Annotated in this window: 103 protein-coding genes (1 of these 103 running past the window's edge); 22 read left to right on the forward strand and 81 right to left on the reverse strand. The window is 50.8% G+C overall.

The window, feature by feature from the left end; genetic code table 11:
• Positions 1-486: 486 nt before the first annotated feature.
• The 8 genes from BQ7364_RS12625 to BQ7364_RS12660 form a co-directional block, all read right to left on the reverse strand.
• Positions 487-1,659 carry a phosphoribosylaminoimidazolecarboxamide formyltransferase gene (locus BQ7364_RS12625; protein WP_072685067.1) on the reverse strand — a complete coding sequence of 391 codons (1,173 nt, stop codon included), beginning with the start codon at positions 1,657-1,659 and terminating at the stop codon, positions 487-489.
• A 215-nt stretch (positions 1,660-1,874) separates the two neighbouring features.
• Positions 1,875-2,450 (reverse strand): TetR/AcrR family transcriptional regulator C-terminal domain-containing protein, encoded by a 576-nt coding sequence (locus BQ7364_RS12630; protein ID WP_072685068.1) that lies wholly within the window; start codon positions 2,448-2,450, stop codon positions 1,875-1,877.
• 11 nt (positions 2,451-2,461) lie between these two features.
• Positions 2,462-3,034 carry a manganese efflux pump MntP gene (locus BQ7364_RS12635; RefSeq protein WP_072685069.1) on the reverse strand — a complete coding sequence of 191 codons (573 nt, stop codon included), beginning with the start codon at positions 3,032-3,034 and terminating at the stop codon, positions 2,462-2,464.
• 299 nt (positions 3,035-3,333) lie between these two features.
• Positions 3,334-3,750 carry an Hsp20/alpha crystallin family protein gene (locus BQ7364_RS12640; RefSeq protein WP_072685070.1) on the reverse strand — a complete coding sequence of 139 codons (417 nt, stop codon included), beginning with the start codon at positions 3,748-3,750 and terminating at the stop codon, positions 3,334-3,336.
• 69 nt (positions 3,751-3,819) lie between these two features.
• Entirely contained in the window at positions 3,820-4,239 is a 420-nt protein-coding gene (locus BQ7364_RS12645) for an Hsp20/alpha crystallin family protein (RefSeq protein WP_072685071.1), read from the reverse strand.
• Positions 4,240-4,371: 132 nt separating this feature from the next.
• Positions 4,372-4,794 carry a YdeI/OmpD-associated family protein gene (locus BQ7364_RS12650; protein WP_072685072.1) on the reverse strand — a complete coding sequence of 141 codons (423 nt, stop codon included), beginning with the start codon at positions 4,792-4,794 and terminating at the stop codon, positions 4,372-4,374.
• Positions 4,795-5,064: 270 nt separating this feature from the next.
• Positions 5,065-5,697, reverse strand: coding sequence for a DUF2238 domain-containing protein (locus BQ7364_RS12655; protein ID WP_072685073.1), 633 nt, complete (start codon positions 5,695-5,697; stop codon positions 5,065-5,067).
• A gap of 127 nt (positions 5,698-5,824) precedes the next feature.
• Positions 5,825-7,198: an MATE family efflux transporter gene (locus tag BQ7364_RS12660; RefSeq protein WP_072685074.1), complete on the reverse strand. Its 1,374-nt coding sequence runs from the start codon at positions 7,196-7,198 to the stop codon at positions 5,825-5,827.
• Positions 7,199-7,406: 208 nt separating this feature from the next.
• Between BQ7364_RS12660 and BQ7364_RS12665 the strand changes: the two genes are divergently transcribed.
• Both BQ7364_RS12665 and BQ7364_RS12670 read left to right on the forward strand, forming a co-directional pair.
• On the forward strand, positions 7,407-8,015 hold the full coding sequence (locus BQ7364_RS12665) for a YigZ family protein (RefSeq protein ID WP_072685075.1): 609 nt from the start codon (positions 7,407-7,409) through the stop codon (positions 8,013-8,015).
• Between the two features lie 221 nt (positions 8,016-8,236).
• Positions 8,237-9,616 carry an MATE family efflux transporter gene (locus tag BQ7364_RS12670; RefSeq protein ID WP_072685076.1) on the forward strand — a complete coding sequence of 460 codons (1,380 nt, stop codon included), beginning with the start codon at positions 8,237-8,239 and terminating at the stop codon, positions 9,614-9,616.
• A 251-nt stretch (positions 9,617-9,867) separates the two neighbouring features.
• Here BQ7364_RS12670 and BQ7364_RS12675 read toward each other — a convergent pair whose 3' ends face one another.
• The 3 genes from BQ7364_RS12675 to BQ7364_RS12685 form a co-directional block, all read right to left on the reverse strand.
• Positions 9,868-11,109: an alpha-L-fucosidase gene (locus BQ7364_RS12675; RefSeq protein WP_072685077.1), complete on the reverse strand. Its 1,242-nt coding sequence runs from the start codon at positions 11,107-11,109 to the stop codon at positions 9,868-9,870.
• A 199-nt stretch (positions 11,110-11,308) separates the two neighbouring features.
• A complete protein-coding gene (locus BQ7364_RS12680; protein ID WP_072685078.1) occupies positions 11,309-11,872 on the reverse strand; it encodes a chromate transporter in 564 nt (187 codons plus the stop codon).
• Entirely contained in the window at positions 11,869-12,474 is a 606-nt protein-coding gene (locus BQ7364_RS12685) for a chromate transporter (RefSeq protein ID WP_229056729.1), read from the reverse strand. Before BQ7364_RS12685 ends, BQ7364_RS12680 begins: the two co-directional genes overlap by 4 nt.
• A 115-nt stretch (positions 12,475-12,589) precedes the next feature.
• On the opposite strand from BQ7364_RS12685, the gene BQ7364_RS12690 reads away from it, so the two are divergent.
• On the forward strand, positions 12,590-13,480 hold the full coding sequence (locus BQ7364_RS12690; protein WP_072685079.1) for a LysR family transcriptional regulator: 891 nt from the start codon (positions 12,590-12,592) through the stop codon (positions 13,478-13,480).
• Positions 13,481-13,755: 275 nt separating this feature from the next.
• Here the strand turns inward: BQ7364_RS12690 and BQ7364_RS12695 are convergent, their stop codons facing one another.
• From BQ7364_RS12695 to srtB, 6 genes are all read right to left on the reverse strand, one after another.
• The gene (locus BQ7364_RS12695; protein WP_072685080.1) at positions 13,756-14,886 is read right to left on the reverse strand and encodes a toxic anion resistance protein; all 1,131 of its coding nucleotides are present in this window, start codon (positions 14,884-14,886) and stop codon (positions 13,756-13,758) included.
• Positions 14,887-15,194: 308 nt separating this feature from the next.
• On the reverse strand, positions 15,195-17,318 hold the full coding sequence (locus BQ7364_RS12700; protein ID WP_083538593.1) for an AAA family ATPase: 2,124 nt from the start codon (positions 17,316-17,318) through the stop codon (positions 15,195-15,197).
• A gap of 10 nt (positions 17,319-17,328) precedes the next feature.
• Positions 17,329-17,916 carry a hypothetical protein gene (locus BQ7364_RS12705; protein WP_072685081.1) on the reverse strand — a complete coding sequence of 196 codons (588 nt, stop codon included), beginning with the start codon at positions 17,914-17,916 and terminating at the stop codon, positions 17,329-17,331.
• Positions 17,917-17,924: 8 nt separating this feature from the next.
• Positions 17,925-18,761: a 5-bromo-4-chloroindolyl phosphate hydrolysis family protein gene (locus tag BQ7364_RS12710; RefSeq protein ID WP_139248640.1), complete on the reverse strand. Its 837-nt coding sequence runs from the start codon at positions 18,759-18,761 to the stop codon at positions 17,925-17,927.
• 361 nt (positions 18,762-19,122) lie between these two features.
• Positions 19,123-20,388 carry a hypothetical protein gene (locus BQ7364_RS12715; RefSeq protein ID WP_072685083.1) on the reverse strand — a complete coding sequence of 422 codons (1,266 nt, stop codon included), beginning with the start codon at positions 20,386-20,388 and terminating at the stop codon, positions 19,123-19,125.
• 224 nt (positions 20,389-20,612) lie between these two features.
• The gene (srtB, locus tag BQ7364_RS12720) at positions 20,613-21,386 is read right to left on the reverse strand and encodes a class B sortase (RefSeq protein WP_072685084.1); all 774 of its coding nucleotides are present in this window, start codon (positions 21,384-21,386) and stop codon (positions 20,613-20,615) included.
• 129 nt (positions 21,387-21,515) lie between these two features.
• On the opposite strand from srtB, the gene BQ7364_RS12725 reads away from it, so the two are divergent.
• Positions 21,516-22,061, forward strand: a complete 546-nt coding sequence (locus BQ7364_RS12725) for a signal peptidase I (RefSeq protein WP_159432814.1) — start codon at positions 21,516-21,518, stop codon at positions 22,059-22,061.
• A gap of 174 nt (positions 22,062-22,235) precedes the next feature.
• Here the strand turns inward: BQ7364_RS12725 and BQ7364_RS12730 are convergent, their stop codons facing one another.
• From BQ7364_RS12730 to BQ7364_RS12760, 7 genes are all read right to left on the reverse strand, one after another.
• Positions 22,236-23,195, reverse strand: coding sequence for a MucBP domain-containing protein (locus BQ7364_RS12730; RefSeq protein WP_072685085.1), 960 nt, complete (start codon positions 23,193-23,195; stop codon positions 22,236-22,238).
• 1 nt (position 23,196) lies between these two features.
• Positions 23,197-23,967, reverse strand: a complete 771-nt coding sequence (locus BQ7364_RS12735; protein WP_072685086.1) for a hypothetical protein — start codon at positions 23,965-23,967, stop codon at positions 23,197-23,199.
• A 13-nt stretch (positions 23,968-23,980) separates the two neighbouring features.
• Positions 23,981-24,697 carry a hypothetical protein gene (locus BQ7364_RS12740; protein ID WP_072685087.1) on the reverse strand — a complete coding sequence of 239 codons (717 nt, stop codon included), beginning with the start codon at positions 24,695-24,697 and terminating at the stop codon, positions 23,981-23,983.
• Between the two features lie 3 nt (positions 24,698-24,700).
• Positions 24,701-25,213 carry a hypothetical protein gene (locus BQ7364_RS12745; protein ID WP_072685088.1) on the reverse strand — a complete coding sequence of 171 codons (513 nt, stop codon included), beginning with the start codon at positions 25,211-25,213 and terminating at the stop codon, positions 24,701-24,703.
• A gap of 12 nt (positions 25,214-25,225) precedes the next feature.
• Positions 25,226-29,956 (reverse strand): DUF7601 domain-containing protein, encoded by a 4,731-nt coding sequence (locus BQ7364_RS12750; RefSeq protein ID WP_072685089.1) that lies wholly within the window; start codon positions 29,954-29,956, stop codon positions 25,226-25,228.
• Between the two features lie 79 nt (positions 29,957-30,035).
• Positions 30,036-30,395, reverse strand: a complete 360-nt coding sequence (locus tag BQ7364_RS12755) for a hypothetical protein (protein ID WP_072685090.1) — start codon at positions 30,393-30,395, stop codon at positions 30,036-30,038.
• Between the two features lie 387 nt (positions 30,396-30,782).
• Positions 30,783-31,589, reverse strand: coding sequence for a hypothetical protein (locus BQ7364_RS12760; protein ID WP_072685091.1), 807 nt, complete (start codon positions 31,587-31,589; stop codon positions 30,783-30,785).
• A gap of 170 nt (positions 31,590-31,759) precedes the next feature.
• Here BQ7364_RS12760 and BQ7364_RS12765 point away from each other — a divergent pair, with 170 nt between their 5' ends.
• The 4 genes from BQ7364_RS12765 to BQ7364_RS12780 all read left to right on the forward strand — a co-directional run bounded on the left by BQ7364_RS12765 (position 31,760) and on the right by BQ7364_RS12780 (position 39,728).
• On the forward strand, positions 31,760-32,098 hold the full coding sequence (locus tag BQ7364_RS12765; protein ID WP_072685092.1) for a PadR family transcriptional regulator: 339 nt from the start codon (positions 31,760-31,762) through the stop codon (positions 32,096-32,098).
• Positions 32,076-33,734 carry a DUF1700 domain-containing protein gene (locus BQ7364_RS12770; RefSeq protein ID WP_072685093.1) on the forward strand — a complete coding sequence of 553 codons (1,659 nt, stop codon included), beginning with the start codon at positions 32,076-32,078 and terminating at the stop codon, positions 33,732-33,734. Before BQ7364_RS12765 ends, BQ7364_RS12770 begins: the two co-directional genes overlap by 23 nt.
• A 113-nt stretch (positions 33,735-33,847) precedes the next feature.
• Positions 33,848-36,517 (forward strand): PD-(D/E)XK nuclease family protein, encoded by a 2,670-nt coding sequence (locus tag BQ7364_RS12775; protein ID WP_072685094.1) that lies wholly within the window; start codon positions 33,848-33,850, stop codon positions 36,515-36,517.
• A complete protein-coding gene (locus tag BQ7364_RS12780) occupies positions 36,498-39,728 on the forward strand; it encodes a UvrD-helicase domain-containing protein (protein WP_072685095.1) in 3,231 nt (1,076 codons plus the stop codon). Before BQ7364_RS12775 ends, BQ7364_RS12780 begins: the two co-directional genes overlap by 20 nt.
• Positions 39,729-40,297: 569 nt before the next feature.
• Here the strand turns inward: BQ7364_RS12780 and BQ7364_RS12785 are convergent.
• The 27 genes from BQ7364_RS12785 to BQ7364_RS12915 all read right to left on the reverse strand — a co-directional run bounded on the left by BQ7364_RS12785 (position 40,298) and on the right by BQ7364_RS12915 (position 68,779).
• Positions 40,298-41,341: a transaldolase family protein gene (locus BQ7364_RS12785; RefSeq protein ID WP_072685096.1), complete on the reverse strand. Its 1,044-nt coding sequence runs from the start codon at positions 41,339-41,341 to the stop codon at positions 40,298-40,300.
• A gap of 5 nt (positions 41,342-41,346) precedes the next feature.
• Complete coding sequence (locus BQ7364_RS12790; protein ID WP_072685097.1) at positions 41,347-42,009, reverse strand: aspartate/glutamate racemase family protein; 663 nt, start codon at positions 42,007-42,009, stop codon at positions 41,347-41,349.
• Entirely contained in the window at positions 42,006-42,881 is an 876-nt protein-coding gene (locus BQ7364_RS12795; protein WP_072685098.1) for a ketose-bisphosphate aldolase, read from the reverse strand. Before BQ7364_RS12795 ends, BQ7364_RS12790 begins: the two co-directional genes overlap by 4 nt.
• Positions 42,882-42,903: 22 nt before the next feature.
• Positions 42,904-43,995: a PTS fructose transporter subunit IIC gene (locus tag BQ7364_RS12800; RefSeq protein ID WP_072685099.1), complete on the reverse strand. Its 1,092-nt coding sequence runs from the start codon at positions 43,993-43,995 to the stop codon at positions 42,904-42,906.
• Positions 43,996-44,142: 147 nt separating this feature from the next.
• The gene (locus BQ7364_RS12805) at positions 44,143-44,460 is read right to left on the reverse strand and encodes a PTS fructose transporter subunit IIB (RefSeq protein ID WP_072685100.1); all 318 of its coding nucleotides are present in this window, start codon (positions 44,458-44,460) and stop codon (positions 44,143-44,145) included.
• A complete protein-coding gene (locus tag BQ7364_RS12810; protein ID WP_072685101.1) occupies positions 44,457-44,918 on the reverse strand; it encodes a PTS sugar transporter subunit IIA in 462 nt (153 codons plus the stop codon). The genes BQ7364_RS12805 and BQ7364_RS12810 overlap by 4 nt, the downstream gene beginning before the upstream one ends.
• Before the next feature lie 14 nt (positions 44,919-44,932).
• Complete coding sequence (locus tag BQ7364_RS12815) at positions 44,933-46,453, reverse strand: BglG family transcription antiterminator (protein WP_072685102.1); 1,521 nt, start codon at positions 46,451-46,453, stop codon at positions 44,933-44,935.
• A gap of 292 nt (positions 46,454-46,745) precedes the next feature.
• Positions 46,746-47,369 carry a DUF4230 domain-containing protein gene (locus BQ7364_RS12820; protein WP_072685103.1) on the reverse strand — a complete coding sequence of 208 codons (624 nt, stop codon included), beginning with the start codon at positions 47,367-47,369 and terminating at the stop codon, positions 46,746-46,748.
• Between the two features lie 198 nt (positions 47,370-47,567).
• Positions 47,568-48,524 (reverse strand): ribose-phosphate diphosphokinase, encoded by a 957-nt coding sequence (locus BQ7364_RS12825; protein WP_006058059.1) that lies wholly within the window; start codon positions 48,522-48,524, stop codon positions 47,568-47,570.
• A gap of 11 nt (positions 48,525-48,535) precedes the next feature.
• On the reverse strand, positions 48,536-49,903 hold the full coding sequence (glmU, locus tag BQ7364_RS12830; RefSeq protein ID WP_072685104.1) for a bifunctional UDP-N-acetylglucosamine diphosphorylase/glucosamine-1-phosphate N-acetyltransferase GlmU: 1,368 nt from the start codon (positions 49,901-49,903) through the stop codon (positions 48,536-48,538).
• Between the two features lie 585 nt (positions 49,904-50,488).
• On the reverse strand, positions 50,489-51,361 hold the full coding sequence (locus tag BQ7364_RS12835; protein WP_072685105.1) for a 4-(cytidine 5'-diphospho)-2-C-methyl-D-erythritol kinase: 873 nt from the start codon (positions 51,359-51,361) through the stop codon (positions 50,489-50,491).
• Complete coding sequence (gene rsmA, locus BQ7364_RS12840; RefSeq protein WP_072685106.1) at positions 51,333-52,208, reverse strand: 16S rRNA (adenine(1518)-N(6)/adenine(1519)-N(6))-dimethyltransferase RsmA; 876 nt, start codon at positions 52,206-52,208, stop codon at positions 51,333-51,335. Before rsmA ends, BQ7364_RS12835 begins: the two co-directional genes overlap by 29 nt.
• Complete coding sequence (rnmV, locus tag BQ7364_RS12845; protein WP_072685107.1) at positions 52,201-52,749, reverse strand: ribonuclease M5; 549 nt, start codon at positions 52,747-52,749, stop codon at positions 52,201-52,203. The genes rsmA and rnmV overlap by 8 nt, the downstream gene beginning before the upstream one ends.
• 209 nt (positions 52,750-52,958) lie before the next feature.
• A complete protein-coding gene (locus tag BQ7364_RS12850) occupies positions 52,959-53,717 on the reverse strand; it encodes a response regulator transcription factor (protein ID WP_072685108.1) in 759 nt (252 codons plus the stop codon).
• Positions 53,710-55,392, reverse strand: coding sequence for a sensor histidine kinase (locus BQ7364_RS12855; protein ID WP_072685109.1), 1,683 nt, complete (start codon positions 55,390-55,392; stop codon positions 53,710-53,712). Before BQ7364_RS12855 ends, BQ7364_RS12850 begins: the two co-directional genes overlap by 8 nt.
• A gap of 39 nt (positions 55,393-55,431) precedes the next feature.
• Positions 55,432-57,087 carry an ABC transporter permease gene (locus BQ7364_RS12860; RefSeq protein WP_072685110.1) on the reverse strand — a complete coding sequence of 552 codons (1,656 nt, stop codon included), beginning with the start codon at positions 57,085-57,087 and terminating at the stop codon, positions 55,432-55,434.
• Positions 57,088-57,090: 3 nt separating this feature from the next.
• The gene (locus BQ7364_RS12865; RefSeq protein ID WP_072685111.1) at positions 57,091-58,176 is read right to left on the reverse strand and encodes an ABC transporter ATP-binding protein; all 1,086 of its coding nucleotides are present in this window, start codon (positions 58,174-58,176) and stop codon (positions 57,091-57,093) included.
• Positions 58,177-58,257: 81 nt separating this feature from the next.
• Positions 58,258-59,304: an extracellular solute-binding protein gene (locus BQ7364_RS12870; RefSeq protein ID WP_072685112.1), complete on the reverse strand. Its 1,047-nt coding sequence runs from the start codon at positions 59,302-59,304 to the stop codon at positions 58,258-58,260.
• Between the two features lie 281 nt (positions 59,305-59,585).
• Complete coding sequence (locus tag BQ7364_RS12875; RefSeq protein ID WP_072685113.1) at positions 59,586-60,827, reverse strand: hypothetical protein; 1,242 nt, start codon at positions 60,825-60,827, stop codon at positions 59,586-59,588.
• Positions 60,814-61,671, reverse strand: a complete 858-nt coding sequence (locus BQ7364_RS12880) for an ATP-binding cassette domain-containing protein (protein WP_072685114.1) — start codon at positions 61,669-61,671, stop codon at positions 60,814-60,816. Before BQ7364_RS12880 ends, BQ7364_RS12875 begins: the two co-directional genes overlap by 14 nt.
• Complete coding sequence (locus BQ7364_RS12885) at positions 61,668-62,066, reverse strand: GntR family transcriptional regulator (RefSeq protein WP_072685115.1); 399 nt, start codon at positions 62,064-62,066, stop codon at positions 61,668-61,670. Before BQ7364_RS12885 ends, BQ7364_RS12880 begins: the two co-directional genes overlap by 4 nt.
• A 309-nt stretch (positions 62,067-62,375) precedes the next feature.
• A complete protein-coding gene (locus BQ7364_RS12890) occupies positions 62,376-63,194 on the reverse strand; it encodes an RlpA-like double-psi beta-barrel domain-containing protein (protein ID WP_072685116.1) in 819 nt (272 codons plus the stop codon).
• Positions 63,195-63,239: 45 nt separating this feature from the next.
• Positions 63,240-64,028 carry a TatD family hydrolase gene (locus BQ7364_RS12895; protein WP_072685117.1) on the reverse strand — a complete coding sequence of 263 codons (789 nt, stop codon included), beginning with the start codon at positions 64,026-64,028 and terminating at the stop codon, positions 63,240-63,242.
• On the reverse strand, positions 64,013-64,435 hold the full coding sequence (locus tag BQ7364_RS12900) for an RDD family protein (RefSeq protein ID WP_072685118.1): 423 nt from the start codon (positions 64,433-64,435) through the stop codon (positions 64,013-64,015). Before BQ7364_RS12900 ends, BQ7364_RS12895 begins: the two co-directional genes overlap by 16 nt.
• Positions 64,436-64,445: 10 nt before the next feature.
• Positions 64,446-65,789: a tRNA uridine-5-carboxymethylaminomethyl(34) synthesis GTPase MnmE gene (gene mnmE, locus BQ7364_RS12905; protein WP_072685119.1), complete on the reverse strand. Its 1,344-nt coding sequence runs from the start codon at positions 65,787-65,789 to the stop codon at positions 64,446-64,448.
• A gap of 588 nt (positions 65,790-66,377) precedes the next feature.
• Positions 66,378-67,778 (reverse strand): glycoside hydrolase family 1 protein, encoded by a 1,401-nt coding sequence (locus tag BQ7364_RS12910; protein ID WP_234973185.1) that lies wholly within the window; start codon positions 67,776-67,778, stop codon positions 66,378-66,380.
• Between the two features lie 206 nt (positions 67,779-67,984).
• Positions 67,985-68,779 (reverse strand): IclR family transcriptional regulator, encoded by a 795-nt coding sequence (locus tag BQ7364_RS12915; RefSeq protein ID WP_072685121.1) that lies wholly within the window; start codon positions 68,777-68,779, stop codon positions 67,985-67,987.
• A gap of 144 nt (positions 68,780-68,923) precedes the next feature.
• Between BQ7364_RS12915 and BQ7364_RS12920 the strand changes: the two genes are divergently transcribed.
• Complete coding sequence (locus tag BQ7364_RS12920; protein ID WP_072685122.1) at positions 68,924-70,153, forward strand: M20 family metallo-hydrolase; 1,230 nt, start codon at positions 68,924-68,926, stop codon at positions 70,151-70,153.
• Between the two features lie 358 nt (positions 70,154-70,511).
• Here BQ7364_RS12920 and BQ7364_RS12925 read toward each other — a convergent pair whose 3' ends face one another.
• The 5 genes from BQ7364_RS12925 to BQ7364_RS12945 all read right to left on the reverse strand — a co-directional run bounded on the left by BQ7364_RS12925 (position 70,512) and on the right by BQ7364_RS12945 (position 75,065).
• Entirely contained in the window at positions 70,512-72,161 is a 1,650-nt protein-coding gene (locus tag BQ7364_RS12925; protein ID WP_083538598.1) for an FAD-dependent oxidoreductase, read from the reverse strand.
• A 70-nt stretch (positions 72,162-72,231) separates the two neighbouring features.
• Positions 72,232-73,041, reverse strand: a complete 810-nt coding sequence (locus BQ7364_RS12930) for a MerR family transcriptional regulator (RefSeq protein ID WP_072685123.1) — start codon at positions 73,039-73,041, stop codon at positions 72,232-72,234.
• 82 nt (positions 73,042-73,123) lie between these two features.
• Positions 73,124-73,762 carry a hypothetical protein gene (locus BQ7364_RS12935; RefSeq protein WP_072685124.1) on the reverse strand — a complete coding sequence of 213 codons (639 nt, stop codon included), beginning with the start codon at positions 73,760-73,762 and terminating at the stop codon, positions 73,124-73,126.
• Positions 73,755-74,414 carry a hypothetical protein gene (locus tag BQ7364_RS12940; protein ID WP_072685125.1) on the reverse strand — a complete coding sequence of 220 codons (660 nt, stop codon included), beginning with the start codon at positions 74,412-74,414 and terminating at the stop codon, positions 73,755-73,757. The genes BQ7364_RS12935 and BQ7364_RS12940 overlap by 8 nt, the downstream gene beginning before the upstream one ends.
• Before the next feature lie 15 nt (positions 74,415-74,429).
• Complete coding sequence (locus BQ7364_RS12945) at positions 74,430-75,065, reverse strand: hypothetical protein (protein WP_072685126.1); 636 nt, start codon at positions 75,063-75,065, stop codon at positions 74,430-74,432.
• Between the two features lie 185 nt (positions 75,066-75,250).
• On the opposite strand from BQ7364_RS12945, the gene BQ7364_RS12950 reads away from it, so the two are divergent.
• The 3 genes from BQ7364_RS12950 (at position 75,251) to BQ7364_RS12960 (ending at position 77,642) form a co-directional block, all read left to right on the forward strand.
• Complete coding sequence (locus BQ7364_RS12950; RefSeq protein ID WP_072685127.1) at positions 75,251-76,675, forward strand: DEAD/DEAH box helicase; 1,425 nt, start codon at positions 75,251-75,253, stop codon at positions 76,673-76,675.
• Positions 76,676-76,816: 141 nt separating this feature from the next.
• On the forward strand, positions 76,817-77,290 hold the full coding sequence (locus BQ7364_RS12955) for a hypothetical protein (protein WP_072685128.1): 474 nt from the start codon (positions 76,817-76,819) through the stop codon (positions 77,288-77,290).
• Between the two features lie 73 nt (positions 77,291-77,363).
• Positions 77,364-77,642, forward strand: a complete 279-nt coding sequence (locus tag BQ7364_RS12960; protein ID WP_072685129.1) for a hypothetical protein — start codon at positions 77,364-77,366, stop codon at positions 77,640-77,642.
• Positions 77,643-77,724: 82 nt separating this feature from the next.
• On the opposite strand, the gene BQ7364_RS12965 is transcribed toward BQ7364_RS12960, so the two are convergent.
• On the reverse strand, positions 77,725-79,179 hold the full coding sequence (locus BQ7364_RS12965; protein ID WP_072685130.1) for a sodium-dependent transporter: 1,455 nt from the start codon (positions 79,177-79,179) through the stop codon (positions 77,725-77,727).
• Between the two features lie 231 nt (positions 79,180-79,410).
• On the opposite strand from BQ7364_RS12965, the gene BQ7364_RS12970 reads away from it, so the two are divergent.
• Entirely contained in the window at positions 79,411-80,232 is an 822-nt protein-coding gene (locus tag BQ7364_RS12970) for a histidinol-phosphatase (protein WP_072685131.1), read from the forward strand.
• A 187-nt stretch (positions 80,233-80,419) separates the two neighbouring features.
• Positions 80,420-81,298 (forward strand): VIT1/CCC1 transporter family protein, encoded by an 879-nt coding sequence (locus tag BQ7364_RS12975; RefSeq protein WP_072685132.1) that lies wholly within the window; start codon positions 80,420-80,422, stop codon positions 81,296-81,298.
• Between the two features lie 405 nt (positions 81,299-81,703).
• On the opposite strand, the gene BQ7364_RS12980 is transcribed toward BQ7364_RS12975, so the two are convergent.
• The 9 genes from BQ7364_RS12980 to tdh form a co-directional block, all read right to left on the reverse strand.
• Complete coding sequence (locus BQ7364_RS12980; RefSeq protein WP_072685133.1) at positions 81,704-82,783, reverse strand: hypothetical protein; 1,080 nt, start codon at positions 82,781-82,783, stop codon at positions 81,704-81,706.
• Positions 82,784-82,888: 105 nt separating this feature from the next.
• Positions 82,889-84,082: a hypothetical protein gene (locus tag BQ7364_RS12985; protein ID WP_072685134.1), complete on the reverse strand. Its 1,194-nt coding sequence runs from the start codon at positions 84,080-84,082 to the stop codon at positions 82,889-82,891.
• A gap of 191 nt (positions 84,083-84,273) precedes the next feature.
• Entirely contained in the window at positions 84,274-86,130 is a 1,857-nt protein-coding gene (locus BQ7364_RS12990) for an ABC transporter ATP-binding protein (protein ID WP_072685135.1), read from the reverse strand.
• Positions 86,096-87,946, reverse strand: coding sequence for an ABC transporter ATP-binding protein (locus BQ7364_RS12995; RefSeq protein ID WP_083538602.1), 1,851 nt, complete (start codon positions 87,944-87,946; stop codon positions 86,096-86,098). The genes BQ7364_RS12990 and BQ7364_RS12995 overlap by 35 nt, the downstream gene beginning before the upstream one ends.
• Before the next feature lie 73 nt (positions 87,947-88,019).
• On the reverse strand, positions 88,020-89,006 hold the full coding sequence (locus BQ7364_RS13000) for a sensor histidine kinase (RefSeq protein WP_229100702.1): 987 nt from the start codon (positions 89,004-89,006) through the stop codon (positions 88,020-88,022).
• Positions 89,003-89,674: a LytR/AlgR family response regulator transcription factor gene (locus BQ7364_RS13005; RefSeq protein ID WP_072685137.1), complete on the reverse strand. Its 672-nt coding sequence runs from the start codon at positions 89,672-89,674 to the stop codon at positions 89,003-89,005. Before BQ7364_RS13005 ends, BQ7364_RS13000 begins: the two co-directional genes overlap by 4 nt.
• Before the next feature lie 572 nt (positions 89,675-90,246).
• Positions 90,247-91,974, reverse strand: a complete 1,728-nt coding sequence (locus BQ7364_RS13010) for an FAD-binding protein (protein WP_072685138.1) — start codon at positions 91,972-91,974, stop codon at positions 90,247-90,249.
• A 224-nt stretch (positions 91,975-92,198) separates the two neighbouring features.
• Complete coding sequence (locus tag BQ7364_RS13015; protein WP_072685139.1) at positions 92,199-93,392, reverse strand: glycine C-acetyltransferase; 1,194 nt, start codon at positions 93,390-93,392, stop codon at positions 92,199-92,201.
• Positions 93,389-94,438 (reverse strand): L-threonine 3-dehydrogenase, encoded by a 1,050-nt coding sequence (tdh, locus tag BQ7364_RS13020; protein ID WP_369802557.1) that lies wholly within the window; start codon positions 94,436-94,438, stop codon positions 93,389-93,391. Before tdh ends, BQ7364_RS13015 begins: the two co-directional genes overlap by 4 nt.
• Positions 94,439-94,711: 273 nt before the next feature.
• Between tdh and BQ7364_RS13025 the strand changes: the two genes are divergently transcribed.
• Complete coding sequence (locus BQ7364_RS13025) at positions 94,712-96,268, forward strand: polysaccharide deacetylase family protein (protein WP_072685141.1); 1,557 nt, start codon at positions 94,712-94,714, stop codon at positions 96,266-96,268.
• A gap of 159 nt (positions 96,269-96,427) precedes the next feature.
• On the opposite strand, the gene BQ7364_RS13030 is transcribed toward BQ7364_RS13025, so the two are convergent.
• The 4 genes from BQ7364_RS13030 to rsmG all read right to left on the reverse strand — a co-directional run bounded on the left by BQ7364_RS13030 (position 96,428) and on the right by rsmG (position 99,749).
• Complete coding sequence (locus tag BQ7364_RS13030) at positions 96,428-97,303, reverse strand: ParB/RepB/Spo0J family partition protein (protein WP_072685142.1); 876 nt, start codon at positions 97,301-97,303, stop codon at positions 96,428-96,430.
• Positions 97,290-98,084, reverse strand: a complete 795-nt coding sequence (locus BQ7364_RS13035; protein ID WP_072685143.1) for a ParA family protein — start codon at positions 98,082-98,084, stop codon at positions 97,290-97,292. The genes BQ7364_RS13030 and BQ7364_RS13035 overlap by 14 nt, the downstream gene beginning before the upstream one ends.
• A gap of 174 nt (positions 98,085-98,258) precedes the next feature.
• Positions 98,259-99,035 (reverse strand): nucleoid occlusion protein, encoded by a 777-nt coding sequence (gene noc / locus BQ7364_RS13040; protein WP_072685144.1) that lies wholly within the window; start codon positions 99,033-99,035, stop codon positions 98,259-98,261.
• A 12-nt stretch (positions 99,036-99,047) separates the two neighbouring features.
• Positions 99,048-99,749, reverse strand: a complete 702-nt coding sequence (gene rsmG, locus BQ7364_RS13045) for a 16S rRNA (guanine(527)-N(7))-methyltransferase RsmG (RefSeq protein ID WP_072685145.1) — start codon at positions 99,747-99,749, stop codon at positions 99,048-99,050.
• Positions 99,750-100,220: 471 nt separating this feature from the next.
• Between rsmG and BQ7364_RS13050 the strand changes: the two genes are divergently transcribed.
• Complete coding sequence (locus BQ7364_RS13050; protein WP_072685146.1) at positions 100,221-101,111, forward strand: HAD-IIB family hydrolase; 891 nt, start codon at positions 100,221-100,223, stop codon at positions 101,109-101,111.
• Positions 101,112-101,220: 109 nt separating this feature from the next.
• Positions 101,221-101,832: a hypothetical protein gene (locus BQ7364_RS13055; protein ID WP_072685147.1), complete on the forward strand. Its 612-nt coding sequence runs from the start codon at positions 101,221-101,223 to the stop codon at positions 101,830-101,832.
• 12 nt (positions 101,833-101,844) lie between these two features.
• Here the strand turns inward: BQ7364_RS13055 and BQ7364_RS17815 are convergent, their stop codons facing one another.
• The 3 genes from BQ7364_RS17815 to BQ7364_RS13065 all read right to left on the reverse strand — a co-directional run bounded on the left by BQ7364_RS17815 (position 101,845) and on the right by BQ7364_RS13065 (position 104,250).
• Complete coding sequence (locus BQ7364_RS17815) at positions 101,845-102,135, reverse strand: hypothetical protein (RefSeq protein WP_139248642.1); 291 nt, start codon at positions 102,133-102,135, stop codon at positions 101,845-101,847.
• 300 nt (positions 102,136-102,435) lie between these two features.
• On the reverse strand, positions 102,436-103,710 hold the full coding sequence (locus BQ7364_RS13060) for a hypothetical protein (protein WP_072685148.1): 1,275 nt from the start codon (positions 103,708-103,710) through the stop codon (positions 102,436-102,438).
• 129 nt (positions 103,711-103,839) lie between these two features.
• Positions 103,840-104,250: a hypothetical protein gene (locus BQ7364_RS13065; RefSeq protein ID WP_072685149.1), complete on the reverse strand. Its 411-nt coding sequence runs from the start codon at positions 104,248-104,250 to the stop codon at positions 103,840-103,842.
• A 378-nt stretch (positions 104,251-104,628) separates the two neighbouring features.
• On the opposite strand from BQ7364_RS13065, the gene BQ7364_RS13070 reads away from it, so the two are divergent.
• The gene (locus tag BQ7364_RS13070; protein ID WP_072685150.1) at positions 104,629-105,444 is read left to right on the forward strand and encodes an alpha/beta fold hydrolase; all 816 of its coding nucleotides are present in this window, start codon (positions 104,629-104,631) and stop codon (positions 105,442-105,444) included.
• A gap of 160 nt (positions 105,445-105,604) precedes the next feature.
• On the opposite strand, the gene BQ7364_RS13075 is transcribed toward BQ7364_RS13070, so the two are convergent.
• Both BQ7364_RS13075 and BQ7364_RS13080 read right to left on the reverse strand, forming a co-directional pair.
• On the reverse strand, positions 105,605-107,632 hold the full coding sequence (locus BQ7364_RS13075; protein ID WP_072685151.1) for an alginate lyase family protein: 2,028 nt from the start codon (positions 107,630-107,632) through the stop codon (positions 105,605-105,607).
• A gap of 10 nt (positions 107,633-107,642) precedes the next feature.
• On the reverse strand, positions 107,643-108,815 hold the full coding sequence (locus BQ7364_RS13080; RefSeq protein WP_072685152.1) for a glycoside hydrolase family 88 protein: 1,173 nt from the start codon (positions 108,813-108,815) through the stop codon (positions 107,643-107,645).
• A 110-nt stretch (positions 108,816-108,925) separates the two neighbouring features.
• Between BQ7364_RS13080 and BQ7364_RS13085 the strand changes: the two genes are divergently transcribed.
• Positions 108,926-109,684 carry an AraC family transcriptional regulator gene (locus BQ7364_RS13085; RefSeq protein ID WP_072685153.1) on the forward strand — a complete coding sequence of 253 codons (759 nt, stop codon included), beginning with the start codon at positions 108,926-108,928 and terminating at the stop codon, positions 109,682-109,684.
• Positions 109,685-109,706: 22 nt separating this feature from the next.
• Here the strand turns inward: BQ7364_RS13085 and BQ7364_RS13090 are convergent, their stop codons facing one another.
• The 3 genes from BQ7364_RS13090 to BQ7364_RS13100 form a co-directional block, all read right to left on the reverse strand.
• The gene (locus BQ7364_RS13090; protein WP_072685418.1) at positions 109,707-110,021 is read right to left on the reverse strand and encodes a TIGR04076 family protein; all 315 of its coding nucleotides are present in this window, start codon (positions 110,019-110,021) and stop codon (positions 109,707-109,709) included.
• Between the two features lie 316 nt (positions 110,022-110,337).
• Complete coding sequence (locus BQ7364_RS13095) at positions 110,338-110,604, reverse strand: hypothetical protein (protein WP_072685154.1); 267 nt, start codon at positions 110,602-110,604, stop codon at positions 110,338-110,340.
• A 2-nt stretch (positions 110,605-110,606) separates the two neighbouring features.
• Positions 110,607-110,846 (reverse strand): helix-turn-helix transcriptional regulator, encoded by a 240-nt coding sequence (locus BQ7364_RS13100; RefSeq protein ID WP_072685155.1) that lies wholly within the window; start codon positions 110,844-110,846, stop codon positions 110,607-110,609.
• 109 nt (positions 110,847-110,955) lie between these two features.
• Between BQ7364_RS13100 and BQ7364_RS13105 the strand changes: the two genes are divergently transcribed.
• The 3 genes from BQ7364_RS13105 to BQ7364_RS13115 all read left to right on the forward strand — a co-directional run bounded on the left by BQ7364_RS13105 (position 110,956) and on the right by BQ7364_RS13115 (position 113,284).
• Positions 110,956-111,192 (forward strand): helix-turn-helix domain-containing protein, encoded by a 237-nt coding sequence (locus BQ7364_RS13105; RefSeq protein WP_072685156.1) that lies wholly within the window; start codon positions 110,956-110,958, stop codon positions 111,190-111,192.
• 434 nt (positions 111,193-111,626) lie between these two features.
• Entirely contained in the window at positions 111,627-112,832 is a 1,206-nt protein-coding gene (locus BQ7364_RS13110) for a helix-turn-helix domain-containing protein (RefSeq protein WP_072685157.1), read from the forward strand.
• Positions 112,833-112,864: 32 nt separating this feature from the next.
• Positions 112,865-113,284 carry a hypothetical protein gene (locus tag BQ7364_RS13115; RefSeq protein WP_072685158.1) on the forward strand — a complete coding sequence of 140 codons (420 nt, stop codon included), beginning with the start codon at positions 112,865-112,867 and terminating at the stop codon, positions 113,282-113,284.
• Between the two features lie 338 nt (positions 113,285-113,622).
• Here the strand turns inward: BQ7364_RS13115 and BQ7364_RS13120 are convergent, their stop codons facing one another.
• The 3 genes from BQ7364_RS13120 to BQ7364_RS13130 all read right to left on the reverse strand — a co-directional run.
• Complete coding sequence (locus BQ7364_RS13120; RefSeq protein WP_072685159.1) at positions 113,623-113,979, reverse strand: FMN-binding protein; 357 nt, start codon at positions 113,977-113,979, stop codon at positions 113,623-113,625.
• Positions 113,980-114,111: 132 nt separating this feature from the next.
• Entirely contained in the window at positions 114,112-115,158 is a 1,047-nt protein-coding gene (locus BQ7364_RS13125; protein WP_072685160.1) for a ribonucleotide-diphosphate reductase subunit beta, read from the reverse strand.
• 153 nt (positions 115,159-115,311) lie between these two features.
• Positions 115,312-115,343 carry the 3' portion of a ribonucleoside-diphosphate reductase subunit alpha gene (locus tag BQ7364_RS13130; protein ID WP_072685161.1) on the reverse strand. 2,494 nt of this gene lie beyond the right edge of the window, so the window shows 32 of its 2,526 coding nt (coding positions 2,495-2,526); the start codon falls outside the window, past its right edge; its stop codon occupies positions 115,312-115,314.

Raw genomic sequence — 115,343 nt, forward strand, 5'->3', positions numbered from 1 at the left:
ATGAATTGACGTTGTATTTGTGCTTTTCTTCCTGTTTAGTTTTCAAAGATCGACGCCCTCTCGCGAGGTGCTCATTAATATTACCAAATCACCCCTTTTCTGTCAACATCTTTTTTTATTTTTTTTGTATTTTCTCCCCTCACTTTGTTTCCCCCTTATTTTAAAGCCTTTTTGCTTATTTGTTCATTTTTCGATCGAGGGGTAATTCTCGTTTTGCTTCATTTCTTGACTCGCCATTTTTAATTCTTTCTTCCAATTTGAATCACGCTGTTTTCTTTATTCAATCAATCGTCTTCTTCAATTTAAGCCCGGTCAGTTTCATTCAAGATCATTTCTTCTTTTCCGTATAAAGAAAAGAATATCCTTTTCAGCCAATGCCGGACACCACGCAGTGTCCCCGGTTGATCAGGATATCCTTCTCTTCGCTTTTTTATTTTCAGAATGACAAACTTGAATGCTTGTTCTTATTTTTAATGATGGAACTTTTTAATGATGGAACAGCCGCACGCCGTTAAAGATCAGAACGATACCGTAGCGGTTGCAGGTATCAATGACATGATCGTCGCGGACCGAGCCGCCTGCTTCAACAATATAGGACACGCCGCTCTTGCGGGCCCGTTCAATATTATCACCAAACGGGAAGAAAGCGTCGGAAGCCAGGGAGACGCCGCTGACCTGTGCCAGCCAGGCTTTCTTTTCTTCTGCCGTCAGGACCTCAGGCTTTTCCGTGAAGACTTCCTGCCAGCTTCCCTCGCGCAGCAGGTCTTCCCATTCGTCGGAAATATAGACGTCGATCGCGTTATCGCGGTCAGGCCGCCGGATCTTCTCTTTAAACGGCAAGCTCAATACCTTCGGATGCTGACGGAGATGCCAGATATCCGCTTTGTTGCCCGCCATGCGCGTGCAGTGAATACGGGACTGCTGGCCGGCGCCGATCCCGATCGCCTGGCCGTCTTTGGCATAAACAACGGAATTGGACTGGGTATATTTGGCCGTGATCATCGCGATCAGCAGATCGCGTTTGGCTCCCTCCGGCAATTCCTTATTTTCAGATACGATATTCTGAAGCAGATTTTTGTCGATCTTCACATCGTTGCGCTGCTGATGGAAACGCACGCCGTACACTTCTTTGCTTTCCATTGGTTTGGGCGTATAGTTGGGATCCATCTGCAGGACCAGATAGGTTCCCTTGCGTTTTGCGCGTAAAATTTCAAGCGCTTTTTCGCTGTAAGACGGAGCGATTACACCGTCGGAAACTTCCTTAGATAAGAAACGGGCCGTGGCTTCATCACATTCCTCAGACAGCGCCGCAAAATCACCATAGGAAGACATCCGGTCAGCACCGCGGGCACGGATATACGCGCAGGCAATCGGCGTCAGCTCGATTCCTTCGCAGAAATAGATCTTTTTCATTGTTTCATCCAAGGGCAGCCCGATCGCCGCGCCGGCTGGAGATACATGTTTAAAGGAAGCCGCGGCGGCCATGCCGGTCGCTTCCTTCAATTCCCTGACAAGCTGCCAGGCGTTGAGAGCGTCCAGCAAATTGATATAGCCGGCCCGTCCATTTAAAACGGTAAAGGGCAGGTCGCCTTCTTCAATATCAACGCTGGCTGGTTTCTGGTTGGGGTTGCATCCGTATTTCAGCTGATACTCTTTCATCTGTTCTCCTCCTTTTACGAAAAAAAGCCGCACTGCTGGTCCACAATGGCCCAGACGGTCGGCTCTGCTTAGCATTAACTTCCCTGTGGTCAATTCCACTTCCGTCAGTCGGTTAACTGTCTAAAAATTATCACGCTTCCGTCTTTGTGTCAAGCCTTCTTCCGTGAAGTTTTCCCCATTTTGAAAGGGAACTTTACAAATGGCCTGCCCAAAACTCACAGCCCGCTGCCGCCGCTTTGCGGCATATCGAGGAAATCGAAAATCGAGCTGGTGACCACCGCGCCGTATTGCTTCAGAAACGTCTCGCTGTCCATGCTGCGGTTGTGGCACAGCCAGTGATTGACCGTATAGCACAGACTGTTGCCGAAGTATCCGGCCAGCTCTTCCTCGCTCATCGTACCTAACTGCTCCGGCCGGCCATAACGGCGGAACATCTCGGTAAACAGCTGCTGGACGTTTTCTTCAAACAAGTCTTCAAAGCTGTTCTGACCTGTGATCCGAAATGCGATCTGATAGAATTCGCGGTTTTCCACAAAGTTATCGAGCATCGCTTTGACAGCTTGAAGGAATTGCTTCTTTTCAATATACGGGAGTGCGGTTTCCACCGTATCCAGATAGATGATGTAGCTTAAAGCGGCGTACTTATCTTCGAAGTAATTGTAAAACGTCGCCCGGATGACGCCGGTTTTGTCGCAGATTTGTTTAATCGTGATCTTCTCAAAACTTTTCTGCAGCATGAGTTCTTTCAGGCTTTCAGCCAGAAAGCGTTTCATCATCCCCCGTTTTTCCATGCTCGTCCCCCCTACCGCAGATGCGTCAGCACCTGGAAAAGAATCTTGAGACTGATCAAAAAGAGAATGACGCTGCCCGCCGTGAAGATCGTCCGACGATAGGCCAGCCCCAGCCGATAGCCGATCTGTTGTCCCAGCTCAACGCAGACCAGCGTAACCAGCGTTGAAATCAGACATACCTGAATCGAGTCTGTCTGAAGCAGTGTCATACTCGTGCCCAGCAAGAACACGTCGACGCTGGTAAGCAACCCCAGGATGAGTACTTTTTTGTAGTTAAAGCTTTCGTCGTGACGTTCCTCGAAAGCTTTTTGACGAAATGCCTGAATCAGCAGGAAGCAGCCCAGCGCAAACAGGATCAGCGCGGCGATCACCTGATTGACATGCAGCACCAGCTGGCTCTTGATCAGAGAACCGGCCAGCGACCCCAGCACGATCATCAACAGACTGGATCCGGCGAAGATCAAACTGTTCATCAGCGAACGGCGATGTTCCTGAGGATTCATCATCGCGCCCCGCGCCATCATGACCACAAAGCAATCCAGCGACAAAGCCAGGCAGGTGACCAGAATTTCGAGTGTATTCACCTGATTCTCCCTCCTTTATTGTTTACAGACCCAGTATAGCCGAAGGGGAACAGGGATGCGATAGACAATCGTCAGATTCTGTCAATTCTTCCGGATTCCCAGCCTGCTTTTTAAAACGGCAGGCATGGCGGCGGATTAACTCAGCCTTCAGCAAGACGGATATTTTCCATTCGCTGCAATCTTATGAAAATGGATTGCTTACTTCCAACAGCCGAAACACCGGGCTTTGTCCCTGAATAGACAAAAGCGCAAAAAGAAAAAATCAGCGGCACTTGCGATCCGCTGATTCTAAGCCCGGGTTATTCAATCATAATGGTTTTCTTGTTTTCCACAGCCGGCGCATCCTTCTTCGGCAGAACGATCTTCAGCTCGCCGTTTTCATAGTGAGCTTTGATATCCTCCGGTGTCACCGCCTCGCCGACATAGAAGCTTCTGGAGCAGGAGCCCTGAACCCGCTCCTGGCGGATTACGTTGCCCTGATCATCCTTTTCTTCCTTATTGGTATTGCGGATAGCGGAAACCGTCAGATAGCCGTCTTCCAAATCCATCTTAATGTCTTCCTTGCTGCAGCCTGGCAATTCAATGTCAAGCAGATAACTGCCGTCCTTCTCATGGATGTCACAGCGCATCGCCGTAATTGCGTTGCGGTGGAGCAGCGGTTCGTCAAACACGTCATCAAAGAAGTCGTCAAACATCATTCTCGGTAGTAATCTCATACATCACACCTCTTTCTGTTTTCAACTTATGCGATCCTGCCTGATCAGAACTCTGATTGCTCAGAGAAGTTATTCAATCGAAATGGTCTTTTTGGTCTGCATCGCCTGCGGATCCTTCTTCGGGACGAAGACCTTCAGTTCGCCATTCTCATAGCGGGCTTTAATATCCTCGACATTCATTTCCTCACCGATAAAGTAGGTCCGGGTGCAGCTGCCGCTGAAACGTTCCTGGCGAACGAGCTTGCCCTGTTCGCTTCGTTCTTCATTGGAAGCTGTGCGGGCGGCCGCAATCGTCAGATAACCGTCTTCCAGTTCCATTTTGATTTCTTCCTTTTTAAATCCAGGGAGTTCAATATCCAGAAGATAGCCATCTTCTCGCTCACGAATATCGGTTTTCATGACAGCCGGGACGTTATTCTTTCTGAAAAATGGATCCTTAAGAACCTCGTCGGCCAAGTTGTCCATCCAGGTGTTCGGTACAAATCTCATCTTGAATCGCCTCTTTCTATCTGTCTTATTCCTGGCTTCATTGGGTCTTTCCCAACTTGCAATTTTAGTATATCACAGTTTTTAGCACTGTCAATAGATAAGTGCTAATTTTCTTATTTTACTTTCACAAGTTCACAAAGTACGTCTTTCATAGAGCATCGCGATGATTTTGTCAATCCGGCGAATTCGTTGTTCCTCTGCACCTTGTTCAGCATAATTCATGATTCGTTCCCGCTGCCAGGGATCAAGCAGCTGAAAAAAATAACAAGCGCTTCGATTGGCCAGAAGGGCTTCCTGCAGGGCTTGAGGACAGCGCGTCAGGCATTCGCCGGCTTCCGGAGCCAGCCAGATTTCAACGGTGCCGCCGGCGGTGAGCGGCTGCAGGGAAAAAGCTTCCGCAGGGAGTTCCAGTGTCCAGAGACAGCCTTTTCTTTCCGCCTTTTGTTTGAATAACAGGGTTCCCAGCATGACGATCAGCGCCCCTTCCGGCATGGTCTCCGTCTTGATTTCAAGGTGCGGCTGCGGAACAGCGCGGACGATTCCTTCAATCTGCATCATGATTTCCTCCTGGCCTCTAGTATGCCTCGGCGGATTTAATTTATTTTTATTTTCCCGCCTTTCTGCGGCAGAACCGTCTGATCAGCGCTGTTCGATTTTGCCGGTTTTTGCGTAAGAGGACAGAGGATCCGGACGGCGGTTTCTCCGCTTTGTCTGAATTTTAATCCTGCTTTTGTCTTTTCCCGCGAAGAAACGCTTGAAAAAACGAAATAAAAACTGCCAGTCTTCTGCGTAGAAGTCCCTGACAGTTTTTAATCGGCCGCTTTTTTAACGGTCTTTGAGATTGGTTTGATAAAACGTCTTCAGCGAAGCGGTCAGCGGATCGTTTTTTCCTTTGCGCTCATGCCGCGTCAGCAGGGTCAGAAAGACAAGGCCGCCTAAGAAGCAGACGATCATATCTGTCATCGTATCATAAACGCCCTGGGTGTAGTGATTGATCGCGTCGATCTTCAGAAAGATCAGGCAGGCGAATTCAAAGCATTCCCACAGAAAGGCGATCATCATGTTGATCCCCTGAATCGACAGACATTTTAAAAGGTAATGGCGCCGCGAGTCTTCCGTCCATTGTTGTTTCAGCCAGCAATAAACCAGTGTGATCCCGGCGCAGATCAGAATGCCGGAGCTGAAATGCAGAACTTTGTCAAAGCAGGGAATGGCATAGCCGTTAAGCGTATTGCCGATAATCATCGCGACGGCGATGAACAGCTGCGTCCAGAACAACAAACCCCAGGCGTCTTTTAATTTCAACCCTTTGACCGCCAGCGGACCGATCAGCTGCACGCCCAGCGCCATCGCCAGATAGCCCAGCTTGGCGTAGAGGTGATGCTGCAGCTGAAAGATTGTGCTGATAATCATCAGCGCCGCCGAAGCGCCGTATAAAAAGATACATGCTTTTTTCATGATCAGACTCGCGACCTCCCTGTCTGCGTTATGCCGGCTGTTTTTTTAGCTTACCGGAATTGGAAATCCAAAGTTTTCAATGACTTTCACAACGCGGATCATGTCTATGCGCCGCGTCGGTATTTTATTAATATGCCCCGGTTTCCTGCCGTTCCGCTTCAAAACTTTTCTTTATCGTTTTTAAAGCGATCGGCACGAAGATCAGCGCGACGAGCAGCTCCGCCGCCGGATAACAGAACCAGACGGCGCCCAGGCCGCCCAGCTGGCCGAGTATCCAGGCCAGCGGAATGATGAATACCAGCTGGCGCAATAACGACATGACCAAGCTCATCATGCCTTTGCCTAACGCCTGGAACATCGTCGTCATGATGATGCTGCAGGCCGCCGGCAAGAAGCACAGCGCCAGCACCCGCAGCGCATAGCCGCCCAGCTGAAGCATCTGATCAGAGCCGTTGAACAGCTTCAGCAGCATCTCCGGCATCGTCCAGAACAGCACCGTGCCGACAAGCATGATCGCGACCGCCACGCCGAAAGAGAGCGCCAGCGTGCGGGTGAAGCGTTTTTCATCCGCCGCGCCGTAGTTGTAGCCCAGAATCGGCATGGCACCCTGGTTTAAGCCGAAAATCGGCATGAAGACAAACGACTGAAGCTTAAAATAGATGCCCAGAACCGCCACTGCCGTTGCAGAAAAGCTCATCAGAATGGCGTTCATCGCAGTCGTCGTCAGGGAACCGATCGCGTTCATGACAAACGTCGGAATCCCGACGCGGTAGATATCCTTGGCCGCCTGCATCTGCGGATGATGCCGCCACGGCGCGATATCGACCTCATGCGTGCCGACTTTCAAGACGATCAAGACGAAGATCATCGCCAGGATCTGACCGATAACCGTCGCCACCGCTGCGCCGGCCACGCCCATTTTCGGTACGCCGAAATAGCCGAAGATAAAAATCGGATCAAGAATAATATTGGTAATCGCGCCGATCAGCTGCGAAATCATCGGCACGATCATGTTGCCGGTTGCCTGCAGCACGCGCGAACAGGTCATTTCAATCATGACGCCGACTGAGAATACCATGACGATCATCAAATACTGCGACCCCATCGCAAACACCGCGGCATCCTGCGTAAACAGGCCGACAAACGGCTTGGCCAGAAACAGACCGACGAGCATGCACAGCGCCATGTTGATCAACGACAGCACGATTCCGGTATTCGCTGCAATATTCGCTTCCTCCCGGCGTTTCTCGCCTAACCGGCGGGCGATCAGCGCATTGGTGCCGACCCCGACCCCCAGCGCCAGCGCGATGATCAGCATCTGCAGCGGAAAGGCGATCGAAACCGCGACCAGCGCGTCTTCGCTGACCTGTGCGACGAAAATACTGTCGACAACGTTGTATAACGACTGAACCAACATCGAAAAGATCGCCGGCACCGACATGCTGAAAAGCAGCTTGCCGACCGGCATGGTCCCCATTTTATCGGAATTGAATTTACTCATAAAACCCCTGCTTTCTTAAATCAATAGTCTTATTCTAGTTGAATTGGGCTTATTCTACAAGTCTTATTTCAAAAGGATTTCGCCGGGAATGGGTGTTCCGGTTTTTCTTTTGTTTTATAGAACAAGCTTCGATCCCTAAAACGATGAAAACGGGAAGGATTGTTTGCGGCTTGAAATCATGATAAGATGAAAACCAAGAGGTGATCGCATGCGGCTGAAAGAAGATTTTCATCACACGATCGTGATCGAACGGTCGGAATTTATCTGTTATGTACGCAAATGTCTGGATGAAGTGCAGGCCAAGGCGTTTATTCAGGAAATCCGGAAGCTGCATCCGGAAGCGAATCATCATTGTTACGCGTATATCGCCGGGCAGCACAACGAACTGCAGCGTTCCAACGACGCGGGAGAGCCCGGCGGGACTGCGGGCGTCCCGATGCTGGAATCCTTGAAGCTCAGCGGCCTGCAGGATTGCTGCGCCGTCACGGTGCGGTATTTCGGCGGAATCAAACTGGGCGCGGGCGGCTTGGTTCGGGCGTATTCCCGATCGGTCAGCGAAACGCTGAAGCTGGCGCCGAAGGTGGAAACGATCCAGATGGACCGCTACACGCTGACGTTTTCCTACGACCTGATCGGCAAGCTGGATTATTTATTAAAGGATCAGGCGGACATCGTGGCAAAAGAGTATGGCGAACAGGTGGTCTACGAGTTTTTAACGACAAATTCTTCCTTAATCGAAAAAATTCAGGAGCTGACCAGCGGACGTTACCCCTGCCGCTGGCTGGCGCGGGAGCTGGTGGAAAAGGATTGCGGCTGACGCTTCATTGGTTTCCCCAGACAATCCGGCTAACGAAGTAATGCTGTGTATCCCGATTCATTGACAGCCGGCACTGCCGGCTAACGAAGTAACCGGGTTTCCTCAGAATCGTTCAGCTTGTTCAAAAGCAGACTTTTTTCTTGTGCTTCCCGCAGCGCAGGGGCGGTGTTATAATAAATTAGATTTTCAGACACTGTGTCTGAACGATAGAGGAATAACGAATGAATTTAAAGCTTCAGCCGTTTCTGCCCTCCGGCTTCGATCCCCAGGAAGGCAGACATTTATTGAAAGAAACGATCGACCTGGCCTGGCCGGCGACGGTGGAATCGATCTTCGTCGGATTGGCGTCGCTGGTCGATACGATCATGGTCAGCACTCTGGGCACAACCGCGATTGCGGCGATCGGCCTGACCAACCAGCCGAAATTTATTGCGATTGCGTTCATCGCTTCCCTGAACGTCGGCATCACGGCGATCATTTCCCGCCGGATCGGCGCCAACCGGCTGGACGACGCCAATACCTGTCTGCGGCAGTCGTTGTTGATGTCCGTGCTGATCTCGGCGCTGGTCTGCGGTTTATCGTTTCTGTTTGCCCGGCCTTACATCCAATTCGCGGGCGCGCAGGCGGACACGATTGATCTGGCGGTGCAGTATTTCCGGATTGTCATCGTCGGCCAGTTCTTCGGCAATATCGGGATGACGATCAACGCCGCCCAGCGCTGCGCCGGCAACAGTAAGATCTCGATGCGCACCAATCTGGCGGCCAATGGGATCAATGTGGTTTTCAATTATCTTTTGATCGGCGGACATTTTGGCTTTCCGCGCTTAGAGGTGGCGGGCGCGGCGATCGCGACGGCACTGGGCTGCTTCATCGCGTTTTTAATGAGCGTCCAGTCGTTGGTCAGTCCCAAAAGCAAGCTCCGGCTGACGTTGAAAAAAAGCTGGCTGCCAAGCCGGGAGGTGTTGGCGCCGGTCGGCGAGATTTCGTTCAGCGCGTTTGTGGAACAGCTGTGCATGCGGCTGGGTTTCTTCCTGTATGCCTTAATCGTCGCGGGCCTGGGTACCAAGATGTTTGCGACACATCAGATCTGCATGAATATCTGCAACATCTGTTTCAGCTGCTACGACGGCTTTGCGGCCGCCGCGGCGGCCTTAGTCGGCCAGAATTTAGGCCGCAGGCGCAGCGATCGGGCGGAGTGCGTCACTGTGATCTGCAACCGGCTGGCGATGACGATGGCGGTTCTCATGGTGGCCGGGCTGATCCTGTTTCGCGCGCCGTTGATTCAAATGTTTACCGCGGATCCGGAAATCATCCGGCTGGGATCGTGGATTATGATACTGTTCGCGCTCAGCGTCCCTTCTTTAAGCGCGATGACGGTGTATGGCGGCGCGCTGCGCGGAGCCGGGGACACACGCTTAATCGCGGTGTATGCCTTAGTTTCGACCACGATCATCCGCCCGGCCCTGTCCTGGCTCTTATGTTATCCGGTCGGATTGGGTGTGATCGGACCGTGGATCGGCTTGCTTGTTGACTTTGTGCTGCGGTTTGTGCTCTGCCGCCGGCGCTATCAAACCGGCCTGTGGAAGCAGCGGGTTTATTAATATCGCTAAAACAGACTTGGAATTTCACGAAACTTAAAAGCCTTGGATTCTGCGCTCGAATTTTCATTCAAACCAAAACAAAAAGCTGGTCATGCTCAGCCTGAATTCAGGCTGGATATGGCCAGCTTTTATATCATTGCTTCCACTATAAATTAATTCGGTCTCCTATCCCAGTTTAATTCTCAGATCTTGGAAAGCGTTATCTTATGTTTTGTTGAGTTAAGCTTGCTTAAAAGTTACGAAGCCCCGGCTTATTCAAACTCCACTTTGGCGACACGCACAATCCAGTGGCTGCCATATGGGAAGCCGACAGCGCGGTAGCTGCAGACGTCATCCTTCTGGCTGAACAATAATTCCTCGCCGTTGTCGATCCAGCGGATCGATTTGACCTTGCGGTGCAGTTTGGACAGCGAATGATCCTCATCGGTGCTTTCATACGCCGCGACGACGTCCTTCGGCCCCAATAGCGGAAGATCGTGGACATACACATACGCCGCCCCGTCTTTTTCCAGCACGAAGTCTTTTTCATGGCTGCAGCGGATATCGCACACCTTGCCATCGTACAGCGAATCCTTCGCCATCGCCGTCCACTGGCCGATGACTTCCAATAACGCTTCCGTCATCTTCGTAACGCCGCCCTGGCCGGTCAGCCCGATGTTCAGCAGATAGTTGGCCCCGACCTTGCGGGCATGACACAGCCGTTCGATCATCTGACGCGGACTCTTGTAATCCAGATCATGCGCCGCGATGCCCCAATGCCGGTTCATCGTCTGGCACATTTCCGCCGTGATGTATTTGGCCTTGCCTTCGCGATCCATCGGCGTCGCCTGACCCTGTTCAAACGTAACGGAATCCAGCTCAGGATGACCGGCTTCGCCCTGACGGGACAGACCGGTGTTGTTGATGATCATCGCATCCGGCTGCAGCCGCCGGATCATGCCGTAGAACTCATCCAGCTTCCAGTCCGCATCGCGCTTGGACCAGTTGCCGTCGAACCACAGCCCGCCGATTTTCCCATAGTGTGTGCACAGAATCTCCACCGACTTGGACAGATATTCCAGATAAGCGTCGAAATCGGCGTCAAAATCCGGATGAACCCAGTCTAAGGTCGTGTGATACAGGATCGGCAGGATATCTTCCTCGCGGCAGGCCTCGACAAATTCTTTGACCAGATCCCGTCCGCACGGTGTATGCATGACGTCGTAATCGGTCAAACCGCGGGTATCGTACAATGAAAAACCGTCGTGGTGCCGCGTCGTCAGCGTGATGTATTTCATGCCCGCCTGTTTGGCCAGCGCCACAATCTTCTTTGCATCGAAGTCCTCCGCCGTAAAGTTGTTGAACAGCTCGGTGTACTTTTCCTGGGAAATATGATGCAGGTTCATCGTCCATTCCCCTTGCGCTAACTGGGAATACAGTCCCCAGTGGATAAACATGCCGAAGCCGCGCTTTTCAAAGTCGGCAATGTATTTTGCCGGTACAGGAATACTCATAATAACAGCCCTCTTTCTTTCTCTCTGCTTATATTGTATCAAAATTTCAGAGGCAAAACGACTGGAATTTCGCGATCTGTCCAAAGCGGGCGCCGTTGCGTGGCAGCTCTCAGCGCTTCTCAAAGTCCGCAGCCGGTTTTCTGACATAACAGGTAAAAGAAAAGAACGGCGTGTGTCCGTTCCTTTCAAAAGAAATGGATTAAATAAAGCTCAGCAGCGCGCTAATCACGCCCACGCCGACCATGACTTTGATCGGGCTTGGTTCCCATTTGCGCAGAATGAAGAACGCCGCCGCAAAGAAGATCAGATTCTGCGGGTCAAGAAATTCCAGACCGAAGCCCGCCGCGCCTTCTTTGAAGAACGCCAGCTTGCAGATCGACAGCCCCGCCGAAGCGATCAGAGCGATGACGACCGGGCGCAGACCGGACAGAATGCCTTTCATCAACGACAGGTTTTTATATTTGGTATAAACGTAAGCCAGGGATAAGACGATGATGCAGGAAGGGGCCACGCAGCCGATCGTCGCGATGATCGCGCCCGGCAGACCCGCGATATGCGTGCCGACAAACGTCGCAGAGTTGATCGCGATCGGTCCCGGCGTCATTTCCGCAATCGTGATGATATCCGCAAACTGTGTCATCGTCAGCCACTGATGAATTTCAACGACCTGACTCTGGATCAGCGGCATCGCCGCGTAGCCGCCGCCGATGCTGAACAGGCCGATCTGGAAAAAGCTCAGAAACAGCTGGATAAAGATATTCATTTCTGTTCCTCCCCTTCTTTCGCTTTCTTCTCCCGCGTCATGTAATCCACTGTGCCGATCGCACCGCAGACGACGATGATGATCAGGATGTTAACCTTAAAGTAAACGCTGGCGATGAACGCCGCGACCAACAGGAAATACTTGACGACGTTCTTTTCTTTCACTAATCCCTTTAACATGTTCCAGACGACGTCCAGAATGACCGCCGCCACCGCCGCCTGCATGCCACGCATCACGGCGCTGACAATCGGCGAACTGCGGAACGCCGCATAGAAATAAGAAATAATCGTTAAGATAATTAACGGCGGCAGCACCGTCGCCACGATGTTGACCAGCGCGCCCGGCACCCCTAACAGCCGGTAGCCGATGATGATCGAACCGTTGACCGCGATTGCGCCCGGGGAACTCTGGGCAATCGCCACCATGTCCAGCATTTCTTCCTCGTCGATCCAATGCAGCTCATCGACAAACTTCTTTTTCATCAACGGGACAATGACGAACCCGCCGCCGAACGTAAACATGCTTAACGTAAATGTCGAAGCGAACATTTTTGCATACATTTGTAATTTTGAAGGCTTTTTCTTCTCTTCCATTTGTGTCATCTCTTCTTCCTCCCGCTCTATTATAAGACTTGTGTTCTCATAAAGACAATAATATAATTTTATAAATAACATATCATTTTTGATATGAATTCGATTTCAGGAAGGAGCGTTGATTATGACCCTGCGTCATCTGCGGATTTTTGTTGAAGTCTGCCGCACGGGAAGCATCACCAAGGCCGCGGAAAGCTTGCATTTGAGCCAGCCGGCAGTCTCGCTGGCGATCCGACAGCTGGAGGAATACTATGGAATTCTCTTATTCGACCGGATCTCCAAAAAGTTGTATCTGACGGAATCGGGCAATAAGATGCTGAGCTATGCGAGCCACATCATCGAATCGTTCGACGATATGGAGACGCAGCTGAAAAACTGGGACAGCGCGGGAACGCTGCGGATTGGTTCCAGTATCTCAACCGGGACACAGATGCTGCCGCAGTTAGTCCGGCGCTTCAACCTGCGGTTTCCCCAGATCCGCACGCAGGTTCTGATCGACAATTCACGGATCATTGAAGACAAAGTGCTGACGAACCAGCTTGACCTGGCGTTAGTGGAAAGCTTGTCGTATTCGCCGGATATCGTCTGCGTACCGTTTTACACCGACCGGCTGATCGTCATTACGGCCCCAATGCATCCGCTGACTCAAAGTCCCAAATGCACAGTCAAAGCGCTTGCCGATTACCCGGTATTATTAAGAGAACCGGGCAGCGGTACCCGCGAGGTCGTCGACGCCCTGCTGGTCACGGCCGAGGTTCAGATCACGCCGCTGTGGGAAAGCACGAGCACCCGCTCGATCATCAACGCCGTCAAGGAGAACATCGGGATCTCGATTTTGCCGTATGAGCTGGTCAAAAACGAAATTCAAAGCGGTGCGATCGCCGGGCTGCCGCTGGCCTCCCCGCTGCCCAACCGCACCTGCAGCATCATTCACCACCGCAACAAATACCTGACGCCCTCCGCTCAAGCATTTATTGAGGTCTGTCAGGAATACTCCAACCTTTCCCCGCAATAATTCCAGCCGATCCTGACGCAGGATTGCACGATGCCGCGGGGTCTCGCTATTTTTAATCCAGGGTTGATCACTGCGCAGACATTCGCAAACAGATCTGCCCGCAGCAAAAAGTGTAAATATAAAAAAGAATTCCGCTCCGTCCGGGTTTCACTCCGGCAAAGATAGGAATTCTTTTTGTTTTAATCCTTGATCTCTGCGCACAAAAACGCCTGCGAAACAAACGGGAACTCCATCCGGACTTCCGTTTTGTTTTGACGTATCTGAAAACCGCCGGCTCAGCGGTTGATTTCCAGCAGCTTCTGATTGAGCTCTTTTTCGATCTTGCGCAGCTCGGCTTCGGCTTCGATCCGCTTCTGGCGGCCTTCCTTCTGAATCTGAGCGACTTCGTCCAGCGTCGAGATCAGCGCTTCGTTGGTATGCTGCAGCGTTTCGATATCGACGATGCCGCGCTCGGATTCCTTCGCGGTTTCGATCGTTGCCATTTTCAGCGTGTCGGCGTTCTTCTTCAGCAGCTGGTTGGTCATCTCGTTGACCTCGCGCTGAGCTTCCATCGCCTGCTTGGAGTGGTTCAGGCCCAGCGCCAGCACCATCTGACTTTTCCACAGCGGAATCGTGTTGACCAGCGTCGACTGGATTTTTTCCGTCATCAGCGTATCATTATTCTGAACCAGACGGATCTGCGGCGCCATCTGCAGAGCGACCGTGCGCGTCAGTTCCAGATCGTGAATCTTCTTTTCAAACCGATCGCAGGCGTTGGCCAGATCGTTCGCCTTCTGCGCGTCTTCCGGCAAACCGCTCTTCTGCGCGGCGGCGATCAGCTGCGGCAGATCCTTGCTTCGAACTTCCTGCAGCTTTTTCTTGCCCGCTAAAATATACATCGTCAGTTCCTTGAAATGAACCATGTTTTTCTCATACAGCTGATCCAGAAGAGCGATATCGCGCATCAGCGTGATCTGATGATCCTCCAGCGCCTTGGAAATCTTATTGACGTTTACCTCGGCCTTGTCATACCGGGCTTTCATCTTTTCCATCTTGTTCGTCGTTTTCTTGAACATGCCGAACAAGCCTTTTTCTTCTTCTTCATCGGCAGAGAAACCTTTCAGCTCGCCGACCAGATCCGCCATCATCTCGCCAACTTCGCCTAAATCCTTCGTTCTGACGTTCTGCAGAGCGGAATCGGAGAAATCCGCGATTTTTTTCTGGGCTTCCGCGCCATACTGCAGCACGGTTGTGGACGAGGTAACGTCGATCTGTTTGGAAAAGTCGTCGACCATTTTCTGTTCTTCCGGACTTAATTTCACTTCCTGCTGCTGATCGGCAGTCTCCATCTGTACAGCCGGCTCCGCAACGGTTTCTTCTTCTGTGATCTGGGGATTCAGCGTCAGCGTAATTTTCTCTTCAGCCATGGATAATTCCTCTTTTCTATCAATTTATTTATCTACCTCTTTAATCTTAGACGGTCGCTTTCCGCTTGTCAAGAAACTCAGAGATGTCGGCCGCAATCAATTTTGTTCATTTGCGAAACTTTCCAGTTTCTCAAGGAAACAGCGACAGACGATCAAACCCTTTCCCCTCCCTTCCGCGCTTGCCACGATTTCTGATTTTAAACCTTGGCCCGCTGCGTTCAACGAAAAAGCTGCCGCAGAGGACAGCTTGTTTTAGTCTTGGAGACTTCGCTGATTTATCTTTCTCACCGCTATTCATAGATCCGCATTCATGCGGACAGTTCGAGATCGAAGTCTTCCCGAAGCAACAGATCCATTCGTACCTGCGGGTCGCTGAGAATGCGGCGGGATTGGTTCAGGATCGCTTTTTCCACCGTGTTGCGGGCCAGACGGCCGTTGCCGCTGCGGGCGGCGGAATTCATCTGGACGGCGTTGAAATAAATCGTCAGATCATTCAGACAGCTCTCGTCGATCACATAATCTTTGCCCTGCGCCAGCGAAACAGCGATCTGCGTCAGTTCGCTGCCGGTGTAGTCGGCAAAATTCAGAATATTCGGGAACCGGGATTTCAAGCCGGAATTGGCGTTGAGGAATTCTTCCATCTCACGGCTGTAACCCGCGAGAATGACGATCAGATCGTCGCGGTGATCTTCCATGCCCTTAACCAGCGTATCGACGGCTTCCAGACCGAAGCTGTCGTCCTTGCCGCGGACTAACGAATAGGCTTCGTCGATAAACAGCACGCCGCCCAGCGCGGATTCGATGATCTGCTGGGTCAAAGGCGCGGTATGGCCGACATAGCGGCCGACCAGATCGCTGCGGCTGACCTCGATCAGCTGCCCCTGCGTTAACAAGCCGAGCGCCTTAAACAGCCGGGCGACCAGCCGGGCCATCGTCGTCTTGCCTGTCCCCGGATTGCCGGTAAAGATCATGTGGCGGGACAGCGGGGCGGCTTTTAACCCTTGTTTCTGCCGCAGCTGCGTCACTTTGTAATGTTCTTCCATCGACCGCAGCGTGTCCTTGACTTCCTGCAGACCGACGATCGCGTCCATTTCCTTGCGGATCGCGTCAAGATCGTCCTTTTCCAGCCGGATCAGATCCGAAATCGCCAACCGCTGGCCGTTCACTTCAAAAACCCATTCCCGTCCCGCTTCCGCACGAACCTCCAGAACCGGCTCCGGCTGCTTCAGGCACAGCTCGTTTAAGGCTGCGTTCAGCTGACGCACATCTTTTTCCAGAGCCAGTGCCCCGGCAGAGGTTTCCAGAACCGCCAGCCGTTTCTGCGCCGCATCGTCGTCCAACAGGAGCGTCACGTTCAGCTGTTTCTTCGCGGTCTGCACGCTTTCGTTTAATAACCGCTGATAAATCGTCAGCAGCACCTCCTGACTTAACGGCTGGGTTGCCGGCTGATCAAGAATCTGTTCCACCATCGAATTCGGGAAGTTCTGCATCAGTGCCTTGCGTGAAGTCGTCAGAAAGACGATATATTTGTTCGTCAGCTTCAAGGTGGACACCGTCTGCGTCACTAACGAGCTGCCGGCTTCCACCAGTTGTTTTCCTTTATTCAAAACGTAGCGCTTGTTTAACGTCACTTCTTCATTTTGACACAGCTTCATCAGCTGGTTGAGAAAGGGCGGATACAGCGCTTCCGCCTGTTCGATCACGATCACTTCCGCCGGTGCGCAGGATGCCGCGTAAATATCCTGAATGAAGACTTTTTCCTGATCGCTGCCGGCATAATGCGAGCCGTTGATCATCACGACCTCCGCACTGGCCAGCCAGTGTTTTTCCGCCAGAATGTTGATCATCGTGGCCAGGGCCAGATGCCGGCCGCTGCCGGCCGGGCCGCTGATCACAAATACATTGCGCAGCTGGTCCTCCGGCTGCCCGCTGGCCAACGGGCGGAAAAAAGCCCGCGCCAAATCCGCCAGAAACGGTTCCTGACCTAAAACGACGGTCTCCGTCTGTTTTGCGGCTTCCTGCATTCCATTCAGCACGGCCCGCAGATCCTGAGCCTGCCGCTTCTGATGATTCTCGACGTCGACCGAAATCCCGAAATCCTTCTGCACCTCGGCCTGCAGCTTCGCAAAATCCTGATCGGTAAACCCCAGATCGCGGGATTGATCGCGCAGGGCCTCTGCTTGTTTCTGTAAATCCTCGCTCTGCTGATGCAGGATCGCGTTGAGCTGATCGACGGCGTTTTCCGTCGTGCTCAGCGTATCCTCCACTTGTTTCTGATGTGACTGTGCCTGATCCAGACCCGTCTGCACTTCATTCTGACTTTTTTTAACCTGTTCAAGATAGTCTTCGGCCGAAACGGTATTCAGCCGGTGACCGCGGAACATCGAATTCATCAACTGTTCCAGATCTTTTTTTTCATTATCCTTTGCCATGGATTATCCTCTAATAGACTTTCAGCGCGGCCGCAAGCCGGTCGCTGATCTCTTCCATCATCAAATCGCGTGACTGCTTCAACGCGCGCGCGACGAGCTTCAGGCCGTCGTAATAGCCCTCGTCATATTTATTGCTTCGCTGACGGGAATTCTGTTGGTAATATTTGCGGATTTCCTCGTCGACGATCTTTTCATACATCATCATATCATTCTGGTTGATCGCCATGCGGCGCAGATAGCGCTGAAGTGCATCCTGATGCCCATCGCGGTAATAGCCGCGCTGACGCGGAGGATACACGACGTTTTCCAGCATCTCCCGCACATACTCATAGCGCGTGCGGTAACGGCCGTGACGGCGATGCACGGCGGCGCTGACCGGACGTTTGCGGGTCCGGCTGCTGCCGCTGAGACCCTCCTGAATCTCGCCGCTGATCAGATCGCTCATCGTATCGTAGCCCTGTTTGCGGGCTTCCTCATTGATCGTGTCGCGCACCATCTGTCCGAAATCGGCGAGGTTGGTATTCATGAAATCTTTATCATTGAAGTGTTTATCAAACAAATCATCTAAATAATCGGTGTTTTTACGTTTCTGACTCATGGATTCACCTACTTTCTGACGCCGGAGAGCGTGCCTTCCTGAACCAGACCATCTTTTTTCAACAGGGCTTCCAGCGTGGTCATGTCAGCGGATAAACTCATCAAATCGTCTTCCGCCATCGTCGCGCTGATCGTTTTCATCGCTTCGTTGATCAGAATGATCGTCTTGTTCAGGCGATCCTCCGCTTCATGGAAATCTTCATGATTGGACGCAGACTGGCCGATGTTCTTGTAATTTTCCAGAATGTCCAGCAGAATCGGCAGATAGTATTGATAGAGCTTGTCGAGCTTATCTTTATTCTCCGGGAATTTTTCCTCAGCGATCGCCAGATGTTTCAACAGCGCGCAGGTCTGGTACAGGCCGTTAGTGATGGACTCGTTGGCAATCTCGGTATTCAGAGCGTTGATTTTTTCAATATAGGCTTCCGCCCGATCCAGCTCCGGCTGAGCCGGCTCTGCCTGCGGCAAATCGGCTTCTTCCGCCGGGACTTCTGGTTTCTGATCAGCCGTGGTCTGCGGTTTTTCTTCCGTCTGCGGCTGTTTGGCGAACTCCACCAGTAAGCGCAGAATCTCGTTATACAACCGCGGATAGCGTTCGCCGAACTCGTCGAGCGTGCCGATGCAGTCGTCGTCCTTCAGCAGGACCAGATTGCGCAGTCCGGTGTATTCCGCCTTTTCCGGCCGCAGGCTGATTTCTTCCAGCAGCGGCAGCTTTTCATGCGTGCGGAAATAGCGGCTCAGCGCTTCGTTGACCAGATCGCTCTGCCGGCCGGACAGACGCGTGCGGCTTTGTCCGGAAGAAGAACGCCGGCGGATTGTCTGCCGCTCCTCATTATTCTTTGTCACTGATTTATAAATGATGAAAAAGATGATCAGCGGAAAAAGCAGGCCGCTGAAGATCCCGCCAAATCCAAAGATAATCATAAAAAACAACACCGGAAATATCCAGGAATTTCTCATTTTGTTCCCCCTTGCTCAAGTTCTGGAGCGCTAGTCTGATTTTATAAACTCGCGTTTATTATACCATGATTTAAAACGTGTGCGCGGGAAATCGTTCACGCTTATGACGCTTCAAACCGCACTCAAGACAAAGATTTGAAAAGCGGCCTGAAACAGGCCGCCCGCAAATCTCAATCACCGATGAAATAAAGCTGAAATCCATCTATATCCTCCGGATTCCTGTTTTACCCCATTCCGGGAGTTCTTTCTATAACGTTGCCAGCCAGTCGCCGATCTCACGGATCAGCTGTTCTCCGGCGCCCTTTTCAAACGGACTGCTCATCGCTTCGTAGAACTGCTGGTCATAGGCGTTTTCATCCGCCATATACAGCGAATAGCCGTTGGTGTAGCCGATGAATTCCGCGTTCCAGCGCGCCTTCACCGGATTGCTCAGCTTGCTGAAAAGCTCGACCGGCACGGTGATCAGCTTGACGGAAGGCAGCTGAATGCAGGAAATTGACAGCGGGATCTCGCGCAGACCGGAAGCGTTGCGGCAGGACAGTAAATTATTCTCCGCACCTTCTTTCAGCGATTCCAATAAACGCAGTGCTTTGGCATCAGCGCCTTCGCTGCGCGCCTGTTTGACCTGTGCGCTCAGCGTCCTTACTTTTTCTTCCGCGACTTCAACCGAATCGAGGACCTTGGCCTTCACCATGAAGGTTTTCTGATGAACCTCAAGCGTCAGATTCGCGCCCGGGGACAGCGGCTCCGGCTGGTTCAGCAGCGTTTTCAGCTGATCGGCCGCCAGCTGCGCCATTCGCTCCATTTCCGCAAAGCTGGATTCCCGGCGGGTAAACCGTGTGCTCATATCGCCGCAGCTGCCGTTGACGAAGGCGACCATCTCCGCATCCGCGAAGCAGCTTTCCAACGCGCCCGGAAAGTCTGCGCTCAACATCAGATTTTCGCCGTTGAGCACCGTCGGATGACAGGCCATGCGCGTCCATAGACAGCGTTTCTTATCCTGCGTGATCAGTTCCAGAACAAACGCGTCCTGATCGCTTGGCAGCGTTGGATCATGCCGGTCGGTCCCCAACCCGCTGACGGTGCCGCGCAGAATCCGCCACGAAAACGGTTGTTTCTGCGTCCGCAGCCGCTCGACACCCGCCGCAATCCGCCGGGCGGTTTCCGTTACATAACAGGCGTTATACTCGCCGAAAACAGGTTCCAGTCCCTTTAGAATTCCCTGATCGCAGCGCACCGTGCCGCAGGGGCCGGAATGCGTATGCGTCGAAGAAAGGATCAGATGCGGCGCATGAATCCCCGTTAATTCCGCAATCTGTTGGTAAAGCATGGCGTCCGCCGCACACCAGTCGATCTGGATCCACAGCGTCTCCTGTTCCCCGCTGAACAAAAGCAAACGGGCATACAGCGGATCATGGGCAGTCTGTGCCCAGCGGATCTTGCCGAAGCCGGAAAGCCGGACCGGCAGCGCCGGGGTGACGTCGATTTTTTCAAAGCTGACCTGCATTGTCATATCAAAGTTTCCTCCCTTTTCCTTAGTCTATCATGGAGGCGCAAACCTGTCGAATAAATTATTCACAAATCATATATAATTATAGAATTTATTATTTTCTCCTGATAAATCTTTCCTCAATGTCCACAAGACGTGTTAAACGCGAGCACAGGTTTCAAGGATTTCCACGAAGCTCCGGTTTCACGATGCGGTAAAAAAAAGCAGAGCTGGATCGCCCTGCTTTCTCATGAATTATGCGGCTGGACAGACTCCAGCCGGGCATGAACGACAAACCGGCGCTCCCCGTTATCCGAACAGGTCGACAACGTCAGAACCGAATCCGCCCGGGTTGCTTCCACATCGGTTTTGTATAACGCCCGTTCATGAAAGCCCTGGATGAACTCCGCGTAGGTTTCATCGTGACCAAAGCCGATCGTATAGACGTTAAACGCGTCCGGCTGCGCATATTCAACGGAAAATATCCGATATCTCCGTGTTTCCGCAGGCAGGCTGATCGTAATCTCTCCGCCGAATTGGGAATAGAAATCCGCATTGGCATACTGCTTCAAGCTGCCGAACATACTTCCGTCGTTCATACTGTGACCATAGAGAATCGTATGCAGGTCGTTAAAGTCCGGCTGATTCTCCCATTCCATGAAAATCGCTCCATACCGGCTGACGCGGTCATCCCAGGTATGGCGCAGATAATATGTATCATCAGAGCCTTGAACGATCGGATAATCAATAACTTCCAATCCGGCAATGCGGATCCAGCCGACCACATGCTTTGACACGCAGCGCAGTCCGGCAAAATCCACAGAAAAGTCCGCAGCATCTTCAGAACCCGCCGGCTGCGCGCTCACATAGCGGCTGACAGCCTCTTCCCGGGCTTTCTGATGATTCCGGCTTTCCTCAATATAACGGCTAAATTGAAAAGCGCAGTAAACCAACACGCCGATGCAGACAGCCATACCGGCAAAGATCAAACGCTCCTGTCCGGTTTTTTTTCGTTGCTTCATCCTGCTCCCCCCTTTCTGTCTGAAGCGCTGACAACGCTCACTGACGTTTTCCTCGCTTCCCTCTGTCTTTTAATTTGACACTGCCCGTCAAATCGCTTTACAATGAAGATAAACGTTAGGAGTCTGAATATGAAAATACAACCGCAAATCAAAACGGATTTATCCTCGCCAGGACAGCGCCGGCTGAGCGTTGTCTATCATGGCGCCGGTCTGATTCTGATTTCAGTTTCACTGTTTCTGATTTTATTTTTGACCCTGCCCCCGCTTTCCGGGCTTCATCTTTACGCCATAACCAGCGGCAGTATGGAACCGGGTATTCCCACCGGCAGTCTGGTCTGCGCAAAATCGGCGGATCCCGCTGCCGTTTCCAGCGGCGAGGTCATCGTTTTCCGCGCAGGCGCGGCTTCATCCTCCGTCGTCACCCACCGGGTCGTGGAAAATCAATCGGAACATTCACAGTTGATCACAAAGGGCGACGCCAATCAGGCGGAAGACCGCGAACCGGTCGCGTATGCCCGCTTCATTGGCAAAGTCGTCGCGGTCTTTCCCGGGCTGGGCCCTCTGGCTTTGTTTTTATCCAGTCCTTCCGGCAAATTCATCATGCTTGCGCTGTTGGCGGCCGCCGCCCTTCTGATGTTTCTGGGCGATCAGCTGAAAAAGCCTACCCGGTCTTAGCAAGTTCATATTTCCATTCCTCTTAATCAGTCAGACAACAGAAGGACACCCTGCGATGTCCTTCTGTTTTTACTTCTGTTGTCCGTATCGTTTTTTCAGAATGGACCCGCCGGAATCCTTTCCATTTTAAATCATTCTGACGAGGAAATAAATCCGGACCGACTCTTTTCTCCTTTATTCCTCGCTGTCAGCTTCTTTTTCCTTCTTCATAACCACGATAATCAATCCGATTACAGCGATCAGGGCAACGATACCGCCGATCATGAAGAGATTCATTCCGCCTGCCGCCTGGCCGCCGCTTTGCGGCGTTACCGCTTCTTCCACCGTTTCCTGCTGCGGAACTTCCTGGCCGCCGTTTGTCGGGGTGTTGTTATCTTCTACAACTTCTACCGGCTGCTCCTGTTGGCCGTTATTGACCGGCGGCTGCGGATTGTTGACCTGAACCCCGATTGTATTCGTCACTTCTTCCGTGCGCGTTACGGTCTCCACGTTCGTGTTGGTCGTCGTGCGGACGGCGGAGGCTTCGTAGACAAACGTAAATTCATTCTCCGCGCTCTCCGCAGCCAGACGCGTGTTCTGAATCAGCTGCTGGCAAGCCGGCGTCGGCACATAGCCGTCGATGTTCAGCATGGCTGCCGAAATCGGATCGCCGATCGTGGCATAGAATGTCTGGGAAGCAGCCAGCGTCTGTCCTTCGGCGTCTTCGTAATGAATCGTGTAAGCCACCAGATTCCCCGGTACGCTGTACGCCACAACGTAGCTGGCGTCGCCTTTTACCGTAATGACTTCATTGTTTTCCACGACGGCGTCGCGCCCGCTCAGGCGGTAGCCGCGGACATGATATCGACCATCCGCGTGCGTCACCGCGCCTGCAGTTTGAACATTCAGCTGCACGGCGTCGCCATAATGCAGTCCGGAAATCGTCACTTCATGATCCGTTGCGGTTGCCTGAACCGGATTACCGTTGACCGTCACCGCATCAGCCATGATTTCAGTAAAGGCTCCGGAACCGGAGGACAGCGTAAGCGAATAGCCATAGCCCTGATTTTCTTCCGCCCTCAGCGCCGCAGCCTGACTGGCGATCAACGAGCATAACGTCAAGAATGTGACAAGCGCCCGCATCATTTTCTTCATCTTACCGTTCCTCCTTTGCTTTTCTGCGTTTATTGATTCCGATCAGCACGATCAGCACGATCACCGCGCCTACGGCCAGTGCGCCGAGCAGCGGCAGCGAGCTTCCATCGGAAGTCAGCGGGGAAACAATCGTTTTCACCACGGTATTCACGATCGTGTTCGTTTTGGTTTCATTGACCGTTACGGTCGTCTCGGCAATCTCTGCCGCGAAGTACAGCGACAAAGCCGCTGATTTGCGCTGATAGGCGTTTAACAGCGTTTCCCCATCCAGTCCCAAGGTTAACGTTACCCTGGCCTGTTCGCCATCCGCCAGCGTATCCAGATACAGATAATCGCTGCCCAGCGTCGGATTGATCTGATTTAAGCCCGCGCCGCCTTCCGTGCTTTCCCCGCCGACTGAGCGGCTGTCGTACAGCACCTGGGTCACAGCTGAAGCCCCCGGTTCCGTATAGGTTAACTGATAGGTATACGCGCCATCGGCCGCATCCGCTTCTTCAAAAATATCCAGAATATTGTTCTGAATGTACCAGTCTGCTTTTTCCCCGCAGACATTCTTCAGTGTAATCTCAATGCTGACGGTATCGCCCGGCTGCAGATCACTGAAGGAGTCAGCGAAATCCGCGGCGGTATAATTGGCTTTCATCTTTTGCCCGTCAAACGCGACCTGCCATTGATCCGATCCAGTCTGACTTTCTGCGGATACCGGCGTTGCCAGCGTGATCAGAAACCCGGCGGCGATCAGAAAGCTCATGGCTTTTTTCATCATCTTCATGTTAACTTTCCTCCTATTCCGCCAAACTTAAAGTTCCATCATCCGCAATGTTGACCTTCACGCCCCAGGCGCTTAAGATCGCGTCCTGTGCGTTATTGACCTGCACGGCGTCCACTTCGGCGATCAGCTGCAGCTGCACGCTGTCCGCATCGTAATCATAAGAAGACACGACCGATCCATTTTCCAATTCGGTGTGGGTCAGGATTGAAGCGACTTTCGGATCGACGGAGATTTCTGTATTGAACATCACCGTTTCCGAAGCTTTTACAATGTGTTTTCCATAGAGAACAACCTGTTCTTTGTTTCCGGAGGCAGGAGCAACAATCCAGTCGGTATCCTTCAGCGACAGCCGAATCAGCGCCGGATCCAGTTCCGTTTCCGGAATCTCGGTCACCGTCGTTGATCCATCTTCGTTTTTGACCACTTTGACCCAGCGCCGGGTCACGATGACGCGGATATATTCCTCGACCTCGCCGGTATTCACAGCGCTGAGTTCTTCGGTGTAATTCTTGCCGGGAATGACGTTTTCCTTAAACGTATTCGTCAACAGTTCGCCTTCGTTGGGGATCAGCACGCCGTTTTCCACAAGCCCGACCGTTAGTTCGCTGGTCGCGATTTCAGCCGTATATTCTTCATTGCGGGCTGCCGGAACTGCCCGGGCCGCACCGACGCCCAGGGCGATGACCAGCACGGCCGCGCAGGCGATCAGACCATATTTTATTTTACGCACCGCTTATTCCCCCTTTTCCATTCCATGGGACCAGCTCAGGTTCCAATCCGGATGATCGCCGTCATAGAGCGCCTGAACGCTTTCATGAACGACGACGATCTGGAAATCCTGCGTCAGGCTTCCGGCCTTCGTTTCGTCGACATCCACCTGAACGACCGTGGTGCTCGCTTGCGGCTTCAGCACTTCTGTATAAATCCAGCAGTTTTCCGCTTCCTCCCAAACCCAGCCGGCGCCGGCAGTGATCTTGACATCCAGATTGTCCAGCGCAGGATAGAAAATCCGCAGCCGGACAAACGCTTCCGACGTTCCGGTATTTTTAATTTGAATCTGTTTATCCAATCCGTTTAAGATCTCGATGATCTCCGTATGGGAAGGCTCCAGCGCAACCGGAGCGGTGCCGGCAGCCGTCGTATAATCCGTGAAATAAGCCAGCGACGGATTGACGGCGAAGCCCAGAACGAGTGCCATGATCAAGGCGATTGCTCCGTAGGGCTTTTTCCAGAAATTCTTTTTCATTGGTACTCCTCCTTATTCAGCCTTCTCGTAAACCGGCGTGACTTCGATCTTTCCGTTGTCAACGGCATACTTGTTGATCACGCCGCTGCCGCTGTTCTGATTTTCGTTGAAATCGTTGACGGCCGTCACCTTCAAGCCCAGCCGGCGTCCGTTTTCATCACTCATCAGCGTAACGCCTTCCGGCATCTGATCCGCCGACGCGCTCCAGAGCGAGACCGGCAGCTGGAAGGTATCCGCCCCTGCGGCATCATACACGCTGCCGCTGTAAATTTCTTTCACTGTGTAGTTCAGTCCGTAAGGGAGATCGTTGATTTCCACGGTTTCAGAACCCGCGCTGTTGAAAGTGAGCGCGACGATGTTGTTATAGGCTCCTGCCGGATTGTTTTCATCCTCCGGTGTGCCGGTGATTTCAAAAACGAAGGTTGCGCCTTTGTACGTTTCGCTGTAACGCTGCAGCTGTTTCTCAATCGCCAGGTTGACCTTGGCAATGTTTGTGTAGGCAATCTCGATCGCCTTGTTCATCACGACGCCGGAGGCCGTGCGGTCTTCCGTGAAGACCTCGTCAATGTAGACAAGATAATCACCTTTGGCTTCTTCGATGGAATATTCCGTTCCCTGCGTAAGACCTGTTAACGTAAACTGCTCGCCGCCTTTTAAGACGATCGTCAGGTTTTCCGAATCGTAGACCGGCTTCAGCTTGCCTTTCTGGCCGTCGGCCGACGTGATATAATAGGACAACTTGTTTTTTGTCGGACCCAGCTTGACTGTAAATTCAAACACCGCGTCGGAAGGCTGCGGCTCGATCACCGTTTTTCCAACAGAGAGGGTATAGTTTTTGACCTGCGCATCCTTGCGGTTATCCAGTTTGACCTGATAGAAATTTTCAACTTCGAATTCGCCGTTGAACGGTGCGTCGGCCTTGACCTTTTCGCTGATGATCGCCGAGTATCCGTCGATTCCCGCTTCCACGATCGTCCAGTCATGGCCAGGTTCCAGATTCGTCCAGATATAATTCCAGTTATTGTCCTCGGACAGGATGACCGAGGCGTCTTTGCGGGTCGTTTCATCGATCGATACGCCATCGCGCATGAGGTAGACCAGCACCTGATCCGGATGTTCTTTTAACGGTTTGCCATTGGCGTCAGTCCAGGTCTTGATCACCTGCAATGCCTCGGTATCGGAGCCGATCTGTAAATGACCGTTGTTGGCGATCGCGAAGCCCGGGCCGCCGCCCCGGTTTCCGGTCACGACGACGCCGTGCGCTTCGGCCGCTTCTTTAGCCCATTGTCGGGTCTGCTCGGAAGCCTGGCTGATCATCGAAAAGGAATTTGACGTATACTGGTAAGCGCTGCGGTCAAGCACTTCATCCGGATTGCTGCTGCGGACAAATGTGATCTCGCCGCCGCCCGGCGCTACGTCGGAAACGTAAACTCGATTGCCGTCCCGGCCGCTGTTGTGATAAATATCCGTAGTTCTGTAATTGTTCTTATCTTTGTTGTCGATGATCAGTGCGCCGTTGATCTCAAAGATCGCCGTTTCCCCAGTCGGGCAGGTATACAGCGCGCCATAGTGCGCATAACCGCTGGTCGAGCGGTTGCCGCTCGCATACAGGTTCTTCATTTCTACCGAAGCGTTCTGCTGGATCGAGATCGCACCGCCGCTGACATACATGGAATTGGCCGTGGATTCATTGTCGGTAAAGGTCGCAAGATAGATCTTGCCCTGCGACGAATATTCGTAACAAATACCGCCGCCTTCGCTGACGCTGGTATTCTGGGTAACAAGCGTCCGGCCGTCATACAGACCGAAGTTCACCGTTCCTTTATCGCTTACGTTGACGCCGCCGCCATAAACCGCGGAATGGTTGCCGATAATCGTGCCGCCGTCAAAGTTAACGACCGCCTTATATCCCTGGACATAAACGCCGCCGCCCAGCTTTGTCGCATGATTGCCGCGGATTGTACCGCCGGTCATGTTCAGCAGGCCCTGATTCACGATAATTCCGCCGCCGTAGTCCGCAACGCCGTTTTCAATCAGCGTCGTTCCAGTGATGTTCAATTTGGCGTTGCTGCCGACCGAAATCAGCGAATTCCGGCTTTCAATGCTGGCGCCGTCCAGATGCGCGCCGTCCAGCGTCACTTCGCCTTTGATCTCAAGCAAAGAGGAGTCGTGGTGCTCGCTGCAGCGGACCAGCGTCAGTCCGCGCTGATTCAGAATTTCCTCATCGGCCGCCGTGACCGTGACAGTAGTGCAGACATAAATTTTATTCAGTCCCTGATCCTGCGCTGCCTGCGCCGCTTCCGCCAACGTCCGGGTTACCTGGTCGTTTTCGCCGGTATGGAAGGTTTCGTCGGCTGCTAAATAAATTCGCTTCGGTACTTCCACCAGACTGTAATAGCCCTGATACAAGTCCTTTAAATTTTTCTGCGTATAGAGGTTCAGCGTATAGATCGCGTCTTCCGTTTCCGTTTTCAAGGCCGATTCCGCGATGTTGATGGTCGCTTTGGCGGACGCGGTGTTCGCCGCCAGAATTTCAGAGGAAGCGCCGACAGCGCCGGCCTGACTGTTGACCATTGTATCGTGCGGCGTAAAGTTCTTGTAGATCCGCGTGCCGTCGTTCAAGTTCAGAACGGCTCCGGAGACCGGCGCCAGAAACAGGCCGCCGCCAACGCCTTGAAACGTCTTGTTCGCGGTATTGCCGGTAATGATCACATCCGCCAGTGTCGTCGTTTTGATCTTATTGAGATAAATCCCGCCGCCGTTATTTTCCGCCGTGTTGTTTTCAATCCGGCCGCTGATCTCGACGTGAATCTCGTTGGCGCCGCTGGCATTCAACGAGAGCGCGCCGCCATTGTATTTGGCACTGTTGTTGATCGCCGTGATGTTCTCGAATTGAAGATTCCGGTTATTCGGGATGGCGTTGATCAATACGGCGCCGCCGCCGTTGGTTGCGAACTTCGACGTCGCGGTCGACTGGTTCCCGTCAAAGAGCGTGTTCTGGAACAGGCAGTCTGCCGTCGGTTTATTCAGATAAATCGCACCGCCGCTGGACGCGGAATTTTGTTTGAATTCGGAATCCTTCACTACCAGACTGCTCTCGGTTACGTAGACCGTACCATTGCCTGAGGTCATATTGTCGTTGATTTTAACGTTTGTTAACGTCACCGGAATTTTCTCGGCAGAGATCGCTGCGCCATAGCTGCTCAAGGCTTGCGAACCGGTGATTGTCGTGCCGGCAATCTTCAGCGAAGCGTCAGCGTTTGTCTGTCCCTGGATACTCAGCGCACCGCCGTTGCCTCTGTTGGCCAGCGGTTTATTGTTTGCAAACTGCCCGCCGTTGATCGTGACGTTGAAGGTCGGGTTGGAGTTGGCGTTATTGATTGTGGCGTAGAGCGCGCCGCCGTTAGACAGATACCGGTTATCGGCAAACTCGCAATTTTCAACTGTCAGATCAATCGTTCTGCCAGCGGCCTGACCGTCGATGATCAGGGCTGCTGCGCCGCCATACTGCGCCAGATTTCCCCTGAACGTTGAATTGGTCAATGAGAACGCCAGCGTTTGATCGGCGTCGTCGGAGATCATGGCGACCGCGCCGCCGTAAACGACGTCACTCACCATTCCTTTGGCTGCGCCGTCAAACGTACAGGCGTCCACGGTCAGATTTCCGTTAACCACCAGCACCATGCCGCCTGCGGATTTTCGGTTGCTGTTGATCAAGATTGTTTCTTCGTTGTCAATGTTGTATCCGCCCAGAAATGTAACGTTCGTTACCGATACATCGGCTTCGTTGGCGGTAATCAGACGGTAAACATCCGCCGCCTCCATCGTTCCGTTTTCAATTTTCAGGGAACCGCTGCCGACGGTGATCGCCGATGCGCCGTTTGTCGTCCAGGTCTTTTCGTTCAAATGAATCGTCAGCTGCGCAAATTTCGCCTTCGGTACGGTCACGCTTTCGGCAACGTCAGTTTGAAGCTCGATCACCGGATTGGCATCGTTTGCCTGCGCGGCGGCGTTGATGGCCGCCTGCAGCGTCGCGTAAACGTTATCGTTATACCCGGCTGCCGCCTTCGTCGTCATCGTGATGACATAGGTGGAAAAGCTTTCTGTTTCAAAGGTAATTTCAGTAGTTTTGGCATTTTGCGCAGAGGCGACGACTTCAGCCGCCGCGTCGTCCGGCACGTGCACAACCTGCACTTCCGACTCCTGAGCAACTTCTGAAAGGGTTTCCGTCAGCGGCGCTTTCAAGCTGATATTGACGGAAACACCGCTGTCCGGCTCCACTTCTTCCCCACTGTTCACCGCGTAAAATGTAAGATCATAAGCGGCCAGAGCGACGAGGAGCTGCGTTTCATCCAGCGCGTCTTCAACCTGATCGGCCACGGCTTCCAGTGCCTCCGGCTGCGTAATCTTTTCAGCCTGCAGCCGGACTTCTTCACTAAATGCGCCTTCCGGTGCGGATACCGTGATGATTGCGTCTTCCGTTTCAGCGGTATAGACGGCGGCAGGCATGCGGGTTTCCTCTTTTTCCAGTGCTACGACGACAGTGACATCGTCTTGCGCTGAGGCAATGGAATATTGCACGGCTACTTTTTCAGCGCCGTCTGTTTCTGTTTCATCCGCCGTATTCATCGGCTCTGTCAGTTCATCGTTCACCATGACGCTGACGATCTGATATCCCTGAGCCGGTTCAACCGTGAAGACAGCTTCGTCTTCCGCATTCATGCCGGATGGGCCTTCGATCATTGCCGCTGCTTCCGGCTCGATCACATAGGTGATCTTGTAATCGAATGTTTGTGAATTTTCAAGATCGGGATTCAGGATTTCATCGCCCGCCGGCGTCGAAGTCGGTGACTTCCGGGGTGGCTTCCGGCGTCGAAGTCGGCGTTGTTGCCGGGGTGGCCTCCGGAGTCGAGGTCGGCATGACTTCCGGGGTTGCCGTAGGCGCGACTTCCGGGGTCGGCGTCGGCGAATTCACCGGATCAGCCGTCGCCGGAGTGTTCCCGGCTTCCGATTCCTGATCATTATTCTGACCCTCCCGCATTTCCGTATTCCCTTCGCCCGGCTGTTTCGGCTCAGCGCCTTCCGCCATGACGGACTGATAGTTTATTGCGGTCAGAGCCAACATCATGGCTACGCCGGTTTTCAACAGCTTATTCATCAGATTTTGTAGACTTCTTTGCATTTTCCTGCTCCTCTCAGAATATTTGAAACTTTTATACCGTGGAATCCGAATTCCTTTGCACTCAGGATACCGGTCCTGGCGGATTCTTCTCTGTCAGTCCGTTACGGAAGTTCATCCTGGACCTCTGCGCGGACTGCCGCAGCGTCATTTTTTGATCAGATTTCCCGGGAAGGGGAAAGATCATTCGGTTTAAGAACCAGAATACCCGTTCTTTTTGCACTCGATGCACCTCCTGATGGTTATATCCTATCAAAGCGAGGTTATTTTTTGGTTAGATTTTCTACTTATTCCGGATTTTTTAAGCGATTGCTCAATGAAAAATGCCGAAACACAAAAAAAAAGACAGTCATGAGTGATTTTCCCATGACTGCCGCTTGATTTACTGGGTTAGATGCTTCTCCACAGTTCGCTGTAAGAGATGAACGGGATTTCGTCAGCGTTGATCTTCGCCTGATTGCGCTGTTTCTTGATGTTGCCTTCATGAACGTTCTGAAGCATGTCTTTATTGACCATGTACTGAACGTAAACCACTTTTTTCAACAAGAACCAACGAACAACCAGCGAATAGATCGCCGCTTCTTTGTCTTCCGCTTCGTGCAGCTCGGTTTCCGCATTTTCCCTGACGGCTTCCGCTTCGTCCAGCGCATCCTTCTTCAGCTGTTCATAGTTGGAGAAACGGCTGCGGTCCGCTTCCCGCTGCAGTGCGCCGGCCTTGACGCTGAACAGCTTGCGGAACGTCGCCAGAACGCCGTCGACACTCTCGGCGGTCACTGCGACCAGCTCGTTCTTGCAGTCGGCCAGGAAGCTGTATGGCTCCGTCAGCGTATAATAGAGACCCTTGGCATACAGATAGCTGCGGTCGCTGTGCTTGACTAAGATCAGCGCGCGTTCGGCATCGTCCTGCTTGCCATAAACGATGATCGGGCAGATCACCGGATGCCCCTGCAGCTTAAATGCATCTTTATACCGGATGATCTGATTGGAAATCACCTGCCGGTTGATATCGGCGCGCAGATTCACGCAGATCTTCAAATCATGATTTTCTTCAAACAGTGCGTGCAGGATATCCTTCATCGGCTGATCTTCGGAAGAATCAATGACTTCCAGGTAATCTTCCAGGTAGCCGTTGAACTCGCACAGCTCTCCTTCTTTTCTGACATCTTTAATTTCTTCTAAGATTTGATAAATTGCCATTTCGTTTGGTCCCCCTGTTTCGTTTCTTCTATATCTGTTTTATCACAATCAGGCAATAAAAAAAAGTAAAATTTGTCCCCAAGCCGTAAAAACTGGCAAAATTATCTTGTTTAGCTACTTGACAATGCAAAGTAGTGGGTTTAGCATGGTAATCAGAAGGAAGGATCGCCATGAACGCACAATTTAAAAAAGGCGTGCTCGATCTGGTCGTCATGGTTGTCGTCAGTCAGCACGACATCTATGGCTACGAATTGGTCAAGCGGGTCTGCGAAGTCGTCGAAGTCAACGAAGGCACGATTTATCCGCTGCTCAAGCGGATGACCAACGAAAAGTATTTCGAAACCTACCTGGTGGAATCTACCGAAGGACCGCCGCGCAAGTATTACCGCATCACCGCGCTGGGATTGACAACGATGAATCAGCTCAAAACGGAATGGCTGGCATTTTCCAAGCAATTAAATCTATTCCTGGAAGGGGGAAATCACGATGACCAAGAAGGAATTTCTTGATAAATTAGAACACAAGCTGCATCTGCTGAAACGCGATGAAATCCAGGATATTCTGGACGAGTATTCCGGGTATATCGACAACAAGCTGCAGGAAGGCAAAACCGAGGATGAAGCGGTCGCCGACTTCGGCAACCTCGACGATCTGGCGCGGGAAATTCTCAGCGCGTACAAAATCAACGAAAAGTACACCCGCGATTCAAGCCGGGATATCATCGACAATGTGGTGGACGTGATGACCCAGGGGATCGACTCCGTGGTCAGCTACTTCGCCGGACACTTCAACACCCTCAGCGTCGAGGCCATGATCCGGCTGATCGCGCTGGTATTGATCGCACTGGTGATCGTCGGTTTGATGAAAATCCCGTTTTCCCTGCTGGAAGCCCTGATCGTCAGTCTTCTGCGCGCCATCCTGCCGGGCTTTTTAGCGGCAGCTTTGAACTTCTTCGTTCGTCTGGCGATCAACCTGATTTATCTCTGCCTGGTCGTCCTGCTGATGGCGAGCTTTATTTCTCAGGGTTTGGAAAACAAGCCGGTCACCCTTCGGGATTTGTTTGAAAAACCGCTCCGGTTCAATTTCGGCAGGCGCCATGACGACGCCTGCTCTCCCCAAAGCGGCGTCCCGCAAACTGTAAATTCAAATCTTGCGAAGACGGAAAACGAAGCAGCGCAGCAGCGCAAAGAGGAAGAAGCCTTTGCCCAGGCGGAAACGGCGGCGAAGACGGAAGAGCAGATCGCAGCGGAAATCGACGAGGCGTTCAGTCAGGAATTCGACGAACCGCGGATTCTGGAAGATCCGATCGATCCGCTGATTCAGCCGCGCGGCCGTTACCCTTATTATAATAATGAGGAAAAAACGGCTGAAAAGCAGGGCTGGGGGATTGGAAAAATTGCCGCCCGGCTGATGATCGGGATCGTCCAGCTGATCACGCTGATGATTCTGATTCCGCTGGGACTGGGCGAGTTTGCGTTCTGCTTTGCCTTCGGCTTGTTGGTTTTCCTGTTATTTCAAGGCGCGAAGCTGTGGGGCCTCATGTTGATCTGTCTGGGTTTGATCGGGATTTTCCAGACGGCGGTCGCCGCCTTGTGGCGGATCGTGCATCCGGCGACGAAAAAACGGCCGCTGTTGATCGCGCTGATCATCAGCGTGGTGATCACAGGCATTGGCGTCCCCTTGACGATGGTCGAATTCTCCAGTTTTAAAGAGGTTCCGATCCGCCAGGATTTCCCGGAATTGTTTCAGCCGCAAATCATCCATCTGATGGAAACGGATGATCTGGACAGAGTTTATTTATCGTTTGCTTTTGACGAGATCGTTTTCCGCGAGAATCCAAAGCTGGGCTACGGCAGTTTGCAGCTGATCCTGCCGCCGGGCGAGTATGAACCACGCTATAACGACCAGCTTAATCCGCCGAATTACGAATATGTTAAAACCGTCAATATCGTTGCGATTCACGGCAGTTCGGACAAATTCCGCACGGCGCTGAAGATTCTTCTGCGGGGCATGCGGGAAGGAAAAACATATACAATGGACGACGATGGCATGCGATCGGCCCCATTGATCGTTGAAGCTTCGCATCCGACGCTTGAAAAACTGGCGATGGACGAGAATCAGACACTTTTGTTGATTAATCGCTGACAGACGAACCTGAAATTCGTCTGTTTTTGCGTTTTCAGGCAAGTTCTGGCTTTTGCCGCGGACGGGCTTCTATGATAAAATGAAGCATATTGAAAACAGCGGAGGCGATCATCATGAAAATTCCAAATTTACTGGCGCCGGGGTATTTGCACAGCCTGTTGATCAAAGCGAAGATTCAGGAACAGAACGGGCGGTTTCTGACGCATTATGCCCTCGGGACGGTATCCGGACTGATCCGTGCGCAGGCGATGGCAAATGAAAACGCGACGCGGGACAGTCTGATGGCGTCGATGCGGATTCAGGGGGCAGAGAGCGTTTGCCGGGTCTATCGCAAAATGGTGCGTTATCCTGATTTTCATCGCCAGCTGATTGCGTTTCGGCGACTGATGCAGGATTACGGGCTGACGTTGGCTGAGCTGCCGGAAAAGAGCGAAGGGCAGCGGGAATTGAAGGCGTTATTGGCCTTGATCGCCGATCTTCCTTTTACACATTTGCAGGAAGAACGTTTTCTCGCCGAAATCCAGACGCTCGATTTCAGCGGGGCCGAGTGCACGCCCGGCTGGATCGAGGATCTGCATCAGCAGCGTTTACTTGATGCTTTGAAGGCGCAGGGGCTGCGGTTCAAGCCGCTGAAGCAGGCGCAGCCGCGGACAACGCGGTTTTACAAGGCGCTGAATTCCCGGCAGGAAGCAGAGGGGCTGGCCCAGCTTTTGCTGCGCGAGCAATGGAAGCCGGAGGAAGTCATGATCATTCTGTGCAACAGTCAGCGCGACGGCGGGCTGGTCCGCTCCGTACTGACCCGTTACCAGCTGCCGGCGGCCCAGGTTGCTTATCAGAAACCATCGAAAATCCTGCGCTGCTTTGACGCTTTGGTGTCGCTGACCCGCGCGCCGTCAATCGCGGCGGTTCTGACAACGCTGCAGCTGAAAACCTATCCGACGTTGATTTCCGAGGCGTATGTTCAGTATCTGACACAGTTTGTTTTTGACCTGAACGATCTGTGCAAGCCGGTTTTCACGCATGTACAGCAGGCGCTGGAAAGCAACACACTGCTCAATATCATTGAAAAAGAAAATCTGCTGCGGCTGGAATCGCAGGCTCAGAGCGTGCATGAACAGCTGCTTCCCTGGCTGCTTCCGCTGCTGGAGGATGTCCCGCTGAGCGAAAAGCTCACCCGCTGCTATGAACTGCTTCGTCAGCATTCTTGCTTAAATGACGAATTGGAACGGCGGGCGTTATTAAATCTGAAGACCACGCTGGAGGATTGCTGGGATCTGCTGGAACAGCCGGGAGCTCTCGACATGTTCATGGCGCTGCTTGCGCAGAAAAAGCTGGAAATCAGCGAAGAAGTCGACGGCCGAATCGCGATCACCGATCTGAAGCATCCGCTTCCCTGCCGGCCGCTGACAATTCTTTTCGGCGCGGATCAGAATAGTTTCCCGGGAAATATCGCAGCCACCGGGATCTTTGACGAGGATTATCTGAAGACCACTTCGATGCCATCCCAGGCTGAGCGCTACGATCATTACACTCGCCAGCTGGAATGGATCTACACCAGCGCATCCCACTGCCTGATCTATTCTTACGCTGCCGGCAACTACGAAGGCAAGAGCTGGGACGTCGCGTTTGAAATTGAACAGCGCGCGGCCACCCGCGCCGTGCTGTGGCCGCTGGTTCAAAACGAGGTCTATTCCGATCAGCGGCATCAGCTATCGCCGGATACCGCCCGCCGTCTGTTTGCCCCGGATCATGTGCTGCGCGGCAGTATTTCTTCCTTTGAAACTTATTTCCAATGTCCTTATGCCTACTTCCTCAAAAGCGGTCTGCGCTTATCCAGAGGCAGTTTGACAACGGTAGATGCCGCCATAACCGGTACGATCCAGCACGCGCTGCTGGAACAGGGTATCCGGTCTCAGGGCAAGGCTTACGCCAGCCTCAGCGAAACAGAAATAAACGCGATCCTGAATCCTTATTTCCAGCAGCTCGACGCTCTGTTTCCTGATCAACATGCCGAAATCGACCAGATTCAGCGGCGGATGCAGCTGAATTTAAAGCAGCTGCTTCAGGCGCTGGCCGCCATGGAGGAAAACACTTCGTTTGCACCCGCCTTTCAGGAACTCCGCTTTGAAGAAGATCTGCTTGAAACCGGCGGCGTCACCGTGCGCTTAAATGGAATTATCGACCGCATTGACACCTGCCTCAACGACTTGCGGATTCTGGATTACAAAAGCTCCGCCAAAACACTCAGCGAAGCCAGGGTCAAAGCCGGACTCCAGCTGCAGCTGTTAACCTACCTGATCATTGCCGTCCGCAAGCTCGGGCTGCAACCGGCCGGCGCGTATTACTGTTCCTTAAAAAATGAAACGATCAGCGTCAGCGAAGCTTCGCTGAACGGCCGGCGTATGGAAATTGAAGACGTTGACCGCGATGAATGGATGAGCGAATTGCAAAGCAGCCATCAGCTCAAGGGCTGGACGATGAAGGAGTGCGAAGGTTTGGATTACGACGGCACGCACGTACAGGGACTAACCTGTAAAGACGGTCAGGTCAAAGTCCGAAGCCTGAAAGACTTCGACAATGTCCAGGCACTGATTCTGGAACTTTACCAGCTGTTGGTCCAACAGCTCAGCGCAGGCCGGATAGAGCTGGATCCGGTTGAAGGCGCATGTTTATTCTGTGATTTCAAACCTGTCTGCCGGCTGCGCAAAGCGCCGAAAAAACCGGCGGCGCTGGTTGGCAAAGAAGAAGGAAAGGAGGTGCGGGATGGCGATTCAATGGAGTGAGGAACAGCTCAAGGCGATTCATACGACCGATCATAACATTCTGGTTTCTGCTTCAGCCGGAGCGGGCAAGACAACCGTCCTGGTCGCGCGGTTAATGAAACGGATGCTCGAAGACCACATCAGCATCGACCGCATCGTCGCGATGACCTTCACCGAAGCAGCAGCCAGCGAAATGAAAAAACGACTGCTGCAAAGTCTGAACGACAAGCTGCAGGAACCCGATCTGGACGAAGAGGAAGCGCAATATTGCCGCCAGCAGCTGATCCTGCTGCAAAGCGCGCATATCAGCACGATTCACTCGTTCTGTCTGTCGATCATTCAAGCCGACTACGCCCTGATCGGACTAAACCCGGCCCGCATCCAGCGGATTTTTGACGATGCGGCAGTAGCGCAGATGAAGGAGCAGGCGTTTACCCACGCCTGCCGGAAGCAGATGGCGCAGGATCCCGGGCAGTTTACGACACTGCTGCAAACATTTTCCAGCCGCAGTGAGGATGTATCCGAGCTGAAGAAAGCGGTGCTGACGATCTCGGCCAAAGCGTCCGGGTCGCAGGATCCGCAAGCCTGGATCCGAACGGCAGCGGAAGCTTACGCGCCGATCGCCCGTCTCGATCAGCTGCCTTCCCCGGCAAAAGAAGCTTTCTTTGAAAGCTGCGCCGTAGAAGCGGGACGGCTGGAAGACTGCGCCGTCCAGATGCAGCGGATATTATTCGACGCGTATCCCGACAAAGAAAAGCAGGCCAACGAGGTTCTTCTATTCCTTGGCAAGCTGGCGCCGGCGATTCAAGCTGCGAAAAATTACGATTACCGGGAATACCGCCGCGCGTTGTTCGGCGCGATCCAGACCAAGATCAGTACGCTGAAAGACGCGCTGGATTTCAACGCGCTGCGCAAACAGCTCAACGCGCTGGCAAAGGATCTTGTCAGCCGGACCTATACCGAGGAAACCCTGCTTTCCGACCTGACATTGACCTATGCGATCATAAAGCCGTTAACGGCGCTGACGCTCGACTACCTTGCGCTGTATGCACAGCTGAAGGAAGCGCAGGAAGGGATCGACTTCGATGATATGGAACATTTCGCCTATCAGATTTTAACCGCGGAAAACAATCTGGCCGCGAAGCGGTATCAGGAGCGCTTTGATGAAATCATGGTCGACGAATTCCAGGATTCCAATGATCTGCAGAATGCGATCATCAATCTGATTTCCCGCGGCGCAAACGTCTTCCGCGTCGGCGACGTCAAGCAGTCGATTTACCGGTTCCGCGGCGGAAAGCCGCAGATCATGCGCAATTTGATGAACGACGCCCGGCCGGAAAATTGTTTTATTCACCTTTCCAGCAATTACCGTTCCAAGCAGATGATCGTCGATTTCAACAATGATCTGTTTCTGCGGCTGATGAACATTCCCGGCTGTTCCGATCAATACACCGATCACGACTGCGTAAAAACCGGCGCTCCGGCTCAGAAGCAGGACAACTATCCGGTTGAATTCCATGCGCTGATGACCAAAGCGCTGAAGGATCAGGATGAGGGGGCGGAAAATCTCGCCGCCAATCAGATCAAAGCGCAGTACATCGCCCAACAGATCTTAACGATGCACGAAACCTCAGACTTCCGGCAATGGAAAGATTACGTCGTGCTCGTGCGTTCCCATGCGGTTAAATCCCATTTGAAGCAAGCTTTCGATCAGGCAGGCATTCCTTATTACATCGACGCGAAAGCAGGGTTCTATCAATCGGAAGCAATGCAGATTCTGCTTTCCTGGTTTCGAATTCTGATCAATCCGGCCGATAATTTATCGTTAACCGCCGTGTTATCCTCTGACTTTTATCAGGCGGATGACGAGGAATTGGCACGTCTGGCAATGAAGCGGGAGCGCCGGCCGATCTTCGATATCCTGAAAGAAGAACATCATCCGCTGGTCGCTGACCGGCAGCGGTTAAACGACATCGCACAAAAGCTGGGATTGTGCGCTTTGCTTGACGCGCTGTTTCAGATTCATCACTTTTATGAAGAGCATTGTACCGCTCAGCAGCGGACCAACTGTGACCTGCTTCGCCAGAAAGCGGAACAATACAGCGCCGAGCATTCCGATTCGCTGACCGGCTTTCTCGCGATGATCGACCAGGTGAGCGAGGAAAAAACCTCCGAAGCCATTCCCGTTGGCAATGAGGACGACGTTGTCAAAGTGATGACCATTCACCAATCCAAAGGTCTTCAGTTTCCTGTCGTCTTTTACTGGGCGAGCAGCCGGATCGACATTATGGATAAAAAAGAAACGTGCATTGCGGATGCGGATCTGGGGATCGGCCTGCCGGCGCTGGAGCTGCCATGGCGGTTTAAGCGGCCGACCGCGATCCGGCAGGCGATCGAATATAAAATCACGCTGGAAGAATTGGAAGAAAATATCCGGATTCTCTACGTCGCCCTGACCCGGGCGCAGAATCAGATGATTCTGGTCGATACGATCAAAGGCGAGCTGCCGCATAAACCGGTAACGATGAACACGCTGCTGGAACGCAAAGGGACGACGGACCTGATTTTATCCGCGATGTGCGAAAGTAACTCCAGCTTCTGGAAAGTCCGGACGATTGAAGATCGCTGGGAGGTCCAGCAGCTTCAGCACCGCCGCAAAGCGGTCATCTCCCTGCCGCGCTATACGGAAGAAAAGCCCTTACCGGTCACCCTGACGCCGTCGGAAACAGAACAGACCGCATATATTCCTGCGCTGTTTCCAAAAAGTAAAGCTGTCCGGCCAGCTCAGCGGGGCATCCAGCTGCATGAAGCGGTGGAACGCCTGCCGGAAGGAGATTGGACGGAAAGTCAGATCCGCGGCCTGCTTCCGGAAATAAGACGTTCTGACATCCTTCTTTTGCTTCAGCTGAACAAACAGCCGTTATTTCAGCACTGTCAAACAATGTCCGTTGAAAAGGAATTCTCCTTCGCCGTCCTTTCCGGCAACGAATTAATTCAGGGGCAGATGGACTATGTCGCACAGGATGAAAATGAAGTTATACTGATTGATTTCAAGAGTGATCGTCATGCCCAGGCCGACCAGTTAAAAACGTTGTATGCCCGGCAGATTTCAATTTATCTGCGCTGTCTGCGCGAAATGATTCCGGACAAAAGAATCCGCGCCTATCTGTACTCATTTGATCTTGATCAGTTCATCGAAATGACGCCTGAAGCTGAATTGGCGGCTGCGTAAAAACCGAACCCAAAGAAAAAGCGATCTGATCATCCAGCTTCGCTTTTTTTCATCTTCTTAAAATTAAACCCATGGGAACAAATCACAATTTTCCCAATTCACTCCATGACGCTCAATGCTTAAGGATCGTTTCCTCCCGGGTCGTTTAAGCTGAAAGAATACCAGCCTTCACCCTGCGGATCATCAAAAATACTCTTTTATCAGAGTCACATTGATCATAAAAATAAATTATACCATGAAATGGTAACTGTTTTTTAATTTTGAATGATCACTGAGAAATTCATTGTTTATCGTTGATTTTTAATCCAAGCATTCACAAAAAAGCCAAATAGTATATCACTTTTTCTAATTCGTGCACGTTTTTGAATGATAACTCTGAATTTCATCGTTTATCGCCGATTTTCAAGATTATCATTCAAAATTAAGCGCAAAAATAAAAGCTAATATTATAACATATTTTTAATTCTTCGCACGATTTTGAACGATTGCGCTGAAATTCGTCGTTGATCGTTGATTTCCGGGGGAATCATTCAAAAAACCCTGACTGTTTTCAGCCAGGGATAATCAAATTAGCCGATTAAACTGTCAATCAAGGACTGCGCCTGTTTCCACGCCGATTCAAATGACGAACGGAACAGGACGACCGGTCCGAAAGCTTCGTATTCCGAAGGTTCGATCGCATGCAGGCAATAACTCTTACGGAAATCCGGGAGCTTCTCAAGCAGCTCATCCAGCACGGCGGGCGGCGTTGGCTGGGCAAACCGCTCGATCACCGGCGGATTCTGATCTATCAACTGATCGGCAGTCCCCTTCCAGTTGATCGTAACGCAAGCCTGAGCGCCTACCATCTCTGTGAAATGATGCAGTCCCCGCGCACCGCCGCCGATGAAGCCGACATCCGGATATTGGGTCCGGGTCATCGCATAGGTCTTTTTCGTAGCCGCAATACCGGCCTGAAACAACACATCTGAGGCGATGGCGACCTCCGTTTCCTGTACTGTTTTATACAGATATTCGTCCAGAATTCCCGTGATGTGCGAGTAATAGATTGGTGCCTTCCTGACGCAATGGCTTGTCGCTTCCGCATATACCCGACCGACATCCATGGCCTGACGAACCGACATCACCTCCGTCGCATTGATCGGTACGCCCTGAGCCGCCAGAATACTGATGGCTTTTAACCCTTCTTCCGTAACAGGAATCTTAATCATAATATTCTCGCCCGCTTCCCGATTGAACAACCCGGTCTTTACAATCGAATCGCAATCCTCATGGAACGGATCCCCCTGAATACTGACATATCCCCATCGCCCCTGCGACTGTTGATAAAGCGGTAAAAAGAGTTTGGCGATGCGGCCGACCAGCTCCCGCTGCACGGCGATCAAAATCTGATCCCGGGCGACGCCTTGATCCCGCAGCCGCATTATTAACTGTTGGATTTCCGGCAGCTCGCTTTCCCGCTGCATCATCTTCCAGACATACGCCGGATTCTGCGTACAGCCGCACGCCCCTTCCGCCAAGGCCCGCTTCGCCTCTTCCTGCGTCACATTATTGATCCAGAACCGCGTCGGCGTCAGTTCATTCACTCTGTGAAAATAAGTTTTTTCTTCCATGGACTTCACTCTTTCTCCTGCAGCATCGACCAGGCGCGCTCGATGCCTGAGCGCGGGCTGGTCAGCACTGGTATGGTCATTTCATTTAAATAAGGAAGCAAGGTGATCATGCTGCCCTGCGCCAGCACAACGACGTCGTTTTCTGCCGCTGCCCGCTGAATCATCGCCAGAACAATCCGGTTATGCTTATCCACATCCTTTTCTTTCATCAGAATGTCCAGCGCTTCCGCCGCCAGATATTCCTGCACGGCCACTTCCTTGCCCAGCCGTTGGGCAGTCGTCCGGATCAGATCGCAGCTGGGTTTTACCGTCGACGCCACCGTCGCGATTACGCCGATCCGCGCACCCAGACTCACTGCCTTTTCCGCCATCGGTTCGTCGACTCTCAGCGTGGGAATCGCCGTACACCGGCTGGCAATCGCAAAGGCTTCCCCGACCGAGGAACACTGATTGAAGATCAAATCAACACCTAACGATTCCGCCGACTGAACATAACGGCACATCCGGCTGATCACGGCCGGGGTGATCCCGTTGTTCCGCTTGACCTCCGCTAACAAACTGTCGTCGATGATGTTGATGATTTCCACCTCCGGCATGATCGCTTGACACAAGGCGGTCAGATCCTGCAGCGACACGGCGCTGGTATGGATGATCGCCATCTTTTTCATAGAAATTTCTCCCAATAAGCAGACGCTTTGCCGACGCTGCCGAACAGCTCCATCTTGTGCCGGATGACCGCGCGCGCCGCTTCAAAACCCTTCGGCATCAAGGTTGAGAACTTGAATTCGCCGGTTTCATTCATGATTTCGTTCAGTTTCCGTGAATAGGCTGCCTTGTAATCGCTGGCAATGTTGACCTTGCGGATACCGATCTGACATGCCTGACGGATTTCCTCATCCGGATTATCTGAACCACCGTGCAGCACCAACGGCACCGGGCTGACCTGTTTCAATTCTTTCAACAAGTCCAGCTGCAGCTTCGGCACGAAGCCTTCCGGATATAAGCCATGCGAAGTCCCGATCGCGACCGCCAGACTGTCGACGCCGGTTTTCGCTGTGAAATCAATAACTTCTTCCGGCCGGGTGTAGGTGATATGATCGACTCCCCCTTCATCGGAATAGTTCATAATCCCGATCGTTCCGACTTCCCCTTCGACGGAAACGCCGACCAGATGGGCGAGATCGACAACCGCTTTCGTCTGGCGGACATTCTCCTCATACGGCAGCTCGGAACCGTCGAACATAACGGAAGTGAATCCGGCCTGAATCGCCCGCAGAATATCCTGCAGCGTGCGGCCGTGATCCAGATGCAGCACAAACGGAATCGGACTTTCCAACAGCCGCGTGCGGACATAGCTGTAAAATTCAGGGCCGCAGAAGTCAAGCTCATTGACGGCGATCGCGATGATCGTCGGCGCTTTCTGCGCTTCTGCTTCTTCCACGACGCAGCGGAAATTCGCAACCTCCGTGACGTTGAAGGCGCCGGCCGCGAAGTGATGTTCTTCCGCGACGGCTAGAAATTCCTGCATGTTCATTAACATGATAAATCCCTCCTGTTTCTGATCAGAACGTGATGTTGACTTCGGCGACTTCGCCGTCGTCGGCCTGCGTATAATCAATGCCGTAGGCTTCCTGACTCGGTGTTAAACGACGCTTGAGAACAAACAATGCAACGCCCATGATGACGCTGCCAATCACTAAAGCCGCGACGAATCCCAACGGGTTAGTGAAAGTTGGAATGACGAACCAGCCGCCATGGGCAACCGGACTCTCGACGCCCCATACCATGCACAGACCACCCGCAATCGAACCGCCCAGAACACTGGACAGCACCACCCGCCACAGATCGTTCATCGCCAACGGGATAACGCATTCGGTAATCATACATACCCCCATCGGGAAGCAGGCTTTCAGATTTTCCTTCTCATCATTCGTATAAATCGGCTTGCGGAAAATCTTCGCTAATCCCCAGGCGATCAGCACGCCCATCGGCGGAATCATGCACGCGACCATGTGGCACGCCTTCGGCCCATTAATTCCATCCGCCAACATCGCTGTCGTATATAAGGAAACCGTCTTGTTGACCGGACCGCCGAAGTCGAACGCCGAACCGGCCGACATGACGAAGCCGTAGACAAACTTGGAACCGGTTGACAGATTCGCCAGAAACTGCGTCATCGCCTCCATGAAATACGCGATCGGCGTCCCCAGCACCGTAAACATCAGCACGCCGCAGATCAGCGAAGCGAAGAACGGAATGATCAGAATCGGCATCAGTCCCTTCATCGAATCCGGCAGATGAATATATTTTTTCATGGCGTTGACGACATATCCGACTAAAAACGCGCCGACCAATCCGCCTAAGAAGCCTGCCTTGATTTCCGCGCTCACCAAACCGACGACCAGCCCCGGCGCAATGCCCGGCTTATCCGCGATGGAATAGGATATCGCGGCGCAGATGACCGGAATGATCATCGTGGACATCCCCAGATTGCCGACCTTGTAGATGATGTAAGCGAAACTGCCGACGGCGTCCTTGACATTCGGACCGCCGAGAATAACGCCCAGTGCCTGGCAAAGCCCGGCGCCGACGACGACCGGAACCATAAACGAAATCCCGGTCATGATGTGTTTCTTGATGATTTTCCAATTCATTAAACTCTCCCTCTTTTCTTTTAACTGTATTGTTTTCTGACAAGGCCGGACCACCGTGAAGTCCGTTACGCCAATCGCTTCATGATCCTGTGGGGACAAGTGTTCCTGTCCCGGACTTTCCACGGCGATGATCCGCCGCCATGGATCTCAGCGATGGTTTTTCAACGTCGCTTCGATCTTCTTTAAGAAGCCTTCCGTGTTGCGCATGACGTCTTCCGTCCGGCAGCGCACGACCGGTTTGCCTTTAAAGCGTTCTTCCCCGGTAATCTTGACGTCGACCGCTAGCAGCACGACGTCGGCCTCCGCAATTTCCTGCGCCGTCAGCTCGTCTTCCGCGCCGATCGACCCCTGCGTTTCAATCCGGCAGGGATAGCCGCAAACTTTCGCCGCTTCGATAATTTTCTTCTTCGTGATGTAAGTGTGCGCAATCCCTGTTGGACAGGCAGTAATTCCGACGATCTTCATTCCGATTCCTCCTTTCTTAAAACAGTGACGATTTCCTCAACCGTATGGGCGTGATGAAGTGTGTCAATCACGTCCTTATCCAATAACAGCTGGGCGACATGGGACAGAAGCATGATATGCTGCGACATATCCACATCGCGAATCGCAAACATAATAATGCAGCGAACCGGTTTGTCGTCAAACGTTTCCCAGCTGACGTCGGCACGGGTGCGTCCGATCGCAATGACGCTGCGGTTCACGACAGCGGAACGGCCATGAGGAATCGCGATCCCCTCGCCAATTCCCGTCACGCCTTCCGCTTCGCGGTGAACCAGCTCGTCGATGAACGGCTGTTCCTCCCGGATCGCGCCGTTTTCATAAAGCATGCGCGTCATCTGCGTGAACACTTCCTCCTTGGTTCTGGCTTCCAGTTCCAGATTGACGTTTTCTTCCATTAATACTTCTCTGATATCCAACATAAGAGTCCCTTTCTTTATCCGTTCAGCAAGCGCCGGACTTCCTCGATATCCTTGGGATCCAGCAGCGCGGATACCGTCACGCTCGGACAGGAAATTTCAAAATCAATACCGACGGTCGTTAAGATGAAATCCAGATCGGCTGCCTTTCGGTGCTTCAGCTGCCGCAGCGAGATCACATCGACGATCTCCAATTCCGGAAAGACGGTCGCTACCCGTTTCTTCAACAAATGTGAGGTGCCGATACCGGTCGAACATACTAACAGTACCCGCTGGCGCGGTGTCTTCGGCTCCAGCGCCAGCTGGAAATACAGGCAGAGATAACACAGCTCATCCTCAGAAATAAAATGTTTTGGATAATACTTTTGCTTAAGCTCCAGCACCGCGGTTTTCACCTGCGCGTACATCTGCGGAAATTCCGCGATCGTCTTCTCTTTTAACAGACAGACGATCCGGACGTTGTACTGAATTCGCGTGATCATCGAATTGATATGCAGAAGCAGGCTGTAAAACAGATTCGCGTCCTGTGAAAACTGAACCTGCGTTTCCGCTTCCATCCGCTGAATCAGTTCCTCGCAGAACGCAAGAACTTCCGGCTGGGAGCATTGCAGCGTCTGACCGATCACTTCCCGCTGCGGCAGCTCACCGACCCCGCAGCCCATAAAATGGGTGTAAATATATAACAGCTCGTTAGGGGGAAACGTAATCTGTACTGCTTGCGAGAAATTCTGGATGCATGCGGCAATCTTTTCATAAATCAGCGGATTGATCAGCTTCGGATTCATCACGCCGCCGGGATTGATGTAGCGCCGGCGGCGCATCCGTTCCATCGCGATCAGGATGTGCGTAACAATATTGATATAGTAAATATCGCCGAGAATCACACCGATCGCTTCCTCGATCTCACCCACGCACTGTTCTACCTGACGCAGCGATTGAGCGCCGTAGATTCCGCTCAGCACCATCCGGTTTTCCTCGTTCAGGCGTGTTGGCAGTCCGCTTGGCGGCAGCAGTTGGAAATGGCGGCTTTGGTTCAGCACCTCCGTAACTTCATTGCGGATCGTCAACTCGCCTCCGGTGATGTACGTTCCCTCGCGCGTGCGGTTCAGCGTCAGTCCGGCTTCGCGGATCCGCTGCTCAATGGCGGCCAGATCGTTCACAATCGAACTGCTTCCGACATAATACGCTTCCGAAAGGCTGCGGATTGTCGTGGGCTGAGGCGCGTTGAGAAGCAAACCCAGATAAATCCGGCGTCGCCGGTCTTCCACGGAATCTCCCGAGCTCAGCCGATCCCCGCCGTAAATCCAGCGGTTCAGTCGGCCGCGATCCGCATTGCCGCAGTCCAGCACAATTCCCTGACTGCTGCGTAAGAGCGTATATCCCAGCGACAACCCCAGAATTTCAATGCGCTTGAAATCCCGTTGGATCGTTTTGATCGAACACCCAAAGCGCCGGGCCAGTTCCGGATTCCGCAGCGGTTCCGTCTGCCCCGCCAACAATCTCAAAATCTGAATTTGGCGTTCATTGAGATCTTCCATAGGCATTTCCTTTCTTCGGTTTCATCATAATCAAAGTCCAAACAAGAAACCATACCAAAACATGTCGCGGTTTCCCGGACAATTTTGGTGCTTCTTCGACGTTAAACTTCATCATGACACGGAAACTGCCGTGAAAAAAGTGGTAATTTTTTTCCATAACCAGAAACGTCCTTCGTGTTTATGCACTCTTTCAAAAGCGAAATTCAAACAAAAAAAAGGTTCCCCACTTCACAGGGAAACCTTGCTTCTTTTTATCTTTACCCTTTTGGATGCCGCTATTTGAAGCTGTACCTCACGCCGCTTTCGCTTCCTGAACCTGAATCGTATATTCCGGATTGGCCGTTGTCAACAGCTGGCTGATCACCTCGCCTGCTTTTTTTCGCGCTTCCTCAAGCAGACCGCCGTCAATCACCTTGTCTTCCATGACGATTTTCTGCTGCTTCGAGAATGCGGCGTAATCCGAAATACTGATCGGATTGAAGAGATTGTTAGATTCATCGTAGACCTCAATGCTCGCCTCGTCGACCTCATGGCTTAAAATCTGAGCCGGCGGCAGTGTGATCGTGATCGTCTTGTCCACAACGTCGATCTGAACGTCGTCCAGCCGCACCCCGGCTGTAATTTTACCGTCATACGCCAAAATAAAGCTGGCTTTGGTCAGCGGAATCGTCCAGCCGTTGAGATCAGCGTTTTTTTCAAATTTACCCATATTCGTGTAATGATATTCCACCGTTGTCAGCTGACTGACGGAACGCAGCTGCTGAAACAAGGTGTCGCTGGTCACCGTCGTCTTGCCGGAATGACTGCGCTGCGCCAGCAGGACGCCGCCTAAGAAGCAAACTGCCCCCAGAATCAAAGCGACGATAGTGATGCTGATCATCTTGCGGATGATCGACTGATTTTGTTTTTTACTCATGAACCTGCCTCCAGCCCGGAATCGACAACCTGCGTCGAACTCTGTCGGTTTCTGTCGCTTTCATTATACCACGTCCGCTTTCCTCACGCTGACGCTTTTGCGTTTGACCAAAGAAAAAACGGGCGTTTCCTGAACCCACGGCCCCGTTTTGCACAAGAGCGCGTCGTTTTCGGAAATTCCCGTTTTTGAGAAATCAGTTTAGTCGTTGAACAGATCGTAAACGGCGCTGACCGGATTCTTCAGCTGGATCGCTTCGATCGTCTTCGCCAGCATGTAGCCGACGGACAGCAGCGTGATCTTATCCGTGCCGTTCTTCTTTTCTTCGCTTAACGGAATCGTGTTGGTGATGACCATTTCCTTAATGTAGGAATTCTGAATCCGTTCGATCGCCGGTCCGCTTAACAAACCGTGCGTGCAGGCGAAGTAAATTTCCTTCGCGCCTTTTTCCTTCAGGATGTTGACGCCGGCAATCAGCGTGCCGCAAGTATCCGCCATATCGTCGACGATGATCGCGGTCTTGCCTTCGACCTCGCCGATCACGTTCATCGCTTCCGCGACATTCGGTTTCGGACGACGCTTGTCAATAATTGCCATCGGCGCGTTCAGGCAGTCGGCCAGACGGCGCGCCCGGGTGGTTCCGCCATGGTCCGGCGAAACGACGACGACATTCTCCAGATTCTTGGAACGGAAATACTGGCCGATCATCGAAACGGCGCTCAGATCGTCGATTGGAATATTGAAGAAGCCCTGAATCTGGGTCGCATGCAGGTCAATCGTCACGACGCGGTTCGCCCCAGCAGTCTGAAGCAGATCCGCAACCAGCTTCGCGGTGATCGGCTGGCGCGCACGCGCTTTACGGTCCTGGCGCGCATACCCGTAATACGGCATGATGACGGTGATTTCCCCTGAGCTGGCGCGCTTGCAGGCGTCGATCGCGATCAGCACTTCCATCAGACGGTCGGAAACCGGCGAACATGTCGACTGGACGATATAAACGGAACGGCCGCGAACTGTTTCCTCCGGCTCCACCATAATTTCTCCATCGGCAAAATGCTTAACAGAAATCTTTCCCATTGGTAAGCCCAGGTATTCTACGATTTCCTGAGCCAGTTCAACACTGCTGGACAGTGCGAAGACAATTGCATTCTCGATCATGTTTTCTCCTTTTATTTTTTCTCTTTGTTTTTGTAGATAAGACCATAACCCGGCTTGTTTTCCTGGCGTACGCGACCGATGGCCATATCCCCATCAGGCACATCCTGAGTCGCAGTCGATCCCGCAGCGACGACGGCATTTTCGCCGACCGTCACCGGCGCGATCAAATTGACGTTGCTGCCGATAAAGGCTCCGTCCTTGACAACTGTGTGGAACTTGTTTTTCCCGTCGTAGTTGACGGTGATGACGCCGCAGCCAATGTTGACTTTCGATCCGATCTCGCTGTCGCCCAGATACGTCAGATGCGCACAGCGGCTGTCGAAGCCGAACTTGGTGTTTTTGAATTCGACGAAATTGCCAATCCGGTTCTTACTGTCAACCTCGCAGTTCATCCGCAGATGAGCGTAAGGACCAATTTTAACTTCGTCATGAACGATGCTGTCGGTAATGCGCGAGCTGTCGACCGTGCAGTTCTTTCCGATCACGGCGTTAACCAGAAACGACTGCGGAAGGATTGTCGTCCCGTCGTTGATCACAGTGTTGCCTTCCAGATAGACGTTCGGATACAATGTGACGTCTTTGCCCAAGACGACGTCCGGTCCGATATACGTGCTGTCCGGATTGATCAGCGTGACGCCTTCCTCCATCCAATGCTCGTTGATCCGCTTCTGCATCCAGCGGGTTGCCTGCGCCAGCTCTTTTTTGTCATTGACGCCGCTGGCTTCAAAGCTGTCTTCCACAATCTTGGCCTTGACGCCTAACCCATGGCGGTTGAAAATTTCAACTAAATCCGTAATGTAATACTCCTGCTGCGCGTTGTCATTGTGGATTTCTTTGAGATGCTCAAACAGAGCCTGATTGTCGAAGCAATAGATGCCGGTGTTGATTTCCGTGATTTTCCGCTGTTCCTCCGTGCAGTCTTTGAATTCCACGATCTTCTCAATCATGCCTTCAGCGTTACGGATAATCCGGCCGTACTGTTTCGGATCGTCCAGCACTGCCGTTAACACGACCATGCCGCACTGATCCAGGGCGTCCAGCATCCCCTGATAGGTTGCGCTTTGAATGCAGGGACAATCCCCATTGACGACTAAGGTTTTTCCTTCTGCCTGGCTTAGAATCGGCGCCGCCTGCATGACCGCGTGGCCGGTTCCCAACTGAGGGGATTGAAGCACAAACTCACACTGCCCGCTCATTGCAGCTTCCACCTGTTCGTGGCCAAAACCGACAACAGTTACAATCTTGTCGACCTGAATTTTTTTCAGATTGTCAAGGATATGCCCCAGCATCGGTTTCTGGCAGACCGGATGCATCACCTTCGGCAGCTCGGAGTGCATACGCGTCCCCTTGCCCGCCGCCATAATAATTGCAGATTTCATTATCCATCGTCCTCCATAGTCTATTTTACTCAAACTCGCCCTTTAAAAAAAGCCTAAAGTGATGTTTTTTCCCTGGATTTCCTGTTTTTTACAGTTATTCCCGGCCTGTTTCCTTAATTCCTGTCCCGGGTTTCTGAATGAAGGGGCTTACATTCCGTTTTCATGTTCTCTTCCGGCTGACTGGATACCTGAAAATCGTTCAGGTCAATCCTTCAAAAATAAAAGAACACAGTGTTCGTCACTGCATTCTTCAGGGGTATAATCAGAATCTCCATCCTTTATCTCAAACGGATTTAATTTTAACATTACACGTACGTTTCCCGGATTCCGCCTGTGACAGGAATTCATATCCATCCTTCCGGATTGGCTTCCTGTCAAGACGAAATCAAATGTTTTTAATTTGTCATTTTCCTGTTCTTTTTCGATCTATTTGATGATTGCCGCTTCATTTCTGCCGTTCTTTCTCTTTGATGGAAGATTCATATTCACTGCAAGGACCTCAGCTTCATTCCTGTTTATTTCCTTTTTCCAACCTCTGCGATCAATCCCAGTTTTGCAGTAAGCAATCATTCTTTTCTTCTGAATTTACCTGTCATAACGCTTATAGGGAAACTCTTCCTGCGGCCGCAGTTCCGTCTTGCGGATAAACGCCGCTTTCTTCCGCATCGCCGCCGCTCCTTTTTCCAACAGCTCCGGATCGCGTGTTAACGCGAACACCGTCGATCCGCTGCCCGACATCAGCGCCCCGTCGAAGCCCAGCGCCAACAGCTCCTGCTTGATCGTCGCGATCTGCGGCACCAGCTTAAACGCGCTCTGTTCCAGCGTGTTGCCCAGAGATTGAAGCACACCGTCATAGTCGTTGCCGATCAACGCTTCGCGCATCCTGCGGCAGTCAGGATGTTCGGCACAGCTGAAATCGAGCGTTTCAAAGGCCACCTTCGTGGACACACCCTTATATGGCTTCACTAACAAGAGATAAAACGGCGTATGCACGCGGAAATGTTCCAGATTCTCGCCGATGCCCGTCACAAACGCCGGGCGGCTGCGCAGGCAGAACGGCACGTCCGCTCCAACCTTCTTGGCGATTTCGACCATCTTCTCATTATCCATTCCCAGCTGAAGCATCTTGTTCAGCGCCCGGATCGCCGCCGCACCATCCGTGCTGCCCCCGGCCATGCCGGCCTGCGTCGGAATGTGCTTCTGCAGCGTGATCTCAAAGTTCTCCTTGAAACCATATTCCTCACGAAGCAGCTCGATCGCTTTCACAATCGTATTCCGCCGGTCTAACGGAAGATAGGGCACATTGCTTTGTAAACGCAGCTCGTCGCTGAATTCAAAGTTCAGCGTATCGTAGAGATTCACTGGGGCCATGATCATTTCCAGTTCATGATACCCATCCTCTCGCCGGCGCACGACGTCCAGGCAGAGGTTAATTTTCGCGTAAGCTCTTTGTTTCATACGTCACCTCATACAGATCGAGAAATTGATCCAGCGTCATCGTTTCCGCCCGCAGCGAAGGTTGTAAGCCAGCTTCCTTCAACAGTCGGGCAGCTTCATCCTTATCCTGCAGATATTCGCGGAAGTTGTTGTAAAGCGTCTTGCGGCGCTGTTTGAAGCACCCTTTGACCAGCGCGAAGAACTGTGCTTCATCCCGTGCTGCACGCTGGGGCAGTTTGCGGGTAAACTGCACGACGGCCGAGTCCACCGCCGGGCGGGGATTGAAAATCGTCTTGGGAATCTTCATCACTGTCTGAACCTGATACTGATACTGCACGATCACGCTCAGTGCATTGTAATCCTTCGTCGAAACCGCGGCGGTGAAGCGGTCGGCGACTTCCTTCTGCATCATCACGGTGATCACCGGGATATCCGCCTTACTTTCAAAGATTTTAAATAAGATGGGAGTCGTAATATAATACGGTAAATTGGCGCAGACCAGAACCTGATCCGACTGCGTTTTCAGCTTCGCCACCGTCGCATTCAGGTCTGCTTCCAGAAAGTCCTGATGTTTGACCTCAACGTTCGGGTAATCGGAAAGCGTATCGGCCAGCACCTCGATCAGGCGGTCGTCGATCTCAAACGCCAGCACCTGTCCGGCCACTCTCGCTAACTGTTCCGTCAGAGCGCCGATCCCCGGACCAATCTCGATCACGGCGCTGCGCGCATCCGCCTGGGATAACCGCGCGATCTTTTCCACGATTCCCGGTTCGATAATAAAGTTCTGACCAAAATTCTTTTTTGCGTACAGGTCATATTTCGCTAAGATTTCATTCGTTCTGGCCATTGTAGCAATGGGCTTATTCACCGGCGTCCCTCCGTTCTTCCAACATCGCTTTTGTGATTTTCAGCATATTCAGACGCTTCCACAACGTCTTGGCATTGGCTTCACCGACATGCCATCGGTTTCCAACTTCCCTGCGCCGCAGAGCGCTGTCCGGCAGGCCGGTTAATCCCAGCTCTACAAACTCCGACCAGCTCAGCGTATTTTCCCCATCCGCTTCATAAGTCAGGCAATGCTCCAAAGCGGCCAGAATTTCCTGTTTCCCGGCATGTTCCACACCGACCTTCCGTTTTCCGCGCACGATTTCCCACGCCTTACCCGAGGGCAGAAAAGCATTCTTGCAGCCGGGAACCGCATTGTTGATGCGCTGGCGAATCTGATCGCCCGGGGTATCCGGATCGGTAAAGATGATCACGCCGCGGGTCGTTGCCCACTGGCGGATCTGTTCCAGCGTCGCTTCACTCAGACCGGTGCCGCTGGTTTCCAGCGTGTCCACATCCAGCCAGCGTTTTAAATTAGCCGTATCTTTTTTTCCTTCAACGACGATAATTTCCTTGATCTTCATATCTGTTCCTCATTCCGATCTTTATTTTATCATAGTCTGGGATAACCACCAAATCAAGAATCAAAAGTCATTCCGTTTTTCCCAGATGATAAAGAAATACCCGCTATTTATTTGATATTTCTCAGTTTTAAGTTCAAATTCTTGCGTCATCAAAAAAACCGCCTGAACTATCGGCGGTTTTAAAGTATGATTATTTATTAATCAAATGTCTACGGATGATTCTTCTTATATTGCGTTGGCGAAACACCAATTAATCGTGTAAAGACTTGGAAGAAATATTTATAATCATTAAACCCAACTTGTTCGGCAACCTCATAAATTTTATCTTTTCCTTCAAGAATCCGCAAGCAAGCTTGAGCGATGCGATAATGAATGAGGTAGCGATGCAATGTCAAACCGGTTTCCTGACGGAATAACCGATTAAGATAATCAGCAGAGACACCCATGCGTTCTGCTACTTCCTCATCCCGCAGACGCGATGCAAAATGATCCTGAATCCATTGAGCAGCTCGACAAACATAATCTGAACACCCCTCTGGAATCGTCATCAGTTCAAGTACAGACTGAGGCAGCGAAGCTCCTGTTTCCGTCTGTTTTTTATGGATCCGATCTATCAGTTTGATCAGAACGCTCTCCAGTTCTTTCCTGTTGAATGGCTTTAAAAGATATTCTGCAACCTGTAACGAAATCGCCTCCTGCGCATAACTGAATTCTCCATATCCTGTTAAAATCACAGCTTCATATTGTTCTTGTTCTTTTGATAAACGCAACATTTCCAATCCATCCATCACCGGCATCTTTAAATCTGTAAAAACAATGTCAGGATGATACTGATAAATCTTTTCCAATCCCTCTTTTCCATTCCGTGCCTCGGCGCATATCTGACAACCTAAACGGGAAAAATCCAAAGATTGACGAAAACCCTGACGCAAAATAATTTCATCCTCTACGATTAAAATTTTAATCATCCTTTTTTCCTCCCACTGCACGCATGGTCATTGTTATCGTTGTTCCTTCATGCAGCCGACTGTCGACCTGTACTCCGCAGCCGTTTCCAAAATGCAGTCGAATTCGTTTGTGACTGTTCATAATTCCGATATGTCGGTAATCCTCATGCAGCGAATCAAGATTTTCACGAATTCGCATAAGCTGGGCAGCGTCCATGCCTTCGCCATTATCTTTAACGATGACTTGTAATTTTTCCGCTTTTTGTACGATCTGAATATCCAGATGAAATGGTCTATCCTGAACAAATCCATGGGACAAGCTGTTTTCAATCATGGGCTGGATCACCATCTTTGGAATCCTCAGATTCGAGTGGATTGGAGCTTGAATTGTATAAAGGAACGAATCGCCAAGACGGATTTTCTGCAGCTGCAGATAGTCCTCAATATAGGCAAGGTCCTGATCCAGATCAACCATAGAATCCTCGGAGGCATCAAGCGAGTAGCGTAGTAATTTCGATAATCTGACAATCATATCTTCCGCTTTATCCTGATCAAACATAATCATATATTTAATCGTATCAAGCGTATTGAAAATAAAGTGAGGATTAAATTGAGATTGCAGCTGTCTGATTTGTGCAATCCGCGTCTGCTTCTGCAATTCATCATTTTGATCAATCAACTGCTTAACCTCATCAAGAATGCGATTATACTGTTGAGCGATCGGACGCATTTCATTTTCCTCTACCGGCAGATATTCCAGTTTGCCACTTTGCGCGTAATTTTGCAAAGAAAGGAAGAGGTTATCAACACTCCTCAGACTCGTCCGCGCCGTCATCCGACTGATCTTATTGATGAATATCGCACATAACGCAAATACCAGTAAGTATACAATTAATTCCATCCGCATTAAAGCATAAACGGATTCCAGCGGTTTAAGGATGCAGAGCGATAACCCAAACAGAGGAAGCTCAATCTGTTGTTTAAGCATTGTCTGTCCCTGTATTTGCACCAACTTCCAGAAGAGTGGTTTTTCATCCAATCGCTGATAGGGGATGAATTTCTGATCTTCGCTGAGCAGGACACGCTTGCTTCGATTAATTAAGACAAAATCGGAACTGACACGACTTAAAATTGAACTCAGCTGCCTCTGTGTGAAGTGATAAAACAGATATCCCAAAGTTTGTTCATCATCCCTGATACTGCAAGCCAGTGTAAAAACAATCGGATCCGTCGTCATCATTCCGGAATTCGTTGTACTTCCAATAATCCCTGAATGTTCATCAATTTCATAGTGCAGGACGGGATTTCCCCGATTATCCGGGATCGGTGATTTGTGAGTCGCAAGCACTTGCCCATCCCGACTTTCCAGATCAAAATAGGCCTCAAGCGGAAGACGGTTACGCAGAGAATATAAAATCTGATATACTTCGATAGCATCTTTTCCTTCTTTTAAAAAAGATCGGATATGGGGTTCCTTGCGGATGTCTTCCATTCCCTGACGGTAAGCCTGAAAATTCTCTGTAAGTTGTTCTGAAGCCTGTCTGGCTTCGTCAGCTGTCTGATTTGTCATCAGAAAAATCAACAGAAAAGGAGTGAAAACCAACAGGCAGAATCCCGATATTGCCACCGGGATCAAAATGGATCTAACCAGCTTCTGTTGAATCACTTTATGATAAGGAAAGCAGATTTCTTCCATACAGCTCCTCCTTACTATGTTTTCATTATATCAAATCATTTACAGTTCAATCTCACGCTTACCGGTAATTTTAAACACCAGCAGTAAAACAACAATAGTGGAAGAAATCAAAATTGTAGAAAGCGCGCTGGCAACACCGTAATTACCACGAATAACTTCCGTATAAATCGCAATGGTCATCGTTTTTGTTCCGCCTACATATAACATAATTGATGCACTCAGCTCACTGATGATGGATACCCAGCTCATCAGCGCACCAGACATAACACCGGAGAACATCATGGGCAGCGTAACCTTGATAAAAGTTTCAAATCGGTTGGCACCTAAACTTTGCGAAGCTTCTTCAACATTCAAATTAATCTGATGAAGAATCGCACTGCTGGAACGGATTGTATAAGGCAGTCGCCGAATGACGTAGGCTGCGATAATAATCATTGCGGATCCGCTGAGTAAAAAAGGTTTTTTGTTAAAGGCCAGAAGCAAGGCAATGCCCATAACAGAACCCGGTATAATATACGGGAACATTGTAATTGTATCCAATACTTTTGTCAGTTTGCTTTTGCGGCGTACGGAAGTATAGGCAATCAGCACACCCATAATCACAATCAGAATGATCGCGGCTGTAGAGAATACATAAGTATTGCGGATCGCATTTCCCATCGACGAGAATGCTTTACGGTAACTGTTGAACGAATATCCTTCCACGAATAACATGCCGTTGGTATTCTGGAAAGAATTGACCAATACAACAAAGATCGGAAGGACTGCCAGAAAAGCACATAAGTAGGCAAACAAATGTGACAGGACATTCTTTATTCCACGAGCAGGGCGAGGCTCAATCGGACGCAGCGCCGACATCTCTATTGTCTTTCGGTTGGAAATATACTGTTGGAGCAGGAAAATGATTGTCGTAAAAATAACGATAATCACGCTGATTGCGGCCGCAAATGCTTTATCCCTTCCCATTTCGCCAACAAACGAATTATAGATTAAAACCGGCAGTGTACGATAACCTTCTCCAATCAGCATCGGTGTTCCGAAATCCGCCAGCACCCGCATAAACACAAGTAAGCCTGATGCCAGCATCGTCGGCAAAATCAGCGGAATAACAATCTGAAATATTTTCCGGATCCCAACACATCCCAGACTTTCAGCGGCTTCATTTAAGGAATTATCCATATTTTTTAAAGCCCCCGTTACATACAAATAAACCAGCGGAATCATTTTGATCGTAAATACCAGCAGGATTCCTGAAAAACCATAAATACCCGGCAGCGTCACATGAAAGAATTGATTGAATACCTTTGTTACAACTCCGGCCCGCCCCAGCAAGACGATCCAGGCATAGGCGCCAATGAAAGGAGGGGACAGGACAGAGATGATCATTGCGATATCCAGCGCGCCTTTAAATCGAATCTTGACCGTGCGTGTAATGTAAGCCAGTGCCGAACCAAAGATCACTGTTAACAGGGTTACGGTCGTTGTAACCTTGGCACTGTTGATTATTGTATTTGTATAGTAACTTTTTGAAAAAAACTTTTGGAATGCTGCCAATGAAAAAACACCCGTATCAAAGTCATAAATGCTGCCAATAAAAATACGGGAAATTGGATAAATGAAGAAAAACGCAAAATAGGCGAAGCAAAGTAATGTGATCAGCGTCCAGCCGTCAATTTTCCATTTCCGGGTGCGCATATTCTACACCGCTTCTTTCATTAAGGAAAGTTCAGTTTCCTGATCAAAGATATTGACATGGTGAGGATCAAACGCAAGCCGGACATCTTCGCCAATTTCGTGGATCTTCTCACGCGCATCTTTCGATACCTCTATCACCTGTTGGTTGGGTAATTGGATATCGTATTTCATTGTCGTCCCTAAAAATGTCCGATCCATTATCGTCCCTTTAACTCCGCTATTACTGAAATCCATTTCATTAGGACGCACACAAACTCGAACGGATTGCGCTTCTTTGCAGGCATCAATCAGACGATTAGTCGCAAGAATTTCGCCATCTTCCAACATTACCTGTTTTTCATTCTGCCGTATCACGATTTTTCCATTCAATAAATTACTTTGTCCGATAAACGTCGCGACGAATAAATTCTTCGGATGGGCATAAATTTCTACAGGTGTGCCAATTTGCTGGATAACGCCGTGCTTCATGACCGCAATGCGATCTGACATGGACAAAGCTTCTTCTTGATCATGTGTAACATAAATCGTCGTAATTTTATATTGATGTTGAATTTCCTTGATTGCTGAGCGCATCTCAATCCGCAGCTTGGCGTCCAGATTGGACAGTGGTTCGTCCATTAACAGGACATCCGGTTGGATGACAATCGCTCTTGCCAGCGCAATTCGTTGCTGCTGACCGCCAGACATATTCGAAGGCATCCGGTCTTTCAAATCCGAAATTTGCACGACGTTTAACATTTCGTCCACCCTTCGGGACAGCTCTGGTTCTTTCACTTTTCTTTGTTTTAAGCCATATCCTACATTCTTCCCCGCGCTCATGTGCGGAAAGATTGCATAGTTCTGGAAAACCATCCCAATATTGCGCGTATGCGGTGGGAGATCGTTAATTCGCTTATCATTAAAGTAAAAATCTCCGCCTTCAATAGTATTAAACCCGGCGATCATCCGGAGCAAGGTTGTTTTGCCGCAGCCGCTGGATCCCAGCAGTGTAAAAAATTCGCCTTCTTTGACATGCAGGCAGAGGTCAGGAATGATTGTTTTATCGCCGAAACGTTTTACAGCATGTTCGATATTTATAGCTACACTCATCGTTGTTCTCCTTATTTAAAATAAGGAATTGAACTCCCATTCAATTCCTTATTTCCCATCGGTAATGATTCAAGGTCTTGATTATTCAAAAATAGAAGTATATAAATCAGTATATCGTTCAACAATTTTTTCTTTTGCTTCAGAAGACCACTGACTGGTAATTTTAATTGTTTTTACTTTCGTGATATCCTGCTTGTAATCTGCAAGTTTCACACCTGGACGAACCGCATTGGCCCCTGTAACTTCTGTCCCCATTAATGACTGACCATATTCACTGGACATAAAATCAACAAACAGCTTGGCATTTTCCATGTTCTTTGCGCCTTTGATTACTGCGACGCAGCTCATTTTAGGAACAACGCCTTCTTCCATATAAACAACACCGATATTGTCAATTCCCTGCGATAAATAGGTCTGTGCCGGTGTATCCCAGGTTAATCCTACAGCGTATTCGCCAGAGACTACACCTTTATGAATGGTTCCGGAACTATCAATAATTTTTCCATCCAGCTGAGTTAAAAATTGTTCAACATAATCCCAGCCTTCCTGTGATTCTACCAATTCATCATTAGTCGAGCCTTTTCCCATCGCAAGAAGCATGTTTTCCAGATGATTGTAAGCAGAAGATGAGTTTGCGGAATTCCCCATGGCAATCTTACCTTTGAGCTCCGGATTCAACAGATCGGCATAGCCTTTGATTTCAAAGCTGACCAGATTCTTATTATAAAGAATAACTGGAACATTGTAGTCAACAATCGTAGCATAACCGGTTGCATTCTTGAAATCGCCCATATCCTTGTCATTTTCAGAAATATATTCTTCAAAATAACTGGTATCGCTGACGACGTAATATTCGCCAAGCCATGTCACATCGGCATAGGGATTATCTTTTTCCGCCTGAATACGGGAATAGATTTCGCCTGAACTCGCTGTCACCGTTTCTACTTCAATTCCATATTTCTCTTCGAAAGCTGGAATCATGACATCCAGATTATCCTGAGCAGTTGGTGTGTATAAAACCAGTTTATTACTTTTGGTTTCACCGGTGTTTGGATTATCAGTCTTGGGAGTAGAACTACATCCGCCTAATACAAGTAGAGCACATAGAATCGCAATCAGTTTTTTCATATTTCCTCCTTTACGTTCCTTTGACTTCATTTTATGTGAAATGTAAGCGCTTTACCATGTGGAAAAACAGTCATTTTATCCTAAAATTCCGACTTTCACCTTGAATTCTCTCTCAATCTCCGTCAAACCTGATCTGAAAATCTCCGATCAGAAAAACCGTAAAACTGTTTCCTTATTCGTGATGTTCCAAAAAGAGGAAAATAGATGCTGAACAAACAAAAGAAGTTTCCCGGGATTTTTGATCCGCAGAAAACTTCTTCACTTTAAAAACTTCGGCAAAACTAAAGCGCTCCCCGTCTGGCCTGAATTCCAAGCCATCTTCCAATCAGAATCAGACTGATAAGCAACAAGCCTGTCCAGAACCAGCCCGAATGCAAAAATAACAAGGCTCCCGCCGACGCTCCTGCCGCACCGAGGTTGACCGCAAAGAATCCGAAGAAATAACAGATCGATCCCTTATCCAGGTCATATCCAGACCCAAACGTCAAACTATACGCGACAAACGCCAGTGTGGCGCAAAGCGAAATCCAAACAGCCTTCCAGGTCAGCGGCAGAGCCAGGCTGCCGAAGGGAATGAACAGCTGCGTTCCCAGGATGATCAGATCCATAATCCACAGACTTCCAAGCACGAAGCCCTGCGCGATCAGCTGACCTGCCAGCCGTTTTTTCCGCGAGGCCGGGATCAGGTTCAACGCATAACCTCCGCTTTGAAACTTTTTCGTCAGCTGCCAGCTGGCCGCAAAGTCGCCGACAAAGAACACCAGATAGACATAGCTTCCGTTCAGAAAGATCAGGAAGAGCAAGGCCGCCAAGAGTTGAAGACCCTGATCCCGGGTGTGCCGGCGTTGCTTTTTGCCATGCAGCCTGATTTCCGCCAAATCCAGAATCCCGCGCAGTGGTTCGGAAATTCCCGGAAATTCCAGCTTGTCGAAGGAATCCTGCTTCTCTTTTCCCAACAATTCGATGCGGGTTAATCCGATTGTCAGAGCCAGCACGACCGCCGCAGCCAGGATTAACGATAAAGACAACGCTTTATTACTGATTTCCAGCGCACCGATGACAACGATTAAAATAAGCGCATTGTAAATCATCGCGGTTTTCCAGGTACTGAGCGCTTGTTTTTCTTTCTCCCAACGCAGGACAATCCAGCCATACATCGCCCAGAAAACAACGGCGATCCACGCCAAGACACCGGTCAATCCCGGACGGCGCATATTCATCACCAGACCGCAGCCGCCGACTAAGCCGATCCAGGTCATCGTTACTGTAACAAGCAGAATGATCTTGCGATCCCGGTTGGAAAGCGGCAGCGTCTCCAGCATCCTTCCGCTGGCTTCCTCCTCGCCATCACGCCAGTCCAGCATTTTATTGGTAAAAATGATCGCGCCGAACAACAACGGAAACAGGGCAAGCGCAACACTCCCCGAAGTCAGAATCAGGGAGAAGATGACCATCCCCAACAGACCGCCGTTGCATTGAAACCAATACCCCCTTGCCAGATGCAGCCGATCAGAATTCTTCATACGTCAGATCCTGCGCCAACATGATTTCTTCCAGTGTCGCGGGGGTAAAGACTACCGGAAGATGCCGCAGCTGCGCCGCCTGGGTACACATGCCTTCCCAGCCGGTCTCCGTCGGTTTCGGTTTCAGCACAAAATCCTTCATTTCCTTCGGCATTTTTCCTTCGCAGCGGAAATGCTGCCAATTCTCCATCAAAATTTCCCTGGACGCGGAGAACTTCACATGGCCGTTTTCCAGACAGGTCACATAGTCCGCGATTTTATCCAGATCCGCTGTATTGTGCGTGGAAAATAATAACGAATGATCCTCCTGCTGCATGAACTCATATAACAGATCCAGCACTTCCCGCCGCGACACCGGATCAAGATTCGCCGTCGGCTCATCCAGAATCATCAGCTTGGGATGATGCGATAAAGCGAAGATAATCGAAAGCTTCACTTTCATCCCCGCTGAGAATTCGCCGAACGGTTTGCCTAACGGCAAGCGGAACCGGTTGAGCAGCGTATGATACAGAACTTCGTCAAACTGATCGTAAAACGGTCCGATCCGGTGCATCAGCTTCATCGCATGGTAGGAATCCGGAAATACAAACCGGTCGCTGACTACGCCCAGCTGATTTTTAATCTGCCGCTCGTTCTGATCCATCCGCATCCCCAGCAGCGCGCAATGCTGAGCACGTGCGGGCGTACTGTCCAGCAACGCTTCAATCAGCGTCGTTTTTCCCGCTCCATTGCGGCCGATCAAGCCCATGACATAACCGCATGGCAAGTTAAAATGATCAATGAAAAGATCAAAGTCCGGATAATGCACCCGCAGATTCTCTGCGGAAATCGCGTTTTCAGTCATAACTTCTCCCTCTTTTCCTGAATGACAGTTTTTTGTGCCTGATCAAACAAGGTCTGGATCTGCGGCAGCGTAAGTCCCAGCTTCAATCCCTTATCCAGCGTCGCCTGGAATTCTTCGATCAGCTGTGCTCCCGCCTGTTCCTGTACCTGTTGAACATCCAGCGGACAAACGAAACAGCCCTTGCCCTGACGTGTCTCAATCATCCCCGCTTGTTCCAAATCATCATACGCCCGCTTTACGGTGATGATCGCCACCTGCAGCTGTTTCGCCAGCTGGCGGATCGAAGGCAGCTGATCCTGCGGACGCAGCTGTCCCTGACAAATTGCCGATCGAATCGCGTTTTCGATCTGCAGATAATTCGGATCATTTGAGCTGGAATTCAGAAATATGCGCATCGTTCTTCCTCCACTGTTATTATAGAATAGACACAGTTGATTTGCAATAGACACCCAGAATATCGGCTTGAAAATTCAACGGTATTCCCCCTGATGCAAATCTTTCTTCTGTATTCAACTTAATTCCTTTTAACAAAATTCCTTAAAATTCCCATTGCTTCATACAAAACATAAAATAAGGATAACGAAGAAGGAAAACATAAATCGCTTTGCAAAAAATAAAAAAGACATCCTGCCCCGCAGAATGCCCTCGTTCTCTTATGCCTGATTTGATTTTATTTAGCCGCGCTGCGCCTGCCTTCAAAGCTCTCAGTTGAAGCGGCAGCCGTTGGCCCGTTTGCGGCCGAAGTCCACGATCGAAACTTTGACGTTGGAGCGTTTCCCGTTGCGCACGCTTGGATAATATTCTGATCCGGTGAACAGGTCGATCGTCGATCCCTGCACCGCGCCGCCCCGGTCGGCCACCACTGCCAGGAAAGGTTCTCCCGGCGTCAGCCCCTGACCGTTGAACTTGTGATCGCTGATTTCCACTAACGTGCATAACGGCAGCGTTGAGGATGCGGCGATCAGATAATAGCCGTCGTAAGTAATCCCGTCTTTCCATGTGCCGTCAGACTGACGCACCCCGGTTGTGCTGATCGCGATGCCGGCCGGCGTTCCCCCGCCGCACCCGACGCAATCCGCCCCATAGGAAGTCACGCGGCTGGAATAGAAATACGCTTCCTCTTTGACCTCGGAGCCATAGCTCATAACGATCGGCCGGGCTTCGATGACTTCTGTGGAATAGGGTACCAGGACACGCGACAACAAGTTGCCCTCCTGGTCGTAGGTCATTTCATAGGTATCGTTTTGAACCTTCGGACTTCCGTCGTCCGTTTTGGAGATCATCCAGGAAACGCCGTTTTCCGGAATTTCCTCGGGATGGACAAATACGGTATCCTGCGCTTCCAGAAAGGTCGTGATCGTCTCCTGCGCCGTCCGATACGGAAGCGTTTCTTCACTCGCGGCTCGCGAATAACTAAAGGTCTGCAGGATCAGTGGTGTCTTGACTTCTTCCGGGATCATGATCAATGCGGTCATGCCCAGACCCAAGCATACTAAAATTCCAAAAAGCACTGCTTTTTTCATTTTATTTTCCTCCTTTCACCAGAGATCGTAGACTCTTCTCTTATTTCAGAGTTCGTCTTGCGGGTGGAATAAAGCTTGATAGTTATCCCAAAGACTCTGTTTCAACGTTTCTTCCTCCATTCCGCGCAATTCCAGAATGGTTTTCGCGGTCAGCGGAAGATACATCGGCTCGTTCCGTTTTCCCCGATAAGGAACGGGCGTCAGATAAGGACAATCGGTTTCAATCTGCAAATGTGCCAGATCCACGTCCGCCGCCACCTCTTTCGGGGTCTTGGCGTTTTTGAACGTGACCGGTCCGCCCAGACCGATCGTATAGCCAAGCTTGACGAATTCTCTGGCCATTTCCCGGCTGGAGCTGAAACAATGGATAATCCCGCGGCGGGCAGCGGGATGCTCGCGCAGAAGGGTCAGCGTATCGTTGATCGCATCGCGGCTGTGGACCAGAATCGGTTTATTGACCCGGTTCGCCAGCTCGATCTGACGGATAAACGCCGCCTGCTGCTGAGGATGATTGTCTTTATCCCAATAATAGTCCAGGCCGATCTCACCGACGGCCGTGACATTCTCATTATAGACCAGAGTTTCGAGTTTATGCCAGTCTTCTTCCGTAAAATCGCGCAAATCACTGGGATGAAAGCCCACCGCGACGTCAAAACGCGCGTCTTCGGCCTTCATTTTCAAGGCGGCTTCCGCTTCTTCCAGCCGGCAGCAGACGATCATCATCCGCGCGACGCCGGCATCCAGCGCCCGCTGGCGAACATCCTGAGCCTCGCCAATCAGATCCGCACAGGTCAGATGACAGTGCGAATCAATCCAGCCTAAAGCTTTTCCCATACCGAGGTGCCTGCCATCCGGTCATGCAGCGAGCTGTGCTGATCGGAATACGCGAGAATCGCGGAGAACAAACCCAGAATCCAGATCTGCAGCGAGAACGCCTTCATCACCCCGCGGATCAGGCAGTCGCCGAAGGACAGCGAACCCTGTTCCTTCTCGACTTCCAGCTTCATGATCAGCTTGCCAACGGTACCGCCGGCGAAGTAAACCATCGCCGCCTCATACAAAGCATAGACAATCACGAACAAAAACGATGTCGAAAACAGGAATCGGAAATGATGGAGAAACGGCAGCCAGCTTAAAATCCAGCGGATTAAGGAGAACGCCATTTCGATAATGCCGACCGGAATTCCGATCAACAGACTGTCGATAATCAAAGCGATAACACGGTTGATAAATAATTTCATGAATGATTCCTCACTTTCCTAAACAAAACTTGGAGAACAGCGCATCCAGCAGGTCTTCCCGGCTGGCTTCACCGACGATTTCTTTGAGCGCCATATAGGCGGCCTGCAGGTCGATTGTCACTAAATCCAGTTCCGCGCCTTCCTGCAGCGCGTTGACGGCCTGCGCCATGGACTGACGGGCCTGACGGGCCAGCGCGATCTGGCGCTCATTCGCCAGCGACGGCAGCTCCAGCATCGCGTGATGGTGTTCGTAGCGTTGGTTGATCTGTTCGATCAACGGTTCAATCTGATTCTGCGCGGCACAGATGGAAATTGTACCCGAACGATCCTCCGCCTGCGGCGCGAGATCTTTTTTATTAACAACGACGATCCGGTTGCGGCCCTCGGTCAGATCCAGCAGGCGGCGGTCCTCGTCGTCCTGCGGGCGGCTGGCGTCCAGCACGATCAGGATCAGCTCCGCTTCCTCCAGCGCCTTCATCGAGCGCTCGATGCCGATCTGTTCCACACGGTCCTCGGTTTGGTGAATTCCGGCGGTGTCGATCAGATGAAGCGTGACGTTGCGCAGATGGATTTCCCCTTCAACCAGGTCGCGGGTCGTCCCGGCGATCTCAGTCACAATCGCCTTGTCTTCCTCCAACAGGGCGTTGAGCAGACTCGACTTGCCGACGTTTGGCTTGCCCAGAATGACCGTCTTTACGCCTTTTTTCATGATGCGGCCGCTCTCGGCGCGCTGCAGGATTTCATCCATCCGGATTAACCAGGACCGCGCCTGGGGCAGAACGTTTTCCCAGGTTAATTGTTCGGCATCCTCATATTCCGGATAGTCGATATTGACCTCGATGTTGGCGATGATATTGAGCAGCGCTTCGCTCAGCGGCTCGATCAGACGGCGGATACTGCCGCGGATGCCCTGAATCGCCAGCTGCGCTTGTTGGGAAGAATCGGCGTCGATCATATCCATGACCGCTTCGGCCTGCGTCAGATCAATGCGTCCGTTTAAGAAGGCCCGGCGGGTAAATTCCCCCGGATCGGCCAGCCGCGCGCCTTCCGCCAGTACCAGCGCCAGAATCCGCCGAGTGATGTAGCGTCCGCCATGCCCGCTAATTTCCACAACGTCTTCACGTGTAAAAGTTTTCGGTGCACGGAAAACCGTCAGCAGCACCTCGTCGACAGCTTCCTTACTGATGGGATCAATGATATAGCCATACCGGACGGTATGTGTCGGCTGATCGTCCACCCGGCGGCTGAACAGTCGTCCGGCAATCGCCAGACTGTCCGGGCCGCTGATCCGGATCACCGAAATCGCGCCGTCCTGCAATGCGGTAGAGATCGCCGCTATCGTATCGTTCAGCATTCTCTCACCTCCGAAATGTTCATGGTACAGTTTACCATATTTTTTGGATTTGCCTAGTGAAATCCTTCAATCTCCCTTTAAAATAAGGGATTCTTAAGATCTTTTGGAAATTATTTCCGACGATTTAAGAACTTTTTAAGATTCCATTCCCTCTGTGTCCGGCTGAGTCTGAAGATCAAAATATCCACTTTTTACAAAACAATGGGAGAATCGTCATTCCCTGAAATCCTTCTGTTTGAAAAGACGCCGCGCCGTTTCCGCACAACACCGGGGATGTTTTATTACGCGCTGCGCAAAAGAAAACGGTCAATCCCCTGCCGTTTCAGGTACTGACCGTTTTGAATGACGTGAAATGATTTTCAGGCAAAGCGCCGGCCATTTTCAGAGTCCTTCGCCATGCTTGCCCTGATACTGCCAGAAACCCTTTACGGCTTCTGGCATCCGCCTGATTTCTCAAGGTGCCCGGAAATGAGCTGAGCCTAATCCGGCTTGGACAGCGCCGCAAAGCAGGCCCATTGCTTTCTGAATCCGCACGCCGATCCCTGCAAATAGCCGGTTGCTTGCCGCTGGACACCGCGAATTGCAGCGTTAATCCCGATCGCTGTGAGCGATAAAGTCGCGGTACCAAAACCAGCTTTTCTTTGGAATCCGCTTCAGATCGTGATCAAAATCGACATAGACCAGACCATACCGCTTTTTATAACCATTAATCCAGCTGTACACATCGACGTTGCTCCAGGCATAATAGCCGATCACATTGCAGCCTTCCTCCCGGGCCTTCAACATCCAATGGAAAACATTTTTCATGAAATCGATTCGCTTGTCATCGCGGATCTCGCCGTTTTCATCGACCTCGTCGTACAGCGCGCAGCCGTTTTCCGTGATGAATACCGGAATATCGCCATACCGCTTCTGAATCCCCTTAAGCATGTCATAGACCGTTTTATGATAGATTTCCCGGCCCCATTCATCCCGCGGCAGAGAGAAATCATAGTCGCTTTCAAACCAGTTTTTGACAACCAGTCTTTCCAGCACTTCGCCTTTTCCTTCATAATCGCGGTAATAGTTCGTTTCGCCGCTGACATACGGCTTAACCAGCGTTCGGGTATAACAGTTCTGACCCAGAAAGTCAATCGTGTTCTCGCTGAGAAGTTTCAGGTCTTCCGCTTTAACAAAGCTCAGATCAATGCCCGCTTCCTCTAACAAACCAGGTAAATCTTCCGGGAAATGTCCCAGAATCGCCGGATCGGTCACCCACAAATTTTTAAACAGGTCGCCGCGATGACGGGCAATCCGATATTCCTCGGTGTCCAGCAGTGTCTGAACGGTATTGGTCGTATGCACGATGCCGATTTTAGAGTTCAGCTTCCGTTTTCTGAATTCCGCAACCGCCCGGGCATGCGCGATCACCAGATTGTAACCGACGTGGCAAAGCTCCTGCACGCTGTGATGATTCGGCGGATACTTTCCCTGCAGATAAGCACAGTTCGCATTGTGCGTTATTTCGTTGATCGTGACGTAATACGGAATAGAATCGCCGAACAGATCGAAAACCATCCCGGCATAGCGGGCGAAATAGGCCGGGAACTGATCGTTGAGATATCCGCCTTCCGCCTCAATCCATTGCGGAATATCGTAGTGCAGCAGTGTCACATTGGCGGCAATGCCGTGCTTGCGGCATTCTTCCAGCACGCTGCGGTAAAACGCCACGCCTTGAGGATTGATCTGCCAATTTGACGACGGGATGATCCGGCTCCAGGACAGGGAGAAACGGAAGGTGTTCTGATTTCCCTTTGCCAGCAGTTCGATGTCTTCCTTATAGCGATGATAAAAATCATTGGCGACGTCGCCGGTGATGCCTTTGGGATTTTTATCCGGATCGTGGACAAACGCGTCCCAGTTGCTTTCCCCTTTTCCTCCTTCGTTCCACGCGCCTTCACATTGATAGGCCGCAGTTGCGGATCCCCACAGAAAATCTTCTTTTTTCATGATTACCTCCATTACCGCGCATAATGCGGTTGCAAATATTGCATGAAAGCAAGCTAAGTGGCTTTGCTTTCCCACTTTCTGATCCTGTTTATACTTTGACCCGCCTGTTGGGCTGGCTTAAACACAAGACTTTGAATTGATGTTTCATTCGGGTCTGACGGTTTTTCTTTCTTTTTCTTTTATAAAAGAAAGCTCATCCTTATGGATTAAAATAACGAATCAACTTCCTGTTGCGAGAGATGAGCGGCGATCGCCTGACACGCAGCGAGCAGCTCCGGCAAAACGTCTTCCTGCTTCATCCGTAACAGCGGTGTCGGCGCCACCGTGCTCAGCGTCCCCGCCAGATGCTGCCTCGCCGTGATGATCGGTACGCCCACAGCGCTCATGCCGATATCGGTTTCCTCATTGACCGTCGCATAGCCCTGACGGACTATCTTCTCGATTTCCTGCCGGAAAACCGCGCGGTCCGTGATTGTATTCGGCACAATCGCTCTGAGATCCAGCGCCGAAACCAGAAGATTCCGTTCCGCTTCCGCCAGCGACGCGACGTACAGCTTGCCGGACACTGAAGCGTGCAGCGGAATATCCGCCCCCATTTTAGGACTGTAAGTATAAAACGTTTGGGTTGGTTCCACGACGTCTACCGTATAGATCCGGTTGTGCAGAACAATCTGAAGCCAGATATTCATCTGATGCTTTGCCGCGATACGATTCATATATGGAAATGCGCAGGTCCTGAGATAACGGACATAACCTTCGCTGACCCGATTGGCCTTCATCAGAAATTCATAACCGAGGAAAAAGCGGTTGTTCTTCTCGCTCTTGATCAGATAACCGTTATTCAGCAGCGTCATCACCAGGCCCCGCACCGTGCCGACGTTCAGATTCAACATTTCACTTAATTCTGTCAACGTCAATCCGTTGGCGGATTGATCAATGCACTGAATGATGCTCAGCGCCCGTTCGACGGATTGAATCGTCTTGCCATTCTCCTGATTCATAACACACCTCATCTTCAAATCTTTATCCTTGTTCCAGGGCTGATAAACGACATTGACTTTCCCTGGGCTTATCGTTATAATAAAACCAAAAGTTGATATTGTCAATTTTTTCTTGACATTATCATAAAAACAGGAGGTTTATCTATGGCTGATCGATTCCGTATTCAAAACAATCTGGAAACACTCCGTGATTTCAGCGCACCGGGTGAGGAAGGGACGACCCGGCTGAGCTATACCCCGGCTTACCGGCAGGCCGTCGATTATCTGAAAAAAGAAATGGAAGCTGCCGGATTGCGGACCTGGGAAGATGGCGTCGGCAACGTCTATGGCGAATTGAAGGGAACCGATGAAACCGCCCCGGTAATTCTCTCCGGTTCCCATCTCGATACCGTCCGCTGTTCCGGTTATTTCGACGGTCAGGCCGGCATCGTCTGTGCTTTGGAAGCCGCAAGAATGTTGAAGGAAAGCGGAAAACCGTTAAGAAGCTCCTTTCAGGTTCTGGCGACAATCATGGAGGAAGGCGCCCGGTTCCCGAATCTGACCGGCAGCCGCTATATCGCCGGTGAAAATGGCGAAGCTCAGCTGGATACCTTGCGGGATCAGGATGGCGTTACACTGCGGGAAGCAATCCGGCAATGCGGCTTTTCAGGCAATCTGGAAATGACTTGCAGAAAAGCGGATTCGATCAAGGCATTTTTGGAGCTGCATCTCGAACAGGGAATTCGATTGGAAAGCACGCACACCGATCTGGGCATCGTGGAAACGATCTATGGCTGCCGCTGGTTCACAGTCACGGTGAACGGTGCGACTTCTCACCCTTCTACTCCGATGAATTTAAGAAAAGATGCGGGCATCGCCGCCTGCACCTTGATCAGCGAACTGGCCGCGATGGTTGAAGAACATTATCAGAACCGGGCGACGGTCACCTTCGGAAAATTTGAAAATCATCCAAACGAGATCAATGCCGTGCCCGGACGCACTGTGTTCTCCGTTGATTTCCGCAGTGGAAAACCGGAAATTCTAAATGAACTGGAAGCTTTGTTAAAAGAGAAGCTCAAAGCGATGGAATCCCGGTTCCGCGTTAAAACGGAGCTGACGCTGTATTCGGACGTTCCGCCGACGCCTTGCTGCGCAGAATTTTCAAAGATCTTGGAAGAACAGGCGGCAGCCCTGCATTTCAGCACGCTCAGGATGGATTCCGGAGCAGGCCATGACGCGATGATCTTCGCCAAACATTGGCCTGCGGCCATGATCTTTGTGCCGAGCCATAACGGACTGACCCACTGCCCGAAAGAATGGACAGACTATGGAAATCTGGCCAAAGGAGCCGATGTTCTCTGTGCCGCTATACGTCAGATCGACAAGCTGGATTAATCGCATCCGTAAGCTTCAAAACAGGATGCCGGCTTGATCACAACCCTCTCCGCTCCCGATTTTACCGGTTGGATTTCTCACGGAATCCAACTTTTTTTCAGCGATTTCCGCTTATACGCAGCTGGCTGTGGGCACTGATGTCCCCCGGGTTTTCTTTTCGGCCGCAAAAAGATCGCAGCTTGCCCAACCTGAGGGACATGGGATATCCGATCAGATCAACATCAGCCTGTTTGATCTGATCGGAATGGGAAACGCAAGGAAAGCAAGAGAGAGCGTTTAGACAAACAAAATTCACGGAAAGATAAAATAAAAACTGGAATCACATGGACTCCAGTTCGTTTAATCATTGGGATTGCACTTATTTTTTCAGCAGTTCGCTGACCGCTTCGCCGACAAACTTGCCAGTGTTGACGGAATAGCCCATCGTGTTGCCTGGAAGCAGGAACATGTAGCTGTCGCCGTAAACCGTACAGGAATCGGTGCCCGCCGAATACAGACCAGTGATGACCTGATCGTTCTGATCGAGCACTTCCAGATTGGAATTGACCTTGATGCCGCCGAGTGTCCCGTAGCTGGATGGATAATACTGCGCCGCATAGAACGGAGCGGTCGTGATCGGCTTGAGATACGCCGCACCCTTGCCTAACGGATCGTAACCGTCGGCACACAGCTGGTTGTATTCCGCAACCGTCGCCGCCAGGCCCTGCGGATCAATGTCCATCTTGTTCGCCAGTTCTTCCAGCGTATCAGCTTTGACAATCGCCGTGTAACCGGATTCTTCCATCGTCTTGAAGTTCGCGTCAAACTGCGTGAAGTCATCGGTATTCCATACACGGCTGGTAAAATCGACGCGATTCGCTTCGACATAGCTCTGTTTGATCGCCTCGTCAAGAATCATGAAGCCGGTGTTGCCCGTCTGATTGCGCAGCGAGTTGCCGGTATAGGTCGTGTTCTGCACCTGTTCCTCGTTGAAGAACCGCTTGCCTTGTTGATTGACCATCAGGTTCGGCTGCTGCATGACAAGCTTGATATCGTTGGTATAAGCTCCGGTCGAGCCTGGCTGGAAGATATCGAAGATCATTTCCTCGATCATCTCCGATTGCTTCACGCCGGCATTCCACGCCATCTGGATGCCGTCGCCTTCATGTCCCGGGAAGCGCATGCCGAAGAAGTCCTGATCGAGATTCAAAGCGAATTGTTCCTTAACCCATTCTTCGTTGTTACCAAAGCCGCCGGTGGCGATCAAGGCGGCATTGCACAGGAAATGATAGCCCTGCTTGCCATCCGTGCTGACGGCGCAGACGCCGCTGACCTTGCCGTTTTCCGTTTCCAGACGGCAGGCCGGGGTTTCCAGGTAGAACTCCACGCCCAGTTCGCGGGCCCGAGCTTCCAGATGATCGGTCATGGTCTTCGCCTGACCGCCGCCGATCACACCCGTTTCCGATTTGACAATGTGCCAGGTCGGATAGGATTTTTCAAAATAACGCGCGGCTTCTTCAAATTCGACGCCCATTGATTCGATCCATTCCAGCGTTTCTTTCGATTCCTCGAAGTACCGGCGCATCAGCACGCAGTCGGTGCGGTAGTGCGTGTACTCCGTGAACATGTTGTACATCGCGTCCAGATCCAGTTCTTCCCCCTGCGCTCTCTGCAGCTCAGTGCCGATCGCGAGGATGCCCATGCCGAATTTTGCACAGCCTCCGGTCGCGCCGGTTTTCTCTACCACAGCGACGGACAGGCCGTTTTCCGCAGCTTTCACGGCGGCGCACAGGCCGGCCGGCCCGGCTCCGACAATCACGAAATCCACGGTTTTCTCTGTGATCGCATCCGCGGACAGTGCGGTATATGGCGCATCTAATGCAGTGGCGATGGTGTCCCCCGTGGCTTCCGGCGATGGTGTCGATGTTGTGTTTTCATTGGTGCTGCAAGCCCCCAGCAACCCCAGTGCGCCCATGCCCGCGGCCGCGGCCAGGGAGCTTTTCAGAAACTCTCTGCGAGATAAGTTCATCTCTGATTCCCTCCTAACGTTTCTGGAACCATTGTAGGGTATACAGGTACTGTACAGGCAAGTGATATTTTTAACAATCCTGAAACGGAACGTAACATTTGTGATATTCGATGGTCTTGCCCTCCTGGGTATGGACCAGAATCAGACTGGTGCTGACAAACGAGTGCACCGTCTTGCCGGAGGCGATCACCTCATCCCGAAACGCCAGCGCTTTTTCGATCAGCTGCCCCGGCATCGCGTCCCATTCGCAGCACACGCAGCGAACCGCTGCTTTTGAGGCTTGCAGCTTGCGCATTTTCGGATGCAATGGAATCCCTGCCGCCCGTGCATTGGCTTCGATGATCCCCAGACTGGTGACTGAATGCCAGCCGGAAGGTCCCTCGATCAGATCGGCATGCACGCTGGTCAGAGGCATTGCCGCGATCAGCGCTTTGAGCGTCGGCAGATCGGCAGCCGTCATCTTTCCGAAAGCATCCGCGCTCAGAACATAATAATCCGGACATTCCTCAATCACCGTGCGCGGGAATTGGCACTCCCGGAGAACCCGCTGGTATTTTCGCAGCTCTTCCCGCTGACGCATCAGCCGTTCTATCTGCACATTCAGTTCCTGTTCGCGTTTCGTGATCTGAGCCTGAATTTCCGGCAGCGTCAGTTGGGCTTCTTTGACAAAGGTATGCAATGTTTCATCCAGCGAAAACGACATCGACGCATAGCGTCTTAAATAGAACAGCTGAAAGATATCGTCGACGCTGTACCAGCGGAAATCATGTTCGTCCCGACGCGGATGAATCAAGCCTTTCTCTTCATAAAATCGAATGGCTCCGCGCGTATTATCAAACAAATCGGAAACTTCCTTGATCGTAAACCAACCGTTTTTCACGACGATCACCTCGTTTTGATTGTATCATGAAAAGGCTTGAAAAAGGCGTTATAAAGCAGTGATTAAGTTGGGCGCTGGTTTTTTACGGCTTTGGGTTTGCGGAGAAGTCCAGTCCCAGCCAGGGAAGCTCCGCCAGCCAGATCAGATTGAGCAGATCAAAAAAGCTAAGCATCCATTCGCCGTTTAATTCAGGATAAAAAACGAATAGCCCATAAACACTGACGATCGCCAGCTTGACCGCAACAAATCCCCAGCGGATCTTTTTTGCCTTGTTTAAATACAACGCCGCCAATCCTGCCTGAAAAAGAAACGCGGCGGACTGCACAAGCCCGATCGGCAATGCAAGGCCCAGCATTCTCTTCAAAAATTTCAGAATCAGCGTATGCGGAATTCCGGGGATCTCCAGCAGCAGCGACGCCGCAAAATAACCGTCATCCAGCGGCATCAGCGTCATTAAAAACAGGAGAACTGCCAGTCCAGCCGCAAAGCTTGCGATGTGGTATTTTGCATCGCTGATCCAGAATAAATAAAGGCCCACGATCATCAACCCGACCGAAATCATGATAAAAGAAATCCCCGGCTGAACCCACGGCTCGCCATAGAATCGCAGGGAATGAAGTTCCGGTCCCCAGCTCAGCCAATAGCCCAGCGACAGCGACAAATAGATCAGCAGCCAGCTGCCCGCCCGGTATAAGATCATTCTGTATCGCGAATTATTCATCTGTTGATCCCTTTTCTGCTTTCAAACTCTGCTTTGCAGGAGTGTCCACCCAAATCCACGGAATTTCCGCCAGTCTGACCAGCGTCAGCATACTGAAGAAGCTGAGCATCCAGGTTTCAAGGACATTGTCGTAAAAACAGAACAGCGCATAACCGCTGATCACCGCCAGCTGGGATGCGATACATCCCCAATGGAGCTTTTTAATATATTTGAAACTCAGCACGATCAAAACAAACTGAAGTAAAAATAGAATTCCTGTGACCGCTGAAATGGGGATGATAAGACCGGTAATCACTTTAATGATCTTTAAAATTATCAAATAAGGAAGTGCTGGTAGGGTACAGATCAGAAGAGCACCTAAAAGTCCATCATCGTAGACTGCCACCGCTAATAAAACAAGCTCCAATACCAATCCCACAGCGAATCCTGCCAAAGCGTGTATGGAATCGCTGAGGATAAATAAGACCGCTCCCAGAATCGACATTCCTATAAGAATAAAGAGCGTCAACATCCCCGGAATGATGCGGACATCTCCATAAAAGTGGAAAAATCGACATCCCCCATTAAAATGCCAGCAGCCCAGCACGAGGGATAAATAGATTAGCAGCCAACTACAAATGCGGCATAAAATTGTCGGTCCTTGTGAGTTCATTTTTACTTCCCCCTTTCATTTTTCAATCCAGCGCTGTATCCCCTGAATGATTTGTTCCGCAATGAGAATTTCGATCAGAACTTCCAGAACATAAGGATATAACGTAAGCATTCCGCCATGGATCGTACCGATCGCAAATACATTCGCCAGAATCGTCATGCGAACCGCCGTCCAGCTCCAATGAACTTGTTTTCTGACAATCAAAACAGACAAAAGAATTCCGCAGAGCATACAAGTCAGAATGAAAGAAAAGTGGACATCAGTCCAATGCGCACGACTTTGAGAAATAAACAGATATCGCATGCTTAACGGTGAGAGGAAAGCAAGGATACTGGGAAAATCAGATTCGTTAGCCCATTCCATTGCCCTGATCAAAACAAGCGTCGTCATAATCCCCGCCGCGGCTGTCCGCAGCTGAAAAAACGGAAGTTTCTTTCTGAATAAGAAAACAAAGATCCCGGCGGTCAACCCTGCGGTCAAAACGGTAAAGACCAATGCAGAGGAAGGCTTTTGCAGCATCGGTGAGAAAGGACTTGTTCCTAAAATTTTCTGATACTGCGATGCATATCCCCACCAGACGACGCAGACGCCGGCCAGGATCACAGAAAATAAAATGGCTGACGAAATAATCCGGTCTTTCCGCTGTTTCATTCGATATCACCCCAGATTCTTCCTTTTTTCATTGTAGCATGGCCGCTCATCAGAAAACCTTACGATAATATTACATTTGTAGACCTGATTTAATCCTTGTGTTTTTGGGCTTCTGCTGATATGCTGAGAGCCAGACTTATTGATCTTATTCTTTATTATAAGAAACTTGACAGGAGGTTCTCCCGATGAATAACAACAACGTATTTGAACTACTGGAAGCCGATTTGCGTCAGGCGGTTGAAGCGCTGCACTACACGCAGCCCACCCCGGTTCAGGAACAGGTGATTCCCTCTTTTCTTCAGGGACGGGATTGTCTGGTCCAGGCGAAGACCGGCTCAGGAAAAACCGCAGCCTACGCCCTCCCCGTTTGCCAACAATGTCATTTTGAAGACCGGCTTCCGCAGGCGTTAATCCTCGCTCCGACGCGTGAACTGGCTGATCAGATCACTCAGGAAATCCAGAATTTCAGTTTGTTCCGACGTCTGACGTGTGCACGGCTGGTTGGCCGGCAGCCGATGAAAAGTCAGAAATACCAGCTGAAGCAGCGAGTTCAGATTGTCGTCGGTACCCCGGGCCGGGTGTGGGATCATATAGAACAGGGAACGCTCGATCTCTCCCAGCTGAAAATGGTCGTTCTGGATGAAGCGGATCAGATGTTCTCGCTGGGGCTGACAGAAACCGTTCATCAGATTTTAGAAAAGCTTCCTTCCCCCATTCAAACTTGTTTGTTTTCCGCAACCCTAAGTCCGGAAATTTTACAGTTGGCGGAAATCACGGTTCACGATCCTTTGATGATCCAGATTGATTCGCCTCGCCAGACAAATCAGAATATCCGCCTGACCTCGTTGACGGTTTCCAACACTGAAAAACTTACCGGTCTGCTTCATGTCTTCTCCACAATCCAAGCACCCTCCGCGATTGTTTTCTGCGACCGGCAGGTGATGGCGGAAGAAGTCGCAGAACAACTCAAGAAAAAAGGGGTTTGTGCGGATGCCCTGCACGGCGGGATGGAACAGGATCAGCGGTTTGCCGTGTTGAAACAATTTCGTCAGGGACAACTGCGGGTCTTATGCGCGACTGACGTGGCGGCGCGGGGTCTGGATATCGACGGTTTATCGCTGATTGTGCATTGGGATCTGCCATTGAATCTGGAATCCTTCATTCACCGCTGCGGGCGCTGCGGACGGATTGATCAGCCGGGTACCTCGGTTGCCCTCCTCACGCCCAATCAGCAAAACCGCTACTCGTCCTTTCTGGAAACGTTGGAAATTCAGGATGAAACTTTCGAACTGGATCCGTTGGATGATCACTCAGGATTAGCGCATTGGAAAACAAAAAATCAAAGCCAGCCGGAGAAAGCGGCTGAACTGAAACAAAACAAAGCGACGATCTTAATCCGGGCCGGCCGGCAGCATAAGCTGCGCCCTGGTGATTTTGTCGGCGCTTTATGCAGCGTGGGGTATCGTGCAGAACAGATCGGAACGATCGAAGTACAGGAACGGGTGACCTTTATTACGCTGATTCAAGCCGATCCACAGCCGTTAATCCGAGCGGGAGAGCTTTCTGTCAAAGGCAAGCTCCGCCGGGTTGAGCGCGCCCGTTCTCTCTAATCAAACGAAGTTCATTTATGCCAAATTCTTAAAACAGAAGTTTTTGTGTTGACTTACGTTAAACACAGAACTTCTGTTTTTTGTTGATATGAAAGATGGTATAATTTCTCCATCAATGAGAACTGGATAGGGAGTAGGAAAATGCTTACGAGTGAAGAAGAACTCTGGAAACAAGCCATGCAGTTGATTATTCCTGCAGCTCCGGCTTTGCTGACCTTTGTCATGGTATGGATTATTGAGATCATTTTGCTTAATAAAAAAATTATCGGATGGGGACAAGAAAAGAAAATTGAAAAAGCAAAACAATCAGGGCAGGTTGTTGATGCAACGATAACAGGCAGTCAAAAAAGCTACTATTATGCTGATGGTAGTGGAATCGAAGCTGTGCGGTATTCGTATTCAATAAAGGGCAGACGAAAGAGAACTAAAATAGTCCAATTTCGAGTAGATGGAAGAACTACTTTTCCAGAAACAATCAAAATTTACTATCTGGGAAAGAGAATCTATACAGATTACGACAATCCAAAAGGAATTCCCAACTTTCTGTTCGTGGCCTTGCCGTTTATAATTGCCATGTTGGTTTTAATTTTGACTCAGCCTGAACTCATAGGTTGATCTTCAAATATTCATCAAAACAAAAAAGAAAAAATAAGATAACACGCCACTGAGCTTGAAAGGAAAATCAGGGATGGATATTGGTTGTATTTTTTCGATCAAGAGAAATAAAAATCCACAAAAAATATCTTTATGCGGACATTGGGAAGCGGTCGTTGGAAATTATTTTCTTACTCAGGAAGGCAATCCCAAAGCATTTTTCCGTGAGTCATTTCGTGAAGTATTGCCGACTGGACAAAGAATAAACTGGCTGGAAAAGGAAAGAATAATTGAACTTTTGAAAAGAGGGTTGTCCCTCCCCGGATTCCGGCACGGATTCCTGTTTCCCGCGAAGTCTGGCTGTTCCAAATGAAAAGAACGTTCGCAAAGCACAAAGAAAACCCCCGTCCAAAATCAACTCCCTGATAGAAGAGTCAATTAGACGAGGGTTTTTATTACGATTTACGCTGACTCAGCCAGGCGCTCAGCGGGAACATCATGATGCCGGCCACGATGATTAACGGCAGCCAGAACTGCGCGAAGCCGGTGAACTTGGCATAGTAGCCCTGGAAAAAGATGAAGATGACAATGCACGGCAGACCCCAGCGCAGATAGCCGCGGATCTTCTCTGGAAAGCGCAGTCCTTTTCCGGCGTTCGCTTCCTCGATGAACGCATCCCAGCCCCACCCGCATTTCCGCGTACAGAACATCAGGTAGATCAACGAACCCAACGGCAGAATGTTGCTGGAAACGATAAAATCCTCCAGATCCTGAATCGTGCTGCCGGCGCCCAACGGCTGGAAGCCGCTCCACAGATTGAAGCCCAGCGCACAAGGCAGTGATAAGACCAGAAGCAGAATAATATTCATCCCTACCGACATCTTCCGCGACATCCCTGAATCCATTGCGAAGGCCACGATATTTTCAAATACCGCGATGATCGTCGTCAGCGCGGCAAACGACAGGAAGATGAAGAACAACGTTCCCCAAATCTGCCCGCCGGGCATTGAGTTGAAGATATTCGGCAGCGTGATGAACACCAGTCCCGGTCCGGAATCGACAGGTATGTTGTAAGCCGCCGCGGCCGGAAAAATGATCAGCCCGGAAAGCAGCGCAACCACGGTATCCAGCGCCATGATATTTAAGCTCTCGCCGAACAGGCTGCGTTCTTTACCGATGTAGCTGCCGAAGATCGCCAGCGATCCCATACCGATCGACAACGTGAAGAATGCCTGACTCATCGCCGCGAAAATGACGTTGCTGATGCCCGCCTCCAGCATCCGGTTAAAATCCGGAATCAGATAAAACTTTAATCCTTCGATCGCATTCGGCAAGGTCAGCGAACGAATGCACAGCACGATCATGATCAGAAACAGGCAGGACATCATGACCTTGGATACCCGTTCCACACCGTTCTTCAAGCCTAACCGGCAGACCAGAAATCCCAGCAGGACCGCCAGCACCATAAACCCGATCTGCTGCGCCGGGGATTTCAACATGGCATCAAACACCCCAGACACGTCCGCCGCTTCCAAACCATTCAGACTGCCGGAACTCATTTTAACCACATAGTTCATCATCCAGCCGCCGACCACCGTATAGAACATCATCAGAATGTAGTTGCCGCTGACCGCCATGGCTTTAAACCCATGCCAGCGCGTCCCTTTCGGCTCCAGGACGTCGAAGGAATGCGAAACTGATTTGCGCGACGCCCGGCCGACAGAAAATTCCATGACCATAATCGGCAACCCCAGCAGGATCAGGAAAAACAAATAGATTAAGACAAACGCTCCGCCGCCATATTGGCCTGTAATAAACGGAAACCGCCAGACGTTGCCCAGACCGACCGCGCAGCCTGCGGATATTAAAATAAATCCCAGCCGGGAAGATAACTTTTCTCTTTCTTTCATGGTTGATAAAATCCCCTTTTTCTCCGCTATTGTATCATAGAATACAGGCGCTGTCTTTAGCCAAAATAACCCGGAACTCCCGGATTCTGATCGCATTCTCCGCTGAATCAGCCTGCTTTTCAAAGTTCTGGATCAACCGCTGCCGCGGAATAGGAAATAGGATTGCTTTGATGCCGGACATCCGTTACACTGAACTTAACCTGCACGATGCCGGTCAAAGGAGAACTTACCATGCAGAAATTCAATTTGCACACGCACACCTTCCGCTGCGGTCATGCCAGCGGCACTGATGATCAGATGGTACTCAGCGCGATCGAGGCCGGTTTTGAGCTGCTCGGTTTCAGCGATCACATGCCCTATCCCGAGCTGCATCTGCCAACCTGCCGCATGGCCTATGACCAGCGTCAGGAATACGTTGATTCCATGATCAAGTTAAAAGTCAAATATCAAGATTGGATCACGCTGCGGTTTGGTTATGAAGCGGAGTATCTCGAGGATCATCAGGAACTGTTGGAACAACTCCATGGCGAAGTTGATTATCTGATTCTCGGTCAACATTTCAAAGCGATCGAAACGAATCCAGCTTATGAGCTGGTCTATGATTACGACGCCTATAATAATGATGAAGACGTGCTGTTCTATGCCGGTCAAATTGAAAAAGCCGTAGCGACCGGCTGGTTCAGTCTGATTGCCCATCCGGATTACTTCATGCTTGGCCGCCGCACCTTCACCCCCGCCTGCGCGGAAGCGGCCAAGCGGATCTGCACGGTCAGTGCAAGGACGGGGATTCCGTTGGAAATCAACCTGAACGGCGTACATTACGGCCAGCACGAATACCGAATCAGCACGACTGATCCAGCATCCACGGAAACGACCTGCGCCTATCCGTTCCGGAAGTTTTGGGAGATCGCCGCCGCCATGCAGTGTCCGGTATGTTATGGATGGGATGCGCATGCACCGCTGGTACTTCAGGATTTCAGCCGGGTTGCGATGGCGGAAAAGCTGCTTGAAGGACTGCCGCTGAACTTTATCGACTGCTCGCCGGTTGATTGATTCTCCCCTGACTGCCGCTCTGATTTTCGTTTTCCGTCCTTGCCGCAGCCGCTTATTTTAAGCTGGGAGAACTTCCGCGGTGTTTTCGCTTTTGTTTGCCGGCTGTCCGCCCGTTTCTTTTCCATTCCATTTTGAATTCTTCCGTCAAATAGTGTAATATGAAGTACAGAAATAGGGGGTAAACCACATGAATGAATGTTCCGGAGCTGCCCTGAAAACCCTGATTCGGATGCAGCAGAATGAAATTGACGAATATCATATCTATCAAAAAATCGCAGCGACGGTCAAGTCGGAGGAAGACCGCAAGATCCTGATTCAAATTGCCCAGGAAGAAGCCTCGCATGGCAAGCTGTGGGGAAAATATACCGGCTTGCAGCCCAAGCCGAACACCGGCAAGGTGTTCTGGTACAGCCTGCTTTCTAAAATTTTCGGCTATACCTTCGCTCTGAAACTGATGGAAAACGGCGAGGACAAGGCGGATAAAGCCTATACGAGCTTAATTCAGGAAATTCCGGAAGCCGAGAAAATCGCCGAGGATGAAGAGCGGCATGAACAAGCCTTGCTGGCGATGCTTGATGAGGAACGCCTGCAGTTTGTCGGTTCGATGGTGCTGGGCATGAACGATGCCTTAGTCGAGCTGACCGGAACGCTGGCCGGCCTGACCTTCGCCCTGCAGAACAACCGGCTGGTCGCTCTGTCCGGCTTGATCACCGGCGTTTCCGCGACCTTCTCGATGACCGCTTCGGCCTATCTCTCCGCCAAGAGTGACAATGACCCGCAGGCTGTCAAATCGTGTCTGTATACCGGCGTCATGTATATGATCACCGTCGCTTTGATGAGCCTGCCGTATTTACTGCTTCCGGCGGAAGCCTACATCCCGGCGCTGATCGCGCTGTTAGTCACGGTGACGCTGATTATTCTGGTTTTCAATTATTATATTTCCGTCGCCAAGGACTACAATTTCAAGCAGCGGTTTCTTGAGATGTTTGTGATTTCCGGCTCGGTCGCCGTGATTTCCTTTCTGGTCGGTCTGGCGATCAAAGCCTGGCTGGGCATCGACATTTGACCGCAGACATCACAAGTTCCTTTTCCTGCCAGCCAACCGGGTTAAAACAAGCCCGGTTTTTCTTTTTCCCTCTGTCTCTGCTTTTTCCGGCCTACGCCTTATAATGAGGACAGGAACACTGATCTATCAATGAACAACATCCACCCCGGGATCCAGGGAGGGGGAGTGAAGAATGAACCCTCTTTTCTTTAGAAGGATGATTCATGCCTGATCAACGGTTTATCCTGTGTGTCAAAAAAGGCTGCGCCGTCAGTGGGGGTGGAAAAGCAGTGCAACGCGGGCGTGAGAATTCAGATCTTTCCTTGCACTGCTTTTTTTAAAATCATGTTTTTCACTGCACCTCAGACTAACTCGTTTTAACAAAAAAAGCAAGGCGGAATTTTAATCCATCCTTGCTTTTTCTGTTTATTTTCCAATCTGGTTCGCGTAGAAATCGACCAGCTGTGTCCGCATTTGCGCTACGACCTCTTTCGCCCAGGCGTAATCCTTTTTCTTTTCCTTACTGCCGACGGCGTTCGCGAAGCGTTCCGCCAGATCCTGGCCTTCATAGAACGGAACCGCAACGTCGACCACCTTCCGCTCCGGTGTTTCTTCAAGAACCGCGTCGCTGCTCAGCTTGGTGATCAGCACGGTCTGATCCTGAAGGTTGAAATAGCTTTCCGGTTTCAGGGTGTCCTTGTTGTACTGCTGAACGATGAAGACCGGCAGCGATACCGTTTCTTTTCCCTTTTTGTTAAAGCTCAGGGAAACGACATACCCATCGCCGTTGAGCGTCAGTCCGTCAATCGACTGGAATGTGCGTTCAATTCCGGACGGGAAGGATGTCTGCTTGAGATACGCGACCGTCACTTTCAGATTTTCAATCTGCTTGCTTTCGGCGTCCAGATCGCTGAATAAAGCGGGACTCGGCACGCGGTAATCCTGAAGCATTTCGCCGACCGCGGCAGTTTCGTCGTAAACCCAGCGCGTCATCTGATCCGCGATTGTCCGCTGATCTTCGCCTTCAGTACGGCCGATCAAATTGTTCATATTGACTAAGGACACTGTGCCGTTAGTCCAGATCTGATGTTCTTTTAACTGTTCCGCGTTCCAGCTGCCCTTGCTTGTGGTCAGCGGTTTGGCGTTCATCGCTTCCTCGGTAAACAGCTGAAAGAGGGACAGCCCTGGATTCAGCTTGGTTCCCGCTAAGATGACCGTGCCTTTCAGACCGGCCTTCTTCGCTTCCTCGCACGCGTCCATCGTACAGCCGTCCAGCGTTTCTTCGCTGATCGACAGCCGGACGGTTTCCGAAGCGATCCGGATTGGCGCGGTCTGCGTGATCTGCAGCTTCGCCGACGCCAGGTCAATTCCCGGCTGTTCGTTGTTGATCACTTGTTCCTCGGGTGCCGGAAGCATGCCGTTCTCGGTGGGCTGCGGCTTCTCCTTATTCTGACAACCGCTGATCAACAAGATCAGCACCAAAGCTGCTGCGACTGTTTTTTTCATTTCCTGCACCTCGTTTCCGCTTTTATTATAAAGGATAACGTTAAGGAATATCTTAAATTTTACTTACGACTTATGAAATTTTTATTAGTAAATTCTGGCTGGCGCTCAGCGAAAGCGGAAGAACTCCTGCACGCGGCGGGCATAATGACCCAGCACGATCAGATGATGATTCCCGATCGGCTCGCGCAGCAGCGTGTCCAATCCCTGCGGCAGCGAAACCCGGATCTGTGTGCGGCACAGGTGTTTTTCGTTCAGATTTTCGACAATTTCGCCATCCTGGACAAAGTAACGGTCCATCAGCGCGGAACACTTGAAGACCGTCGCGTCGCCTTCTCTTAAATGGCCGGCCAGCGCAACGCCCAGATCGGATTCAAAGTGCGTCATCAGCCGGAAAGCGCTCGGCATGGTCAGCGGCAGCGTGCAGTGCGCGAAGATGATCTGTTTCTGCCGGGAGAGAATCCGCGACGGATTGCACATAAAGACCGGCTGATCCGTCAGCTTGCCGATCAGCGTCATCGCGATCAATGACGGCATATCCCCTTCGCATCCGCCATAAACACCCTCGGCGTTAAGAATTGCCAAGGCAAGACAGCCGGTGCTCTTGACCGGACCTAACAGATCAAAGCAGCGCACCGTGACTCCGGCCAGCTGATATTTCTGACAGATCCGCTTGAGCGCGCCGTAGATTTCCAGTGATTTCTGCATTTCCGCTTCCGGCCACGGTTGCTGGCGCAGCTGCCGGGTATATTCGTTTTCCTCGACCTGATGTTTTTCAATCTCCGCAAAGAATTCGTCCATCGAAATCGTAACGAGCTCAATTCCGGTCTTCTCCCGGACTTCCCGAGCGTCCACATGACTGGAGATCAGCCAGTCTGAAGGCTCGCCGACGCTGCCCAAGCGCAGCCCCTGCAGCTCCCGCTTGACTTTGAACACCTGAACCAGATCCGCTAACCGGGCCGCGGTATCGTCCAGATCCCCATGCAGGATTTCCGCCTGCACGCCCTTCTGGCGCAGATAGGACAGGATTTCCATCGACGCCGCCAGCGAATTATTTTCGCCGGAGGTCAACAGGAAAACCGGTGCCTTTAAATATGGCTCCAGCTTGAGGAAGCGACCCTCCGTTCCGCCCCCACCCACAAACACAACGGTCATCGCTTCGTCTTTCAAGGCTTCCGCCGGTACGATTTCCAACGTGTGGCCGCAGCGTTTGGATAATTCCTGCAGATAGTTCCGGTTCAGCACATCGCGGTCTTCCATATCCGCGTTCATACTTTGTAAATAGCCAATTCCAATCTTCATGATAACCCTTCTTTCTTTAGTTTCATTGTAACCTTACCCCGGCTAAAAAACAATCAATCTGCCAGACTTCATCCTCTGCTTTCCCACTTTGCCCACTCTTTTACCACTTTTCGTCAGGATAAGAAAAAGACCGGGAAAGCGAACAGTTTCTCTTCGCTTTTCCGATCCGTAAGGCGTGGCCTGCCTTCCGTTTATGCTTGCGATCCAATCATTTCCAGCGTCTGCGGAGGATGCCTGTAATATTGCGCCTGCGCTTCCCACAGTTCCTGATACAAGCCCGGCTGCCCGGCCAGCTGATCATGGGTTCCGCGCTGGACGATCTGTCCGTGGTCGAACACGACGATTTCATCACAGAACTTACAGCTGCTCATGCGGTGTGAAATAAAGATCGAAGTCTTATCCTTCACCAGTTCGTTGAAATTTTCATAGATTTCCGCTTCTGCCAGGGGATCCAGCGCCGCCGTCGGTTCGTCAAGAATCACGACGGGCGCATCCTTATACAGCGCTCGGGCGATCGCGGCTTTCTGAGCTTCCCCACCGCTGAGCAGGATGCCTTCACCGTTTTCTTTGCCCAGCAGCGTCTTCAATCCTTTTTCCATACCCGCGACTCTGGCGCTCAGTCCGACTTCCTCCAGTACCTGCATCGCCTTCTGTTCATCGACATGGGCCGAGGCCGCCAGATTTTCGCCCAGCGGCATTTCCATCAGCTTGAAATCCTGGAAAACGACGGAGAAGATCTGAACGTATTCTTCAAACGCGTATTTTCGGATATCAATCCCATTCAGCAGGATTCTTCCCTCCGTCGGTTCCGCCAGCCGGCACATCAGCTTGATGAACGTCGTTTTCCCTGCGCCGTTGCGCCCGACGACCGCAAAGTGTTTCTTCAGTTCCAGATCAAAGGAGATATCCTTCAGCGCGTTTTCACTCTGGCCCGGATAGCGGTAAGAAACATGATCGAAGGTCAGATGATATTCGCCGTCATCCCGTTTCTCCACCGGCAGCGTCCCTTCATAGCTCATATTCGGACGTTGAATGAAGGCTTCATAGCTGTTGAGGTATTCGTAACGATAGGCGATGTTGTTATAGCTGGCCGCCAGTGTGACTAACGAGGTCGTGAAGCGCAGGATCGCGTTGGCGTACAACATGACCTCGCCGATGCCGATGGTACCCTGCATCGCGATGATGCCGATGACCAGATAGGTCATCCCGGAAGCCAGCTGCGTCAGAAAGGTGATGACGCCGTTGATCTTGCCGTTGGTTGTGCCCCAGGCAATATAAAGCCGGGAGCTTATCAGCGTCTTGTCAAAGAGTTCCATCAGGAAATCCTTCATTTGATATAACCGGATATCCTTGCCATTTTGAATACTCATTCCCAGATTGCCGATATACCCGCACATCGCGTTGTTATGGACGTTATCCCGTTTCATTTTCTGAAGCAGTCTTCCTGCTTTCGCGCTCAATCGTGATCCGATCACAATGACCACCACATATACAACGAAAAGGAAGATTAAACAGCCTATCGGCATCCAATAGTCCTGCGCCCGCGTAAAAATCTGAACTAACAAAACAGCGACAAAGACCAAAGAATAAAGCATGGAGAAGAACATCGTCAGAAATTGAAGCAGATCCCGAAGCTGTTCCCCCGTACCGCCACCGCCGTTACTGCCTTGATCCGCCTTGCGAATTTCGTCGATCGTTTCTGCTTTTTCCAATTCTTCATATTCAATCTGATAGGCTTTTTCAAGAACACGCTGACGGATTTTGTATTTCGACAGATCGCGCAGCTTAAGAAAACGTTGATTCAAAGCCTTACTGCTCAACCCCAGAATAACGCTGAAACCGATCATCCAGTAAACGTTCTGCATTGCCTGCGGAAATTGACCGGCGATCAGGAAATTTAAAATCTGAGCGGAGAAGTAAATCGGCAGAAAGGGCACGGCCGCCGTAATCGCAGCGGTCAGGATCAGATAGGCGATCACATGGGGTTCGCTCTTCTGCATCATCCGGATGAATTTACAGGTTTCCTGCCAGGCTGTTTTCAAACTCATAGACTTCCCCTCCTTCCTGATAATATTGGCTTTGAACTTCAAACATCCTGGCATATTTGCCTTTCCGCTTCATCAATTCCTCGTGGGTGCCATCTTCCACAATCATCCCGTGTTCAAGAAACAGGATCCGATCGCAGAACTGGGTAGAGGACAGACGATGGGATATAAACAACGCCGTGTGGTCTTCGACCAGATTGTTCACCATTTTATACATCTCGCTTTCAGCGATCGCATCCAGCGCGGCTGTCGGTTCATCGAGGATCAGCATCTTTGCTTCCTTATATAAAGCCCGTGCCAGAATCAATCGCTGAACCTCGCCTCCGGAAAGTTGAATTCCGTCTGTGTTCAGATCTTTTCCAAGATAGGTTTTTTCCTGCAGCGGCAGACGACTGACCTTCTCCCAGAGATTCGCCCGCTTCAATACCTCGACCACTTTTTCGCAATCCGTGTTTTCCAGATTTTTGCCGGAGATGTTTTCAGCGATCGTCACCGACATGATCATCGCATCCTGAAACACCACCGCCAGTTGTTTTTGGAACGCTTCCCGGTTGTTCTCCGTTAGCTCCCGACCGTTCAGTAAAATCCGGCCGCTGTCCGGCCGATACAGGCCGCATAACAGCTTGACCAGCGTCGTTTTGCCAGCCCCGTTAATTCCTACCAGCGCAACTTTCTGCCCCGCTGGGATCGTCAGATTAAAATCATCCAGAACCTTGCGTTGTTTGTCATATTGAAACGATACATGATCAAAGGTAATGGTCATGGATTCCGATGCATCCTGAGGTTCCGCATGTTTTGCATGAACCACTTCCGATTCCGTATAATCGCGGTAATAACCAATCCGCATCAGATCGTTGCTCAACAACGATATCATTTCGCTGATTGTGGAAAACCATGTGGAAAAGCCGCTGATCACGCCTAACAGAAAGACAAATTGCGCGATGCTCATACCGTGCATCAGACTCAGAATCAGCCAGCTGTAAGCCGCCAGATCCCGGACCGCCTGAATGAAAATACCCGCCATGTCATAAATAAAATAAGCGCTCCGGACCTTTCCTTCAATCTTTTCCAGCCGGCGGATCAGGCTTCGATAGAATTCAGCCATCCAGTTTCGCATTCCATATAAGCGGATATCCTTCCCCGTTGCCACATTGTAGGTTTCCTTATGCAGATACCAGATTGACCGCACGATCTGACCGGACTCCTCCATGGTCGCCGCTTCTTTTTTCCAGGCATAGTGATAAATAAAATATTGAATTACCGATAACCCCAATAACAGGCCGATCAGCTGAATGTTCGTCTTCCCGATAACCAGAGAGTACAACGTTAAGCCGAAAAGGTTCACGGCCAGCTTGATGTTGTGGTGGCAAAACCCTTCCAAACCGTGATCGTTGGACGATAAACATTCCTCCGTTTTCGCAATCTGGATCTGTGTTTTATAATCTTCCACATTCTGATAGTCCCGCGTAATCGTGCTGCGGAACATTTCACTCCAGAACTTTTTTAAACGAAAGAGGATAAACTGTGTTGACGAGCGACTCTCTAAAAAGGTCTGAATCCCGTTGATCACGCCGTAGACTAAAAACGCGCTGAGACAAACGAGGATCAAAGTCTGCACGCCGGCCTGTTGTTCCAGACAGGCAATGATCAGCGATGGCATGAACACTCCGACCAACGGCGTTATGGCGGAAAACAGTACCTCGGCGATTCCGTAATATATTAATTTCCGATCAAAGTCCCACATTTGGGAATAGACCAGATGATAGGTGCTGCGCACACTGTATTTCATAATGACGCCCCTTCCTGTCGTTATCTTCATTTTGATTATAAAGAAAAACAGTGCCGAATAAGAAAAAAGTGCACGAAATGCAAAATTTCATGCACGAATGGTCTTATAAAGGAAGCATAATTTCTGTGACGAAGATCCCCGGCTCATTCTTGCGGTTGATATACCCGCCGTACTTCTCCACTTCCCGATTGATGCGCAGTAAGCCATGCCCATGGTTGCCTCGTTTATGCGTGATGTATTCATCATCCATCTTCCGCACCACCTCCGCGGTCGCATTGGCAACGGAGATGTAAAGCTGCTGCTTAAAGACGCCGATATATAAACGGATAAACCGGTCCGACGCCAACCCTTCGCACGCTTCCATCGCATTGTCGATCAGATTTCCCAGAATCACGCACAGATCCAGATCGGCGACGGTAAGCTGACTCGGCACGGTCGCTTTGTAGTCCAGCGCGATCTCTTTCTTGATCGCCATCGACAGTTTTGAATTCAGGATCGCGTCGACGTTCAGGTTGCCGCTGTCCACCAGCTCATAGACGTCTTCCAGATCCTGTTCCAGTGCGTTCAGATAGTTCTTCGCTTCCTCGATTTGATTCATCCGCAGCTGGGCTTTCAGATTCTGTAAATGATTGTGATAATCATGCCGCCAGCCGCGCATAATCTGATAGATATTATTGACTTCCTCCATCTGCTGGACCAGAATTTTATTCTGATATTCCATCATCCGGTCTTCATAACTGCGCCGCAGCAACCGCTGGTTTTCGCAGCCGACGCCGTAAAGCAAAAGGCTGATCATCAGAAAAAGCAGAAGCTGATCCTGCAATACACCGCAGCCGACGAGGAAAAGCATACTCACGCCGATCACCGCCAGAATCGCCGGCCGGCTCTGACTTCGCTGCTGTTCAAGGACAAGACAAAGCAGATAAGCAACGCAGAAAAACGGCAGAAAGGAGCGGGTTCCCATATAACTGAGTGCCGCGCCGGCCAGCACCGCCAAATCCAGTGCCAGACTTTTTCGCTGAAACCGCAGCCAGAGCAGAATCATCAGTCCGATTCCCGGCAAACACTCCACAAGATAAACCGCGATCATAAGCCTGTTCCTTTGTTATATTGAATGAACGCCTCGTTGACAATCTTTAACTGCGACCGGGCGACCGGCAGCGTAAACGGACCCGCAGAGATATCCTCACGGCGGATCTGATCCACCTTGGCGATATTGACCAGATACGAACGGTGAATCATCACAAACGTTTCGTCCAGCATCGCCTTCAGCTCCCGGATGCCGATCTTCTCTTTCTGCCGATGATCTTCAAAAACAAGATGACAATAGTGGGCTTCCGCTTCCACATAAATTAGATCATTCAGGTTAATCCGACTTCCGTTTAATAAAATCGAGTGCTGAGCTGCAGATTGAATTTCATCGAGGATCGCGAACAACGCCGTATCCTGAACTGGTTTGATCAGATACCGCAGAGCTTTGACCTCATAACCTTCAAACACATACTCCTTGATCGCCGTTAAAAACAAGATCGGTACCTGCGCGTCAGTCTGACGGATCTTGCGCGCCAGCTCCATCCCGTTCTGTTTCTTCATCTGGATATCGAGGATGATCAAATCAAACGGATATCGGCCGTCGCACTCAAAAAGCATCTGTTCTGCACTTTCATACCAGACCAGATCTGTTTTGCCCCAACGGCCAAGCGATTCTTCCAGAATCGCTTTCTGAGTTTTTTCATCTTCACAATAAGCGATTTTCATAATTTCATTTTATAATGTTCTCGATCTTCGCACAAGCCGGAATTCAAGCGTGAAGGAATAAGCGAGGTCGATTATTTCTGTTTTTATGGAAAACAATCGTCAGATAAATAAAGTGTAACGCCTGTTTCTGATCGCTCCGATTGCATTGAAATCCATTTACGACTGTTTTATGGTTTGAAATTACACATTTTTCTAAAAAGCTACGATAACCAATCCACCTTCGAAGAATAAATGATTCAAGCGATCACGCCTGATCAAAGTAGCGGATTCAACGGCTGAGATCAGGTTCTTACCCGGTTTAGGACAGGAATAGCATTTCCATGCAAAGAAGCAGGCAAGATAAAGCTTGATATAAAACGTTATCTTGCCCGCCCTTTTTATTTTTGCCCAAATCCGATTAAGAACCTGAGATCAGCGGGCTGCCTGTCCTTTTTACGGTTTTGCTTTGCGTAAAAATTAAAAAACAGGCAGAACAAAGCTTGATATCTCTGTCCTGCCTGCTTGTTTGTAAGAAGTTTCAAGTCTTTCCCCCAAATCGGGTGAGAACCTTAAACAACGTCTTAAGTTCAGATTTATTTCAGTTCTGCCGCAGCGTTTTCGCCCGCGACCTTACCAAAGACAACCGACTGGGAATAACCGCCGGACTGCCATGTCACTTCTCCAGAAGCGTACAGACCCTTGACGACAGTGCCGTCTTCGTAGAGAACCTGTGCTTTTTCGTTAGCGACAACGCCGCCCTTGGTCATGTGATTTGCCGGTTCGACGCGAACGCCGTAGTACGGACCTTCCGCATCCAATGCACGGGAAGGAACTTCGCCCAAGACCGCGTTTTCTGCGCCCGCTTCCGCATCTGCGTTGTACTGTTCAATGCTGGCCTTCAACCCAGCCGCATCAACACCCAGCGCTTCCGCCAGTTCTTCAATCGTCTTGCCTTCCGCATAGTAGCCCAGACCGACATGCTTGCGGATCCGATAGAATGAATCGTAGCCCGTCTTATCTGTGATATAGAAAGCCGCGCCATCCAACTGACCCTGAACCATCGCTGCGCGATCCAGTCCGCCGTTGTTGTCGTTCAGCAGTTCGCCGGCTTTGTTGACTAACAGATTCATGTCCGCACCGCCTGTCAGATCCCGGCGTGGAACGATGATGTTGGAGAACACGCTCATCTTGCCCATGTTTTCCATCTGGAAGCCGTTCTTTTCAAAGACTTTGACAAAGTCGCCCGTCGTGCCCATCTGGTTCGACGTATTCATGACTTCGTAGCCCGGAGCATATTCGGCTAACAGCTCCTTGTTGCTGCAGAAGCCGCCGGTCGCGATGATGACTGCCTGCGCATTGATGTCATACGATTCGTTATCGTTGTTTGTGACTTTCACGCCGATGACGTCCTTGCCGTCCAGAATCAGATCTTCACCCTTAGTGCCGGTGCGGATATCGACGCCCAGGTCCTTCGCCGTCTTTTCCAGACCTGCCTGAATGACTTCGCCGGAATACTGGTTGTCTTCCGCCATGTGGTTGGTTCCACCATAGTTGTAGTTCAGCTCGACGCCCATCGCGCGCAGCCAGGCATCCAGTTCGTTTTCCTGGTTGGCCCAGACTTCGATGCGTTCGGCGCTTTCGCCGGATTTCGACTTGCTTTCAATGAAGTTTTCGACCTGATTGACCGTCCATTCCTCATTGCCCGCTTTTTTCTGAGCTTCGGTATTGATGATATCGAAGAAGTTCATATCGAATTTGCCGTTGCCGCTCAGGATATCCAGTTTTTCAACCAGAATCACGTTGGCGTTCGCATTGGTCTGCTTCGCGCCGATGGCTGCCGCTAATCCCGAAGGACCGCCGCCGACAACGACGATATCGCAGGTTTCCGCTTCACGCTGAGACGCTGGTTTTTCCGGTCCCTGCGTGGTCATTGTGATGTCTTCCACATCCATGCCCGCCTGCTTCATCGCATCCGCAACCGCAGCCTTCACGCCAAACGACGAGAATGTCGCAGCCGTCACGCTGTCAACGACCGGCGAGTTGGCTTCCAGAATTCTCTCTTTAATCACCGGGAACGCGCGATCAATGACGACATTGGTTTCGTGGCTGTCCACCAGCTCGATGTCCGTAATCTTCTGATCGGCGATCGTGACTTTCAGATTCATCTCTCCGCCATAACCTGTACCCTTGACGTCATAGACGCCGGAGTTTGCCGTGTCAGGAGTTTTTTCCTGACTTGGTTCCGCAGGCGTATTTGAGCAAGCAGTCATGCTTGCCGCTAATAAACCCGCAAGACCGACCTTCACAAATTTGTTGTTCATGTTTCCTCCTATGTAGATCTCCTCTACAACCCCTATTTTACAGAAATCTCTTCATCCGTCAAGTGAATATAATCACAATGATTTCACAAAATAAACACAATATATCCAGATCATGGCTTCACTCTGAGGCTTTCTTGATCTTTCTGGAATCATTTTCAGGAACTGAAAAGTTTTTGGAAATGAAAAGAAACCCGCTTTCTGCTCGAAAACGGGTCTTTTTTGCTTTATTTTCGCATTTCTTCGCGGACTTCGCAGAAGCAGCGGACAATCGTGTCGATGTCTTCGCGGGTATGCGCGGCGCTGACCTGCGTGCGGATCCGGGCTTTCCCCTTCGGGACGACCGGATAGGAGAAGGCGACGACGTAGATGCCTTTGTCCATCATCCGTCTGGCCATTTCCCCGGCGGTCTTTTCATCATAAAGCATAACCGGCACGATTGGATGCACGCTCGGGATGATATCGAATCCGGAGTCCGTCATTTTCTGACGGTAATAAGCGGTGATGTCTTCAAGATGATCGCGCAGCGAGGTATCGGCTTCCAGAATCTTGAAGACTTCCAGCGAAGCGGCGACGATGGCCGGCGCCAAGGTGTTGGAGAACAGATACGGACGGCTGCGCTGACGAAGCAGATCGACAATTTCCTGACGCGCCGCCGTAAAGCCGCCGGAAGCCCCGCCTAACGCCTTGCCCAGCGTGCCGGTGATGATGTCCACACGCCCTTCCACGCCGCAGTATTCCGCCGTTCCCCGGCCATGCTTTCCGACAAAGCCGGCGGAATGACTGTCGTCGACCATGACCAGCGCATGAAATTCGTCGGCCAGATCGCAGATGGATTTCAGATCGGCGATGATGCCGTCCATTGAGAACACACCGTCGGTGGCGATCAGCTTAATCCGTGCTCCGGCTTCCTCCGCAGCGATCAGCTGCAGCCGCAGATCGGCCATGTCATTGTTTTTATAACGGAAACGCTTGGCTTTGCATAAGCGCACGCCGTCGATGATGCTGGCATGATTCAGCTCATCGCTGATCACAGCGTCCTCCGGTCCCAGAATTGTCTCGAACAGACCGCCGTTGGCATCGAAGCAGGAGGAATACAGGATCGTATCGTCCATGCCCAGAAAGTGCGAAATCGCCGCTTCCAGCTGTTTGTGGCTGTCCTGCGTACCGCAGATAAACCGCACGGAAGCCAGACCGTAACCCTTTTCCTCATACGATTTCTGTGCCGCCTGAATCAGACGCGGATCGTTGCCCAGACCGAGATAGTTGTTCGCGCACATGTTGATGACCTCACGGCCATCTTCCAGTCTCACATGCGCGGATTGGGGTGTGACGATCGGACTTTCACCTTTGAACAAACCGGCTTCTTTAATGTCTTTAACTTCCTGAGCGTAATAGTGCAGCGCTTCAATCTTATTCATTCTTTTTCCTCCTTCTGCAGCGAACTCCAGTCCAGCACCACTTTGCCGGATTGTCCGGAGTTCATCGCCGCGAATCCTTTTTCATAATCCTGAATATCGAACCGATGAGTGATCACAGCGTCGATGTTCAAGCCGCTCTGCAGCATCGTCGACATCTTATACCAGGTTTCCCACATCTCCCGGCCATAGATGCCCTTGATCGTCAGCCCGTTGAAAATGACTTTTTCCCAGTTGATCCGGGCGTCCGCTTTCTGTAAGCCCAACAGCGCGATCTTGCCGCCGTTTTTCATGTTGTCGATCATGTCGTTGAAGCCGGACTGCGCGCCGCTCATCTCCAGACCGACGTCGAAGCCTTCCTTCATGCCCAGTTCACGCATCACCTCCGGCAGCTTCTCCTGAGCGACGTTGACCGTGCGGGTCGCTCCGAGCGTCCTGGCCAGGTTCAGGCGGTATTCGTTGACATCGGTCACGACCACATGCCGCGCTCCGACATGGCGGGAGATCGCCGCCGCCATGCATCCGATTGGCCCGGCGCCGGTGATCAGCACATCCTCGCCGATCATATTGAACTGCAGTGCTGTATGCACCGCGTTGCCTAACGGATCGAAGCATGAATATAATTCCTCGCGGATCGACGGATCGCAATGCCACGCGTTTTTCGCCGGAATCACGAGGTACTGCGCGAACGCACCGTTGCGGTTGACGCCGACGCCCTGGGTGTTGCGGCATAAATGCGGCTGTCCCGCCAGGCAGTTCCGGCAATGGCCGCAGGTGATATGCCCTTCCCCGCTGACAAGGTCGCCAACCTGAAAGCCCTCGACATTTTCGCCAACCTCGACGATTTCCCCGACATACTCATGCCCGGCGGTCAAGCCGATCGGAATCGTATGCTGTGCCCATTCGTTCCAGTTATAAATATGCACGTCGGTGCCGCAGATCGACGTCTTGCGGATTTTGATCTTCACGTCATTTTTGCCGCATTTCGGAATTGGTACCTGTTTCAGCGTTAAGCCGACGTCTGCCTTATCCTTCACTAAAGCCCACATCCATTTTCCTTCGCTCATCTTGTTCCTCCTTCATTCTTGTAAGCGGTCTCTTTGATTTTATAGTGCCTTAGTTTCCAATGAAATGCAAGACACTTTTTTAAATTTGTCCGCAATATAAAGACAGTTCTTCGATTTATCCGCGATGCTTTCTGAAATTTGTGAAAACTCGCTGAAAATGAAAACTTTCCTCTGATTTACGCCCGGCTTATCTCTGCTTTTTTCATGATTCGACAAAATTCGGCAACAATAAAAAGGAGAAAGGAGGAATCGTGATTGAAAATCGAAGCTAAAAACACGAAGCGACAGCACCGGAGTTCCCGCCTGCCAATCCTGTTGTTCAGCATGGCAGGAATCGGCGCAGCAGTGGCCGGATCCCTGTTTCTGAGCACACAAGGCTGGTCAGAAACCACGCGCCCCAGCTTTCTGGAAGCAGAAGACCGGCAGTTGGATCAGGCGCTGCATGAAAAACAAGACGCGGCAGAAATTGTCGTTTTCTATCCGCAGGAACCGCAGGCTGTCCAAGCCACAGCCCGGCAGCAGGCTGGCTTGTTGATGAGCGCGTTGTCAACGGCATACGCCGAGTGGCCGGCTGCCAGTCAGGAAGATCCAAAACCGATCCTGATCAAAGCGGATTATCATACTGAAGCTTTGGCGCAGAACACCATGTCGGTTGTCTATTTAATTCAGAAAAAAGTCGGCGATCATATCGAGGAAGAACACTGGGGTTACATGCTTGATCAACAGACAGGGGAATTGATCGGCGCAGAACAGGCTTTCGATCAAACCGGGCTGGAGCGGATCTCCGCGCTTTTCCGGGATGCGATGAAAAATCAGGAGGCTACCCGCTCCCTCGCATACACGCTGCCGTTTATTCAGGCCAGCGCCCCTACGGCAGAGAATTTCTCCCGGTTTTATTCTGAGGGAGATCAACTGACATTCCTCTTTGATCTTCCCGTCCCCACAGAGACGTTAAAGGAAAACGGCGAGGCTGAACGGGAAGAAGAAACAAGCCACGACGAAGTCAATATTGACGCAGAAAGTAAATTGGATAAAAGCAAACAGGAAACCTCGGAACAGGAATCAATCCATCTGGACCCAGAAAGTCCGCTGCAATGGTCGCTGGACCGGGCGCAGCTGGGTTCTCATTTTCTGTTAAAACCTGCGGAAGACAGCGGGAATCTCTTCATTCCTCCAAGAACTGTCGATCCTGACCGGCCGATGGTGGCGCTCACCTTCGACGATGGTCCGCACCCCAAGAATACGCCGCGGATTCTGGAAGCTTTGCGAGCCAGCGACGGGGCATGTACATTTTTCATGGTCGGGACCAACGTCGAGCTTTATCCGGACGTTGTCAAAGCGGTTGCGGAGAGCGGCAGTGAAATCGCGTCGCATACTTACAGTCATCCGAATCTGACAAAACTGTCCAACGATCGCCTGAACTATCAGCTAAGCCGCGTCAGTGAACTGGTCAGCGAGTTAACCGGCCGCCAGATACAGGTCAAAACGCTGCGTCCGCCCTACGGCGCTGTCAGCGAACAAGTCAAAGAGGCTTCCGCTGTGCCGCTGATCTTGTGGAGCATGGACACGCTGGACTGGAAAACCCGCGATGCGCAGAAAACGATCAGCCATGTCCTTGAAAACGTGGAAGACGGCGATATCATTCTGATGCATGATATCCACGCGGAATCTGCGGACGCCGCCGCAGCGATTATCCCGCAGTTGACCGCAATGGGTTATCAGCTTGTCACCGTTCAGGAACTGATGGAAGCAAAGGGACTGGAAATGGTTCCGGGACAGAAGATTTTCAGTGGTCATCCCGCTTCGCAATAATGGATCGCAAAGCGCCAGCTTGCTTTAAAAGACCGGCCGCAAGCTTCTGATTGCCTTGCGCAGACAAGCTTGCATGGTTAAAAACAATCCATGAACATTGAAAAAAGGCATATCCCCGTCTGACGTTCGACGCTTGGATATGCCTTTTTGATTTTCAGTTTACGATTCAGTTTCTTCCAGACAATGAATCAATTCCAGAATCCGGTTCAAATCCTGCGTACCGGAATACTGAATCACGATCTGTTTCTTATCGACCTTGACGCGGGTCTGCAGCTTGTTCTGCATGACTTCCTCAACATACAGCAGATTCGGGTCTTCCGCCTTTTTGGCGGCCTTCGGTTTCGGTTTTTCCTGCCGTTCCTTGACCAGCCGTTCCACCTCGCGCACAGACAGACCTTCCTCGGCGATCTTCATCGCCAGATCATAGGCTTCGCCCTCATCCTCAATCGTGACTAACGGGCGCACATGCCCCATTGACAATTTATTCTCCGTGACCAGCTGCTGGACGGATTTCGGCAGCTTTAACAGCCGCAGGGTGTTGGTGATGTGTTCGCGGGATTTCCCGACGCGCTGGGCCAGTTTTTCCTGCGTGTAGTCCAGCCGTTCGATCAGGCGCTGATATGCCTGAGCTTCTTCAATCGCGTTCAGGTCTTCGCGCTGGATGTTTTCCAGCAGCGAGATTTCCATCATCTGTTCTTCGGTGAACTCCATGACGATCGCGGGAATCGTCTTCAATCCTGCCTTCTTACTGGCGCGGACGCGGCGTTCACCGGCGATCAGCTCGTAGCCTTTGACCGATTTGCGCAGCAATACCGGAGTGAAGACGCCATGCTCCTTGATTGACTGAGCCAGCTCGCCGATCTTCTCGTCGTCGAATATTTTACGCGGCTGGTAGGGATTCGGCCGGATCTCCGACAGCTTGATCTCGCTCTGACGGCTTTCGTCGCCCTGCTGGATCTCCTCGATCACATTGCTTAAATCCTCGCCGAAAATGGCTCCCAGGCCTTTCCCCAGCCGGGCTTCATCCTTTTTCATTGGCTTTTGCCTCCTTTGCGTTATAGGAAATGACTTCCTTTGCTAACGATGCGTAGGCCTTGGCTCCTTCCGATTTTACGTCATATTCAAAAATCGTGGCGCCGCGGGAAGGCGCTTCCGACAGCTTGACGTTGCGCGGAATATACGTTTTATATACCCGCTCCTTGAAATACCGCCGGACTTCCTGCTGGACTTCGACGCTCAGCTTGGTCCGCGCATCAAACATCGTCAATAATACGCCTTCGATCATCAGTTTATTGTTGAAAAGACGCTGTACCAGACGAATTGTCGACAACAGCTGCGTCAAGCCTTCCAGCGCATAGTATTCACATTGCACCGGGATGATCACCGAATCCGCGGCCGTCAGGGCGTTGGTGTTCAGCAATCCCAGCGAAGGCGGACAGTCGATGATGATGTAATCGTAATCGTTCTTCACGGCGACCAGTTTGTTTTTCAGCAGCTTCTCGCGGCCGTATTTGTATTCAACCATTTCCAGATCCGCCCCGGCCAGGTCAATCGTCGCCGGCAGGATATCCAGCGGCGGAATCTTCATGGTTTTCACAGCGTCTTTCACTTCCACGTCACTCATAATGACGTCGTAAATACTTTTTACAAAGCTCTGGCGGGTCGCGCCGACGCCCTGTGTCGCATTGCCCTGCGGGTCAAAATCGACCAGTAATATTTTTTTGCCGAGATAGGCCAGTCCGGCGGAGAGATTGATGCTCGTCGTCGTTTTTCCGACGCCGCCCTTCTGATTGGCGATGGCAATGATTTTTCCCATTTTTTCACATCCTTTTATCTTGATTTAATCCTCACTCGGTATTCACAGAGCATAATTGTCCCCCAGCAAGGTAGGCGAACCTTCCTGTCTTACAGGCAATCTGTTTTATCCATCGCCTGTTGACCTCTGGCCTGTTTTTGTCAGGACCTTCCTTAAAAGTATGGGGTTTCTTCCTTATTTATTGGGAAACTTAATGATAATCCGGACGTCGTTGTCCGTTTCTGCTTCCTCAGTTTCAATCGCGATCCCGGTGCGGCGAACCATCTCCACCGCCTGGTAAATTGTGTTCACCGCGATTTTAATATTGCGGGCAAATCCTTTGAAGACCGGTTTCTTCGCTTCGGTTTTCGGCTGCGGTGCTTCTTTCATGCTGGTGATCAGCTGTTCTGTCTGACGGACGTTCATGCCCTTCTTTACGATTTTTTCATAGACTTCCCGCTGCTTTTCCGGCTCCACCGAAAGCAGCGCCCGCGCATGGCGTTCCGTAATCTTACGGGAGGAGATACCTTCCTGAATTTCATCCGGCAAATTCAATAACCGCACCTTGTTTGCGATCGTGGACTGGGATTTTCCCATTTTGGACGCCAGTTCTTCCTGCGTCATGCCGGCAGAGCGCATGATCTGGATGTACGCCTTGGCTTCTTCGATGGAAGTCAGGTTCTCGCGCTGAATGTTTTCCACTAACGCCAGCTCCGCTAATTTTTGTTCGTCGGCGCTCATGACATTGCATGGAACTTCGCTGTATCCGGCCAGAATGCAGGCTTTGTAGCGGCGTTCCCCGGCAATGATTTCATACCCGTCTTCGTCTTCCCGAACCGTGATTGGCTGGATCAGCCCATTCTCCCGGATCGACTGCGCCAGCTCCATCAGCGCGTCTTCGTTAAATTCCAGCCGCGGCTGGTGACGGTTGGGATGAATCTGCTCGATTGATATTTCCCGAACTTCTCTCATAAAAACACTCCTTTACAACGGACTCTTTTTGATTTTCGCATAGGCGCGCGGATACTGCGGCGGCGTGGTTCTGACCTTGCGGTAGGTCAGATTGACGCGCGCTGAGCCGTCCTGCAGATGGACTTCCTCGGCCTTTTCCAATTCCGCGCCCAGAATTTTCGTCGCTTTTTCCGCCTCGGCTTGTTCTTCAAATCCGGCGGCCCCCTTCATGGCGACAAAGATTCCATTCTTTTTTACTAACGGCAGACACAGCTCCGACAGCACGCGCAGATTGGCGACGGCCCGCGCCGTGACCAAATCAAACGATTCGCGATGTTCTTTCGCGTAGTCCTCAGCCCGGACATTCAAACATTCGACATTGTCCAGCTGAAGCTCGCGGCATACTTCCTTGAGAAAAACAACCCGCTTGTTCAGCGGTTCTAAAATTGTGATCTTCATTTGAGGATTCATAATTTTTAACGGCAGGGAAGGAAAGCCCGCGCCCGCCCCGACGTCGCACAGGTGGACAGCGTCCAGCGCCATGCCGGCAAACGGAACCAGCGAATCATAGAAATGCTTTTCCAGCACTTCCTCCCATTCCGTGATGGCAGTAAGATTTATTTTTTCATTCCATTCCCGCAGCAGCTGCGCATACCGCACAAACTGATTCTGCTGAACAGCGGAACATTCGATTTTCTTTTGCCGACAGGCTTCGATAAATTCTTCCCATTTCATACTGCATCCTCCGCATGGGTTATTATAGCAAAATTCTCTCCTGTTCTAAAGCACTTCTTCCCATGAAATTGATGTTTCATCGTTTTTCATCGCCGGGATTTTGCTTTCTTCTGAAACACGTTATGAGTTTTTACATCAGGAGTTTTCTTTGATGAAGAAGTTCTGCCTTCCTTTTCGGATTCTTTTCCGACTGAACTGTCTGATCAAGCGGCGGCAGGAAGCGCTGCATCTGTCTTTTGCGGATGCCGGATTGATTTCGATCTGACTTTCGCGGGTTGGCTTCATAAAGCCATTTCCTACAAGGTTTTCCTTTGCGGCCGGACTTTGATCGCAACGGTGAAAGATCTGTTTTGTTCCTTATACTAAATAAGGAGAAACTGCCGCGGATCGGGAATCCGGTTTGCCTTTCTTCAGCGATTGTGATACCCTGTTTTTAACGGATTTTTTCAGAGAGGAAAGGAGAAACCACAGATGAAGGACAGAAAACCAATCCGGCTGATCGCCAGCGATCTGGACGGCACGTTATATCATGGAGCGCAGGAACTGGGGAAAATGACGCCGGCCAACCGGGATGCGATCATCCGCTGGAAGGATGCGGGCAATCGGTTTTTGATCGCCACGGGAAGACGGGCATGTACGCGTGAGGAAATCATCCGCGATTACGCTGTCGACTGCGATATCATCGCCTGCAACGGCGCCAAGGTGATACTGAACGACCAGCTGTTATGGAGCCGGGAAGTCATGCCGCCGGAGCTGAACGAGCTGTGCGATTTGTGCGAACCCTTTCGCGATGAACTGGATTTCGTATTGGATATCGACATCACCGAGCGGATCACCTATCAGGCTGACAGCCTGATTCAAAAGCGATTCCCAGAAGATCTTTACCTGCGGCAGGTCCGCGATTATTTGAACCAGCCGCAAACCGCGTATCCCAATAAGATTTTTATGATCCTGGCCGATCCGGCAAGGCTCCCATTTTTCCTGGATTACTTCGGCAAACATTTCCAAGGCCGGCTGGCTGTGACCAGCAGCGGTCCGGATCTGGTGGAAATGAGCTGTGCAGGCTGCAGCAAGGGAGCTGCTTTATTGGAGATTCTGGATCGGTTAGGTCTGGATCGGAAACAGGCCGCCGCCATCGGCGATGAACAGAACGATCTGGATATGCTGCAAAGCATTCCGTATGGCTTCGCGATGAATTCAGCCCGCCCGGCGATCAAAGCTCAGGTTTCTTATTCTGTCGATTCGGTCCATGATTTGATCGACGCCTGTCTGCGGTACAATGCGGCATGCGAACAGCCGTCCGCCGCAAATGATCGAAATTTTCCCGAAATCTTTCGATCTTCCCACGCTTCAATTTACTAAACAATTCCTCTCGGACTTGTCTCTGGTCTTCAAATTTCAGTCTTTCCCGTAAAAAACGCAGGTCTGTTTTCAGATGCAGCATAGATCGTAATAAAAGGAAAAAACAATCATGAAAAATAAACTGTTCCGCGCTTTGGCGCTATCCAGCCTTGTTGCCCTGTTCACTGCCTGTCAATCCACACCAACCGCCACAGCGCCGTTAAGCGTGTCGCCGCACACGCTTTCCGAAGATACCCAGACTCTGCTTGATTTAATGCCGCAAGGGGATTCCACCTTCTTTTTTGATTTGCACCTCAACGAGACCGTCGATGGGCTGGAAGTTCAGAGCTGGACGTTAAACGCGGATCATCAATGGCAGGAGGAGGCCGGCGGCGGAACCAGCGGGATGCTTGAACACGACGATAAAATCCTGATGATTCAGGTTTTAGCCGATCAGTCCCGCTTTGCCTGGTCTTGCGGCGGCGTGTCTTCCCCGGGCGTCCCGATTGGCGAAGACGGTGCTTATTTCACTTCAGACTGGGGAGCACGCGGAACGGATCGTCTGGATGAAACCATCGACGTTCCGTTGAACCAACCGGTGCCGCTGCTTTTGATACTTGAAAAAGATGGCGGCAGCGATGGACAGCTTTCAATGGAGGTCAACGATCTGATGCAAAGTTTAGAACACCCGGAACAGGTCGATGCCGACCGGGCTTTGTTGATCACCGTCAAGTTTCGATAAAGGAAATTCAGATCATCCATTTTTAAAGAATGAAGATCGAAGGTTTTGGCGTTTATGCCTGAACCTTTTTTGATGTAAATTGCCAACGCGAACAGGATTTCTTTCTTCTTTCTTCATTAAAAGCACTGTTTCGCACGAAGAAGCAGGTACAATTTTTACAGTAAACCAGAAAAAAGCCTGGTTCGCCCAGGTTTTAGTACAAAGCAATGTCCGCTTCAGTTTGAAGCATTGCCACAAATTCAGTTGTTTTCCATTTTTGCCAAGTAGATTATCCTTGTTCAGCTTATTTTCTATACTGAACATGTTCAATGACTAGAAATAGGACAGTCATTATAAATGTCAAGCTATTCAGTATTATAAAAACGTTCGCCAAAAAATCCATATCTCTGAAGATATAACTTGTCAGAACGGAGCACAGGAGTAATAATGCAAATATTGCGCTTTTTTTACAGTAAATTCACTCTCATTCTTTAACATGGGAAATCTGATTTTTATTTTTTAACAACTTATAGATTCGTATCTGTGTATACGCAATCCTTTTGCCAAGCCAGATCTTTTCCGCCTTAGTAAGCAAGGAAAACATGATCCGCCAGGAAAACAGAACTATTGCCGCAAAGTATACGTCGCCTGTTGCCGAACTTCCTCTTTTGGAAGCAGCGCCCGGACAGCGTGCAGTAGTTCAAGTACCCCTTCCCGCTGCCCTTCGTCAGGAAGAGTCACGGTGATCAACGTCAGCTGTGCGCCGCAAATAATCTGGGCCGCAAGCTGAAGTTCGTCCTTGGACGCATACCAGCCATACCGACAGATGCCCTCACCCGCCTGGAATTCCTCGATGTCCGAGACTTTCTCAAATCCTTGCTCAAAGAAAATCGCATCTCCCTGATTGCGGGAAAACCCGATGATCTGCCAGAGCGGACAGAGCGGGTCGCTTCCATCTGTCCATAAATTGATTCCCCGGCCTTGTTCCGTCTGCTTATATTCATATTTATATTTCCCAGGGAATACAAACTTGACGTTGCCGAAATCCTGCGTGATCCGGTCCCGGCGATACCCGATCTTTGTTTCATAGCACAGCTCAGGAACCCCTGTCAGATCCAGCGGGTCTTTGCCATCCAGCTGACAAAGCTTGTAGTACGCTTCAATCGGAAATGGCAGCGTTCGGTCCATCATCAGCGCCTGTTCCAGATGGGAGAAGATAAATTCGTTGGTCTGCCGATCCAGCTCACTGCGGGAAGACGGCGCGAAATAACAATGCTCCCACAACTGGTTCAACGCACAGTTCCGGTAATACAGTGCGTCCTTGATCGGATTCTTCCAGATAAAGAACTGATCGGCGAATGACTCGATGCCGTCTTCCAGCTTCTCAGCCAATGCGGAAATTGAAAATCGACCCATGTGCGTGATGATCGTGCCAGGAATTTCCCGGGGCATATATTGATTCAGATCCCAGCATAAGCACAGGCTGGTATATTCATCGTCTTCCATCTGATGAATCGGAATCGTCGTCAGCGTTGCCAGCCAGGGATAAAAATGATCCTCTACCATTTTCTTAAAATCATGGTAGATCATATATTCCGCTTCATCCTCAAACAGAATTTCAAGATTCAGCCGATCCGCCAGCGTCTCAATAAAATCAGCGGCCGCTTTGTGCAGCCCCGGTCCGGCCGGTGTCGTCACGCACTCACCTGACATGATCCAATGATTCATCTCTTCCTGTTGGAATTGAATTTCCAGAATTCCAATCGGGCAGAACGATAAGCTCACGCTGTTTTCATCCGGAAAAGCCGGGATGTTCCACTGTTCCGCCAAGTCCATAATTTCTTCCCGGACTTCACTTACATCCTGAATCTGAGCCTCAAACGAAAGTCCAATACTCATCGCCAACCCTCCTGTTCTTTCTTTTTCTTATTATAACATATTCCCCACGCCGCATTTCCATCCGCAAAGAAAAGCGAGCTTCCATCTTTCCCTCGATGTGCCCGCTTGTTTCGCTATGATTCTGTTTTGTTATTCAGCCGCACTCTTTCCAATCACAAACGCGTACGCCCGTCCCGGCTGCGGATTTAATTCTTTATAGACGCTGTCCACCTCGGTAAAATCATGCACCGGTACATAGATTACATCTTCCCAGGTCAGTTCCGGATTGTGACAGACGAGGAAGTCCTCAACCGCGATCCGATGATCATGAACGCCGACGATCGTGATATGATAGGACGTTTCATCTAATTCATTCCAGCCTTCCAATAAGCCCCCCTGCGGCAGCGGATCTTTATACAGAAACAACAGATATTCCGAACCGTCGCGGCCGCCGTAATAGAAAGAATGTCCGATGAATGTTTTTCCATCCTGTGCCTTGTAGAGAAGCACGATGCGCTCAAATTCATCCAGACTGGTTTTGACTCTAAACGTTTCAATCATTGTTCATCACCTCTTGATTTCAGTATAAATAGCCTGCCCCAAAAGCTCAACTATGATTTTTCAGGTTTACTAAACCTTCCTTATTTTACAGAATGGATTTTTTCCCTTTCATTCTTCTGTATTTCAAAGATCGCTTCCCTTTTACAAATTTCGTTGGTAAGATGGAAGCAGGAATTTGTGTGATTTACGAAAAAAAGTGTGGCTTGCCTTATCATCCAAAGAAGAAGTTAAAGGTTAAAGCGGTCTGATTATTTCCCGGGAAAGTGCTTGATTCAAGTTCTCTGACTCTGATTTATGGAATTCAAATAACCGCTGTCCTCAGCACATGTCCGGGAAATTCAAAGAACACAACGACTTCGTTCATAAGGAGGAATTTTGATGTTCACTTCTGCTCGCAGCGCTCAAGTTGCCGTCAACGGCGATAAGATGAATTATCTAGTCTTTGGAAAAGGTCCAAAAACACTGGTCATTCTGCCCGGATTAGGCGATGGACTGACCCCGGTTCATGGTCAGTTTCAGGCACTCGCTTTTGCGTTCAGCTACCGACGGATTGCCCGGCATTTCAAAGTTTATTTGTTCAGCCGCCGCAATACGCTGCCCCCAATCTATTCCACGCGGCAGATGGCTGCCGATCAGGCGCTTGCCATGAAAGCTTTAGGCATTAAAGCCGCCGCCGTTCTGGGCGTGTCGCAGGGTGGGATGATCGCCCAGTACCTCGCGATTGATTATCCAGAGCTTGTCAGCCGCCTTGTTTTGGCCCTCACCACAGCACAGCCCGGACAAACAACTCGCGCCACCCTCCAAAGCTGGATCCACATGGCAAAACAGTCGGATTATTCTGGTTTGATGACGGATACGGCTGAAAAGTCTTACTCCGACGCCTATCTCAAAAAATACCGCCGGCTCCTTCCTCTGCTCAGCCGATGGGGGAAACCCCAAACCTTCGACCGGTTTCTCACGCAGGCTCAGGCTTGTCTTGATCATGACGCGCTGGAAGAAATCCATCGGATCTTTTGCCCGGTCTTCGTGATCGGAGGCGAGTGTGATCACATCGTCGGTGTTCAGGCTTCCCGCGATCTGGCTGAAAAGCTGAACACGGCATCTCTTTTGATTTATCCGGGCTTGGGTCATGCCGCCTATGAGGAAGCCGGTGATTTTCAACAACGGATCCTTGATTTCTTATCTCACGCATAACGATCTGCCAAGGTTGTCCCCTCAGATCATCATAGTCTGGCGGTGCATCAGTGCAAAAGAAAGACTCCCCCTCATGCGGATTTCTGTCAATCCGGTTGAGCGAGAGTCTTTTATACTGCTTTCAATTCTTGATTCTAAGCTGATTTCCTTGACAGTCCGCTTAATAAGCCAGCGTCGTGCCCCACTGTTCTTTATCCAGTCCGGACCAGACGATCACATGTCCCATGCCCTGACGCTCGTTGATCAGCACGGCGTCAGACGGTCCCATGTAATCCTCATGCGCGATCATCACGGTGAACTGATCGGCGCCCTTCTGGATCACCCAGCCTTCCGCGACCGATTTCGCAAACGGACGATCCTGCCGGCTGACCAGACTGACCGGAGCCGGCACCGCGAAGCACGGCGCTTTTTCCCCTTTCGGGTTGAGTGAGAAAATCGTTGTGATCGAAGTGAAACCCGCTTCGTTCAGCTCGGTTTCCAACATGACCGACGGCGTCGTCGTATTGTAATGCAGCGACAGCCGCGTGTCCGTCAGCCGGACTTCAGCCTTCTCCGCCAGCGTCAGCACTTCGCAGTCGCTGTTGTTCAACATCAGTCCCGCCGTCTGCCCTTTTAACATAACCTGAGCATCCGGCGAGAAATGCCAGCGCTGCACAATTTTATGCTTATCCTGCGGGTTGGCATAAATCTCGTCATGGACAAGAATCAGATCTTCCCGCAGCCAGACCACCTTCCGGCTGAGCACCGCGCTGCCGGTTTCCAAATCCATGTAACCTAACGCCGCCCCCTGCGCCAGCCGGAAGCTGCTGGCTTGACTCATCTGTGTGTTCAGCGACCAGGAGCGCTTATGATATCCCCAGGAACGCTTGCATTGAATTGACGGCTGATCGTCCAGCTCGATGACATTGTGCGCTCTCGGGCCTTTAAACTCATACCGTTCCGGCTTATCGACATACGTCAGCCGGCCGCTGTCGCGCACGATATCCTCGCCGCGGTAAAACAGATCGACATGCAGCTTGTCCTCATGGGCATGCCCGCCGCCATGGACGCCGTTGGTGAAATGCAGCCACGTTTGATCCGCGGAATCATCACTGTGCCAGAAAATATGTCCGCTGTCCGGGAAGATGACGCTTCGCTTGCCGGAGGGGATAGCCGGCATGTCCGCATACGCCTTCGCCGCTTCCGCGCCCAAATCAAACACACAGTCAAAATCAAACTCCGGATACCCGGCGGCTTTCCAGGCTGGATTGTTGAAGCTGACGGCTGCTTTGGTGATGATGTCGCGCACGTCGATATCGTCGCTGTCGCCCATCGCCATTTCAATCCCATCCGGTTTGCGGTGTTCGACGCAGAAGTCGATCATTTTCGCCAGCCGTTCATTATATCCAAAAGGCAGCTCGATACCGTTGCGGTCGGCCAGAATCTTCACTTCCAGAAAATCCTGCGCGACCTCGTTGTGATACATCGTCGATTGTTCCCAATGCACGCCGTCCGGATACACCTGCCGCTGCAGCTGCAGATCCAGCCGGCGCAGCGCTTCCCTGCGCATTTCCTCACTGAACGGATGTTCCGGCATCAACAAGGCTGCCGTAAACAAGCCGTGGTTTTCCAGCACGCCCCAGTTGGAAATGATCTTCGTGCTGTTCCAGACTTCGGCGATGAACTTTTCCTGCTCGAGGATTGATTCCTCAAACAACGAACAGAAACTGTCGGTCAGCGCCGGACTGTCGCGGAACAGACAGAAAGCCTTGATCCACAGGTTCATTCGGATTCCGGTTTCCAATGTCCGGCAGGCGTTGGCACAGTCCGGATCGCGCAGGTTGATCTGGCAGATCCAGCTCTTGCATTGTTTGACGAACGCCTCGGCGTATTTCTCATCGCCGGTCAGCACATACGCCTGTCCCATCGTGATCCAGAAATGATGGCGGTTAAACGCAAAGATCCATTCCGGGTCATCCGCCGGCTGATGCAGCCAGTTGATTTCCTTTTCAAACACGACCGGAATTTCCGTGTATTCCATATCCCAGCGCAGATCGAAACGGAAGCTCTGTGCGCAGGCTTCGTCCGCCCGGGCGATGATCTTGTCAATCTGATCCTGCGCGCAATGGGTTAGAACATAGTCCTTCACCGCCGCGGTGTCATTGACAAAAAATTGTTTCTTCTGTGCAAAAAATTCGCTTTTCTTCATGCTTTGCTCCTTACCAATACCGATTCCAGTCCGTCACCATCCGCGTCAGGGCTTCCATATAATAGTAGTCGCCCCAGCTGCAGCACTCGTCGACGCCTTTGTTGCGGCAGGTGTTGGTCGGCGTGTGGCGGTTATAGGTGCTGTGAAGCAGGATGCCGTTGGTCGAATCCCAATCCTTAACCTCATAGTTGTCGATCAATGATTTCATCATCTGATACGCAAGTCTCGTATAGTATTCCGCTTCTTCTTTGTCCAGCACTTTCGCCGCTTCCAGAAAGCCGCAGATCACAATCGCCGCTGAAGAGGAATCGCGCGGTTCACTGCTTCCGTCGGTAAAATCGAAGTCCCAGAACGGAACCAGATCCTTCGGCAGATGGCGCAGATAGTAATCGCTGATGTGGCGGAACAGCTCCAGGTATTCCGGATCCTGCGTATATTGATAGCTCAGAATCGTACCGTAAACGCCCCAGGCCTGCCCGCGTGCCCATGCGGAATTATCGCGGTTGCCCTGATGCGTGACGCCCTTGAGCGGCAGGCCGGTTTCCGGATCGAAGAAATACGTGTGGATCGTTGAGTAATCCTCACGCACGACACACTTCATCGCCGTGCGGATATGCTTGTGCGCGATGTCCGCAAACTTCGGATCACCGGTGACCTCGCTCGCCCAGTACAACAGCGGCAGGTTTAACAGACAGTCGATAATCAGCCGGTAGCTGTCCTTATCGCCCATCTCGCCCCAGGCCTGAATGAATTCGCCTTTTTCCTGAAAGCGGGTGATCAGCTTCTCCGCCGCCATGATCGCCGCTTTCTTCGCCGTTTCATCACCGGTCAGTTTGTAGCCCGCGACGCAGGAGAGGGAGTACAGGAAGCCAAGGTCATGATGATCGACGCTGAATTCCTCATTGATCCGCTTGTAGAAGTCCTCCACCTGAATCAGTGCGGCATACTTGAAGATGTTCTTTTTCGTGTGTTCATAAGCCAGCCAGATCTCGCCAGTCCAGAAGCCGTTGGTCCAGTCCATGTTGATGATCGGCTGGTAGAATAAATCGGTGCTGCTGGCAGCCTGATATTGATACGTGAACGCAGGCAGGTTTTTTTCTACCTGAGCGCAGGCACGGTCCAGCGCGGCGGTGATTTCTGCTTTTGCCGCCAGGGGTTTATCTAAAAATTGAATACGGTCCATGAACGGGAAACCTCTCTTTCTTCTCTGTCTTGAGTTTATCATCATTTTTCGCTATGATAAATAGGAAGGTTAAGGTTTTTTTGTATAAATTAAAGAAAGAAGGAAGGGAAATGCAGGATTTCAGCGTGACGTTCCGCTATGCAATTCAACGGGAATGTACTTTAGAATGGCGGGTGAAGCGGGATCGCATCGACTACAACAACCTTGTGTTCATATTAAAGGGAAAAGCGTTGTATAAAACTGACGATAACGAACAGGTTCTGACTGAGAATCAGGTGCTTTTAATCCCGGCGGGCAGTCTGCGGGAGGCGGAGCGGTTTGCGGAGGAGCCGCTGACGCTGCAATCCTTTGATTTTTTCAGCGATCAGCCGCTGCCGGCCTTGCCTCAGCCGGTTCTGACCCTGGATTCGCTTGATTTCTATCTGCCGTTGTTTCAGGATTTCAACCGGCACTGGCTGACGGAAAAGCCGTTGTCCCGGCTGCATTGCAAAGCGGTGTTCTATCAGATTCTGGACGAGCTGTACCAGACGGCCTGGGCGCAGCAGGAGAATCCGCATGTCCGGCAGATGAAAAGCTACATCGAATCGCATCTGACGCAGACCATCACGATGGAGGATCTGGCATGGGTCACCGGCCTGAACGTCGTGTACTGCGGGGCGTTGTTCAAACAGGAAACCGGCGTCACGGCGCTGCGCTACTGGCGGACGCTTCAAATCCGCAAAGCAGCCCAGCTGCTGCGGGAACCGGACATCTCGGTCAGTGAAGCGGCATGGCAGTCCGGCTTTGACGATCTGTTTTATTTCTCCAAATTATTTAAAGAGATTCAAGGCGTATCGCCGAAGGTGTATCAGCGGCGGCATCCCTTATAAATCCTTATCGGGAATAGTTAACTCAATCCGCGTCCTCGTCCAGTGCTTCAATATAGAAGCTGACTGGACGGAAACCGTCGTTGCAGGAGATCATGGCGGAGCGCGGATTTTTCATCCAGCCTTCATAAAGATTTTCCCCGCCGTGAGCCAGCGTCATCACAAACGGGGACAGACTCGACCAGGCGCTGTCGCACAAGCCTTCCGGTTTCATCCAGCCGTTGGCGATAAAGACCTGCCCTTCCCGCAGATCGCAGGCGTGCAGCATCGGATTTTCATAGCGCGCCATCAAGTCGGTATGTTCTGTCACTTTCGCTACGGTAATTCTGCATTTTTTCATAACTTCTCCCGCTCCTTCCTTGTTTTCATTGCAGCACCGGTTTAAGAACCGGGGACCGGAAGGATTTCCAGCTTTCGCTTTCGATCCTTTGCCGGATGAATCAGTGAGCTGTGCCTGGGGCTGCTTCAATGCATCCTGCCTGGATTTATTCTGTGCAAACCTTTCCGCTGAAGATCAAAAAAACCTTGTCTTTGCGGCAAGGATTCGTTGTCTATGATGCAATGTTTATCACAACTTCATTTCAGCCCCCGATCGCAATGCCTGTCGGCGGGCTCGGATCCTCTGCCGCCCCGCTTTCCGATCAAGTTCGCCATCGCTATTGGGGACTTTGATGTTGATTGCGGATCTCGTTGATTTCATCAATATCGTCGAAGCATTGGGAATCAAAGAACTCCTTGAGCGAAAGATTCAGCGCCAGACAGATACTGTAAATCGTCGGCATATACAGCGTTTCCTGATCCTTCGACATAAAACTGGAAATCGTGCTGTTGCCGCAGGCCTTCTGACTCAGCGTGCTTGGATTCAGATCATATTCCCCGCATAATTCTTTAATTCTGATGCGTAATGCTTCACTAAATTTCATCGTTATAGTCCATCCTCTAAATTGTCGAATAACTCGCTGTCGAAGAATTGACTGAACGACATATTGAACGCGCCCAAGATCTTACAACACGTATGAAGCGTCAGATATTTATCCGGCTCCCGTTTATAATTGTAAAATGTATTTTTACTGACTCCGCTGACCTTGGCCAATTCATAATAAGTCCAGCCGCGTTGTGCGCGGAGTTCGTCGATTCTCTTAAGCGTCGCTTCGTTCAATTTCATGCCATCGCTACCTTTGTATCAACACTGAATTAGTCAATAACTTCCAATTCCTGCTTTTATTATAACTAGCTGCATGATAAAATTGGTTTGGAGGTTATGTGCTAACATTATGATAAACAAAGGTATTCCCGACGTCGGTTCCACCGTCCGTCAACTCCGGATCGACAAAGGCATGACAATCGAAGCCCTTTCCCGCATAACTAAAATTAAAATTGAAGAACTGACTTGCCTGGAACAAGGCGGAAACTGCCCGGTTCCCGATTATTTCGTAATCCTGACGGCACTGGGTTATGATTGGGACCAGATCGTCGACCTCCTACAGCGCGGTCAGGCCCGCTTCACCTGAATTTCTGCCGCAGAAAGCTGCCGATTCCCAGGTTGGAACACCTTGCGCAACAGAAAAGAAAAGAGGATGATCCGCTTCGGTTTTCCTTGACTTAGAATTCGGCATGGAAAGAAATCTGCGATTTCCGATATGATTCCGGATTTCTCATTTCTTATTTCCGTCCCGTCATCGCCAAGGAAGCGAAGCGCAATCATCCCGTGACCGTTCAGCTTAAATGCCTAAAAACTGGTAAAAACCAAATAAAGGAAAAGTACCTGATAAAACAGATAAGTAAATTAAATTCATCCCTGATTACTCCTCTCTTTTCAAGTACTTGATATAAAAATTATATTATCGGAACTCACTTTAAACAAGGAAACACGCTTAATAAAGATCGCTGGAAACTCGGCGCTGCCCTGCGGCGTTTTGATAAAATTTACAGTAAAGGAGAGCGAATGAAACAGATCAACGCTTTAATACGGATAACCCGTCTGAAAAAAGGAATTAAAGCGGCGGCGTTAGCCCATGAATGCCATATCACAGCCAGTTATTTAAGCCAGATCGAATCGGGAAAGGAGGTCGATCCGGCAATCACCTCGGCGATTCTGCGTCAGCTGGGGATTGGAATCAAGAAGAATAACAAACAGATTCAGAAATTTGACAAGCTGATGGATGATCTGATCACGGCGGCGGCTTTTTACGATGCAGTCACGATGAACACACTGTTCGATCAACTATCCCAATCGGAATCCAGCCTTATGGAATCTGAGCTGGCGCTGAAATTCACGCTGGCTGCCTTTATCACGCACGTCGTCAATAAAAATTATGCACAGATCAAAGAAACGCGGGATATCCTGAAGCAATGTGTAAAGCTGTTGACTCCCGAACTGCTTCAACTTTATTATCTGTATCTGGGAATGTCTTTTGCGGATGTCCGCGGCGATCTGTTTAAGGAATACACGCTGAAAGCGCTGAGCATGAAAGAAAAAGAATCCGTAACTTCGATTGCGCACTACAATCTGGCTATCTGCTATGCCCGGGAAAACAACCACTTTCTGGCGGACAAGTACAATCTGAAAGCCCAGCGCTCATTTCTGGATGAACAGAATTACCTCCGGCTGATTTTCAGCAAGTCTTTTGAAGCCGTTCTGTATTCTGAAAATGGAATGTTTGAGGAAGCGTTGGAAATTTCCACTTCCATTCTGGATCAGACGATCATAAAGATTCCCGAATTTCAGCGGAAACAGGTGCTCCAGAATATTCTTTTTACCTGCATTCTGGCGAAAAAATATGAAGAAGTTCAACGCTATTGCATTCGGTATGCAGCCTCTGTCGAACTGACTGATTTTCACCGCGCCATGCAAGCCTGGGCTTTATATAAATTAAATCAGATGGAGGAAGCAGCGGCGCTGATTAAAACCTGCCATCAGGACAAAACCAATCCTTTTTCCTCGCTGTTTATCACGATCGTCAATCTGACGCTGGCGCAGGAGGAAGTCGAATTGCAGCATCAGCTGATCCAATTCCAGAAATTTGCGCTGAAGCTGGGCGACGATTTATCCGCCAAATTCATCACTGAATTGTTATGTGAATCCTATCTTCGCAAAAACAATTATTCCAAGGCTATTTACTATCAGAATCTGGTTGACCGCAAAAAATAAGCGCGATCATTTCCGTGGGAAAGGGGACAATTATGCTTGAAGGGGTACAGGAGCTGTTTGAACAGCTGGCGAAGGATAATCAGGTGAGCGTAGAGGATATTCAATCCGATTTGCAGAAACGGATTGACACGGCATGGGCGGATCAAAATGAATCCTCCGCTGTGCTGCGCCGGTTTTTCAAAGACAAGAAACCGACCGCCGTTTTTTTCCTGTTTGCTTTTGATCAAATCCAGAAAATGAATGATCAGATTCAGGAAATCATCGAAGAAGTTTATCTGACTGAAATGAAGGCTGGCGGGAAGTCCTCAGTCGAGGTGACCGGAGAGCTGGATGCCGATCAAATCCAAGATCCGATCGAGACCTTTCTGGCCATTTTAAATTGTCTTCAAAGCAATGCGCTGATCATCGAAACAATTCGTCAGATGGACTGTCTACCACAGGAAAAGGATTGAACTTTCCAATCGTTCAATCCTTTTTTTGAGTTTGTTTGTCAGCAACGATCACGATCAGCTTTTCAAGGGAGTAAAGCGCTTTTTGCCAAGCGCTTTCCCTTTGTTTCTCTTTTTGATTTCAAGCTTCATTTCCGGGGGGATTTCCAGGCAAGGATGCCGCTGACCCGCCTTATTAATTATCCTCTGTTTCCGCACTCTGTTTTATGCTTCAAAAGTTCTGGATTGTCTGACAACCTTGGAACATAAAAAAGGACTGACTTTTGTTCAGCCCCTTTTCCTCACTTTCAAATTCAGTTGTTCACGCTTTTAGAGAAAGTGTGTGAGGTTTCTTAAAATCCTTATTTCGCCTGATCTAAGCACTCAGTAACGCCTTTGATGACCGCGTTAGAAGAGTTGGTAGCGCCGGAAACCGTATCGACTTCCGCAGAGTTGGCTTCAACGATCGCCGCGCAGATCTTTTCCATCGCGACATCGCCCAGACCTGCAGTTTCGGCCTGTTCCGGAGTTGTGACGCTGGCGATCTTGCCGCCTTCAATCTTAACTTCGACAGTAACGTCGCCGTTGTTGCCCTTCTGTGTGGAGGTGTATGTGCCGTCTTTGTAGCCAGCAGCGTTGCCGCCCTTATCCTTGCTTCCGCAAGCGCTCATGGACAGAACCATCATGCCAGCCAGAGCCAGTGCTAAAAACTTTTTCATGGTTATTTCTTTCTCCTTCCAAAAATATCGAACATTGTCGATGGTTTAATCATATCAACACCCGTTTCCAATGTCAATTCCTGAACGCTTCGTTCTTGTGAAAAATCGCTTTAAATTAAAGATATCAGCGGCTTACAGGTCGTCCTTGAGGGCGGAAGCCTTCGCATAAGCGCTGGAGCGGGCTTCGAAGAAATCGGTTTTGATCAGATTGGCATTGGCATACTGACTGACCCATTTCATCGACGCCGGTTCTTCCTCTTCGCCCGGATAAAGAATTTCCAGATGAATTGCCCGGGCACGCAGGTTGCCGAGATAGTGGATGTAATCGCAGATCATCGTTTTGTTCAGCCCCGGGATCTCATCGCCCAGAATTGCGCAGCCCCATGCGATCTCCTCTTCGACGCCCTGTTTCAGCATATCCCGGTAAAGCTGTTCCAGTTGCGGCGTGAACAGCTGCGGCTCCTCCTTGCGCAGCTGTAGAATCATGCTGCGAAACAGCCACAGGTGGGTATTTTCATCGCGATTGATGTAACGGATTTCCTGCACTGATCCGGGCATCAGTCCCATCCGGCCGAGGTTGTAAAAAAACATGAATCCCGAGTAAAAGTAAATTCCTTCAAGAATGTAATTGGCGATCAGCGTCTTCATCAGCTGCACCGGCGTGCGTTGTTCCATGAACTCATTATACAGCCCGCCGATAAATTCATTGCGCTTCAATAGCCGCGGGTCGTTTTTCCATTGGTACAGGATCTCTGTGCGTTGATCCGGCGAACAGAAGGAATCGAGCATGTAGCTGTAACTCTGGGAATGCACCGCTTCCTGAAAGGCCTGAATCGTCAGGCACAGATTGATTTCGTTGGCCGTGATCACCTCGGCAATGTTGGGCAGGTTGGCCGTCTGGATACTGTCGAGAAAGATCAGAAACGACAGTGTTTTATCAAGCGCGGTCTTCACTGCCGGTTCCAGCTTGGGATAATCCTTGAGATCTTGTCCGAGGTTGATTTCCTCGGGAATCCAGAAATTGTTCATCGCCTGACGATACCAGTCCGATACCCAGCCATATTTCAGCGTGTTGAAATCATTGAGGTTGGTCGTGTTGCCGTTGATCATCCGGCGCTGGCGGACGTCGGTATCGCCCTGGGCGTTAAACAGCGCTTTGCGTTTGAGTTGTTCTGACATCGTGGTTCCTCCCTTGATCTGTGACGGTGGTCTTGAAATGAAGATTGATGTTTTAGAGATGGTCCTGAATTGAAGATTGATTCGTGATGGGATGAGGAAGATTTCGCCAACAGGCAGAGCTGCGCCATTGGACAAGCCTTGTCTGATTGTGAATCAGGCGGAACAGGACTCACATTCTTCCACTT

It is taken from the genome of Holdemania sp. Marseille-P2844 (assembly GCF_900120005.1).
Lineage (GTDB): Bacteria > Bacillota_I > Bacilli_A > Erysipelotrichales > Erysipelotrichaceae > Holdemania.

Excerpts from the sequence above, each read along its gene's own strand:
- BQ7364_RS12725 (WP_159432814.1), top strand. The coding sequence starts at position 21,516 with ATGAAAATACAACCGCAAATCAAAACGGATTTATCCTCGCCAGGACAG.
- BQ7364_RS17815 (WP_139248642.1), bottom strand. The coding sequence starts at position 102,135 with ATGTTCAGTATAGAAAATAAGCTGAACAAGGATAATCTACTTGGCAAA.
- BQ7364_RS13105 (WP_072685156.1), top strand. The coding sequence starts at position 110,956 with ATGATAAACAAAGGTATTCCCGACGTCGGTTCCACCGTCCGTCAACTC.
- BQ7364_RS12755 (WP_072685090.1), bottom strand. The coding sequence starts at position 30,395 with ATGCAAAGAAGTCTACAAAATCTGATGAATAAGCTGTTGAAAACCGGC.
- BQ7364_RS12630 (WP_072685068.1), bottom strand. The coding sequence starts at position 2,450 with ATGGAAAAACGGGGGATGATGAAACGCTTTCTGGCTGAAAGCCTGAAA.
- BQ7364_RS12975 (WP_072685132.1), top strand. The coding sequence starts at position 80,420 with ATGAATGAATGTTCCGGAGCTGCCCTGAAAACCCTGATTCGGATGCAG.
- BQ7364_RS13065 (WP_072685149.1), bottom strand. The coding sequence starts at position 104,250 with ATGATTGAAACGTTTAGAGTCAAAACCAGTCTGGATGAATTTGAGCGC.
- BQ7364_RS12700 (WP_083538593.1), bottom strand. The coding sequence starts at position 17,318 with ATGGCAAAGGATAATGAAAAAAAAGATCTGGAACAGTTGATGAATTCG.
- BQ7364_RS12990 (WP_072685135.1), bottom strand. The coding sequence starts at position 86,130 with ATGAGTTTGAAAACAGCCTGGCAGGAAACCTGTAAATTCATCCGGATG.
- BQ7364_RS13030 (WP_072685142.1), bottom strand. The coding sequence starts at position 97,303 with ATGAAAAAGGATGAAGCCCGGCTGGGGAAAGGCCTGGGAGCCATTTTC.
- BQ7364_RS12950 (WP_072685127.1), top strand. The coding sequence starts at position 75,251 with ATGAATAACAACAACGTATTTGAACTACTGGAAGCCGATTTGCGTCAG.
- tdh (WP_369802557.1), bottom strand. The coding sequence starts at position 94,438 with ATGTGGGCTTTAGTGAAGGATAAGGCAGACGTCGGCTTAACGCTGAAA.
- BQ7364_RS12965 (WP_072685130.1), bottom strand. The coding sequence starts at position 79,179 with ATGAAAGAAAGAGAAAAGTTATCTTCCCGGCTGGGATTTATTTTAATA.
- BQ7364_RS12915 (WP_072685121.1), bottom strand. The coding sequence starts at position 68,779 with ATGAATCAGGAGAATGGCAAGACGATTCAATCCGTCGAACGGGCGCTG.
- BQ7364_RS12805 (WP_072685100.1), bottom strand. The coding sequence starts at position 44,460 with ATGAAGATCGTCGGAATTACTGCCTGTCCAACAGGGATTGCGCACACT.
- BQ7364_RS13095 (WP_072685154.1), bottom strand. The coding sequence starts at position 110,604 with ATGAAATTTAGTGAAGCATTACGCATCAGAATTAAAGAATTATGCGGG.
- BQ7364_RS12820 (WP_072685103.1), bottom strand. The coding sequence starts at position 47,369 with ATGAGTAAAAAACAAAATCAGTCGATCATCCGCAAGATGATCAGCATC.
- BQ7364_RS13070 (WP_072685150.1), top strand. The coding sequence starts at position 104,629 with ATGTTCACTTCTGCTCGCAGCGCTCAAGTTGCCGTCAACGGCGATAAG.
- BQ7364_RS12625 (WP_072685067.1), bottom strand. The coding sequence starts at position 1,659 with ATGAAAGAGTATCAGCTGAAATACGGATGCAACCCCAACCAGAAACCA.
- BQ7364_RS12810 (WP_072685101.1), bottom strand. The coding sequence starts at position 44,918 with ATGTTGGATATCAGAGAAGTATTAATGGAAGAAAACGTCAATCTGGAA.
- BQ7364_RS12960 (WP_072685129.1), top strand. The coding sequence starts at position 77,364 with ATGGATATTGGTTGTATTTTTTCGATCAAGAGAAATAAAAATCCACAA.
- BQ7364_RS12765 (WP_072685092.1), top strand. The coding sequence starts at position 31,760 with ATGAACGCACAATTTAAAAAAGGCGTGCTCGATCTGGTCGTCATGGTT.
- srtB (WP_072685084.1), bottom strand. The coding sequence starts at position 21,386 with ATGAAGCAACGAAAAAAAACCGGACAGGAGCGTTTGATCTTTGCCGGT.
- BQ7364_RS12895 (WP_072685117.1), bottom strand. The coding sequence starts at position 64,028 with ATGGGAAAAGCTTTAGGCTGGATTGATTCGCACTGTCATCTGACCTGT.
- BQ7364_RS13080 (WP_072685152.1), bottom strand. The coding sequence starts at position 108,815 with ATGGACCGTATTCAATTTTTAGATAAACCCCTGGCGGCAAAAGCAGAA.
- BQ7364_RS12795 (WP_072685098.1), bottom strand. The coding sequence starts at position 42,881 with ATGTTAATGAACATGCAGGAATTTCTAGCCGTCGCGGAAGAACATCAC.
- BQ7364_RS13090 (WP_072685418.1), bottom strand. The coding sequence starts at position 110,021 with ATGAAAAAATGCAGAATTACCGTAGCGAAAGTGACAGAACATACCGAC.
- BQ7364_RS12925 (WP_083538598.1), bottom strand. The coding sequence starts at position 72,161 with ATGAACTTATCTCGCAGAGAGTTTCTGAAAAGCTCCCTGGCCGCGGCC.
- BQ7364_RS12875 (WP_072685113.1), bottom strand. The coding sequence starts at position 60,827 with ATGAAGAATTCTGATCGGCTGCATCTGGCAAGGGGGTATTGGTTTCAA.
- BQ7364_RS13125 (WP_072685160.1), bottom strand. The coding sequence starts at position 115,158 with ATGTCAGAACAACTCAAACGCAAAGCGCTGTTTAACGCCCAGGGCGAT.
- BQ7364_RS13055 (WP_072685147.1), top strand. The coding sequence starts at position 101,221 with ATGAAAAATAAACTGTTCCGCGCTTTGGCGCTATCCAGCCTTGTTGCC.
- mnmE (WP_072685119.1), bottom strand. The coding sequence starts at position 65,789 with ATGCTGAACGATACGATAGCGGCGATCTCTACCGCATTGCAGGACGGC.
- BQ7364_RS12855 (WP_072685109.1), bottom strand. The coding sequence starts at position 55,392 with ATGGAAGAAATCTGCTTTCCTTATCATAAAGTGATTCAACAGAAGCTG.
- BQ7364_RS12780 (WP_072685095.1), top strand. The coding sequence starts at position 36,498 with ATGGCGATTCAATGGAGTGAGGAACAGCTCAAGGCGATTCATACGACC.
- glmU (WP_072685104.1), bottom strand. The coding sequence starts at position 49,903 with ATGAAATCTGCAATTATTATGGCGGCGGGCAAGGGGACGCGTATGCAC.
- BQ7364_RS12685 (WP_229056729.1), bottom strand. The coding sequence starts at position 12,474 with ATGACACAAATGGAAGAGAAGAAAAAGCCTTCAAAATTACAAATGTAT.
- BQ7364_RS12815 (WP_072685102.1), bottom strand. The coding sequence starts at position 46,453 with ATGGAAGATCTCAATGAACGCCAAATTCAGATTTTGAGATTGTTGGCG.
- BQ7364_RS13000 (WP_229100702.1), bottom strand. The coding sequence starts at position 89,006 with ATGATCGCGGTTTATCTTGTGGAGTGTTTGCCGGGAATCGGACTGATG.
- BQ7364_RS12745 (WP_072685088.1), bottom strand. The coding sequence starts at position 25,213 with ATGAAAAAGAATTTCTGGAAAAAGCCCTACGGAGCAATCGCCTTGATC.
- BQ7364_RS12880 (WP_072685114.1), bottom strand. The coding sequence starts at position 61,671 with ATGACTGAAAACGCGATTTCCGCAGAGAATCTGCGGGTGCATTATCCG.
- BQ7364_RS12940 (WP_072685125.1), bottom strand. The coding sequence starts at position 74,414 with ATGAACTCACAAGGACCGACAATTTTATGCCGCATTTGTAGTTGGCTG.
- BQ7364_RS12910 (WP_234973185.1), bottom strand. The coding sequence starts at position 67,778 with ATGAAAAAAGAAGATTTTCTGTGGGGATCCGCAACTGCGGCCTATCAA.
- BQ7364_RS13010 (WP_072685138.1), bottom strand. The coding sequence starts at position 91,974 with ATGAACAACAAATTTGTGAAGGTCGGTCTTGCGGGTTTATTAGCGGCA.
- BQ7364_RS13085 (WP_072685153.1), top strand. The coding sequence starts at position 108,926 with ATGCAGGATTTCAGCGTGACGTTCCGCTATGCAATTCAACGGGAATGT.
- BQ7364_RS12870 (WP_072685112.1), bottom strand. The coding sequence starts at position 59,304 with ATGAAAAAACTGATTGCGATTCTATGTGCTCTACTTGTATTAGGCGGA.
- BQ7364_RS12655 (WP_072685073.1), bottom strand. The coding sequence starts at position 5,697 with ATGAAAAAAGCATGTATCTTTTTATACGGCGCTTCGGCGGCGCTGATG.
- BQ7364_RS12670 (WP_072685076.1), top strand. The coding sequence starts at position 8,237 with ATGAATTTAAAGCTTCAGCCGTTTCTGCCCTCCGGCTTCGATCCCCAG.
- noc (WP_072685144.1), bottom strand. The coding sequence starts at position 99,035 with ATGAGAGAAGTTCGGGAAATATCAATCGAGCAGATTCATCCCAACCGT.
- BQ7364_RS12900 (WP_072685118.1), bottom strand. The coding sequence starts at position 64,435 with ATGAAATTATTTATCAACCGTGTTATCGCTTTGATTATCGACAGTCTG.
- BQ7364_RS12775 (WP_072685094.1), top strand. The coding sequence starts at position 33,848 with ATGAAAATTCCAAATTTACTGGCGCCGGGGTATTTGCACAGCCTGTTG.
- BQ7364_RS12970 (WP_072685131.1), top strand. The coding sequence starts at position 79,411 with ATGCAGAAATTCAATTTGCACACGCACACCTTCCGCTGCGGTCATGCC.
- BQ7364_RS12690 (WP_072685079.1), top strand. The coding sequence starts at position 12,590 with ATGACCCTGCGTCATCTGCGGATTTTTGTTGAAGTCTGCCGCACGGGA.
- BQ7364_RS12825 (WP_006058059.1), bottom strand. The coding sequence starts at position 48,524 with ATGATCGAGAATGCAATTGTCTTCGCACTGTCCAGCAGTGTTGAACTG.
- BQ7364_RS12885 (WP_072685115.1), bottom strand. The coding sequence starts at position 62,066 with ATGCGCATATTTCTGAATTCCAGCTCAAATGATCCGAATTATCTGCAG.
- BQ7364_RS12735 (WP_072685086.1), bottom strand. The coding sequence starts at position 23,967 with ATGAAGATGATGAAAAAAGCCATGAGCTTTCTGATCGCCGCCGGGTTT.
- rsmG (WP_072685145.1), bottom strand. The coding sequence starts at position 99,749 with ATGAAATGGGAAGAATTTATCGAAGCCTGTCGGCAAAAGAAAATCGAA.
- BQ7364_RS12980 (WP_072685133.1), bottom strand. The coding sequence starts at position 82,783 with ATGAAAAAAACAGTCGCAGCAGCTTTGGTGCTGATCTTGTTGATCAGC.
- BQ7364_RS12850 (WP_072685108.1), bottom strand. The coding sequence starts at position 53,717 with ATGATTAAAATTTTAATCGTAGAGGATGAAATTATTTTGCGTCAGGGT.
- rnmV (WP_072685107.1), bottom strand. The coding sequence starts at position 52,749 with ATGAAGATCAAGGAAATTATCGTCGTTGAAGGAAAAAAAGATACGGCT.
- BQ7364_RS12705 (WP_072685081.1), bottom strand. The coding sequence starts at position 17,916 with ATGAGTCAGAAACGTAAAAACACCGATTATTTAGATGATTTGTTTGAT.
- BQ7364_RS12640 (WP_072685070.1), bottom strand. The coding sequence starts at position 3,750 with ATGAGATTACTACCGAGAATGATGTTTGACGACTTCTTTGATGACGTG.
- BQ7364_RS12995 (WP_083538602.1), bottom strand. The coding sequence starts at position 87,946 with ATGAAGATAACGACAGGAAGGGGCGTCATTATGAAATACAGTGTGCGC.
- BQ7364_RS12955 (WP_072685128.1), top strand. The coding sequence starts at position 76,817 with ATGCTTACGAGTGAAGAAGAACTCTGGAAACAAGCCATGCAGTTGATT.
- BQ7364_RS12920 (WP_072685122.1), top strand. The coding sequence starts at position 68,924 with ATGGCTGATCGATTCCGTATTCAAAACAATCTGGAAACACTCCGTGAT.
- BQ7364_RS13015 (WP_072685139.1), bottom strand. The coding sequence starts at position 93,392 with ATGAATAAGATTGAAGCGCTGCACTATTACGCTCAGGAAGTTAAAGAC.
- BQ7364_RS13050 (WP_072685146.1), top strand. The coding sequence starts at position 100,221 with ATGAAGGACAGAAAACCAATCCGGCTGATCGCCAGCGATCTGGACGGC.
- BQ7364_RS12675 (WP_072685077.1), bottom strand. The coding sequence starts at position 11,109 with ATGAGTATTCCTGTACCGGCAAAATACATTGCCGACTTTGAAAAGCGC.
- BQ7364_RS12695 (WP_072685080.1), bottom strand. The coding sequence starts at position 14,886 with ATGGCTGAAGAGAAAATTACGCTGACGCTGAATCCCCAGATCACAGAA.
- BQ7364_RS12785 (WP_072685096.1), bottom strand. The coding sequence starts at position 41,341 with ATGGAAGAAAAAACTTATTTTCACAGAGTGAATGAACTGACGCCGACG.
- BQ7364_RS12865 (WP_072685111.1), bottom strand. The coding sequence starts at position 58,176 with ATGAGTGTAGCTATAAATATCGAACATGCTGTAAAACGTTTCGGCGAT.
- BQ7364_RS12650 (WP_072685072.1), bottom strand. The coding sequence starts at position 4,794 with ATGCAGATTGAAGGAATCGTCCGCGCTGTTCCGCAGCCGCACCTTGAA.
- BQ7364_RS13110 (WP_072685157.1), top strand. The coding sequence starts at position 111,627 with ATGAAACAGATCAACGCTTTAATACGGATAACCCGTCTGAAAAAAGGA.
- BQ7364_RS12660 (WP_072685074.1), bottom strand. The coding sequence starts at position 7,198 with ATGAGTAAATTCAATTCCGATAAAATGGGGACCATGCCGGTCGGCAAG.
- BQ7364_RS12945 (WP_072685126.1), bottom strand. The coding sequence starts at position 75,065 with ATGAAACAGCGGAAAGACCGGATTATTTCGTCAGCCATTTTATTTTCT.
- BQ7364_RS12935 (WP_072685124.1), bottom strand. The coding sequence starts at position 73,762 with ATGAATAATTCGCGATACAGAATGATCTTATACCGGGCGGGCAGCTGG.
- BQ7364_RS12835 (WP_072685105.1), bottom strand. The coding sequence starts at position 51,361 with ATGAAACAAAGAGCTTACGCGAAAATTAACCTCTGCCTGGACGTCGTG.
- BQ7364_RS13060 (WP_072685148.1), bottom strand. The coding sequence starts at position 103,710 with ATGAGTATTGGACTTTCGTTTGAGGCTCAGATTCAGGATGTAAGTGAA.
- BQ7364_RS13115 (WP_072685158.1), top strand. The coding sequence starts at position 112,865 with ATGCTTGAAGGGGTACAGGAGCTGTTTGAACAGCTGGCGAAGGATAAT.
- BQ7364_RS12890 (WP_072685116.1), bottom strand. The coding sequence starts at position 63,194 with ATGAAAAAAGCAGTGCTTTTTGGAATTTTAGTATGCTTGGGTCTGGGC.
- BQ7364_RS12750 (WP_072685089.1), bottom strand. The coding sequence starts at position 29,956 with ATGATCGAAGGCCCATCCGGCATGAATGCGGAAGACGAAGCTGTCTTC.
- BQ7364_RS13005 (WP_072685137.1), bottom strand. The coding sequence starts at position 89,674 with ATGAAAATCGCTTATTGTGAAGATGAAAAAACTCAGAAAGCGATTCTG.
- BQ7364_RS12715 (WP_072685083.1), bottom strand. The coding sequence starts at position 20,388 with ATGACAATGCAGGTCAGCTTTGAAAAAATCGACGTCACCCCGGCGCTG.
- BQ7364_RS12680 (WP_072685078.1), bottom strand. The coding sequence starts at position 11,872 with ATGAATATCTTTATCCAGCTGTTTCTGAGCTTTTTCCAGATCGGCCTG.
- BQ7364_RS12770 (WP_072685093.1), top strand. The coding sequence starts at position 32,076 with ATGACCAAGAAGGAATTTCTTGATAAATTAGAACACAAGCTGCATCTG.
- BQ7364_RS13100 (WP_072685155.1), bottom strand. The coding sequence starts at position 110,846 with ATGAAATTGAACGAAGCGACGCTTAAGAGAATCGACGAACTCCGCGCA.
- BQ7364_RS13075 (WP_072685151.1), bottom strand. The coding sequence starts at position 107,632 with ATGAAGAAAAGCGAATTTTTTGCACAGAAGAAACAATTTTTTGTCAAT.
- BQ7364_RS12665 (WP_072685075.1), top strand. The coding sequence starts at position 7,407 with ATGCGGCTGAAAGAAGATTTTCATCACACGATCGTGATCGAACGGTCG.
- BQ7364_RS13035 (WP_072685143.1), bottom strand. The coding sequence starts at position 98,084 with ATGGGAAAAATCATTGCCATCGCCAATCAGAAGGGCGGCGTCGGAAAA.
- BQ7364_RS12860 (WP_072685110.1), bottom strand. The coding sequence starts at position 57,087 with ATGCGCACCCGGAAATGGAAAATTGACGGCTGGACGCTGATCACATTA.
- BQ7364_RS12645 (WP_072685071.1), bottom strand. The coding sequence starts at position 4,239 with ATGAGATTTGTACCGAACACCTGGATGGACAACTTGGCCGACGAGGTT.
- BQ7364_RS12760 (WP_072685091.1), bottom strand. The coding sequence starts at position 31,589 with ATGGCAATTTATCAAATCTTAGAAGAAATTAAAGATGTCAGAAAAGAA.
- BQ7364_RS13120 (WP_072685159.1), bottom strand. The coding sequence starts at position 113,979 with ATGAAAAAGTTTTTAGCACTGGCTCTGGCTGGCATGATGGTTCTGTCC.
- BQ7364_RS12800 (WP_072685099.1), bottom strand. The coding sequence starts at position 43,995 with ATGAATTGGAAAATCATCAAGAAACACATCATGACCGGGATTTCGTTT.
- BQ7364_RS12985 (WP_072685134.1), bottom strand. The coding sequence starts at position 84,082 with ATGAAGATTGGAATTGGCTATTTACAAAGTATGAACGCGGATATGGAA.
- BQ7364_RS12730 (WP_072685085.1), bottom strand. The coding sequence starts at position 23,195 with ATGAAGAAAATGATGCGGGCGCTTGTCACATTCTTGACGTTATGCTCG.
- BQ7364_RS12790 (WP_072685097.1), bottom strand. The coding sequence starts at position 42,009 with ATGAAAAAGATGGCGATCATCCATACCAGCGCCGTGTCGCTGCAGGAT.